This is a genomic window from Actinomycetospora sp. C-140 (assembly GCF_054796175.1).
Map to the genome: position 1 here is coordinate 164797 of NZ_JBTWNF010000003.1, position 113911 is coordinate 278707.

General features: G+C 75.0%; 107 protein-coding genes and 1 pseudogene (2 of these 108 running past the window's edge). 75 read left to right on the plus strand and 33 right to left on the minus strand.

What is annotated here, in order from left to right:
- Nucleotides 1-797 carry the 5' portion of an esterase/lipase family protein gene (locus tag ACR9E3_RS06460; RefSeq protein WP_460379265.1) on the minus strand. It extends 256 nt beyond the left edge of the window, so 797 of the gene's 1053 nt are visible here — the first part of the coding sequence; it begins with the start codon at nucleotides 795-797; the stop codon falls past the left edge of the window.
- 82 nt (nucleotides 798-879) lie between these two features.
- Nucleotides 880-1725 (minus strand): IclR family transcriptional regulator, encoded by an 846-nt coding sequence (locus ACR9E3_RS06465; RefSeq protein ID WP_460379267.1) that lies wholly within the window; start codon nucleotides 1723-1725, stop codon nucleotides 880-882.
- Between the two features lie 115 nt (nucleotides 1726-1840).
- Here ACR9E3_RS06465 and pcaH point away from each other — a divergent pair, with 115 nt between their 5' ends.
- From pcaH to ACR9E3_RS06485, 4 genes are all read left to right on the plus strand, one after another.
- Entirely contained in the window at nucleotides 1841-2551 is a 711-nt protein-coding gene (gene pcaH, locus ACR9E3_RS06470) for a protocatechuate 3,4-dioxygenase subunit beta (RefSeq protein ID WP_285659947.1), read from the plus strand.
- Nucleotides 2551-3156 carry a protocatechuate 3,4-dioxygenase subunit alpha gene (gene pcaG, locus ACR9E3_RS06475; RefSeq protein WP_460379268.1) on the plus strand — a complete coding sequence of 202 codons (606 nt, stop codon included), beginning with the start codon at nucleotides 2551-2553 and terminating at the stop codon, nucleotides 3154-3156. The genes pcaH and pcaG overlap by 1 nt, the downstream gene beginning before the upstream one ends.
- Nucleotides 3157-3221: 65 nt before the next feature.
- On the plus strand, nucleotides 3222-4358 hold the full coding sequence (locus ACR9E3_RS06480) for a 4-hydroxybenzoate 3-monooxygenase (protein WP_460379658.1): 1137 nt from the start codon (nucleotides 3222-3224) through the stop codon (nucleotides 4356-4358).
- Nucleotides 4359-4407: 49 nt separating this feature from the next.
- Nucleotides 4408-5787, plus strand: coding sequence for a glycosyltransferase (locus ACR9E3_RS06485; protein WP_460379270.1), 1380 nt, complete (start codon nucleotides 4408-4410; stop codon nucleotides 5785-5787).
- Here ACR9E3_RS06485 and ACR9E3_RS06490 read toward each other — a convergent pair.
- A complete protein-coding gene (locus ACR9E3_RS06490) occupies nucleotides 5784-6272 on the minus strand; it encodes an Lrp/AsnC family transcriptional regulator (protein ID WP_460379271.1) in 489 nt (162 codons plus the stop codon). The genes ACR9E3_RS06485 and ACR9E3_RS06490 overlap by 4 nt on opposite strands.
- 80 nt (nucleotides 6273-6352) lie before the next feature.
- Between ACR9E3_RS06490 and ACR9E3_RS06495 the strand changes: the two genes are divergently transcribed.
- Complete coding sequence (locus tag ACR9E3_RS06495; protein WP_460379272.1) at nucleotides 6353-7279, plus strand: EamA family transporter; 927 nt, start codon at nucleotides 6353-6355, stop codon at nucleotides 7277-7279.
- Nucleotides 7280-7323: 44 nt separating this feature from the next.
- On the opposite strand, the gene ACR9E3_RS06500 is transcribed toward ACR9E3_RS06495, so the two are convergent.
- The 3 genes from ACR9E3_RS06500 to ACR9E3_RS06510 all read right to left on the minus strand — a co-directional run bounded on the left by ACR9E3_RS06500 (nucleotide 7324) and on the right by ACR9E3_RS06510 (nucleotide 9845).
- Entirely contained in the window at nucleotides 7324-7587 is a 264-nt protein-coding gene (locus ACR9E3_RS06500; RefSeq protein WP_460379273.1) for a hypothetical protein, read from the minus strand.
- Between the two features lie 288 nt (nucleotides 7588-7875).
- On the minus strand, nucleotides 7876-9183 hold the full coding sequence (locus tag ACR9E3_RS06505; protein WP_460379275.1) for a sensor histidine kinase: 1308 nt from the start codon (nucleotides 9181-9183) through the stop codon (nucleotides 7876-7878).
- Complete coding sequence (locus ACR9E3_RS06510; RefSeq protein WP_460379659.1) at nucleotides 9180-9845, minus strand: response regulator transcription factor; 666 nt, start codon at nucleotides 9843-9845, stop codon at nucleotides 9180-9182. The genes ACR9E3_RS06505 and ACR9E3_RS06510 overlap by 4 nt, the downstream gene beginning before the upstream one ends.
- An 82-nt stretch (nucleotides 9846-9927) precedes the next feature.
- Here ACR9E3_RS06510 and ACR9E3_RS06515 point away from each other — a divergent pair, with 82 nt between their 5' ends.
- The 3 genes from ACR9E3_RS06515 to ACR9E3_RS06525 are packed head-to-tail and all read left to right on the plus strand — an operon-like array spanning nucleotide 9928 to nucleotide 12769.
- Nucleotides 9928-10968: a LolA family protein gene (locus ACR9E3_RS06515; RefSeq protein ID WP_460379276.1), complete on the plus strand. Its 1041-nt coding sequence runs from the start codon at nucleotides 9928-9930 to the stop codon at nucleotides 10966-10968.
- On the plus strand, nucleotides 10965-11921 hold the full coding sequence (locus ACR9E3_RS06520) for an ABC transporter ATP-binding protein (protein ID WP_460379277.1): 957 nt from the start codon (nucleotides 10965-10967) through the stop codon (nucleotides 11919-11921). The genes ACR9E3_RS06515 and ACR9E3_RS06520 overlap by 4 nt, the downstream gene beginning before the upstream one ends.
- Entirely contained in the window at nucleotides 11918-12769 is an 852-nt protein-coding gene (locus tag ACR9E3_RS06525) for an ABC transporter permease subunit (RefSeq protein ID WP_460379279.1), read from the plus strand. Before ACR9E3_RS06520 ends, ACR9E3_RS06525 begins: the two co-directional genes overlap by 4 nt.
- Nucleotides 12770-12776: 7 nt before the next feature.
- On the opposite strand, the gene ACR9E3_RS06530 is transcribed toward ACR9E3_RS06525, so the two are convergent.
- Nucleotides 12777-13607, minus strand: coding sequence for an NAD(P)H-binding protein (locus ACR9E3_RS06530; RefSeq protein ID WP_460379280.1), 831 nt, complete (start codon nucleotides 13605-13607; stop codon nucleotides 12777-12779).
- A gap of 78 nt (nucleotides 13608-13685) precedes the next feature.
- On the opposite strand from ACR9E3_RS06530, the gene ACR9E3_RS06535 reads away from it, so the two are divergent.
- Together ACR9E3_RS06535 and ACR9E3_RS06540 are read left to right on the plus strand one after the other, a co-directional pair.
- Nucleotides 13686-14378 carry a TetR/AcrR family transcriptional regulator C-terminal domain-containing protein gene (locus ACR9E3_RS06535; protein WP_460379281.1) on the plus strand — a complete coding sequence of 231 codons (693 nt, stop codon included), beginning with the start codon at nucleotides 13686-13688 and terminating at the stop codon, nucleotides 14376-14378.
- Nucleotides 14379-14416: 38 nt separating this feature from the next.
- A complete protein-coding gene (locus ACR9E3_RS06540; protein ID WP_460379283.1) occupies nucleotides 14417-15841 on the plus strand; it encodes an acyl-CoA synthetase in 1425 nt (474 codons plus the stop codon).
- A 40-nt stretch (nucleotides 15842-15881) separates the two neighbouring features.
- On the opposite strand, the gene ACR9E3_RS06545 is transcribed toward ACR9E3_RS06540, so the two are convergent.
- A complete protein-coding gene (locus tag ACR9E3_RS06545) occupies nucleotides 15882-16517 on the minus strand; it encodes an SAM-dependent methyltransferase (RefSeq protein ID WP_460379284.1) in 636 nt (211 codons plus the stop codon).
- The gene (locus ACR9E3_RS06550; protein WP_460379285.1) at nucleotides 16514-17467 is read right to left on the minus strand and encodes an NAD(P)/FAD-dependent oxidoreductase; all 954 of its coding nucleotides are present in this window, start codon (nucleotides 17465-17467) and stop codon (nucleotides 16514-16516) included. The genes ACR9E3_RS06545 and ACR9E3_RS06550 overlap by 4 nt, the downstream gene beginning before the upstream one ends.
- Nucleotides 17468-17525: 58 nt before the next feature.
- Here ACR9E3_RS06550 and ACR9E3_RS06555 point away from each other — a divergent pair, with 58 nt between their 5' ends.
- From ACR9E3_RS06555 to ACR9E3_RS06585, 7 genes are all read left to right on the plus strand, one after another.
- Nucleotides 17526-18128 (plus strand): XRE family transcriptional regulator, encoded by a 603-nt coding sequence (locus ACR9E3_RS06555; protein ID WP_460379286.1) that lies wholly within the window; start codon nucleotides 17526-17528, stop codon nucleotides 18126-18128.
- A gap of 121 nt (nucleotides 18129-18249) precedes the next feature.
- A complete protein-coding gene (locus ACR9E3_RS06560) occupies nucleotides 18250-20127 on the plus strand; it encodes a methylmalonyl-CoA mutase family protein (protein WP_460379287.1) in 1878 nt (625 codons plus the stop codon).
- Nucleotides 20124-22331, plus strand: a complete 2208-nt coding sequence (scpA, locus tag ACR9E3_RS06565) for a methylmalonyl-CoA mutase (protein WP_460379288.1) — start codon at nucleotides 20124-20126, stop codon at nucleotides 22329-22331. Before ACR9E3_RS06560 ends, scpA begins: the two co-directional genes overlap by 4 nt.
- 32 nt (nucleotides 22332-22363) lie before the next feature.
- A complete protein-coding gene (locus tag ACR9E3_RS06570) occupies nucleotides 22364-22630 on the plus strand; it encodes a type II toxin-antitoxin system Phd/YefM family antitoxin (RefSeq protein ID WP_460379289.1) in 267 nt (88 codons plus the stop codon).
- Nucleotides 22630-23013 carry a type II toxin-antitoxin system VapC family toxin gene (locus tag ACR9E3_RS06575; protein ID WP_460379290.1) on the plus strand — a complete coding sequence of 128 codons (384 nt, stop codon included), beginning with the start codon at nucleotides 22630-22632 and terminating at the stop codon, nucleotides 23011-23013. Before ACR9E3_RS06570 ends, ACR9E3_RS06575 begins: the two co-directional genes overlap by 1 nt.
- A gap of 13 nt (nucleotides 23014-23026) precedes the next feature.
- Nucleotides 23027-24013 carry a methylmalonyl Co-A mutase-associated GTPase MeaB gene (meaB, locus tag ACR9E3_RS06580; protein ID WP_460379291.1) on the plus strand — a complete coding sequence of 329 codons (987 nt, stop codon included), beginning with the start codon at nucleotides 23027-23029 and terminating at the stop codon, nucleotides 24011-24013.
- A 42-nt stretch (nucleotides 24014-24055) separates the two neighbouring features.
- On the plus strand, nucleotides 24056-24688 hold the full coding sequence (locus tag ACR9E3_RS06585; RefSeq protein WP_460379292.1) for an SRPBCC family protein: 633 nt from the start codon (nucleotides 24056-24058) through the stop codon (nucleotides 24686-24688).
- A 17-nt stretch (nucleotides 24689-24705) separates the two neighbouring features.
- Here ACR9E3_RS06585 and ACR9E3_RS06590 read toward each other — a convergent pair whose 3' ends face one another.
- Nucleotides 24706-25572 carry an alpha/beta fold hydrolase gene (locus ACR9E3_RS06590; RefSeq protein WP_460379293.1) on the minus strand — a complete coding sequence of 289 codons (867 nt, stop codon included), beginning with the start codon at nucleotides 25570-25572 and terminating at the stop codon, nucleotides 24706-24708.
- A 176-nt stretch (nucleotides 25573-25748) separates the two neighbouring features.
- On the opposite strand from ACR9E3_RS06590, the gene ACR9E3_RS06595 reads away from it, so the two are divergent.
- Nucleotides 25749-26936 (plus strand): cytochrome P450, encoded by a 1188-nt coding sequence (locus ACR9E3_RS06595; RefSeq protein ID WP_460379294.1) that lies wholly within the window; start codon nucleotides 25749-25751, stop codon nucleotides 26934-26936.
- Here ACR9E3_RS06595 and ACR9E3_RS06600 read toward each other — a convergent pair.
- From ACR9E3_RS06600 to ACR9E3_RS06620, 5 genes are all read right to left on the minus strand, one after another.
- Nucleotides 26933-27571, minus strand: a complete 639-nt coding sequence (locus ACR9E3_RS06600; RefSeq protein ID WP_460379295.1) for an NAD(P)-dependent oxidoreductase — start codon at nucleotides 27569-27571, stop codon at nucleotides 26933-26935. The genes ACR9E3_RS06595 and ACR9E3_RS06600 overlap by 4 nt on opposite strands.
- 100 nt (nucleotides 27572-27671) lie before the next feature.
- The gene (locus tag ACR9E3_RS06605; protein WP_460379297.1) at nucleotides 27672-28730 is read right to left on the minus strand and encodes an acyl-CoA dehydrogenase family protein; all 1059 of its coding nucleotides are present in this window, start codon (nucleotides 28728-28730) and stop codon (nucleotides 27672-27674) included.
- The gene (locus ACR9E3_RS06610) at nucleotides 28727-29875 is read right to left on the minus strand and encodes an acyl-CoA dehydrogenase family protein (RefSeq protein ID WP_460379298.1); all 1149 of its coding nucleotides are present in this window, start codon (nucleotides 29873-29875) and stop codon (nucleotides 28727-28729) included. The genes ACR9E3_RS06605 and ACR9E3_RS06610 overlap by 4 nt, the downstream gene beginning before the upstream one ends.
- Nucleotides 29872-30618 carry an enoyl-CoA hydratase-related protein gene (locus tag ACR9E3_RS06615; RefSeq protein ID WP_460379300.1) on the minus strand — a complete coding sequence of 249 codons (747 nt, stop codon included), beginning with the start codon at nucleotides 30616-30618 and terminating at the stop codon, nucleotides 29872-29874. The genes ACR9E3_RS06610 and ACR9E3_RS06615 overlap by 4 nt, the downstream gene beginning before the upstream one ends.
- Nucleotides 30618-32735 (minus strand): acetate--CoA ligase family protein, encoded by a 2118-nt coding sequence (locus ACR9E3_RS06620; RefSeq protein WP_460379301.1) that lies wholly within the window; start codon nucleotides 32733-32735, stop codon nucleotides 30618-30620. Before ACR9E3_RS06620 ends, ACR9E3_RS06615 begins: the two co-directional genes overlap by 1 nt.
- A gap of 134 nt (nucleotides 32736-32869) precedes the next feature.
- Between ACR9E3_RS06620 and ACR9E3_RS06625 the strand changes: the two genes are divergently transcribed.
- From ACR9E3_RS06625 to ACR9E3_RS06655, 7 genes are all read left to right on the plus strand, one after another.
- Nucleotides 32870-33544, plus strand: a complete 675-nt coding sequence (locus ACR9E3_RS06625) for a GntR family transcriptional regulator (RefSeq protein WP_460379302.1) — start codon at nucleotides 32870-32872, stop codon at nucleotides 33542-33544.
- 105 nt (nucleotides 33545-33649) lie between these two features.
- Complete coding sequence (locus tag ACR9E3_RS06630; protein WP_460379303.1) at nucleotides 33650-34960, plus strand: MFS transporter; 1311 nt, start codon at nucleotides 33650-33652, stop codon at nucleotides 34958-34960.
- Between the two features lie 14 nt (nucleotides 34961-34974).
- Complete coding sequence (locus ACR9E3_RS06635; RefSeq protein WP_460379304.1) at nucleotides 34975-36708, plus strand: UGSC family (seleno)protein; 1734 nt, start codon at nucleotides 34975-34977, stop codon at nucleotides 36706-36708.
- A complete protein-coding gene (locus ACR9E3_RS06640; RefSeq protein WP_460379306.1) occupies nucleotides 36705-37532 on the plus strand; it encodes an NAD(P)/FAD-dependent oxidoreductase in 828 nt (275 codons plus the stop codon). The genes ACR9E3_RS06635 and ACR9E3_RS06640 overlap by 4 nt, the downstream gene beginning before the upstream one ends.
- The gene (locus tag ACR9E3_RS06645) at nucleotides 37532-38059 is read left to right on the plus strand and encodes a UGSC family (seleno)protein (RefSeq protein ID WP_460379307.1); all 528 of its coding nucleotides are present in this window, start codon (nucleotides 37532-37534) and stop codon (nucleotides 38057-38059) included. The genes ACR9E3_RS06640 and ACR9E3_RS06645 overlap by 1 nt, the downstream gene beginning before the upstream one ends.
- Entirely contained in the window at nucleotides 38056-39075 is a 1020-nt protein-coding gene (locus ACR9E3_RS06650; RefSeq protein ID WP_460379308.1) for a hypothetical protein, read from the plus strand. Before ACR9E3_RS06645 ends, ACR9E3_RS06650 begins: the two co-directional genes overlap by 4 nt.
- Nucleotides 39072-39998, plus strand: coding sequence for a hypothetical protein (locus ACR9E3_RS06655; RefSeq protein ID WP_460379309.1), 927 nt, complete (start codon nucleotides 39072-39074; stop codon nucleotides 39996-39998). The genes ACR9E3_RS06650 and ACR9E3_RS06655 overlap by 4 nt, the downstream gene beginning before the upstream one ends.
- A 43-nt stretch (nucleotides 39999-40041) precedes the next feature.
- On the opposite strand, the gene ACR9E3_RS06660 is transcribed toward ACR9E3_RS06655, so the two are convergent.
- On the minus strand, nucleotides 40042-41595 hold the full coding sequence (locus ACR9E3_RS06660) for an alkaline phosphatase D family protein (protein ID WP_460379310.1): 1554 nt from the start codon (nucleotides 41593-41595) through the stop codon (nucleotides 40042-40044).
- Between the two features lie 278 nt (nucleotides 41596-41873).
- Between ACR9E3_RS06660 and ACR9E3_RS06665 the strand changes: the two genes are divergently transcribed.
- From ACR9E3_RS06665 to ACR9E3_RS06675, 3 genes are read left to right on the plus strand one after another with little or no spacing between them, the layout of a single operon-like run.
- Nucleotides 41874-42608, plus strand: coding sequence for a response regulator transcription factor (locus ACR9E3_RS06665; RefSeq protein WP_460379312.1), 735 nt, complete (start codon nucleotides 41874-41876; stop codon nucleotides 42606-42608).
- Between the two features lie 2 nt (nucleotides 42609-42610).
- Complete coding sequence (locus ACR9E3_RS06670; protein WP_460379314.1) at nucleotides 42611-44185, plus strand: sensor histidine kinase; 1575 nt, start codon at nucleotides 42611-42613, stop codon at nucleotides 44183-44185.
- Entirely contained in the window at nucleotides 44182-44955 is a 774-nt protein-coding gene (locus tag ACR9E3_RS06675) for a DUF1707 SHOCT-like domain-containing protein (protein WP_460379316.1), read from the plus strand. The genes ACR9E3_RS06670 and ACR9E3_RS06675 overlap by 4 nt, the downstream gene beginning before the upstream one ends.
- Before the next feature lie 3 nt (nucleotides 44956-44958).
- Here the strand turns inward: ACR9E3_RS06675 and ACR9E3_RS06680 are convergent, their stop codons facing one another.
- The 3 genes from ACR9E3_RS06680 to ACR9E3_RS06690 all read right to left on the minus strand — a co-directional run bounded on the left by ACR9E3_RS06680 (nucleotide 44959) and on the right by ACR9E3_RS06690 (nucleotide 48588).
- Nucleotides 44959-45408, minus strand: coding sequence for a hypothetical protein (locus tag ACR9E3_RS06680; RefSeq protein ID WP_460379318.1), 450 nt, complete (start codon nucleotides 45406-45408; stop codon nucleotides 44959-44961).
- Between the two features lie 164 nt (nucleotides 45409-45572).
- Entirely contained in the window at nucleotides 45573-45908 is a 336-nt protein-coding gene (locus tag ACR9E3_RS06685) for a DUF1918 domain-containing protein (protein ID WP_460379319.1), read from the minus strand.
- 118 nt (nucleotides 45909-46026) lie between these two features.
- Nucleotides 46027-48588 carry an ATP-dependent Clp protease ATP-binding subunit gene (locus ACR9E3_RS06690; RefSeq protein WP_460379321.1) on the minus strand — a complete coding sequence of 854 codons (2562 nt, stop codon included), beginning with the start codon at nucleotides 48586-48588 and terminating at the stop codon, nucleotides 46027-46029.
- A 197-nt stretch (nucleotides 48589-48785) separates the two neighbouring features.
- Between ACR9E3_RS06690 and ACR9E3_RS06695 the strand changes: the two genes are divergently transcribed.
- Genes ACR9E3_RS06695 through ACR9E3_RS06705 form a run of 3 tightly spaced genes read left to right on the plus strand, consistent with a single transcriptional unit; the run spans nucleotide 48786 to nucleotide 51840 of the window.
- A complete protein-coding gene (locus tag ACR9E3_RS06695; RefSeq protein ID WP_460379323.1) occupies nucleotides 48786-49808 on the plus strand; it encodes an NADP-dependent oxidoreductase in 1023 nt (340 codons plus the stop codon).
- Between the two features lie 53 nt (nucleotides 49809-49861).
- Nucleotides 49862-51043 (plus strand): zinc-dependent alcohol dehydrogenase, encoded by a 1182-nt coding sequence (locus tag ACR9E3_RS06700; RefSeq protein ID WP_460379324.1) that lies wholly within the window; start codon nucleotides 49862-49864, stop codon nucleotides 51041-51043.
- Entirely contained in the window at nucleotides 51040-51840 is an 801-nt protein-coding gene (locus ACR9E3_RS06705) for an MBL fold metallo-hydrolase (protein ID WP_460379326.1), read from the plus strand. Before ACR9E3_RS06700 ends, ACR9E3_RS06705 begins: the two co-directional genes overlap by 4 nt.
- Before the next feature lie 36 nt (nucleotides 51841-51876).
- Here the strand turns inward: ACR9E3_RS06705 and ACR9E3_RS06710 are convergent, their stop codons facing one another.
- Nucleotides 51877-53064 carry a hypothetical protein gene (locus tag ACR9E3_RS06710; protein WP_460379327.1) on the minus strand — a complete coding sequence of 396 codons (1188 nt, stop codon included), beginning with the start codon at nucleotides 53062-53064 and terminating at the stop codon, nucleotides 51877-51879.
- 495 nt (nucleotides 53065-53559) lie between these two features.
- Here ACR9E3_RS06710 and ACR9E3_RS06715 point away from each other — a divergent pair, with 495 nt between their 5' ends.
- Nucleotides 53560-54399, plus strand: coding sequence for a sortase (locus tag ACR9E3_RS06715; RefSeq protein WP_460379329.1), 840 nt, complete (start codon nucleotides 53560-53562; stop codon nucleotides 54397-54399).
- A gap of 1 nt (nucleotide 54400) precedes the next feature.
- Here ACR9E3_RS06715 and ACR9E3_RS06720 read toward each other — a convergent pair whose 3' ends face one another.
- Genes ACR9E3_RS06720 through ACR9E3_RS06730 form a run of 3 tightly spaced genes read right to left on the minus strand, consistent with a single transcriptional unit; the run spans nucleotide 54401 to nucleotide 57940 of the window.
- The gene (locus ACR9E3_RS06720) at nucleotides 54401-55258 is read right to left on the minus strand and encodes a MaoC family dehydratase (RefSeq protein WP_460379331.1); all 858 of its coding nucleotides are present in this window, start codon (nucleotides 55256-55258) and stop codon (nucleotides 54401-54403) included.
- Between the two features lie 2 nt (nucleotides 55259-55260).
- Nucleotides 55261-56634: a 3-oxoacyl-ACP reductase gene (locus ACR9E3_RS06725; RefSeq protein ID WP_460379332.1), complete on the minus strand. Its 1374-nt coding sequence runs from the start codon at nucleotides 56632-56634 to the stop codon at nucleotides 55261-55263.
- Nucleotides 56635-56638: 4 nt separating this feature from the next.
- The gene (locus ACR9E3_RS06730) at nucleotides 56639-57940 is read right to left on the minus strand and encodes an acetyl-CoA C-acetyltransferase (protein WP_460379333.1); all 1302 of its coding nucleotides are present in this window, start codon (nucleotides 57938-57940) and stop codon (nucleotides 56639-56641) included.
- A gap of 108 nt (nucleotides 57941-58048) precedes the next feature.
- Here ACR9E3_RS06730 and ACR9E3_RS06735 point away from each other — a divergent pair, with 108 nt between their 5' ends.
- The 3 genes from ACR9E3_RS06735 to ACR9E3_RS06745 all read left to right on the plus strand — a co-directional run bounded on the left by ACR9E3_RS06735 (nucleotide 58049) and on the right by ACR9E3_RS06745 (nucleotide 61676).
- Nucleotides 58049-58786 (plus strand): TetR family transcriptional regulator, encoded by a 738-nt coding sequence (locus ACR9E3_RS06735; protein WP_460379335.1) that lies wholly within the window; start codon nucleotides 58049-58051, stop codon nucleotides 58784-58786.
- A gap of 43 nt (nucleotides 58787-58829) precedes the next feature.
- Entirely contained in the window at nucleotides 58830-60836 is a 2007-nt protein-coding gene (locus ACR9E3_RS06740) for an acyl-CoA dehydrogenase family protein (RefSeq protein WP_460379337.1), read from the plus strand.
- A 267-nt stretch (nucleotides 60837-61103) separates the two neighbouring features.
- Nucleotides 61104-61676, plus strand: coding sequence for a DUF4190 domain-containing protein (locus ACR9E3_RS06745; RefSeq protein ID WP_460379339.1), 573 nt, complete (start codon nucleotides 61104-61106; stop codon nucleotides 61674-61676).
- Nucleotides 61677-61921: 245 nt separating this feature from the next.
- On the opposite strand, the gene ACR9E3_RS06750 is transcribed toward ACR9E3_RS06745, so the two are convergent.
- Nucleotides 61922-63136, minus strand: coding sequence for a phosphodiester glycosidase family protein (locus tag ACR9E3_RS06750; RefSeq protein ID WP_460379341.1), 1215 nt, complete (start codon nucleotides 63134-63136; stop codon nucleotides 61922-61924).
- Nucleotides 63137-63397: 261 nt separating this feature from the next.
- On the opposite strand from ACR9E3_RS06750, the gene ACR9E3_RS06755 reads away from it, so the two are divergent.
- The 6 genes from ACR9E3_RS06755 to ACR9E3_RS06780 all read left to right on the plus strand — a co-directional run bounded on the left by ACR9E3_RS06755 (nucleotide 63398) and on the right by ACR9E3_RS06780 (nucleotide 68165).
- Nucleotides 63398-64468 carry a TerC family protein gene (locus tag ACR9E3_RS06755; protein WP_460379343.1) on the plus strand — a complete coding sequence of 357 codons (1071 nt, stop codon included), beginning with the start codon at nucleotides 63398-63400 and terminating at the stop codon, nucleotides 64466-64468.
- A gap of 9 nt (nucleotides 64469-64477) precedes the next feature.
- On the plus strand, nucleotides 64478-64936 hold the full coding sequence (locus ACR9E3_RS06760; protein ID WP_460379345.1) for a DUF309 domain-containing protein: 459 nt from the start codon (nucleotides 64478-64480) through the stop codon (nucleotides 64934-64936).
- A gap of 77 nt (nucleotides 64937-65013) precedes the next feature.
- Entirely contained in the window at nucleotides 65014-65571 is a 558-nt protein-coding gene (locus ACR9E3_RS06765; protein ID WP_460379347.1) for a type 1 glutamine amidotransferase domain-containing protein, read from the plus strand.
- Nucleotides 65572-65581: 10 nt separating this feature from the next.
- A complete protein-coding gene (locus tag ACR9E3_RS06770; RefSeq protein WP_460379349.1) occupies nucleotides 65582-66976 on the plus strand; it encodes a lyase family protein in 1395 nt (464 codons plus the stop codon).
- A complete protein-coding gene (gene pcaC / locus ACR9E3_RS06775; RefSeq protein ID WP_460379351.1) occupies nucleotides 66973-67395 on the plus strand; it encodes a 4-carboxymuconolactone decarboxylase in 423 nt (140 codons plus the stop codon). The genes ACR9E3_RS06770 and pcaC overlap by 4 nt, the downstream gene beginning before the upstream one ends.
- Before the next feature lie 86 nt (nucleotides 67396-67481).
- A complete protein-coding gene (locus tag ACR9E3_RS06780; protein ID WP_460379353.1) occupies nucleotides 67482-68165 on the plus strand; it encodes a hypothetical protein in 684 nt (227 codons plus the stop codon).
- A gap of 21 nt (nucleotides 68166-68186) precedes the next feature.
- On the opposite strand, the gene ACR9E3_RS06785 is transcribed toward ACR9E3_RS06780, so the two are convergent.
- Nucleotides 68187-68996 (minus strand): alpha/beta fold hydrolase, encoded by an 810-nt coding sequence (locus ACR9E3_RS06785; protein WP_460379355.1) that lies wholly within the window; start codon nucleotides 68994-68996, stop codon nucleotides 68187-68189.
- A 158-nt stretch (nucleotides 68997-69154) separates the two neighbouring features.
- On the opposite strand from ACR9E3_RS06785, the gene ACR9E3_RS06790 reads away from it, so the two are divergent.
- Nucleotides 69155-71215, plus strand: a complete 2061-nt coding sequence (locus ACR9E3_RS06790) for an MFS transporter (RefSeq protein WP_460379660.1) — start codon at nucleotides 69155-69157, stop codon at nucleotides 71213-71215.
- Nucleotides 71216-71295: 80 nt separating this feature from the next.
- Nucleotides 71296-72384 carry a DUF1275 family protein gene (locus ACR9E3_RS06795; protein WP_460379357.1) on the plus strand — a complete coding sequence of 363 codons (1089 nt, stop codon included), beginning with the start codon at nucleotides 71296-71298 and terminating at the stop codon, nucleotides 72382-72384.
- A gap of 53 nt (nucleotides 72385-72437) precedes the next feature.
- Here the strand turns inward: ACR9E3_RS06795 and ACR9E3_RS06800 are convergent, their stop codons facing one another.
- Both ACR9E3_RS06800 and ACR9E3_RS06805 read right to left on the minus strand, forming a co-directional pair.
- Nucleotides 72438-73220, minus strand: coding sequence for a YceI family protein (locus ACR9E3_RS06800; protein ID WP_460379359.1), 783 nt, complete (start codon nucleotides 73218-73220; stop codon nucleotides 72438-72440).
- A 107-nt stretch (nucleotides 73221-73327) separates the two neighbouring features.
- The gene (locus ACR9E3_RS06805) at nucleotides 73328-74302 is read right to left on the minus strand and encodes an MSCRAMM family protein (RefSeq protein ID WP_460379361.1); all 975 of its coding nucleotides are present in this window, start codon (nucleotides 74300-74302) and stop codon (nucleotides 73328-73330) included.
- A 226-nt stretch (nucleotides 74303-74528) separates the two neighbouring features.
- Between ACR9E3_RS06805 and ACR9E3_RS06810 the strand changes: the two genes are divergently transcribed.
- Together ACR9E3_RS06810 and ACR9E3_RS06815 are read left to right on the plus strand one after the other, a co-directional pair.
- Nucleotides 74529-75773: an acyl-CoA dehydrogenase family protein gene (locus ACR9E3_RS06810; RefSeq protein ID WP_460379363.1), complete on the plus strand. Its 1245-nt coding sequence runs from the start codon at nucleotides 74529-74531 to the stop codon at nucleotides 75771-75773.
- A 28-nt stretch (nucleotides 75774-75801) separates the two neighbouring features.
- A complete protein-coding gene (locus ACR9E3_RS06815; protein WP_460379365.1) occupies nucleotides 75802-76713 on the plus strand; it encodes a DMT family transporter in 912 nt (303 codons plus the stop codon).
- On the opposite strand, the gene ACR9E3_RS06820 is transcribed toward ACR9E3_RS06815, so the two are convergent.
- Both ACR9E3_RS06820 and ACR9E3_RS06825 read right to left on the minus strand, forming a co-directional pair.
- On the minus strand, nucleotides 76685-77008 hold the full coding sequence (locus ACR9E3_RS06820) for a DUF202 domain-containing protein (protein WP_460379367.1): 324 nt from the start codon (nucleotides 77006-77008) through the stop codon (nucleotides 76685-76687). The genes ACR9E3_RS06815 and ACR9E3_RS06820 overlap by 29 nt on opposite strands.
- Nucleotides 77005-77376, minus strand: a complete 372-nt coding sequence (locus tag ACR9E3_RS06825) for a YidH family protein (RefSeq protein WP_460379369.1) — start codon at nucleotides 77374-77376, stop codon at nucleotides 77005-77007. Before ACR9E3_RS06825 ends, ACR9E3_RS06820 begins: the two co-directional genes overlap by 4 nt.
- A gap of 327 nt (nucleotides 77377-77703) precedes the next feature.
- On the opposite strand from ACR9E3_RS06825, the gene ACR9E3_RS06830 reads away from it, so the two are divergent.
- From ACR9E3_RS06830 to ACR9E3_RS06840, 3 genes are all read left to right on the plus strand, one after another.
- Nucleotides 77704-77871 carry a hypothetical protein gene (locus ACR9E3_RS06830; RefSeq protein ID WP_460379370.1) on the plus strand — a complete coding sequence of 56 codons (168 nt, stop codon included), beginning with the start codon at nucleotides 77704-77706 and terminating at the stop codon, nucleotides 77869-77871.
- 124 nt (nucleotides 77872-77995) lie between these two features.
- On the plus strand, nucleotides 77996-79678 hold the full coding sequence (locus tag ACR9E3_RS06835; protein WP_460379372.1) for a hypothetical protein: 1683 nt from the start codon (nucleotides 77996-77998) through the stop codon (nucleotides 79676-79678).
- A 6-nt stretch (nucleotides 79679-79684) separates the two neighbouring features.
- Nucleotides 79685-80314: a flavin reductase family protein gene (locus tag ACR9E3_RS06840; protein ID WP_460379374.1), complete on the plus strand. Its 630-nt coding sequence runs from the start codon at nucleotides 79685-79687 to the stop codon at nucleotides 80312-80314.
- Here ACR9E3_RS06840 and ACR9E3_RS06845 read toward each other — a convergent pair.
- Nucleotides 80284-80715 carry an acyl-CoA thioesterase gene (locus tag ACR9E3_RS06845; RefSeq protein ID WP_460379376.1) on the minus strand — a complete coding sequence of 144 codons (432 nt, stop codon included), beginning with the start codon at nucleotides 80713-80715 and terminating at the stop codon, nucleotides 80284-80286. The two genes, ACR9E3_RS06840 and ACR9E3_RS06845, sit on opposite strands and share 31 nt — an antisense overlap.
- 102 nt (nucleotides 80716-80817) lie before the next feature.
- On the opposite strand from ACR9E3_RS06845, the gene ACR9E3_RS06850 reads away from it, so the two are divergent.
- From ACR9E3_RS06850 to ACR9E3_RS06860, 3 genes are read left to right on the plus strand one after another with little or no spacing between them, the layout of a single operon-like run.
- Nucleotides 80818-81873, plus strand: a complete 1056-nt coding sequence (locus tag ACR9E3_RS06850; protein WP_460379378.1) for an LLM class F420-dependent oxidoreductase — start codon at nucleotides 80818-80820, stop codon at nucleotides 81871-81873.
- Between the two features lie 11 nt (nucleotides 81874-81884).
- Nucleotides 81885-82337, plus strand: a complete 453-nt coding sequence (locus ACR9E3_RS06855) for a MaoC family dehydratase (protein WP_460379380.1) — start codon at nucleotides 81885-81887, stop codon at nucleotides 82335-82337.
- An 18-nt stretch (nucleotides 82338-82355) separates the two neighbouring features.
- Nucleotides 82356-83567 carry an acetyl-CoA C-acetyltransferase gene (locus tag ACR9E3_RS06860; RefSeq protein WP_460379382.1) on the plus strand — a complete coding sequence of 404 codons (1212 nt, stop codon included), beginning with the start codon at nucleotides 82356-82358 and terminating at the stop codon, nucleotides 83565-83567.
- Nucleotides 83568-83723: 156 nt separating this feature from the next.
- Here ACR9E3_RS06860 and ACR9E3_RS06865 read toward each other — a convergent pair whose 3' ends face one another.
- The gene (locus ACR9E3_RS06865; RefSeq protein WP_460379384.1) at nucleotides 83724-84503 is read right to left on the minus strand and encodes an enoyl-CoA hydratase/isomerase family protein; all 780 of its coding nucleotides are present in this window, start codon (nucleotides 84501-84503) and stop codon (nucleotides 83724-83726) included.
- A gap of 213 nt (nucleotides 84504-84716) precedes the next feature.
- On the opposite strand from ACR9E3_RS06865, the gene ACR9E3_RS06870 reads away from it, so the two are divergent.
- Both ACR9E3_RS06870 and ACR9E3_RS06875 read left to right on the plus strand, forming a co-directional pair.
- Nucleotides 84717-85250 (plus strand): MarR family winged helix-turn-helix transcriptional regulator, encoded by a 534-nt coding sequence (locus ACR9E3_RS06870; protein WP_285657500.1) that lies wholly within the window; start codon nucleotides 84717-84719, stop codon nucleotides 85248-85250.
- Nucleotides 85247-87988, plus strand: coding sequence for an MFS transporter (locus ACR9E3_RS06875; RefSeq protein ID WP_460379387.1), 2742 nt, complete (start codon nucleotides 85247-85249; stop codon nucleotides 87986-87988). The genes ACR9E3_RS06870 and ACR9E3_RS06875 overlap by 4 nt, the downstream gene beginning before the upstream one ends.
- Nucleotides 87989-88051: 63 nt before the next feature.
- Here ACR9E3_RS06875 and ACR9E3_RS06880 read toward each other — a convergent pair whose 3' ends face one another.
- Entirely contained in the window at nucleotides 88052-88540 is a 489-nt protein-coding gene (locus ACR9E3_RS06880) for an inorganic diphosphatase (protein ID WP_460379661.1), read from the minus strand.
- Between the two features lie 213 nt (nucleotides 88541-88753).
- Between ACR9E3_RS06880 and dacB the strand changes: the two genes are divergently transcribed.
- From dacB to ACR9E3_RS06985, 21 genes and pseudogenes are all read left to right on the plus strand, one after another.
- Complete coding sequence (gene dacB / locus ACR9E3_RS06885; protein WP_460379388.1) at nucleotides 88754-90220, plus strand: D-alanyl-D-alanine carboxypeptidase/D-alanyl-D-alanine endopeptidase; 1467 nt, start codon at nucleotides 88754-88756, stop codon at nucleotides 90218-90220.
- A 72-nt stretch (nucleotides 90221-90292) separates the two neighbouring features.
- Nucleotides 90293-91330 carry a zinc-dependent metalloprotease gene (locus ACR9E3_RS06890; RefSeq protein WP_460379662.1) on the plus strand — a complete coding sequence of 346 codons (1038 nt, stop codon included), beginning with the start codon at nucleotides 90293-90295 and terminating at the stop codon, nucleotides 91328-91330.
- A 13-nt stretch (nucleotides 91331-91343) separates the two neighbouring features.
- Nucleotides 91344-92360 (plus strand): tRNA lysidine(34) synthetase TilS, encoded by a 1017-nt coding sequence (tilS, locus tag ACR9E3_RS06895; RefSeq protein WP_460379390.1) that lies wholly within the window; start codon nucleotides 91344-91346, stop codon nucleotides 92358-92360.
- Between the two features lie 14 nt (nucleotides 92361-92374).
- The gene (hpt, locus tag ACR9E3_RS06900) at nucleotides 92375-92920 is read left to right on the plus strand and encodes a hypoxanthine phosphoribosyltransferase (RefSeq protein WP_460379663.1); all 546 of its coding nucleotides are present in this window, start codon (nucleotides 92375-92377) and stop codon (nucleotides 92918-92920) included.
- A 72-nt stretch (nucleotides 92921-92992) separates the two neighbouring features.
- Nucleotides 92993-94663, plus strand: coding sequence for an efflux RND transporter periplasmic adaptor subunit (locus ACR9E3_RS06905; protein ID WP_460379392.1), 1671 nt, complete (start codon nucleotides 92993-92995; stop codon nucleotides 94661-94663).
- Complete coding sequence (locus ACR9E3_RS06910) at nucleotides 94660-95391, plus strand: ABC transporter ATP-binding protein (protein ID WP_460379394.1); 732 nt, start codon at nucleotides 94660-94662, stop codon at nucleotides 95389-95391. The genes ACR9E3_RS06905 and ACR9E3_RS06910 overlap by 4 nt, the downstream gene beginning before the upstream one ends.
- Nucleotides 95388-96596 carry an ABC transporter permease gene (locus tag ACR9E3_RS06915; protein WP_460379396.1) on the plus strand — a complete coding sequence of 403 codons (1209 nt, stop codon included), beginning with the start codon at nucleotides 95388-95390 and terminating at the stop codon, nucleotides 96594-96596. Before ACR9E3_RS06910 ends, ACR9E3_RS06915 begins: the two co-directional genes overlap by 4 nt.
- Nucleotides 96597-96619: 23 nt before the next feature.
- On the plus strand, nucleotides 96620-97339 hold the full coding sequence (locus ACR9E3_RS06920; protein WP_460379398.1) for a hypothetical protein: 720 nt from the start codon (nucleotides 96620-96622) through the stop codon (nucleotides 97337-97339).
- A gap of 270 nt (nucleotides 97340-97609) precedes the next feature.
- Nucleotides 97610-99175, plus strand: coding sequence for a helicase HerA-like domain-containing protein (locus ACR9E3_RS06925; RefSeq protein WP_460379400.1), 1566 nt, complete (start codon nucleotides 97610-97612; stop codon nucleotides 99173-99175).
- Nucleotides 99176-99363: 188 nt separating this feature from the next.
- Nucleotides 99364-101940: an ATP-dependent zinc metalloprotease FtsH gene (gene ftsH, locus ACR9E3_RS06930; RefSeq protein ID WP_460379402.1), complete on the plus strand. Its 2577-nt coding sequence runs from the start codon at nucleotides 99364-99366 to the stop codon at nucleotides 101938-101940.
- Between the two features lie 49 nt (nucleotides 101941-101989).
- Nucleotides 101990-102697: a GTP cyclohydrolase I FolE gene (gene folE, locus ACR9E3_RS06935; protein ID WP_460379404.1), complete on the plus strand. Its 708-nt coding sequence runs from the start codon at nucleotides 101990-101992 to the stop codon at nucleotides 102695-102697.
- Between the two features lie 70 nt (nucleotides 102698-102767).
- Nucleotides 102768-103586 (plus strand): dihydropteroate synthase, encoded by an 819-nt coding sequence (folP, locus tag ACR9E3_RS06940; RefSeq protein ID WP_460379664.1) that lies wholly within the window; start codon nucleotides 102768-102770, stop codon nucleotides 103584-103586.
- Complete coding sequence (gene folB, locus ACR9E3_RS06945; protein WP_460379406.1) at nucleotides 103583-103954, plus strand: dihydroneopterin aldolase; 372 nt, start codon at nucleotides 103583-103585, stop codon at nucleotides 103952-103954. The genes folP and folB overlap by 4 nt, the downstream gene beginning before the upstream one ends.
- The gene (gene folK, locus ACR9E3_RS06950) at nucleotides 103951-104454 is read left to right on the plus strand and encodes a 2-amino-4-hydroxy-6-hydroxymethyldihydropteridine diphosphokinase (protein WP_460379408.1); all 504 of its coding nucleotides are present in this window, start codon (nucleotides 103951-103953) and stop codon (nucleotides 104452-104454) included. Before folB ends, folK begins: the two co-directional genes overlap by 4 nt.
- A complete protein-coding gene (locus ACR9E3_RS06955; protein ID WP_460379410.1) occupies nucleotides 104451-104930 on the plus strand; it encodes a DUF3180 domain-containing protein in 480 nt (159 codons plus the stop codon). The genes folK and ACR9E3_RS06955 overlap by 4 nt, the downstream gene beginning before the upstream one ends.
- 43 nt (nucleotides 104931-104973) lie before the next feature.
- Nucleotides 104974-105960 (plus strand): hypothetical protein, encoded by a 987-nt coding sequence (locus tag ACR9E3_RS06960; protein WP_460379412.1) that lies wholly within the window; start codon nucleotides 104974-104976, stop codon nucleotides 105958-105960.
- A 135-nt stretch (nucleotides 105961-106095) separates the two neighbouring features.
- Nucleotides 106096-107313, plus strand: coding sequence for a PrsW family intramembrane metalloprotease (locus ACR9E3_RS06965; RefSeq protein WP_460379414.1), 1218 nt, complete (start codon nucleotides 106096-106098; stop codon nucleotides 107311-107313).
- A gap of 388 nt (nucleotides 107314-107701) precedes the next feature.
- Nucleotides 107702-108673 carry a Rossmann-like and DUF2520 domain-containing protein gene (locus tag ACR9E3_RS06970; RefSeq protein WP_460379416.1) on the plus strand — a complete coding sequence of 324 codons (972 nt, stop codon included), beginning with the start codon at nucleotides 107702-107704 and terminating at the stop codon, nucleotides 108671-108673.
- Nucleotides 108670-109584, plus strand: coding sequence for a pantoate--beta-alanine ligase (gene panC / locus ACR9E3_RS06975; protein WP_460379418.1), 915 nt, complete (start codon nucleotides 108670-108672; stop codon nucleotides 109582-109584). The genes ACR9E3_RS06970 and panC overlap by 4 nt, the downstream gene beginning before the upstream one ends.
- 1 nt (nucleotide 109585) lies before the next feature.
- Nucleotides 109586-109960, plus strand: a pseudogene (gene panD, locus ACR9E3_RS06980) (aspartate 1-decarboxylase); the annotation flags it as partial.
- A gap of 280 nt (nucleotides 109961-110240) precedes the next feature.
- Nucleotides 110241-111071 (plus strand): type III pantothenate kinase, encoded by an 831-nt coding sequence (locus ACR9E3_RS06985; RefSeq protein ID WP_460379420.1) that lies wholly within the window; start codon nucleotides 110241-110243, stop codon nucleotides 111069-111071.
- A 95-nt stretch (nucleotides 111072-111166) separates the two neighbouring features.
- Here the strand turns inward: ACR9E3_RS06985 and ACR9E3_RS06990 are convergent, their stop codons facing one another.
- Nucleotides 111167-112678: a GAF domain-containing protein gene (locus tag ACR9E3_RS06990; protein ID WP_460379422.1), complete on the minus strand. Its 1512-nt coding sequence runs from the start codon at nucleotides 112676-112678 to the stop codon at nucleotides 111167-111169.
- A 265-nt stretch (nucleotides 112679-112943) separates the two neighbouring features.
- On the opposite strand from ACR9E3_RS06990, the gene exaC reads away from it, so the two are divergent.
- A protein-coding gene (exaC, locus tag ACR9E3_RS06995) for an acetaldehyde dehydrogenase ExaC (RefSeq protein WP_460379424.1) crosses the window boundary here: on the plus strand, nucleotides 112944-113911 show its 5' portion. The gene runs 556 nt beyond the window's last position; only the first 968 of its 1524 coding nucleotides appear in the window; its start codon is at nucleotides 112944-112946; its stop codon lies off the right edge, out of view.

Below are 113911 nucleotides of genomic sequence, written 5' to 3' on the forward strand. Positions count from 1 at the left end.
ACATGGCCGGGGCAGACGTCGAAGGTCGAGATGTTCGCGCGCCGGCCCTCGCCGGTGGTGAGCGCGGAGCTCGGCCGCGGGCCGAGGTTGGGCACGACGACCTCGTCGGTCGGCGTCCACATCTGCGTGTAGTCGATGCCCGCGAACGTCTCGGTGCCCGAGTTCAGCGCCGTCGTGAACGCCGACAGCGTCTGCTGCTGCCAGAACGCGGGCGCGCAGCCCGCGGCCGCGCACACCGGGTAGGCGTCGAGGGTGCCGTGGTTGGACGGGTCGATGCCGATCATCTCGCCGACCTGCTGGCGGGTGTCCGGCCAGAACCGCAGCGCCCAGCGCCCGATCATGCCGCCCTGGCTGAACCCGACGACCGCCACGCGCTGCCCGCTGCGCTCGTTCATCGTCCGGATCGCCGCGACGACGTACTCCGCGGAGACCTGGATGTCGCTCATCGCGTGGTTCGGCAGCGTGACGGTGCAGTACGGGCGGCCCGCGGCGGCGAACGCGCGCTCGTAGTTCCAGGAGAAGTTCTCCTCGGCGGTCAGCGTCGTGCCGGGGACGAGCAGGACCGGGGCCCGGCCGGCGTCGTCGACGTCGGGCGAGCAGTCGAGCGACCCGTCCAGCTTCTCCTGCGCGACGTCGAGCGCCGGCCCGGGCCGATCCAGCGGGGCGTAGTCGCGCGCCGGCTGGGGGACCGGCAGCGGCAGCTGCGGGCCGGGGTCCGCCAGGGCGGGCGACGCGAGGGCGACCAGGACGAGCAGCGCCCCGAGGAGCACTCCCCACATGCGGCGCCCGAGTCCCATCCGCCGACCTCCCGTCGCGGGTGCGAGGACCAGGAGTCGGCCGTCGGCGCCCGAACGGACCAACGATCGGTGATCGAACCGGTCACGCGCCCCGCTCGGCGCCGGAGGCGGGGTCGTCGGTCGCCGTCGGCTGCGGAGTGATCACCCCAGCCGGGCGCCGCCGCGCCGACGGTGCGCCGAGGGCGCGGGAGATGCCGCGGGCGGCCGCCCGCACGGCCGGGACGATCGTGCGCGGCTCGGCGCCGGTGCTCGGCACGACCACCGACAGCGACGCCACGACCCGCTCGTCCTCCCCGCGCACCGGGGCGGCGACCGAGAGCGAGAGCAGGTCGACCATCCCGTCGCACACGGCGACGCCCTCCCGCCGGACCGCGGCGAGCACGCGCCGCAGCTCGTGCGGGTCGGTGATCGTGCGCGGGGTGAGCGCCGGCAGCGGGCTCGCGAGCACGTCCTCCTGCACAGCCGCGGGCGCGAACGCGAGCAGCACCTGGCCCACGCCGGTGGCGTTCAGGGGCATCCGCCCGCCGACCCGGCTGAAGACACGGACCGCCTCCGGGTGGGCCAACCGCTCGACGTAGACGACCTCGTGCCCGTCGCGCACCGCGAGCTGCACGTTCTGCCGCGTCGCCTCGTAGAGGTCCTCGAGGTAGGGCATCGCGCGTTCGCGCAGGCCCAGGCTCCGCGGGGCGAGGGCGCCGACCTCCCAGAGCCGCAGCCCGATGCGGTAGCGCCCGTCCTCGCCGCGCTCGAGCGCACCCCACGACGCGAGCTCGCCGACGAGACGGTGCGCGGTCGACAGCGGCAGCCCGGCGGCGCGGGCGATGCCCGACAGCGTGAGGGCCTCGGCCGACGGCCCGAAGGCGGAGAGGATCCCGAGCACGCGTCCGGTGACCGACGGCCCGCTCTGGCCGCCCCGCGCTGGGCTCACCCTGGGCTCCTTCCGGTGGCCGGAAGCTCGATTCTGGCACGCCCCGGCCACCAGGCACCCTGGGCCGGTGACCGCATCGCCGCAGCCCGCCACACAGCGAGAGGTCTCCGCCGAGATCGCCGAGGCGGCCGCCGCGCCGCCACAGCCCGACGGCCACCCCGACCGCGCCTACCGGCCCTACCGCAGCACCGCGCTGCGGTCGCCGCAGCGGCCCCTGGTCGTCGCGCCGCCGAGCCTCACCGAGCTGACCGCGCCGGTGTTCGGCCCCGCCGACGTGGCCCCGATCGACGCCGACCTCACCCGCCACCACACCGGCGACCCCCTCGGTGAGCGGATCATCGTCACCGGCCGGGTCCTCGACGGCGACGGGCGCCCCGTCCGCAACCAGCTCCTCGAGATCTGGCAGGCGAACGCCTCCGGCCGCTACCGCCACGACGGCGACCAGCACCCCGCCCCGCTCGACCCGAACTTCTCGGGCGGCGGGCGGGCACTCACCGACGACGAGGGCCGCTACCGCTTCGTCACGATCAAGCCGGGCGCCTACCCGTGGCGCAACCACACCAACGCCTGGCGCCCGGCGCACATCCACTTCTCGTTGTTCGGGACCGCGTTCACCCAGCGACTGGTGACGCAGATGTACTTCCCGGGCGACCCGCTGTTCGGCCTCGACCCGATCTTCCAGTCGGTCACCGACGAGAAGGCCCAGCAGCGGTTGATCGCGGCCTACGACCACGACGTCACCGAGCCCGAGTGGGCCCTGGGCTACCGCTGGGACATCGTGCTCGACGGCGCCCACGCCACGCCGCAGGATCCGGACGGAGTCTGATGCTCGACCTCACGCCCTCCCAGACCGTCGGGCCCTTCTTCGCGTTCGGGCTGCCGTTCGAGGGCGGCGGCGACGTCGTCCCCGCCGGCACGCCCGGCGCGATCACGCTGAACGGCACGGTGCGCGACGGCGCCGGGGCGCCGGTGCCCGACGCGCTCCTGGAGTTCTGGCAGGCCGGGCCCGACGGGCGCCTGCCGACCCGCGCCGGCTCGATGCAGCGCGACGGGCGCTCGTTCACCGGCTTCGCCCGCGTCCCGACGAACCGGGCCGGCGACTACACGCTGCGCACCCTGCGGCCGGCCGCCCCGACGGACTCGCCGCACGCCCCGCACCTGGCCGTGACGGTGTTCGCCCGCGGGCTGCTGCACCATCTGTTCACGCGCGTCTACTTCCCGAACCACGTCGACGCGAACGCCGCCGACCCGCTGCTCGCCGCGCTCGACGAGGAGCGGCGCGCCACGCTGATCGCCGTCCCCGACGGCGGCCCGACCGGCCCCGGCTACCGCTTCGACGTGCGCATGCAGGGGCCGGGCGAGACCGTCTTCCTCGACCTGTCCACCCAGGGCTCGGGCGCACCGCCCGCGACGACCGAGACGCCACGGTGAGCCCGGTGAGCCCCGTGCCGGAGCGCACCCAGGTCGCGATCGTCGGGGCCGGTCCGGCGGGCCTCATGCTGTCCCACCTGCTGCGTCTGCGGGGCGTCGACGCGGTGGTGCTCGAGGCGCGCCCGCGCGAGCGCGTCGAGACCCGGCAGCGGGCCGGCATCCTCGAGCACGGCACCGTCGAGGCGCTGCGCGAGGTCGGCGCCGACGCGCGGATGGACGCGCAGGGTCTCCCGCACGACGGCTTCGAGCTGCGCTTCTCCGGGCGCAGCGTCCGCGTCGACATGCAGGAGCTCACCGGCGAGCGCGTCATGATCTGGGCGCAGACCGAGGTGACCAAGGACCTCATCGCGCTGCGGCTGGACCAGGGCGAGCCGCTGCTGTTCGACGCCGAGGTGCTGGTGGTCGAGGACGTCGAGACGGACGCGCCTCGGGTCCGCTACCGGAGCGACGATCGCGAACACGTGCTGCACGCCGACATCGTCGTCGGCGCCGACGGCTCCTACGGCCCGGCGCGCCGCGCGATCCCCGAGCACCTCGTGCGACGGTTCGAGCGGATCTACCCGTACTCGTGGCTGGGGATCCTCGCCGACGTCGCCCCGTCGTCCCACGAACTGATCTACGCCCGGGGGCGCACCGGCTTCGCGCTCGCGTCGATGCGCTCGCCGAGCGTCACCCGCGCCTACATCCAGGTGCCCAACGGCACCGACGCCGCCGACTGGGCGGACGAGGCCATCTGGGACGAGCTGTCGGCGCGCTTCGCGCTGGACGACGGCTCCTTCACCCTCGCGCGCGGGCCGGTCACCGACAAGTCCGTGACGCCGATGCGCAGCATGGTCACCGAGCCGATGCGCCACGGGCGGCTCTTCCTCGCCGGCGACGCCGCGCACATCGTGCCGCCGACGGGCGCCAAGGGCCTCAACCTCGCCGTCGCCGACGTCCGCGTGCTGGCCGAGGCGCTGGGCGAGTGGTTCGCGACCAAGGACGAGACCCTGATCGACGCCTACTCCGACAGCGCGCTGCGCCGCGTGTGGAGGGCGTCGCACTTCTCCTGGACGATGACGACGATGCTGCACGTCGACCCGGACGGCGACCCGTTCGACGAGCGGCTGGCGCTGTCGCACCTGCACCTCATCGAGGCCTCCGAGCCGGCCCGGCGGGCGCTCGCGGAGAACTACCGGGGGTTCGCCCTCGGCGCGCTGTAGCGCGGCCTAGGCTCGCCGCGACGATCACACGCGCGGGGGAGACGACCACATGGGCGATCGGCTGATCTTCCAGTTGGGCACCAACAACTGGCAGCGCGACGGCGAGTTCGCCCCGGGCTCGGGGATCCTGCACGAGGCCCACCACCGCGCGTACAACGAGCTGGACGGGGTGCGCGACTACTCGATGTACCCGTCGCGGGTGCAGCGGAGCCGGGCGGGCGAGGACGACGTGCGGGTGTTCGCCCTCGAACACGACATCCCGATCTGCGAGTCGATCTCGCCGGTCTCGAGCTACCGCTGGCACGCGATGGACCCCGACGAGGTCGCGGCGTACCGCGCCCGGCTGACCGCGGAGGTCACCGCGTTCATCGACGACGTCGAGGCGTCGACGGACGACGAGTTCACGCTGTTCATCGCCCACCACGCGTTCATGAACGCGGTCGTGATGCGCGACGTCGTCCGGGCCCGGGTCGCCGCGGGCCGCCCGCGCCTCCCACTGCTCGACTTCGCGCACGGCACCGAGCTGAAGATGTACGTCCAGGAGCAGCGCGGCGACAACCCGGACGAGTTCCCGTGGCGGTTCCTGCCGTTCATCCAGCAGGAGAAGATCTTCGACTGGTCGGCGGGCCCGGAGCACGGCGTCGACGTCGTCGCCTCGATCTCCTCGGAGCAGATCGACGCCTTCGCCTCGATCTTCCCGGAGTTCCCCCGCGAACGGATCGTGCTCTCCCACAACGGCTACAACCAGCAGGTCTTCCACCCCGCGCCGGAGCTCTACGCCGACCGGGAGCGGGTGCTGGCGGGCTTCACGACCCAGCCGCCGGCGGGCTCGGACCGGGCGCCCGAGGCGGTCGCACCCGAGGGCGGGTTCGACGCCGTCGTCGCGTTCGTCGGCAAGTTCGCCGACTGGAAGCGCCTCGACGCGCTGCTCCGAGCCGCCGCGTCCTACGAGCGAGGGGAGCGGCGGGTGCTGACGCTGGTGGCGGGCTCGGGGCCGGTCGAGGAGCAGGTCCGGATGCACGACCTCGCCGCCGAGCTGGGTCTCGAGCGCACCTACTTCCTCGGGCCACGCCAGCAGGAGGAGCTCGCGACGATCTTCGCCTGCGCCGACGTGGGCGTCTTCCCGTCGTACCGGGAGCCGTTCGGGCTCGTGTTCCTCGAGTGCATGGCGTGCGGGACGCCGGTGATCGGCGCCGACTCCGGCGGGCCGCGGGACTTCGTCACCGACGCGGTCGGGACGCTCGTGCCCGAGACCGACGACCGGCAGGCGCTCGCGGACTCCCTGACAGCCGCGGTGGACCGGTCGCTGGACGAGGGTTGGAAGCAGGACAAGGGCCCGGAGGCGGCCCGGTACGCGCGCGACGGGTTCAGCGTCGTCAAGCAGGTGTCGGACCTGCTCACCGAGGTGGACCGGCTCACCGCGGGCTAGATCTGGGTGTAGCGGTCGACCAGCGCCGAGGTCGCGACCATGGTGGTGAGCCGCGCGACGCCGGGGACCCGGGCCAGGGTGCGGCGCAGCAGGACGTCGAGGGCCGCGACGTCGGCGAGGTCGACGCGGATCAGGTAGTCGACGTCGCCGGTGACGTGGTGGCAGCTGACCAGGCCGTCGAGGTCGACGATGTGCCGCTCGAACCGACCGACGGTGTTGGCGGTGTGGTCGACCAGGGTCACCGACAGGTGCACGACCAGCGCGCGGTCGACGGCCTCGGGGTCGAGCACCGCCCGGTAGCCGCGCACGACCTGCTCACTCTCGAGGCGTCGCAGCCGGCGCTGCGCCGACGACGCGGAGATCGACACGGCCTCCGCCAGGTCCGCCAGGCTCGACCGCCCGTGGTCGGCGAGGTGGTCGAGGATCCGGCGGTCGAGGCGGTCCAGCGACGGCTGGGCGGATCGTGCACGCTTCGGCGCGGTCATGACGACATCATGCGCCGCCTCGGCGATCGACTCCGTAGATCGCCCGACATTGCCCGCGGCTCCGGGCGCAACGTGGAGACATGACGAGGCGGATGGCTCTGGTGGCGATGGTGATCGCCGGCGCGGGCTGGGGAGCGGTGTTCATCGCGCCCGAGCTGGCGCCGCTCGCGCCCGCGCTGCTGCTGGCGATGGGTCGGTTCGTGGCCTTCGGGGCGGTGTCGCTGCCCCAGGTGCGACGGGTGCTGCGGGCGGACGTCCCGTGGGCCCGCGTCGTGGCGCACGCCCTCACCGGCTCGGTCGTCTACTACGGCCTCGTCGCCCTCGCCGTGCGCCTGGCCGGCCCGACGATCGCCGTCGCGACGATCGGCATCGTGCCCGTGGTCATGGCGCTGGTCTCCGCCTGGCACCGGGGGCGCGCGGGCCTGGTCGCCCTCGCCCCGGCGCTCGTGCTGGTGGGGGTCGGGCAGGTGCTCGTGCACGCCACCCCGACCCCGGGCCCGGGTGGGTGGTCCGCGCTGGTCGGCACGGCGCTCGCGCTCGTCGCCGTCGCCTCCTGGAGCTGGTACGGGCTCGATTCGCACCGTCTGTTGCACGACCGCCCCGACCTCGGCCCGGTGCTCGCGGGCGCCCAGGGACTGGCCGCCGGCGTGCTGGCCCTGCCGATCGGCGCCTGGCTCGTCGCGACCCAGGGCGTGCCCGCCGAGCCGGTGCGCGCGCTGCTCGTCGTGCTCTTCCTCGGCCTGGTGTCGTCGTGGCTCGCGGTGCGCCTGTGGCACGCGGCGGCCGCGCGGCTCTCGCCGGTGCTCGTCAGCCAGCTGATGGCGCTGGAGACCGCGTGGGGCTTCGTGTTCGCCGCGGTGCACGCCGGCGCGATCCCGGGCCCGCTGGCCCTGCTGGGCGAGGTGGCCCTCGTCGCGGGCGTCGCCCTCGCCGTCGTGACCGACGGGCACCGGGAGCGGCGGGCAGAGCTGGCGCAGCGGGCGGACGGGGCTCACGACGACGATTAGCCTGGCGTCCACGCTGACACTGAACGTCAGGAACTCCCCCACGATCACGAGCCGTGGCCCGGCTCGTCGGCGAGCACCGCCCGCGCCGCGCGCAGCGCCGCGTCGCGGATGCGCGAGGAGCGGGCGTCCTCCGAAGTCGCGTGCGCGACCGCCTCGAGCAGCGCGCACACCTCGAACCCGGCGTAGTCGCCGGCGAGACCGGCGTAGCGGCCGAGCGCGACCCGTCGGCGCAGCACCGCCGCGGCGCGGTCGATGGTCTCGGCGTCGAGCCGCGCGCGGGCGCGGCGATGGTCGGCATGGGTGGTCACGACGGCTCCCCTCGGGCAGGACGGACGCTGCGCCGCGGGGGAAGCGCGACACCGACCAGTGTGCCCGCGACCCCCGACAGCGGCGCCCGTTCGGGGCCGGCGGGCGGGCTGGGGGCGGAGCGAAGGCGTCCCTGGCTGCGTGGGAGGCAGCGAGGGTGACCCTCGCTCCTCCCGGGTCGGGGCGGCCGGCGCAGGTTCGAGGGGAGCGAGGGCGTCCCTGGCTGCGTGGGAGGCAGCGAGGGTGACCCTCGCTCCCACCACCCGGGCCACACGGCGAGTCGCGGGATCTCAGGCCGCCGGCCAGCGCACCACCAGCCGCGTCCCGCCGTCCGGGGACGTCGTGGCCCGGGTCGTGCCGTCGCGGCCGGCCACCAGCCGGGCGACCAGCGCCAGGCCCAGGCCGCTGCCGTCGCCGGCCTCCGGCCGCAGGCGGGTGAAGCGGTCGAACACCCGGTCGCGGTCCGCCGGCGCGATGCCGGGCCCGTCGTCGTCGACGAGCAGCCGGACCCACCGGCCCGCCGGCACCACCGACACGTGCACCACGGTGGCGGCGTGACGCCGGGCGTTGGCGAGCACGTTGTCCAGCACGATCGCGACCTCCGCGGGTGTCGCGGCGACCGCCACCGGCATCGGCGCCCACAGCGTGGTCGCGATCGCCGTGTCCTCGGGCAGGCGGGCGAGCGCCTCGCCGACCGCGTCGACGAGGTCCACCGGCCGGGCCGGCACCCGCTCGCCCGCGTCGGCGCGCGCCAGCGCGAGCAGGTCCGCGACCAGCGCCGACAGCCGCTCGGCCTCCCGCGCGACGGCTCGCCAGCTCTCCTCACCGCCCGCCCGGTCGGGGTGCGCGACGGCGACGTCGGCCTGGGCGCGCAGCGCGGCGATGGGGGAGCGCAGCTCGTGGGCCGACTCGCTGGTGAAGCGCTCGAGGCGGGCCACCGCGTCGTCGCGGCGAGCGAGCAGGGCGTTGATCTCCTCGGCGAGGGCGGCGAGCTCGTCGCGGGCGGGCGGCACCGGCAGGCGCTCGCCCGGCGGGAGCGAGGCGGCCGCGGTCCGCATCCGGTCGACCGGGCGCAGCGCCACCCGGGTCGCGACCCACGCGGCGGCGCCGACCCCCACGGCGCCGAGCAGGGCCGTGACCACGAGCCCGCGGGCCGCGTCGGCGAACAGGGTGGCGACGCCGTCGAGGTCCCGCGACGCGAGGACCAGACGCGGGGACCCGTCGGGCGCCGGGACCGGCACGGCGACCCAGCGCCGAGGTCCGGGCGGGCCGCCGACCACGACGGGCTCCCCGGCGGCGAGGCGCCGCACGGCGTCGGGCCCCACCGGTGGAGGACCCCGCCCGTCGACCGGGGCGCCGGCCACGTCGACGACCCGCACGTCCCCCGGCACCGCGGTCCCGGCGGCCACCGCCCGCGCGGCCGCGGCGGCGCGGTCGGTGAGGGCGGCGTCCCCGCTCGAGACCATCGCCGAGAACAGCAGCCCGCCCGCGACCCGCCCCAGCGCGAGCAGGGCGACGACCGCGACCACCCCGACCACGAGCGTGATCCGCGTCCGCAGCGTGCGCCGCGCCCACCAGCCGCGGACCGACGGGCTCACGCCCCGGCGCCCAGCCGGTAGCCGCGGCCCCGCTCGGTGCGCACGAGGTCGCCGGCCCCGACCGCCGCGAGCTTGCGACGCAGGTAGCCGATGTACACCTCGACGACGTTGCGGCTCGCCGACCCGCCCCCGCCCCACACCGCGGTGAGCAGCTCGTCCTTCGTCAGCGCGGCGTCCGGGCGCAGCGCGAGCGCGTGGAGCACGGCGAACTCGCGCGCCGACAGCTCGACCTCCCGGCCGTCCCAGCTCACCGAGCGCGTCGCGGGGTCCAGGCTCAGCGCGCCGCGGGTGACCCGGGCGGTCGCCGGACCCGAGCGGCGCAGCAGCGCCCGCAGCTGGGCCACGAGCACGACGAAGGAGAACGGCTTGACCAGGTAGCCGTCCGCGCCGAGGTCGAGACCGTCGGCCTGGTCGACCTCGCCGTCCTTCGCCGAGAGCAGCAGCACGGGGGTGGCGACCCCCTCGGCGCGCAGCGCCTCGAGCACCCGGTAGCCCGACAGGCCCGGCAGCATGATGTCGAGGACGACGGCGTCGTAGGCGCCGGTCGCCGCCTCGCGCAGGCCCTCGTCGCCGTGCGCGACGGCGTGCACGTCCATGCCCTCGGCGCCCAGCCCGCGGACCAGGGCGTCGCGCACCCCGGGCTCGTCGTCGACCACCAGCACCCGCGGCACGCCCTCGACGGTAGGGCGTTCCGCGGCGGCGGACACTGAGACCGTCTCAGCACGCCGCGTCCACGATGGGGCCATGGGACGCAGGAGCTGGGTCGGGGCAGGGCTCGGGGCGGCGCTCGTGGGGGCGGTCGGCGTGGGCCTGCTCGTCGCCCCGGCGGGCGCGGCGGCCGCACCCCCGCTGCCTCCGGTCAGCCCGGAGGACCTCGTCTCCTCGGTGATGACCGCCCGGCCGGGCGCGTTCGCCGGCGAGGTCGACGTCGACAACGCCCTCGGTCTGCCCGCCGTCCCCGGGGTCCCGCAGCTCGCGAACGGCACCTCCACGATCCGGGTGTGGTCCGGGGGCGAGGGACGCGGCCGGGTCGCGATCCCGTCGGGCGACAGCGAGCGCACGCTCGTCTCCGACGGGACGACGCGCTGGTCCTACGACTCCCGCGACCGCACGGCGACCCGCGCGCCCGCCGGAAACGGCCGCGGCGGGCCGCCGGGCGACGCCGGGGCCCAGGACCCGACGGCCGCGGCGACGCAGGCCGTGGCCACGCTGCGGCAGTCGAGCACGGTCGCGGTCGACGGCACGGCCGAGGTCGCGGGACGGGCGGCCTACCAGCTCGTGCTGACGCCGCTGCCCACCGAGCGCACGCTGCTGCGGGAGGTCCGCGTCGCGGTCGACGCCGAGACGCGCCAGCCGCTCCAGCTCACCGTCCTCGCCCAGGGCTCCCGGGAGCCCGCGCTGCAGGTCGGCTTCTCGCAGATCGCCTACGGCCCGCAGGACCCGGCGCTGTTCACCTTCACGCCGCCGCCGGGCACGACGGTCCGGGACGCGCCCGGCCCGGAGGGCCAGCACCCCGACGGCCAGCACCCCGACGGCCAGCGGCCCGCGCGCGTCGGCGACGGCTGGGACACGGTCCTGATCGGCCGGGCGCCCCAGCCCCAGCCGGGCCAGCAGCGTCCCGAGGGCGCCCCGGACCTCTCGGCGCTGGGCACGCCGGTCAGCGGGCCCTGGGGCAGCGGGCGCGTGATCACCACGGCGGTCGCCACGGTGATCGTCACCGACGACGGCCGGATCGCCGCGGGTGCCGTGCCGCAGCAGGTGCTCACCGAGGCCCTCGCCCGGTGACGGCGGCGACCTCGACCCCGCACACGGTGACGGCGGCGCCGCGCGACGCGGTCGCGGCCCGGGTCCGTGGGCTGCGCAAGACCTTCGGCGCCACCGTCGCGATCGACGACGTCGATCTCGACGTCCCCGCCGGGGCGGTCCTCGGGATGCTCGGGCCGAACGGGTCGGGCAAGACCACGCTCATCCGGATGCTGCTCGGGCTGACCCGCCCGACCGCCGGGACGGTCGAGCTCCTCGGGCACGCCGGCACGGACCTCGCGGCCGCCCTGCCCGACGTCGGGGCGCTCGTCGAGGGTCCCGGGTTCCACCCGTTCCTCACCGGGCGCGACAACCTGCTGCGCTGCGCGGCCGCCGAGCCCCGCCTGGTCGGCGACGCACGCGGGCCCGTCGACGCGGCGCTCGAGAGGGTCGGGCTCGCCGACGCCGCGCGGCGGCGCTACCGCGGGTACTCGCTGGGCATGAAGCAGCGGCTCGGGCTCGCCGCCGCGCTGCTGGTCCCCCGGCGCCTGGTCGTGCTCGACGAGCCGACCAACGGGCTCGACCCGGCCGGCACCCGCGACGTCCGCCGGGTCGTCGCCGAGCTGCGGGACGCCGGCGCCACCGTGCTGCTCTCCTCGCACCTGCTCGCCGAGGTCGAGGCGGTCTGCAGCCACGTCGCGGTGCTGCAGACCGGCACGCTGCTCGTCTCCGGGGAGCTCGCCGCCCTGCTCGACGCCGACGCGGGCGGGCTGGTCGTCAGCACCCCCGACGTCGACGACGCGATCGCCGCCCTGCGCGCCGCCGGCACGCCGGCGCACCGCGCGGAGGGCGGGGTCGCGGTCCCGCCCGGGCCGCTGGAGGCGCCGCAGATCGTGGCGGCCCTCGTCGGGGCCGGGGTCGCGGTCTGGGAGGTCCACCGCCGCCGTGCCCACCTCGAGGAGCTGTTCGCCCGGCTGACCGAGGAGGACGCGTGACGACGGTCGAGCCCGCCCGCACCACGGCGCCGTTCGGCAGGCTGGCCGCCGCCGAGGTCCGCTGGGTCCTGCGCCGGCCCCGCACGCTGGTGCTGTTCGCGCTCCTGGCGCTGGTCCCGGTCGCGATCGGGGTGGGGATCGCGCTGACCGGCGGCCCGGGCGGGGGCGACCGCGACGGCCCCGGCCTGGTGGCGGCCGTGGCGGGCAACGGCCTGGTCCTCCCGATCGCGGCGCTCTCGCTCGCCCTCGCGCTGCTGCTGCCCCTCACCGTGGCGACCGCGGCCGCGGACGCGCTGGCCGGCGAGGCCGCGCACAGCACGCTGCGTGGTTTGCTCCTGGCGCCGGTCGGGCGGACGCGGCTCGTCGCCATGAAGGGCGTCGGCGTGCTGACCGTCGCGGTCGTCGCCGTCCTCGCCGTCGCCGTCGTCGGCGTGGTGACGGGATGGATCGTGGTCGGCGGGCCGAGCGGCACGCTGATCACCCTGTCCGGCACCACACTCGGGCTCGGCGAGGCGCTCGGGCGCGTGGCGCTCGTGGCCGGGTGGACGATCGTCCAGCTCCTCGCGGTCGCCGCCGTCGCCCTCGCGGTCTCGGCGTTCACCGAGCACCCGCTCGTCGTGCTCGCCGCGGTCCTCGGCGGGCTGATCGTCTTCGGTGTCCTCGCGGCGATCCCGTCGCTCGAGTGGCTCCAGCCCCTCCTGCTGACCTCGGGCTGGGGCGCGGGCACCGACGCCCTGCGCGACCCGCTGCCCCTCGACGGGTTGGCCTCGAGCACGCTGCGCGCGCTGGTCTACCTCGTCCTCGGTGCCGCGGTCACCGTGTGGCGGATGCGACGCCGCGACGGGTAGGGCCCGGTCAGGCGAAGGCGTCGCGGTGGTCGTGCACCCAGTGCGCGAAGGTCCGCCCGGGCCGGCCCAGGAGCGGGGCCACGTCGTGGACCGGCTGCGGCACCCCGTCGGCGGGCGCCCACAGGTGCAGCAGCGAGTCGGCGACCCAGGACGGGGCGTACCGGCTCATCCGCTCGCGGTACTCGTCCGCCGAGAGGCCCACGACCTCCACGTCGCGGCCCACCTCGGCCGCGATGGTGGCCACCTGGTCCCGGAACGACAGCGACTCCGGTCCCGAGAGGGTCGGCGCGGTGCCGCGCACGGCTCCTCCGGTCAGGGCCGCCACGGCGACGTCGGCGATGTCCGCCTCGTGGATCGGGGTGACGTGGCTGTCGGGATACGGCAGCTCGACGACGCCGGCGCGCACGCCCGCGGCCCAGTCGAGGGTGTTCGCCGCGAAGGCGCCGGGGCGCAGCAGCGTCGCGGTCAGGTCGGCGTCGACGAGGGGTTTCTCGGCCTCCCGGTGCATCTCCCCGATCCGGTCGGCGGGGTCGTGGTGAGTGCTCGACATCGACGACAGCAGCACCACGTGCTCGACACCGGCCGCGACCGCGGCGTCGGCGAGGCCGGACGTGTCGCCCTGCGCGTAGAGGAGCACCTGCTCGACGCCGTCGAGCGCGGGCGCCAGCGTGGCGGGGTCGGTGAGGTCGACGGCAACGGGCGCCACCCCGGCCGGCAGGTCGAGCCGGCTCGCGTCGCGGCCCGAGCCGCGGAGGTCTCCGGCGGGGATGCCGGTCGCGAGCAGGGCGTCGATGACGGCGCGGCCGACGCGGCCGCGGGCTCCGGTCACCAGGATCACGGGTACCTCCTTGACGAACGACGTTCGTGACGAACACCGTACGCCGCGAACACCGATCGTCAAGCTAGGGTGACGGCCGTGCCCGCGAGCCCCCGCACCCGCCCCGCGAAGTCCGCGCTGAGCCGCGAGGCCGTGGTGGCGGCCGCGCTCGCGGTGGTCGACGAGGTCGGGTTCGACGCCGCGAGCATGCGGCGGGTCGCGGCCGCGCTGGACACGGGTCCGGCGTCGCTCTACGTCTACGTCGCCGACCGGGGCGAGCTCATGGAGGCCGCGCACGACCTCGCGCTGGCCGGGGTGGAGCTGCCGACGGGGGGCGACTGGCGCGACCGCCTCGAGCAGCTGGTCGCGCGGGTCGTCGGCGCGCTCGCGGCGCACGGCGACCTCGCCATGGCGGCCATCGCCACCGTGCCCCTGGGTCCGCACTTCCTGCGGATCACCGAGGAGATGCTGCGCCTGCTGCGGGAGGGCGGGATCGCCGACGCGGCGTGCGCCTGGGCGGTCGACCTGCTCGTGCAGTACGTCGCCTCCTCGGCGCTCGAGCAGGGCGCGTGGAACCGCGCGCAGCGCGCGATCGCCGACCCGGCGCAGGCCACCGCCGAGGCGATGGGTGCCGACTTCGCCGGCCGGATCGACGCCGTCTACGCGCGCCTCGACCCGGAGGCGTTCCCGGCGATCACCGCGCTCCGCCCGCTGTTGACGGCGGGCGGCGGGGACGAGCGCGACGCGTGGAAGCTGCGGGTGATCGTCGACGGCCTCCTCGCCCAGGGGTAGCCGCGCGGGCCGTCCGGGCCACGCTCATCATGGGCGCCATGACGCTGCTGGCTGCGCTGCTCGACGGGGCCCTCGACGAGCCCGAGGCGATCCGGGTCGGCGACACCACGATGTCCGGTCCCGAGCTGCTGGGCGCCGCGGCGGTCGTGGCCGACCAGATCGGCGAGCGGCCCGACGAGGGCCCGGTCGCGGTGCTCGCCGAGCCGACGGCGCAGACGGTCGTGGCGATGGTCGGCGGCCTGCTCGCCGGCGTGCCCGTCGTCCCCGTCCCGCCGGACACCGGACCCGGCGAGCGCGGTCACGTCCTCGCGGACTCGGGCGCCTCGTTGTGGATCGGCGAGCGGCCGCCGGAGATCACGCTGCCGGTCCGCAAGGTCGACCTGACCCGCCGCAGCGGCGACGTCGCCCGCGAGGCACCGCACGACGGCCCGGCGCTCGTGCTCTACACCTCCGGGACGACCGGCCCGCCCAAGGGCGTGCTCCTGTCCCGGGCGGCGATGGCCGCGGGCCTCGACGGCCTCGCCGAGGCGTGGGAGTGGACGCCCGGGGACACGCTCGCGCACGGCCTGCCGCTGTTCCACGTCCACGGGCTCGTGCTCGGCGTGTTCGGGGCGTTGCGGGTCGGGTCGCACCTCGTGCACGTCGGGCGCCCGAAGCCCGAGGCGTACGCCGCCGCCGTGCGCGACCACGGCGCCAGCCTGCTCTTCGGCGTCCCGACGGTGTGGTCGCGCGTCGCCGCCGACCCGGACTCCGCCGCTGCGCTGCGGTCGGCCCGGCTGCTCGTCTCCGGCAGCGCGCCCCTGCCGGTCCCGGTGTTCGAGACGATGCGCGAGCTCACCGGGCAGGCGCCGATCGAGCGCTACGGCATGAGCGAAACGATGATCACCGTGTCGGTCCGGGCCGACGGGGAGCGCCGCCCGGGCTGGGTCGGCGTCCCCGTCGCCGGGTTCGAGACCCGCCTGGCGTCGACGGACGAGGAGAACGAGGGCGAGCTCCTCCCGCACGACGGCGAGACCATCGGCGAGCTGCAGGTGCGGGGGCCGGGCCTGTTCTCGGGCTACCTCGGGCGGCCCGAGGCGACCGCCGCGACGTGGACCGACGACGGCTGGTTCCGCACCGGCGACGCCGCGGTGATCGACGCCGGCGGCTACCACCGCATCGTCGGCCGGCGCAGCGTCGACCTCATCAAGACCGGCGGCTACCGGGTCGGTGCGGGCGAGATCGAGACCGCGCTGCTCGAGCATGGCGCCATCAGCGAGGCGGCGGTGGTCGGCGAGCCCGACGACGACCTGGGCCAGCGGATCGTCGCCCACGTGGTCGTCAGCGGCGCGGCCGTCGATCCCGACGAGATCATCGCCTTCGTCGCCGAACGCCTCTCGGTGCACAAGCGCCCCCGCGAGGTCCGCGTCGTCGACGCCCTGCCCCGCAACGCCATGGGCAAGGTGCAGAAGGCGCGGCTCTAGCCATGTGAGCGAACTTCGGTGCTATAGCACCAAAGTTCGCTCACATGGGGCGGCGGGCGCGCAGGACCGCGTCGGACAGGAAGGCGGGGCGGCCGTCGGGCTGGGCGCCGGTGCGGGCGCGGCGCTCGGCGACCTCGATCGTCCAGCCGGCCAGGGCGTCGCCGAGCTCGGCGATCAGCTGCTCGGCCGTCGCGAAGAACTCCGGCGGGTGGTGGTGGGCGAACTCCTCGGGCATGCCCTCCGGGTCGTGCCCGACGAGCAGCAGCCGCCCGCCGGGCGCCACGGCCCCGGCGAGCCCGGCGAAGATCGTCGGCCGGACCGCGGTCCACAGCTGCATGAAGTGCGCGGTGACGAGGTCGTAGGTGCCGGGGACGTCGTCGTGGAGGAGGTCGACGACGGTCGTCGTCACCCGGTCCGCGACGCCGTCGGCCGCGGCGCGGGCCTCGACCCGGGAGAGCCCGACCTCCGACACGTCGATCGCCGTGACCTGCCACCCGCGGGTGGCGAGCCACACCGCGTCGCCGCCCTCGCCGCTGCCGACGTCGAGCGCGGTGCCGGGTGCCAGGTCGGCGGCCTCCTGCACGAGGACGGCGTTCGGCTCGCCGCTCCAGAGCTTCTCGCTCGAGCGGTAGCGCTCGTCCCAGAAGGCGGCGGTGAACTGGTCGTGCGTGCTCATGCGAGGGCTCCTTCCCGGTGGCGGGCGACGGCCCGCGCGATGTCCTCCTCGACGAGGTCGGCGTTGATGCGCGCGCCGGCCATCGTGCCCTCGGCGGCCGCGGCGACGACCTGCGCCGACAGGTTGCCGACGTTGCCCGCCGCCCACACCCCGGGCACGGCTGTCTGTCCGGTGGCGTCGACGGTCGCGACGTACCGCCCGAGGGGGTTGTCGAGGACCTCGACGCCGAGATCCTCGAGCACCGCGCTGCGGGCGACGAAGCGCGGTCCGACGACGAGGGCCTGGCGCGCCACGACACGGCCGTCGGCCAGGCGGGCGCCGACCAGGCGTCCGTCCGCGATCTCCAGCCCGGTCACCTCCTCCTCGATCACCGCGATGTCGAGCGCCGCGAGCTGCTCGGCCTCGGCGTCGGTCAGCGCCGGAGCGTGGTGGCGCAGGTAGACGAGGTCGTCGGTGAGCTGCGAGAAGAGCTTCACCTGGTGCAGGGCGTTCGGACCGGTGCCGAGCACCGCGACCGCCCGGTCGCGGACCTCCCACCCGTGGCAGTAGGGGCAGTGCAGCACGTCGTGACCCCACAGCTCGCGGACGCCGGGCAGGTCGGGCAGCTCGTCGACCAGGCCGGTGGCGACGAGCAGGCGGCGCGCGCGCAGCGTCGTGCCGTCGTCGGTGTCGACGGCGAACAGGTCGCCCTCGCGGCGGGCGGCGACGGCCGTGCCGGACCGGATGCGCCCGCCGTACGACTCGACCTCCGCGCGCCCCAGGCGCACGAGCTCGGCGGGCGGCAGGCCGTCCCGGGTGAGGAACGCGTGCACGCCGTCGGCCGGGGCGTTGCGGGGCTCGCCGGCGTCGAGCACGAGCACGTCGCGGCGGGACCGGGCGAGGGTCAGCGCACCGGACAGGCCGGCCGCGCCGCCCCCGAGGACGAGGACGTCGAGGGGTTCTGGTGACATGCCACGAGCCTGCTCCGGTCGCCACCACGCGGCGAGAATTCTTGCCAGAATGGCAAGCATGGACGACGTCCTCGAGGGCCTCGGGGCCCGGCTGGCCACCCGGCGGAAGCGGGCGGGCCTCGGGCTCGCGGAGCTGTCCGCATCGACCGGCATCTCGACCAGCACGCTCTCCCGCCTCGAGACCGGTGGGCGGCGCGCCACCCTCGAGCTGCTGCTGCCCCTCGCGACGGTCTACGGCACCGGGCTCGACGAGCTCGTCGGCCTGCGCGAGAGCGCCCCGGCCCGTGACGAGCCGGTGTCGCGCACCGAGGACACCGTCATGTACCGGCTCTCGCGCAGCCCCGGCCAGCCCGCCGCGTACAAGTTCGTCTTCTCGCCCGCCCGCCACCGGCCGCCGGACGACCTGCCGACCCACCTCGGCTGGGAGTGGGTCTACGTCCTCGCCGGCCGTCTCCGCGTGATCAACGGCGACGACGACCTCCTCCTGCGCCCCGGCGAGGCCACCGAGATCGACACCCGACGGCCGCACTGGCTGGGCAGCACCGGCGACGGCCCGGTCGAGGTGCTCGCGCTGTTCGGCCGCCAGGGCGAGCGCGTGCACATGCGGGGCACGCGAACGGGGGAGTTCGCGCGCATAGAAGCACGGCGAACATCCCATTGAGCACGCCGATAGGACGTTCGCTGCACAACACGCGCCTTCTCGAACGATTCCGGTCGCTCGCGGTGGTGGTCTGTCGCACGGAGCGAAACCGGTCGGGGCTGACCGCTCTACGATCCCGCGCATGGCATCGGGCACCACGGATCTGGACGAGGCCCCCGACGAGCTGACCCTGGCGGCCGAGTTCGAGACCCCGACGCGCGAGCAGTGGCGCGAGCTGGTCGCCGGGGTGCTGGCGAAGTCGGGCCGCGAGGTGTCGCCGGACGAGGCCGAGGCGGCGCTGGCCACGGTCACCGACGACGGGATCGCGATCGGCGCGCTCTACGCCGCCGAGGACGCGCCGCAGGTCGCGACCGGGGTGCCCGGGCTGTCGCCGTTCGTGCGCGGAGCCCGGCCGGAGGGCCAGGTCGCCGAGGGGTGGCTGGTCCGCCAGCGCCACGCGTTCGCCGCCGACACGGACGTGGAGGACGCCCACGACGTGCTCATGGCCGAGCTCGAGGGCGGGGTCTCGTCGCTGTGGCTGGTGCTCGGCGACGCCGGCGGGCCGCCCGTGGCGGCCCTCGACGGGCTGCTCGAGGGCGTGTTCGTCGACCTCGCCCCGATCGCGCTCGAGGCCGGCCGCGACACCCCCGAGGCCGCCGCGGCGCTCCTGCGGATCGCGGAGCAGGCCGGTTCCGGCGCGATCCCGGGGTCCCTCGGGTACGACCCGCTCCTCGACCGCACCCAGGGCGGCACGGCGCTCGAGCAGGGGTACACCGACGCCCTGGTCGAGCACAGCAGGACGGCGGCGGCGAGTCACCCGCAGCTGCGCACCGTCGTGGCCGACGGGCTGCCCTACCACCGCGCCGGCGGGAGCGACGCCCAGGAGCTGGGTGCCGCGCTGGCCGCCGGCCTCCACGCCGTGCGCCTGCTCACCGACGCGGGCCTGAGCATCGACGAGGCCTTCGCCCGCATCGAGTTCCGCCTCGCCGCCACCGCCGACCAGTTCGCCACCCTCGCCAAGCTCCGGGCCGCTCGCCGCTGCTGGGACCGCATCGGCGAGGTCAGCGGCGCCTCCGAGCAGGCCCGGGGGATGGTCCAGCACGCGGTCACCTCGCCGGCGATGATCACGAAGCGCGACCCCTGGGTGAACATGCTGCGCACGACGGTCGCCGCCGTCGGTGCCGGGCTGGGCGGGGCCGACGCGGTCACCGTCCTGCCGTTCGACAGCGAGCTCGGCCGCCCCGACGAGGCCGCCCGCCGGCTCGCGCGCAACACCCAGGCGCTGCTGCTCGAGGAGTCGCACCTCGCGCACGTGATCGACCCGGCCGGGGGCTCCTGGTACGTCGAGTCGCTGACCGACGCTCTGGCCCACGCCGGGTGGGAGCAGTTCACGCGGATCGAGCGGGACGGCGGCATCACCGCCGAGCTCGACGGCGGCAGCCTCGCCGCCCGGCTCGAGGAGACGTGGGAGCAGCGCTCCCGGCGCCTGGCGCACCGCCGTGACCCGATCACCGGCGTCAGCGAGTTCCCGAACCTGCACGAGGAGCTCCCCCGCCGCGACCCGCGCCCGGACACCGACCACGAGGGCGGCCTGCCGCGCCGGCGCTACGCGGAGGTCTTCGAGACGCTCCGGGACCGCGCGGACGCGGCCGCGAGCCGACCGACCGTCTTCGTCGCCGCGATCGGCACGCTCGCCGAGTACACGGCGCGCGTCTCGTTCGCCGCGAACCTCTTCGGCGCCGGCGGGATCGCCACGACCGACGGGCCCGGCGGCACGGACCCGCAGGAGATCGCGACCGCGTTCCGCGCGGCGGGGACGTCCGTCGCGGTGATCGCGTCGTCGGACAAGAACTACGACGAGCACGCCGCCGACGTCGCGGCCGCCCTGCGCGAGGCGGGGGCGAGCCGCATCCTGCTGGCGGGGAAGAAGGACGTCGACGGCGTCGACGGCACCCTCTACGCCGGGTGCGACGCCGCCGCCGTCCTGCAGGACACCCTCGACGCCCTGGAGGTCCGATGAGCATCCCGAACTTCGGCGACGTCGAGCTCGGCACGCCCGAGGGAGCGTCGGGCGACTGGGAGGCCGCGCTCGAGGCCGCGACCGGCAAGGGCGCCGAGGACCTCGTGTGGGAGACCCCGGAGGGCATCGGCGTCAAGCCGCTCTACACCGAGGCGGACCTCGAGGGCCTCGACTTCCTGCGGACCTACCCGGGCATCACGCCGTTCCTGCGCGGGCCGTACCCGACGATGTACGTGACGCAGCCCTGGACCGTGCGCCAGTACGCCGGGTTCTCGACCGCCGCCGAGTCGAACGCCTTCTACCGCCGCAACCTCGCCGCCGGGCAGAAGGGGCTCTCGGTCGCGTTCGACCTGCCCACCCACCGCGGCTACGACTCGGACAACCCCCGGGTCTCGGGCGACGTCGGCATGGCCGGGGTGTCGATCGACTCGATCCTCGACATGCGCCAGCTGTTCGACGGGATCCCGCTGGACCGCATGTCGGTGTCGATGACCATGAACGGGGCCGTGCTCCCGGTGATGGCGCTCTACGTGGCCGCGGCCGAGGAGCAGGGGGTGTCGCCGGAGCAGCTGGCCGGGACCATCCAGAACGACATCCTCAAGGAGTTCATGGTCCGCAACACCTACATCTATCCCCCCAAGCCCTCGATGCAGATCATCTCGGACATCTTCAGCTACACCTCGGAGAAGATGCCCAAGTTCAACTCGATCTCCATCTCCGGCTACCACATCCAGGAGGCCGGGGCGTCGGCCGACCTGGAGCTGGCCTACACGCTGGCCGACGGGGTGGAGTACCTGCGGGCCGGGAGCAACGCCGGGCTGGACGTGGACAAGTTCGCGCCGCGCCTGTCGTTCTTCTGGGGCATCGGCATGAACTACTTCATGGAGATCGCCAAGCTGCGCGCCGCACGGCTGCTGTGGGCGAAGCTCGTGTCGTCGTTCGGCGCGACCAACCCCAAGTCGCTGTCCCTGCGCACGCACAGCCAGACGTCCGGCTGGTCGCTGACCGCCCAGGACGTCTACAACAACGTCGTCCGCACCTGCGTCGAGGCGATGGCCGCGACCCAGGGCCACACGCAGTCGCTGCACACCAACGCCCTGGACGAGGCGCTCGCGCTGCCGACCGACTTCTCCGCCCGCATCGCCCGCAACACCCAGCTGCTGCTGCAGCAGGAGTCGGGCACGACGCGCACCGTGGACCCGTGGGGCGGCTCCGCGTACGTCGAGCGGCTGACCCAGGAGCTCGCGCAACGGGCCTGGGCCCACATCCAGGAGGTCGAGTCCACCGGCGGCATGGCCCAGGCGATCGACGAGGGCCTGCCCAAGATGCGCATCGAGGAGGCCGCCGCGCGCACCCAGGCGCGGATCGACTCCGGCCGCCAGCCGCTGATCGGCGTCAACAAGTACCCGCTGACCTCGGGCGAGGACGTCGACGTCCTCAAGGTCGACAACGCCGACGTGCTGCGCCAGCAGGTGGAGCGGCTGAAGGAGCTGCGCGCCGACCGGGACGACGACGCCGTCCGCTCGTCGCTGGAAGCCCTGACGAACGCCGCCCGCGCCACGTCGGAGGGCACGAGGGGCAGCGACCTCGACGGCAACCTGCTCAAGCTCGCCATCGACGCCGCGCGGGCCAAGGCGAGCGTCGGCGAGATCTCCGACGCGCTCGAGGAGGTCTACGGCCGGCACCGCTCGGACGTACGGACGATCTCCGGCGTCTACCGTGACGAGGTGGGCGAGAACTCGGCCGTGGAGAACGCGCGCGCGGCGGCGCAGCGCTTCGAGGAGGCCGAGGGCCGCCGCCCGCGCATCCTCGTCGCGAAGATGGGCCAGGACGGGCACGACCGCGGCCAGAAGGTGATCGCGACCGCGTTCGCCGACCTCGGCTTCGACGTCGACGTGGGCCCGCTGTTCCAGACGCCCGGCGAGGTCGCGCGGCAGGCGGTGGAGTCGGACGTGCACGTCGTCGGCGTCTCGTCGCTGGCGGCGGGGCACCTCTCGCTGGTGCCGGCCTTGCGCGACGAGCTGAAGGAAGCGGGTGCCGAGGAGATCCTCATCGTCGCCGGCGGCGTCATCCCGCCCGGGGACCACGAGGAGCTGCTGGCCAACGGCGCCGCCGCGATCTTCGGTCCCGGCACGGTGATCGCGGAGGCGGCGACGCAGCTGCTCGGGACCCTGACCGAGCGTCTGGGTCACGGCTCGTCCTGACTTGACCAGGTCTGACCAGATAGACTGCCGTCGTGGCCGACCAGGTGAACGTCTACGAGGCGAAGACGCAGCTCTCGAAGCTGCTCGAACGCGTCGAGGCGGGCGAGGAGATCGTCATCGCCCGCAACGGGCGGCCGGTCGCGCGGTTGGTGCCGTCGCAGCGGAGCGGTCAGCAGGAGCCGCGACGGCTCGGCGGGTACGAGCACCTCATCGAGATGTCCGACGACATCAACGACGGTGATGACGAGATCGAGGCACTGTTCTACGCCGAGCCGATCGAACCGTCCGGCAAACACTGATGCGGTTGCTGCTCGACACGCACACGGTGCTGTGGTCCCTCGGTCGACCCGGGCGCGTCGGGGACGAGGCGCGCGCGGCGCTCACCGACTCGACGAGCGAGATGGTGGTCTCGGTCGTCTCACTGTGGGAGATCGCGATCAAGACCTCGATCGGCAAGCTTCGGGTCGATCTCGATGTCGAGGAAACCGTCGCCGGTCTCGGAATCTCCGTGCTCGATGTCCGGGCGGAGCACGCCCGGGCTGTCGCCGACCTCCCCCTCCACCACCGCGACCCGTTCGACCGGATGCTGGTGGCGCAGGCGCGGCAGGAAGGGCTGACGCTGGTCACGGCCGACCGGCGACTCGAGGCCTACTCCGTGGCGGTCCTGCGTGCGGACGCGTGAGGAGGGAGATTCCGTGAGCGACATCGACCTGGAGAAATACGTCGAGGGCGTCCGGTCCGGGTCGCGGCTCTGGATCGGCCGGGCGATCACGCTCGTCGAGTCGACGCGCCCCGACCACCGCGACGCCGCGCAGGAGCTGCTCGTCGAGCTGCTGCCGCACGCGGGCGGGGCGCGGCGGATCGGCATCTCCGGGGTGCCCGGGGTGGGGAAGTCGACGTTCATCGGCGCGATGGGCTCCACGCTGACGGCGCAGGGCAGCAAGGTCGCGGTGCTCGCCGTCGACCCGAGCTCGACGCGGTCCGGCGGCTCGATCCTCGGCGACAAGACCCGCATGGACGAGCTGGCGACCGACGACGACGCCTTCATCCGGCCCTCCCCGACGGCCGGGACGCTAGGCGGGGTCGCCAAGGCGACCCGGGAGACGATGGTCGTGATGGAGGCGGCGGGCTACGACGTCGTCATCGTCGAGACGGTCGGCGTCGGGCAGTCGGAGACCACCGTCGCGCAGATGGTCGACTCGTTCCTCTTCCTGACGCTCGCGCGCACCGGCGACTCCCTGCAGGGCATCAAGCGCGGCATCCTCGAGATCGCCGACGTCATCGCCGTGAACAAGGCGGACGGGCCGCACGCCCGCGAGGCGCAGCGGGCGGCCCGCGAGCTCGGGCAGGCGCTGGCGATGCTCCGCGGGGAGCGGGAGACGTGGAAGGTCCCGGTGCTGACCTGCAGCGCCGCGGAGCGGACGGGTCTCGACGACGTGTGGTCGGCGCTCGTGCGGCACCAGGAGCACCTCGAGGCCGAGGGCGGCCTGGCCGAGAAGCGCGCCCGTCAGCAGGTCGACTGGACGTGGCAGATGGTGCGCGACCGCCTGCTCGGCCGGCTGCAGGACCACCCGGCGGTCAAGGGGATGCGCAGCGAGCTGGAGCACGAGGTCGAGGCGGGGGAGCTCACGCCGGCGCTGGCGGCCGACCGGATCCTCGGGGCCTTCCTCGACGGCTCTTAATGAATCTTGGCTTATATAAGCCGAACCCGTAGGTTCTCGGGCATGGACGTCCAGTACGAGGTCAGCGCCACCCGCCGTGTCGTCGGCACCCGCACGCTCGCGGCCGGGGAGGCCGCCGTCGTGACCCTGAGCCGCGCGTTCCCCACCGACGTCGACGACCTGTGGTCCGCGTGCACCGAGGCCGACCGCATCGCCCGCTGGTTCCTCCCGGTCAGCGGCGAGCTGCGCCTGGGCGGGCGCTACCAGCTCGAGGGCAACGCGGGGGGCGAGGTCACCGCCTGCGACCCGCCGCGCGGCTTCGACGCCACGTGGGAGTTCGGCGGCGGCTTGAGCTGGATCGAGGTGCGGCTGACGGCCGAGGGCGCCGACGGCGCGCGCTTCACCCTCGCCCACATCGCGCACGTCGACGACGACCACTGGCGCACCTACGGCCCGGGCGCCGCGGGGATCGGCTGGGACCTCGGGCTGCTCGGGCTCGGGCTGCACCTCGGGTCGGGCGCGGGCGTCACGCCGGAGGACGCCGAGGCGTGGTCGGTGTCCGACGAGGGACGGGAGTTCATCACGCGGTCGGGGCGGGCGTGGGCCGCGGCGAGCGCCGCGTCGGGCCTCGACGCCGCCGACGCCGAGGCCCGGGCGGACCGGACGATCGCGTTCTACACCGGCGCGGAGGTCTGAGACGGCCGCGGGGTGGATCAGCCGAGCTCGCGCAGGGCCGCGAGGACCACGTCCGGCGCCTCCTCGGGCAGGAAATGGCCGGCGTCGACCGGGCCGCCGCGCACGTCGTCGGCCCACTCCCGCCAGACCGCGAGCGGGTCGTACCAGGCCTCGACCGCGCCCGTCGCGCTCCAGAGCACGTGCACGGGGCAGCGCAGGTTCCCCGCGCCCCGGTCGGCCTCGTCGTGCTCGACGTCCGCGCTCGCCGCCGCGCGGTACTGCTCGCAGATCGCGTGGACGCGCGCGGGGTCGCGGAACGTCGCCGTGTACCGCTCGCGCAGCCAGGGCGGGAAGACGGCGGGGTCGTCGGACCAGGAGTCGAGCATGTGGTCGACGAGGACGTCCGGGGCGCCGAGCACGAGGCGCTCGGCGACGGGTTCGGGGGCCGCGAGCATCGACCAGACCCAGTAGCCCAGCGCGAACTCGCGGTCGGCGCGCGCGAAGGCCTCGGCGGTGGGGACGACGTCGAGCACGGCGAGCGCGCTGACGTGATCGGGGTGGTCGAGGGCGAGGCGGTACGCACAGCGGGCGCCGCGGTCGTGGCCCGCGACGGCGAAGCGCTCGTGGCCCAGCGCGCGCATCACCGCGAGCTGCTCGGCGGCGAGCGCGCGCATGCTGTGGTCGTTCACGCCCGTGCCGCTCCCGCTGCCGCCGTAGCCGCGCAGGTCGGTGACGACGACGGTGTGGTCGGCGGCGAGCGCGGGCGCGACGTCACGCCACATCAGGTGGGTCTCCGGGATGCCGTGCAGGAGCAGCACCGGGGGCCCGGAGCCGCCGACGCGGCCGTGGATCGTCGTGCCGCCGACGGTCACGTCGACGACGTCGAAGCCGGGAAAGAGGGACACCCGCGACCTCCTCCGGTGGACGAGGCCAGGAGGAGCTCTCCGGGACGCGGCGTCCGGCACGCCCACCCGGGACCTTACGGGAGCGGGGCGTTGACAGGGTTCTCGGCGCGTCCCGACCCTGGTCGCACGCCGCCGCGTCACCCCAGGGGCGGTCGGACCCCCGGGAGGTCGTGTCGATGTCCTCCGTCGCGCCCACCGCCGACTGGGTCGATCCGCCGGCCATGCTGCGGGACCCCTACGAGACCTACGCGCGGTTGCGTGCGCTCGGACCGGTGGTGCTGGTGCCGGCGATGGGGCGCCACCTCGTCACCGGGTCCGCGGCGTGTCGCGCCGTCGAGGCCGATCAGGCCACCTACTCGGCCGACGTCAGCGGCGGCGGCGCGACGATGGCCCGGGCTCTCGGCGCGAAGCCCATGCTGCGCAAGGACGACCCGGAGCACGCGGTGGAGCGGGCCCCGGTCAACGCCGGCCTGCGGGCGAAGAGTGTCCGCGCCGCCTGGGCGCCGCGTTTCGAGCACAACGCGCGCATCCAGCTCGACGTCCTGCGCGGACAGGGGCCGGAGCACGCCGAGCTGAACCGCGACTACGCGGCGCCCGTCGCCGCACGGAACCTCGTCGACCTGCTCGGCCTGCCCGAGGCCACGCCCGAGGAGATGGAGCGCTGGTCCCACGCCTTCATCGCGGGGATCGGCAACCTCCACGACGACCCGGACCTCTGGGCGCGCTGCGACGACGCGCAGCGGGAGGTCGACGACCACCTCGACGCGCTGCTCCCGCACCTGCGGCGCCATCCCGACGCGTCGATGACGTCGGCGCTGGTCAACGACGGGCTCGCCGAGCCCGCGGTGCGCGCCAACGTGAAGCTGACGATCTCCGGGGGCATGAACGAGCCCCAGCACATGATCACCAACATGGTGTGGGCGCTGAGCCGGCACCCCGAGCAGCGTGACCGTGTCCTCGCCGATCCGTCGCTCTGGCCGGTGGTGTTCGACGAGGCGCTGCGGTGGCTCTCCCCGATCGGGATGTACCCGCGGGAGACGACGCGGGCGACCGTCCTCGACGGCGTCGCGCTGCCGGGCGGGGCGATCCTCGGCGTCGTGATCGGCGCGGCCAACCGCGATCCCGCCGCGTTCGACCACCCCGAGCGCTTCGACATCACCCGGACGCGACGGGCGCACCTGGGGTTCGGGAGCGGGGTGCACCTCTGCGTCGGCCACTGGGCCGCGCGCATCGCGATCGGCGAGATCGCCGTCCCGCGGCTCTACGAGGCCCTGCCCGGCCTGCGGACCGACACCCGTCGCGACGAGGCGTGGTTCGGCTGGGTGTTCCGCGGCCTGACCGACCTCCCCGTCACCTGGGACTAGTTGCTGATCGCGGGCGCCGCGCCGACGAAGCGGTCGTCGGTGAGCTGGTCGACGAGGAACGCGGCGACGTCGGTGCGCGCCATCGGCGTCCCGACGCGGTCGCGTCCGAGGAACCCGGCGCGCAGCGTGCCGTTCGAGGGGATGTCGATCGGCGCGGTCATCCGCGCGAGCGTCCAGTCCAGGTCCGACGTCGTGACGACCTCGCTCATGCCCTGGACCTCGCGGAGCGCCCCCGGGATGAGCAGGCCGATGCCGACGGGGACGAGGCGGTCGAGCAGGCTCGGGCGGTCGCGCGGGTCGGGGACGCTGACGGTGGCCAGCGCGATCAGGCGGCGCACCCCGGACTCGTGCATGGCGTCCACGATCGTCCGCGTCGCCGCCGTGAGCGGGCCGCTGCGCAGGAACGGGTCGATCGGCGGGCCGAGCGCGCTGATCACCGCGTCAGCGCCGTCGACGGCCTTGCGGATGGCGGGCGCGTCGTCGAGCTCGGCGACGATCACCTCGAGGTCATCGTCGGTGATCTCGAGCTTCTCGGGCGAGCGGACGAGCGCCGTGACGTGGTGCCCGGTCGCGAGCAGCCGCCGCACGACGTGCCGGCCGATCTTGCCCGTGCCCCCGAACACCGTCACGTCCATCCGGCCGGATACCCCGCGTGCGGGCACCCGGTCCGTGGCGGCGCTCACGTTCCCGCGGCCTCATGTGAGCGAACTCTGGGGCTATAGGCCCAAAGTTCGCTCACGTACCGGTGCGGACCCCGCGCGAGAGGGTCGGCCAGAGCGCGTCGGGGCCGCCCGCGGCGAGCGTGCGACCGAGGTCGGTGGCCCAGGCCCGCTCGCCGCCCCACTCGTCGCGCCACGACCACAGACGCCGGGTGAGCACGCCGAGCGCGAACTCGCGGGTCACGCCCATCGCGCCGGTGGCCTGGTGCGCGGCGGCGGCCACGAGCCCCGCCGCCTCCGAGGCGACGGCGGCCGCGGCGGCGACGTCGAGCGCGTCGGGCTCGCCCTCCCCGGCGCCCACGGCGGCCGACCGGGCGGCCATCGCGGCCATCTCGGCCTGCTCGGCGATGCGCACGATGTGGTCGGCGACGGCCGGGAACCGCGACACCGGGCGGCCGAACTGCACCCGCTCGCCGGTGTAGGTCACGGTCACCTCGAGGACCCGCCGGGCCGCGCCGGCGATCATCGCGGCGCGGGCCAGCGCGCCACGCCGCGCCAGCAGCTCCCGGGTGTCCGCGGGGACGGGTGCGGTCGCCTCGGGGACGACGCCGTCGAGGTCGACGGACTCCCGGGGCTCCCCGGCGAGGTTGTGGCCGGGGCTGACGGCGGCGCTCCCCGGGTCCACGACGGCGACGACCGGACCGTCGGGACCCTCGGCCAGCACGGCGAGTCGTGTCGCCGCGGACGCCCACGCCACCCGCGCGAGCCGTCCGCTCAGGGCGCCGTCGGTCAGGCTCACCGCGCCCGTCCCCGTCGTCAGTGGCCCGTCGGGGAGGGGGAGTCCGGCGGCGGCGAGGAGGCGCCCGGCGAGCAGGCCCGTCTCGGCGAGCGGGACGGGTGCGGCCGCCGCTCCGGCCGCCTCGAGCACCGCGCACGCCTCGGCCACCGAGCCGCCCACGCCCCCAGCGGCCTCGGGCACCCCGACGGTCGTGAAGCCCCCGGCGTGCAGCGGCTCCCAGACGGACGCGGCCCAGCCGTCGCGCTCCGCGGCCTCGAGCACCTCGGGGGTGGCGCGGTCGGTGAGCAGGTCGACGACGGCGTCACGGACCTCGGCCAGGTCGTTCGTCGCCGTCATCGGGACCCCTTCGTCAGCGCCTTGGCCGCGATCCCGCGCAGGACCTCGGTCGTGCCGCCGCGCAGCGTCCACGTCGGCGCGTTCAGCACGCACTCGGCGAGCAGCCGGTCGAACATCGTCGGGCCGCCGGGGTCGATCTCCCCGCCCGCCGCGTCGCGGAGCGTCTCGACCACCTGCTGCTCGAACGTGGTGCCGATGTCCTTGACCAGCGAGGCCTCCACGGCCGGCGCCTCGCCCTGGTCGAGCGAGCGGGCGACGGCCACGGACAGCTGACGGATCGTCCAGAGCTGGGCGCCGACCCGCCCGATCGCCGCGGCGCGGACGTCGTCGACGTCACGGCCGAACGCTGCGAGGAACGCGCGGTAGAGCCCGAGGATCGACAGGTAGCGGTCCGGCCCCGAGCGTTCGTGCGCGAGCTCGGCGGTGACCTGCGCCCAGCCCTGCCCGACCTCGCCGAGCACCCGCTCGTCGGGCACGAACACGCCGTCGAGCACGACCTCGTTGACGTGCTCCTCGCCGTCGATCAGCGGGATCGGCGAGACGTGCACGTCGTCGTCGGACAGGTCGACGATGAGCTGCGAGAGCCCGGCGTGGCGGTCGCCGGCCTCGCCCTGGGGCGTGGTGCGGCACAGCATCGCGGCGAAGTGGTTGAGGTGCGCGTTGGTGGTCCACACCTTCGTGCCCGACACGCGCCAGCCGCCCTCGACTCGTGTGGCCGCCGTGCGCACGGACGCGAGGTCGGAGCCGGCGTCGGGCTCGCTCATGCCGAGCGAGAACCAGCACTCGCCGGCGGCGATCCGCGGCAGGAACCACTCCCGCTGCTCCTCGGTGCCGAAGCGCAGGAAGGCGGGCGCGGACTGGCGCTCGGCGATCCAGTGGGCGGCGATCGGGGCGCCGGCGGCCAGCAGCTCCTCGATGACGACGAACCGGCGCACGGTGCTCGCGCCGGCGCCGCCGTACCGCGTCGGGATCGACATGCCGACCCAGCCGCGCTGCGCGAGCGTGCGGGTGAACTCCGGGTCGTGGCGGCCGCCGAGGCCCAGGCCGGGGCGGAAGTCCGGCGGGAGGGTCTCGGCCAGGAAGCCGCGGACCTCGTCGCGGAGCTTCTCCTCGTCGGCCGACAACGGGGTCGGGTCGAAGATCATGGTGTCTCCCTGTCCGCGCGCCGGCGCTGGCTCCACATCTGGGTGGCGCGCTCGAACTCCACCGCCGCGTCCCACGGCAGGCCCGGCGGCCCGGTCTCGGTGCGGAACGAGCGGACGGCCTCGCGGGCGAGGTCGGGGTCCGTCGCCGGGACGGCGGCCAGGGCGAGGGCGGTGTCCTCGACCTCCGCGTCGTCGACCGCCCGCCACGCCAGGCCCAGCTCGGCGGCGCGCGTGCCGTCGATCTCCTCGCCGAACAGGCCCAGCGCCGACGCCGCCTCGCGCCCGGCGGTGCGGCTCGCGATCGTGAAGAAGCCGCCGCCGGGGTGCAGGCCGATGCGCAGGAAGCCGGCGATCAGACGCGCGTTGCGCGCGACCACCCGCAGGTCGGTGGCCAGCATGAGGTTGAGGCCCGCCCCGACCGCGGCGCCGCGGACGGCGGCGATCGTCGGGACCGCGAGCGTGCCAACGCGGCGGAAGGCGCCGTAGACCGCGCCGGTGTCGCGGAACGCGCCGTCCTCGGCCTGGTCGGCGCCCGGGTTCCAGGTGCGGCGGTCGGCGCCGCTGCAGAACGTCCCGGCGGCGCCGCGGACCACGGCCGCGCCGACGGTGCGGTCGGCGTCGACGGTGTCGCAGGCGTCGGCGAGCTCGCGGCCCATCGCCGGCGTGAGGCCGTTGCGGACCTCGGGCGAGTCGACGGTCAGCACCGCGACGCCCTCGGTGATCTCGAGACCGATGCTGCCCACTACGTCTCCGTCCTCAGCACGTCGACCGCGACGGCGTGTCGCGGATACGAGCGTGTGGCGATCCTGGTCCTATCGGCGTGCTGTCTTGGATCTGCCAGGAAAGCCGCATCGCTCGAACTCCCGGCCGGCAGACAGACCAACGGGTTGACCTCCAGTTCGCCGAGCCCGGGGACGGCCGCCGCGCGGGAGATGCGCACGACCGCGTCGACGGCCGCGTCGAGGTCCACCCCGGGTGCCCCGCGGTGGCCGGCGAGCAACGGCCAGCAGCGCAGCGAGCGCAGCAGCCCCAGTGCCGTGGCCGCGTCGACCGGGGCGAGGGCGTGCGCGACGTCGTGGTGGACCTCGGTCGCCGTGCCACCGTGCCCCACCGTGAGCACCGGGGGCCAGCCGTCGCGCCCGCCGTCGACGGCGACGAGCAGTTCGACGCCGGACGGGACCTGCTCCTGGACGATCACCCCGGTGACGCCGGGCAGGCCGGCGAGCTCGGCGTGCACGGCGGCCGCGTCGTCGGTGCGGACCCCGAGGCGCACCGCGCCGGCCTCGGTCTTGTGGTCGAGGCCCTCGGCCTTGAGGACGGCGGTGCCGCCGAGCTCGGCGACGGCCACCGCCGGCTCGGTCGTCACGATCGACCGTGGCCGCGCGACCCCCAGCGCGTCGAGCAGCGCCCAGCCGTCGCCGGACACGGGGTCGGCGGCGTCGGCGGGATCCGGGGCCGGCGCGGGCTCGCGGGCGACGGCGTCGAGGACGCGGACCGCGAGCGTGATCGAGGAGAACACCGGGATGCCCGCGTCGCGGAGCACGGTGCGCGCCGGGGTGGTGCCGTCCTCGCCGGCCATCCAGGCCACGGCGACGGGCGGGGCGTCGGGACCCTGCTCGGCGACGGTCGCGACCAGGTCGCGGGCGAGCGCGGTGGCGGTGTCGCCGACGAGCATGGTCAGCAGCACGAGCACCGCGTCCACGGCGGCGTCCGCGCGCACGAGCCCGCAGACCTCACCGAAGCCCCCGCCGACGTTGAACAGCTGGGCGGTGACGTCCACGGGGTTGGCGACCGCGCCGAACGCCGGCACGAGGCGGGTGAGCTTCTCCTGGGTCGCGGCGGTCAGTTCCGGGACCTCGAGCCCGGCCTCGCTGGCCCGGTCGGCGGCGAGGATGCCCGCGCCGCCGGAGCTGGTCACGAGCCCGAGGCGTCGCCCGGCCGGTGCGCGGCGCCCGCGGAGCAGGACGGCCGCGGCGAGCAGCTCCTCGACGTCGTCGACGAGCACGACGCCGTGGCGGCGCGACACGAGCGTGAACGCGGTGTCGTCGCCGAGCATCGCCCCGGTGTGAGAGACCGCCGCCCGCCGCCCCGGCGCCGAACGCCCCGAGCGCAGCACCACCAGCGCGGTGCCGTGCGCGGCGGCCTCGGCGGCGAGCGCGGCGTAGTCGTCCGGGTCGGGCAGCGACTCGGCGTAGACGGTGAGGACGTCGACCGCGGGGTCGGCGACGAGGTGGCGGCCGACCTCGGTGAGGCCCACGTCGGCCTCGTTGCCGGTGGAGACCCAGGCGGTGAGGTCCAGCCCGCGTTCGGCGGCGACGTCGAGCACCGAGCCGCCGATCGCCCCGCTCTGGCCGACGTAGGCGATGCCGCTCGAGCCGGTCAGCGGGCGCTCGCCGGCGCTGGTGAACGTGGCGAACAGGCGGCTGCGGGCGTCGTAGATCCCCTGGCAGTTCGGGCCGAGGACCCGCGTGCCGGCGGCCCTCGCGGCGGCGACGAGCTCGTCCTGGAGCGCCCGTCCCTCCGGGCCCACCTCGGCGAAGCCCGACGCGAACACGATCACCAGGGCCGCGCCGGCGGCGCCGGCCTCGGTGACCGCCGCGACCGCGCGCTCGGCGGGCACCAGGGCGAGGACGAGGTCGACCCCGCCCGGGATGTCGGCGAGCGACGCGGCGCACGGGACGCCGCCCAGCTCGGCGTACTTGGGGTTGACGGGGTGCACCGTGCCGGTGAAGCCGCGCTCGACGAGCCAGCGCAGCGGGCGGGCCATCGGGTTGTCCGCGCGGCCCGTGGCGCCGACGAGGGCCACCGAGCGCGGCGCCAGGACGCGTGCCCAGTCGGTGGGCGGCGGTGCATCCGTCACGACCCGAACCTAGGTCGCCGGGTCGGCGAGGCACAACCGATCGAACATCATTTGGTATCCAATCCCTGCAAGGGTGGGACGGAACGCCCACGGCACGCGTCCGCCACTACGCTCGGCGCCCGGGGTGATGCGCCGTGACCGGGACCGACGTCGAGCCCGCCCGCCGGGCGACCAGCGTGCAGCGGGCCGTCGAGGAGATCCGCCGCATGCTGCGCTCGCGCGAGCTCGTGCCCGGCCAGCAGGTGCGCCAGGAGACCCTGGCCGCGCGGCTCGGGGTCAGCCGCATCCCGGTGCGCGAGGCGCTCAAGACGCTCGAGGCCGAGGGTGTCATGCGCCACGAGCCGCACGTCGGCTACGCCGTGGCCCGGCTCAACGCCGACGAGCTCGCGCAGGTCTACCTCATGCGCCGCGCGCTCGAGACCGAGGTGCTCCGCGCCCTGCCCCGGCTCACCGGCGACCAGCTGCGTCACCTCACGACCCTGAACGAGGCGATCACCGAGCAGGTCGAGAACGTCGACGTCGCCGGCATCGTCGCGGCCAACGTGGCCTTCCACTTCGCGATGTTCCGGCTCTCCGGGCTCGACCTGGTGGTCGACGAGATCGACCGGCTCTGGCGGCGCAGCGAGCCCTACCGCACGGTGCACCTCTACGACTCCGCCGGCCGGGCCCGGGTCGTCCGCGAGCACCGCAAGATGATCACCGCGCTGCGGCGGGGGGACAACGCCGCGGTGGTCGCGCTGATGGACGCCCACCGCGAGGTGACGGTGGCCGACCTGCACGCCGCGCTCGGTCTCCCACCCCACGCGTAGCCGAGATCGTATCCAATCTTCTCTGGACTTCCGCCGTGTGACCCACCTAACCTCCGCCGCGAGAGACGGCGCGCAGCGACGCGCGGTCCGGAGCGGAGGAGCGCCATGACCGCCGAGCAGGACCGCCCGGGAACGTCGGCGGGTGCGACCGCCACGGCGGCGCCCGGCACGGCACCACCGGAGTACACGCCGGGGGAGCGACGGCGGATCCTCGGCGCCGCCTGCCTGGGCTGGGGCATGGAGTACTTCGACTTCATGCTCCCGACGCTGCTCGCCGGCGCGATCATGAAGTTCTACGGCGTCTCGGCCGGGGTGTTCGGGGTCGCGATCGCGGGCCAGCTCGTCGGGTCGGCGATCGGCGGCGTGCTCTTCGGCTGGCTCGGCGACCGCTACGGCCGCCGGCGCACGCTGATCTGGTCGATCCTCATCTACTCGGTCGCCACCGGGCTCGTGTTCCTCGCGCCGAACTTCGCCGTCTTCCTCGTGCTGCGGATCCTCGCCGGCGTCGGCACCGGCGGCGAGTGGGCGGTCGGGTTCGCGTGGCTCAACGAGGCGTGGGCGCCGAAGCGCCGCGGCCTCGGCGGCGGCCTGGTGCAGGCGTCGCTGTGGCCGGCCTACGCGCTCGCGGTGCTCGTCGCCCAGGTCGTCGTCGACTGGCGGTGGGCGTTCCTGATCGGCGTGGTGCCCGCCCTGGCGTGCGTGTGGATCCGCTACGCCTGCCGCGAGTCGCGCCAGTGGGAGGAGCTGCAGGCGCGTCGCGCCGCGGGCCTGCTCACCGAGGCCACCGCCGCGAAGGCCAACCGGTCGACGTGGCGCCAGCTCGTGTCCCGGGACTCGCTGCCCATCGTCCTCGTCGGCCTGGTGGTCGCCTTCGGCGCGCAGTGGGTGCCCTACACCGCGACGGCGTGGATGCCGTCGATGCTCAAGAGCGACCTCGGCTTCGACGCGGGCTCGGCGAGCCTCGTGCTCTACATCGCGTCCGCGGTGTCGTTCGTCGGCTTCATCCTCGCGGGCTGGCTCTCGGACCGCTGGGGTCGCCGGCCGGTGTTCGTCGCGTTCGCGGCCCTGCAGACCGTGACGTTCGCGGTGATGCTCTTCCTGGCGCTCGCCGGGACCGGGCTCGGCAACTTCGTCTGGCTCTACCTCGCCTCGAGCCTGTTCCTCGGCTACTTCGGCATCTTCGGGGTCTGGTTCGGCGAGCTGTTCCCGACGCGCATCCGCTCGCTCGGCTCGGCGTCGGCCTACAACGTCGGCCGGGGCCTCTCGGGCATCGGGACGATCATCGGCGGCGTCGTCGCGACGAGCGCGGGCTACGGGATCGCCGTCGGCATCGCCGTCGTGGGCGCCGCGATCGTCACCGTCGCCGCCCTGTTCCTGCGCGACCGCGCCGGCCGCGTCATCACCGCCGACGAGTGAGGGAGACCGACACCGTGCCCGAGCCGCACTACGAGGTCCTGGGTCCGCTGGGCCCGCGCACCGTCGGCGAGGTCGCCGAGCACGAGCGCCCGGCGTCGCTGGCCGGGCGGCGCGTCGCGTACCTGTGGGACGAGCTGTTCCGCGGCCCGGAGATGTTCGAGGTGATCTCCGAGGTCGCCAGGGACCGCCACGGCGACGTCGCGTTCGTCGGCTGGGAGGAGTTCGGCAACTTCCACGCCTCCGCGGCCGAGGAGCGCCGGGTGCTCGAGGCCCTGCCCGAGCTGCTGCGCGCCCACCGCGTCGACCTCGTCGTCGCCGCGGTGGGTGCTTGAGGCTCCTGCATGCCTGCCGTGATGCGGGCAGCGGCCACCGCCGAGCGCGCCGGGGTGCCGGCGATCGCGATCGGCGGCGCGGGGTTCGAGGGCATGGGACGCGCCGTCGGGAAATCCCTCGGCGTGGGTCACGTCCCGATCGTCAGCTACCCCGGGGTGATCCTCACCGACCCCACCGAGGTGTTCCGGACCAAGATGCGCGAGCAGGTCGCGCCGGCGGTGGTCGACGCGCTCGTGGCGGGGGACGGAGCGCGGGAGCAGGGCAGCACGCGGTCGTCCTCGGTCGACGCACCGGCGTCCGTCGAGCACGGGGCCACCGAGATCGTCGCGCGCGGCGACCTCGAGGAGATCACCGAGCACTTCGAGGCCCGCGGCTGGACCGACGGCCTGCCGGTCGTGCCGCCCACCCCGGAGCGCGTCGCGGCGTTCCTCGCGCACACCGACCAGGACCCCGACTCCTCCCTCGGTGAGCTCGCGCCCGACCTGCGCCGGGCCACGGTGCGCAGCGTCGCGGTCAACGGGGTCATGGCCGGCTGCCGGCCCGAGGACATGCCGGTCCTGGTGGCGATCGTGGAGTGCGTCGCCGACCCGGTGTTCCGGGTGCAGGACGCCGGGTCGACGCCCGGCTGGGAGTCGATCGTGGTGCTCTCGGGCCCGGTCGTCGAGCGGCTCGGGTTCCACAGCGGCACCGGCGCGATGCGGGTCGGGCGGCGGGCGAACACCGCGGTCGGGCGTTTCCTGCGGCTCTACCTGCGCAACGTCGCCGGCCTGCGGATCCCGCCCGGGGAGACCGACCAGGGCGCGATCGCGTCGACGTTCCACGTCGCCCTCGCCGAGGACGACGCGGCCGTGCGGGCCCTGGGCTGGCCGTCGTTCCGGGCCGACCGCGGCTTCGCCGACGGCGACAGCGTCGTCACCGTCCAGAGCGTCGTCGCCGTCAGCGCACCGATCTACTCGGGCGGCGAGTCCGCCGCGGACCACCTCGACGCGCTGACGACGATCTTCGGCAACGCCATCGGGCCGTGGGCCTACACGGGCCTCGAGTTCGGCGCGTTCCACCCGCTGCTGGTGCTCGGGCCGGCCGTGGCCCGGGCGCTGGCGGGCTTCGGCGTCGACAAGGACGCGCTGCGGGCGCACCTCGCCGAGCACATGCGCGTGCCGGTGCGCCAGCTCCAGGCGTGTGCCTGGAACGTCGGCTCGACGAGCTTCGACCTCGACGCCGCCGTCGCGGACGGCGAGCTCGACGAGCGCTACGCGGGCACCGACCCGGACCGTCTCGTCCCGATGGTGCCGCGTGCCGCCGACATCGGGATCGTGCTCGCGGGCAACCCGAGCCGGAACCAGTCGCGCGGCTTCGTGCAGAACCACGTCCAGGGTGTGCCGGTGAGCCGGCGGATCGAGGAGGACCCTTCGTGACGACCGACTGGGACGTGGCCGTCGTGGGCGCCGGCATCGCCGGGCTCACCGCAGCCCGCGCGTGCGCCGACCGGGGGCTGCGGGTGGTCGCCCACGACGCGCTCGCCCCCGGCGGGCAACTGATCAACCTCGGCCCGCTCGCCGACTGGCCCGGTCCGGCGACGACAGGGCCCGACCTCATGAGCGCGCTGCTCACCGACGTCATGGAGCGCGGCGTCGAGATCGCCTACGGCGAGGTCACCGGTCTGCGCACCGATCCGCTCACCGTCGACGGCGCCGAGGGGCCGGCGTCGGCGCGGGCGGTCGTCGTGGCCACCGGCCGCAGCCCCGGGCGCCTCGACGTCGCGGGCGCCGAGGAATGGGAGGGCCGCGGGCTCTCCCACTGCGCCACCTGCGACGGGCCGCTGCACGCCGGGCGCGAGGTGGTGGTCGTCGGCGACGACGAGTGGACCGCCCACGAGGCACTCGAGCTCGCCGGGATCGCGAAGCGGGTCACGGTGGTGAGCGCGCGGCCGAGCTGGCCGGCGGCGCTCGACCGCCGGCTCACCGACGCGGTGGACGTGCGGCGCGGGACGGTCGCGTCCCTCGCGGGCGAGGGCACCCTCGGCGCGGTGCACCTGGCCGACTCCGACGTCGTCGAGGCCTCGGGGATCTTCGTCTACACCCACGCGGAGCCCCGCACAGCGCTGCTCGACGGGTTGCCGGCCGACGCGCCGGTCTGGTCGGCCGGAGACGTCACCGGCGCCGACCGTCACCTGCTCACCGCCGCCGCGGACGGCCTGCGCGCCGGCCGGGCCGTCGTCGCCCACCTCGAGGAGAGCTGATGCGCATCGTCGACCCCACGTCCGGAGTCGCGTCCGAGGCCACCGCCGCCGTGGCGGCTTCCGAGGCCCCGGCCGGCGGGTTCTGCGGCCTGTCCAACTCCAAGCCCGGGGCCCACGACCTCCTCGAGGCCATCGGACGCAGGCTCGCCGACGACCACGGTCTCGGTCCGAACGGTCTGGAGGCCAAGCCGAGCGCCGCGGTCGGCGCCGACCCGAAGCTGCTCGACCACCTCGCCGCGCAGTACCGGCTCGCGGTCGTCGCCATCGGCGATTGAGGCTCGTGCTCGTCGTGGAGTCTCCACGACTCGCTCGAGCTCGAGCGCCGCGGCGTGCGCTCGATCCTCGTGGTCACCTCGTCGTTCCTGCCGCTGGTCACCGCCCAGGCGAAGGCGCGCCGCGCCGACCCCCGGCTCGTCGTCGTCGACCACCCGATCGGCGGGCTCTCGCCGGAGGAGTTCGCCGGACGCTCCGACGCCGCGTACGCCGGGGTCGTCGCCGAGCTGCGGTCGATGGGAGAGATCTCGTGAGTGATGTCGTCGATCTGCCCGACGTCGACGACGCCTGGGCGTGGGCGGCGGCCTGCGAGGAGCGCGGGTGGGGCGACGGGCTGCCGACGGTCCCGCCGACCGAGGAGCGGGTCGCGGCGATGCTGGCCGCGGCGCCCGCCGCGGCCGATCTCGGGCCCCTACCGCCGCGCGGCGTCACCCCGACCCCGCGCTCGGTCGCGGCGAACGCGGTGATGGCCGGGTGCCGGCCCGCGGACATGGCGGTGCTGCTCGCCGCGCTCGCCGCGGTGCAGGACGAGGCCTACAACCTGCACGGCACGCTCGCGACGACCCACCCGTGCGCGCCGATGGTCATGGTCTCCGGTCCGGCGCGCGCCGAGCTGGGGTTCAACGCCGGGGGCAACTGCCTCGGGCCGGGCACGCGCGCCAACGCCGTGGTCGGCCGGGCGCTGTCGCTGGTGCTGCAGCACGTCGGCGGGGCGACCCCGGGCGTCCTCGACCGCAGCACCCAGGGCTCGCCGGCGAAGTACACGTTCTGCTTCGCCGAGTCCGACGAGTCGCCCTGGCCGTCGTTCGCGGTGCGGCGCGGGTTCGGTGCCGAGCAGAGCCTCGTGTCCGTCATGGCCGCCGAGCCGCCGCACAACGTCAACGACCACGGCAGCACCACCGGCGCGGAGATCCTGCTGACCGTCGCCGGGACGATGGCCCAGCCGGGGTCGAACAACGTCTACGTCCGGGGCCCGCACCTGCTGCTGCTCGGACCGGAGCACGCCGCGACGCTGCACCGTGACGGCTGGTCGCCCGACAGCATCCGGGCGCACCTCTGGGAGAACGCCCGCATCCCGGTCGAGCACGTCTCGGAGGGCAACCGGCGGCAGTTCGTCGAGTGGGGCGTCGAGGCCGACGGCGACGCGTACACCGTCAGCGACGCGCCCGAGAACCTGCACATCGCCGTGGCGGGCGGCGCGGGGAAGCACTCGGCGTGGATCCCGTCGTTCGGGGGGACGGAGCTGGTGTCGCGGGTCGTGCCGGGGTGAGCGACGAGGAGGACGTCGGCGACGGGTTGCCCGTCGTGGCGGCGACGCCGCCGCGGGTCGCGGCGATGCTCGGGTCGACCCCGGACACGGACGCCGTGCTCGGGCTCGTGCCGCCGCTGTTCGGGGAGCTGACGGCGCGCGGCGCGGCCACCGCGTGCGTGCTCGCCGGCGCCCCGGTCGGCGCGCTGCCCGTCGTCCTCGCCGCTGCCCGGGCCGCCCTGGCGCCCGAGCTGAACCTGCTCGGCGTGGCCACCACGACGGGCACGCCGGCGGTCGCGCTCGTCGTCGCCGGGCCCGTCGCCGACCGGCTCGGCCTGACCCACGGCACCGGCCTGCTCGGGCCCGGCCCGCACACCAACGGCGCCGTCGGCCGCGCGCTCGCGCTCACCCTCGCCACGGCCGGCGGCGTCCGTCCCGGCGAGACGACCATGGCCACCACGGCCCAGCCGGCCCGCTACACGTGCTGCCTCGTCGAGGACCCCGCCGGGCCGTGGGGCACGCTCGCCGCCCGCCGGGGCGCGGGCGCGGGGGACGCCGTCACCGTGGTCCCGGTCGGCGGCACGGCCGAGGTGCTGCCCCGCGACGACCTCGCCGACCCGGACGCCCTGCTCGCGCCGCTGGGCGACGCCCTCGCCGGCGCGGTCCTCGCGGCCGGCGACCTCACCCGCGGGCGGTCGATGACCCAGGTGCTCGTGCTCCCGCCCGAGGTGGCGACCCGGCTGGCGCCGTCCCTGCCGACCGCCGACGACCTGGTCGCGGCGCTGCGGGACCGGGGCGACGCGGCGCTGCGCACCCGCGCCGGCCGCGAGGACCTGGGCGTGGCCGCCGAGATCGCCCCGATCGTCGCCGGCGGCCCCGGCATCAAGATGCTCCACCTGCCCGGCTGGATCGGCGGCAGCCAGGCCGTCACCGTCCCCATGTGAGCGAACTTTGGTGCTATAGCCCCAAAGTTCGCTCACATAGGGGTCAGGCGCGGGTCGTCGGGTCGCGGGCGGGGACGACGACGGTGGCGGCGGTGTGGGCGGGGGCGCCGCGGACGCTGACCCGGTCGACGACCTGGAAGTCCGCGCGCCAGTCGGTGGGCGTGACCGTGCTGCGCACGTAGCCCCGCCGGCGGTCGAGCACCGTGATGTGCGGGTTCTCGGCGAGCAGCGCGGCGTCGCCGGGCTCGCGGGCGCGGCCGTCGCCCCCGGAGCTGATCGAGGTGGTCACGAGCTCGGTCGCGACGACCGGGGACGCCGGGTCGCTCGGGTCGGCGTGCAGGGCACACGCGTGGTGGGCGTGCACGTCGCCGGTGACGATCACCGGGTTGGACGTGCCCGCGGCGACGAGGTGGTCGCGCAGGGCGTCGCGCTCGACGGCGCAGTCGTCCCAGGAGTCCTCGTCGAGACCGACCGCCGCACCCGCGGTCAGGTCGCGCGGGGAGAAGAACACCTGCTGGGCGAGCACGTTCCACCGCGCGGTCGGCCCGGCGAGCCCGCGCCACAGCCAGGCGCGCTGCTCGGCGCCGAGCATCGTGCGCGACGGGTCGCGCGGGTGCTCCGGGTCCTGGTCGCTGCGGTACTGGCGGGTGTCGAGCAGGTGCACGTCGAGCAGGTCGCCGAACGTGAGCCGGCGGTGCATGCGCATGGCCGGCCCGTCGGGTCGTTGCGCCCGCCGCAGCGGCATGTGCTCCCAGAACGCCCGGAACGCGCCGGCACGGCGGGCCCGGAACACCGCCGGGTCGTTGTCGGGCTCGTCGTCGACCTGGGAGACGTCGGCGGCCCAGTTGTTCTCGACGTCGTGGTCGTCGAGGGTGATCGCCCACGGGAACGCGGCGTGCGCGGCCTGCAGGTCGGGGTCGGTGCGGTACTGGCCGTGACGCACGCGGTAGTCGGTGAGGGTGCTGACCTCGCGGTTCGGCAGGTGCGCCCGCCCCGGCACGCCGGACGAGGCGCTCTCGTAGATGTAGTCGCCGAGGAAGGCGACGAGGTCGAGGTCGTCGCGGGCCATCGCGGCGTAGGCGGTGTAGAAGCCGTCGGGACGGCACTGGCAGCTCGCCGTCGCGATCGCGAACCGGTCGACCCGCGCTCCGGGCGCCGGCGCCGTCCGGGTCCGCCCGACGGGGCTGATCTGCGGGCCGGCGCGGAAGCGGTACCAGTGGTCGGCGGCCGGGCGCAGCCCCGACACCTCGACGTGCACCGTGTGCGCCTCCTCGGGCCGGGCCACGGCGCTGCCCCGGGCGACCACCCGGCGGAACGCGGGGTCCTCGGCGACCTGCCAGTCGACGAGCACCGGGCGCCTGCTCATCCCGCCGCGACCGTCGGGGGCCACCGGGTCGGGGGCGAGCCGCGTCCACAGCACGACCCCGTCGGAGACCGGGTCGCCGGACGCGACGCCGAGCGTGAACACCGGCGGCGCCGCGGGGTCGACGGAGTCCGCGGCCGCGACCCAGGGCGCCCCGAGCACCACCGCCGTGCTCGTGAGGGCCGCCGCGCCGCCCAGGAACGTCCGGCGCGTCACCCTCGCGGGGTCGCTCACGGGCAGTCCTCCGTCCGGGCTCCGACCGGGGCGCCGGCGGGCCGGCGTCGCATCCCCCGCCCCACCAACGCATGACCCGGTGCGGCCGGTTCGGACGTTCCGTGACCGGACTTACGCGCACGGTCACCGGTCGGCGGCACGCAGCGCAGCGGAGCTGCCGCGCCGGAGGCGCGTCACGGCGGCACGCAGCAGAGCGGACGCGCCTGCGACGCGCCGCACAGCCGACACACAGGAACCACCCAGCCGGGACCTGTGGGTGGCTGGGAGGGTGCTGTGTCATGAACGCCGCGACCCGTGCCGACCTGCGGCGTCCGGACGGGACACCGGTCCGGGCGCTGGTCGTCGACGACGAACCCACGCTCGCCGAGCTGCTGTCGATGGCCCTGCGCTACGAGGGCTGGGACGTGCGGAGCGCCTCCGACGGGCTGGGCGCCGTGCGCCAGGGTCGTGAGTTCCGCCCCGACGTGGTGGTGCTCGACGTGATGCTCCCCGACATCGACGGGTTCGAGGTGCTGCGCCGGCTGCGCGCCGAGAGCCCCGAGGTCCCGGTGCTGTTCCTGACCGCGCGCGACGCCGTCGAGGACCGGGTCGCCGGCATCACCGCCGGCGGCGACGACTACGTGACCAAGCCGTTCAGCCTCGAGGAGGTCGTCGCCCGGTTGCGCGGACTGCTGCGCCGGGCGGCGGTGGCCACCGCGGTGCGCGGCGACGCCACGCTGGCCGTCGGGGACCTCACGCTGGACGAGGACAGCCACGAGGTCGTCCGTGGCGGCGAGCAGGTGGAGCTGACGGCCACCGAGTTCGAGCTGCTGCGCTTCCTCATGCGCAACCCGCGCCGGGTGCTGTCGAAGGCGCAGATCCTCGACCGCGTCTGGAACTACGACTTCGGCGGCCAGTCGAACATCGTCGAGCTCTACATCTCCTATCTGCGCAAGAAGATCGACGCGGGCCGCGCGCCGATGATCCACACCGTGCGCGGCGCCGGCTACGTGCTCAAGCCGGCCGCCGAATGATCATGCGCGGCCCCGCCCGGCGCGCGCTGCGGCGCGTGCCGTCGCTGCAGAGCCGGTTGGTGCTGACGACGGTGCTGCTGCTGACCGTCGTGTTCCTCGTCGTCGGCGTGGGCGCGGCGCTGTCCCTGCGCGGCTACCTCTACCGCCAGCTCGACGACCAGGTCACCGAGGTGGCCCGCTTCCGCAGCAACCCGCCGCAAGGCGACCCGGACCGGCGCCCGCCACCGCCCGACGCGGGGGGCGGCTTCGTCGGCGGCGGCCCCGACCGGCCGGCCAACACCCTCGAGGTCACCGTCGACGACGGGCGGATCGTGCGGGCGGTGCTGCTCGGCCGTCCCGGCACGAGCACGCCGGTGCCGGCCGACGAGGTGGCGCCGGCGATCGCGACGACGCCCGGCCAGCGCCCCACCACGCTCGACCTCGACGGGCTCGGCAGCTTCCGGCTCGCGGCCGCGCAGGGCGAGGACGGGACGGTCACCGTGATCGGGCTGTCGACCGACGCGCTCGAGAACACCGTCGACGAGCTGGTGCTCCGCGAGGCGATCATCTTCGGGATCGGGGTGGTGCTCGCGGCGGTCGCGGCGGCGTTCACCACGCGGCTGACCCTGCGCCCGCTGCACCGCATGTCGGCCACCGCCCGCCGGGTCTCCGAGCTGCCGCTCTCGTCGGGGGAAGTGGAGCTCGCCGAGCGCGTGCCCGCCGCCGACGCCGATCCGCGCTCCGAGGTCGGCCAGGTCGGGGTGGCGCTCAACCGGATGCTCGGGCACGTCGGCGCCGCGCTGGCCGCCCGTCAGGACAGCGAGACCCGTCTGCGGCGCTTCGTGGCCGACGCGAGCCACGAGCTGCGCACCCCCCTGGCCGCGATCCGCGGCTACAACGAGCTCGCCGCCCGCCGCGCCGGGGAGCTCCCGGACGAGGTGGCGGGCCTGCTCGACCGCATGGGCTCGCAGACCGAGCGGATGACGGCGCTGGTCGAGGACCTCCTGCTGCTCGCCCGCCTCGACGCCGGGCGCCCGCTGGCCCGCGAGCCGGTGGACCTCGCCCGTCTCGTCGTCGACGCCGTCACCGACGCCCACGTCGCCGCGCCGGGGCACCGGTGGTCGATCGACCTGCCCGGCGACGACGACGCCGCGGACGAGGACGCCGACCGTGCGCCCCTCGAGGTCGTCGGCGACCCCGAGCGGCTGCACCAGGTGCTCGCGAACCTGCTCGCCAACGCCCGCACCCACACCCCGCCCGGCACGCTGGTCACCGTGACGCTGCGGCCCGCGACCGGCGAGGACGGGCGCGCGGCGGTGCGCCTCGACGTCGTCGACGACGGGCCCGGCATCCCGCCGGACCTGCTGCCGCACGTCGCCGAGCGCTTCGCGCGCGGCGACACCGGGCGCGCCCGGACCACCGGCAGCACCGGCCTCGGGCTCTCCATCGTCTCGGCCGTCGTCGCCGAGCACGGCGGGACGCTGCGGATCACCAGCCGGCCGGGCGAGACCCGGTTCACGGTGGACCTCCCGGCCGCGAGCAGGGCGACCGACGGTGCTGACCTCGGTCCGGGCCTCGGCCTATCCTCCCGGCCATGACCCAGCCGGCACCGCACGAGCAGGGAGACGACGACCAGGGAGCCTCGGCGGAACGCCTCCCGGCGGCACCCGAACCCCCGCCGATCCGCGCCTCGGACGCCGAGCGCGAGCAGGTCGCCGAGGTCGTGCGGCAGGCGGTGTCCGACGGCCGGCTCACGATCGTCGAGGGCGACGAGCGACTCCGCGACGTCTACGCCGCGCGGTTCCGGCGCGACCTCACCCCGGTGACCGCCGACCTCGGGCCCGTGCCCGCGCCGCCGGGGGAGGCGGCTGCCCCGGTACGGCGCCCGCTCGGGCGGCTCGACCGGCCGTCGTCGACGACGTCGGTGGCGGTGCTGTCCGGGGTCCAGAAGCGGGGGGAGTGGACGCCGGGGCACACCCACCGGGTGCTCGCGTTCTGGGGTGGCGCGGAGCTGACCTTCCGCGACGCCCGTCTCGACGACGCCGGGCTCACGATCGGCGCGATCGCGATCATGGGCGGCGTCAACCTCGACCTGCGCGGCATCCCCGCGGGCGTCGAGGTCACCGTCCAGGCCGTGGCGATCATGGGTGGCGTCGACGTGACGGTGGACCCGGAGACCACGGTCGTCGAGGACGGCTTCGGCTTCATGGGCGCGTTCGACGACGGCTCCGGGGCGCCGCGCGGCACCGGCGGGCCCCGCGTGCGCGTCACCGGCCTGGCGTTCATGGGCGGGGTGTCGGTGGCGCGCAAGCCGCTCGCGCTCGACGGCCGCGGTGGCCGCGACGACCCCGACCAGCTCGAGCGCTGAGGCCTACTTCTCCAGCAGCCGGTCGAGCTTCTCCTCGATCCGCGCCATCCGTTCGCCGAGCTCGGTGAGGGTGCGGAACGCCGTCGCGTCGGTGTTGAGCAGGGCGTCGAGCCCCGACATGCGCACCGGCGAGCCGGCCACGCGCGAGGGGTGCCGCTCGGGCTCGAGCACGGCCGCGTGCAGCTCCGTGACGCGGAAGTCCAGCCACGACAGCAGGTCGCCGACGTCCATGGTGCGCCCGTAGCGGGTGCGCACCCGCTGGTGCAGGACGTCAGGGGCGTGCGCGGTGCGGTGGGTTCGGTGCCGGTGGTGGTTGTCGCCGTCGACGAGCTCGGAGAAGAAGCCGTCCTGCTCCTCGTGGTGGTGGTGCCCGTGGTGCTCCACCGGCGGGGGCGGAGGAGGCGGCCCCGGCGGCGGTCCGGGTGGCGGCGGCGGTCCCCAGGGCTCGGTCACGATCGTCACTCTATGTGAGCGCGAGCCGGTGATCGAGAGGTCCGGACGGGTGAGAAGTGCGTGGAGTCGACGGCGACGTCGCAGGGCGGGCGGCTCCTCGGGTTACTGGCTGGTATGCCTCGCCAGGCGAGGGATACCAGCCAGTAACCGTCGGAGCGCGGGACTCAGCGCTCGAAACGCTTCGCGACGTCGTCGGCGATCCCGGCCACGGCCCGCGCCGCGGTGCCGGCGGCCTCGCCGGCCTTCTCGCGGGCGGCGTCGGCGACCTCGCTCGCCGTCTCGCCGGCCCGCTCCGCGGCGACGCCGAGCTTGTCCGACACCGACCCCGCCTCGATCGTCGCGTCCGGCCCGGGGGTCACGATGGTCTCCTCGCCGCTGTCGAACCGGACGCGGTAGGGCGGCCCGTCCTCGCCGAGCACGGCCACCACGGTGCCGACGCGGTCGGGGACGTCGGTGGTGTTGGCGTGCATGCGGATGCGGTCGCCGACGGACGCGCTCACTGGGGCTCCTCCTCCTCGGACGGTGTCGCCCGCCTGGTACCCCGGAACGAGCGAAGGGCACCTTCGCTCGATCTCCTCGATCGAAGGTGCCCTTCGCTCAATGGGTGCAGGCCCGAGGTCAGCCGGCGGCGACCGGTGCGGCCTCGGTCGGGGTCTCGGCGACCCCGAACGTCAGCTCGCCGTCCGCCACGTCGACCGTCACCGTCTGCCCGCCGTGCAGCTCGTCGCCGAGCAGCATCGACGACAGCCGGTTGCCGACCTGGCGCTGGATGGTCCGGCGCAGCGGCCGGGCCCCGAACTCGGGCTGGAAGCCCAGCTCGGCCAGGCGGTCGACGGCGGCCTCGGTGATCGCGAACCCGATGTCCTGCGCGTCGAGGCGCTCGCGCGTCTCGTCGAGGATCAGGTCGGTGATGCGTCGCAGCTGCTCCTCGTCGAGCCGCTGGAAGACGATGACCTCGTCGATCCGGTTGAGGAACTCGGGCCGGAACGACTCCCGCAGCCTCGGCATCAGCCGCTCCTGCAGGGACTGCGCCGGGTCGACGTTCGACGGGGCGAAGCCGAGCGCCTGCGTGTTCGTGGTGATCAGCTCCGACCCCACGTTGCTGGTCATGATCAGCACCGTGTTGCGGAAGTCGACCGTGCGGCCCTGCGAGTCGGTCAGTCGTCCGTCGTCCAGCACCTGCAGCAGCGTGTTGAAGACGTCGGGGTGGGCCTTCTCCATCTCGTCGAGCAGCACCACCGAGTACGGCCGGCGGCGGATCTCCTCGGTGAGCTGACCGGCCTCGCCGTACCCGACGTAGCCGGGGGGCGATCCGATCAGCCGCGACACGGTGTGCCGCTCGGAGTACTCGCTCATGTCGACGCGGACCATGCGGTCCTCGTCGCCGAACATCGTCGCGGCGAGAGCCTTGGCGAGCTCGGTCTTGCCGACGCCGGTCGGGCCGAGGAACAGGAAGCTGCCGATCGGCCGGTCCGGGTCGTCGAGCCCGGCCCGCGAGCGGCGGACGGCCTCGGCGATCGCACGGACCGCGTCGTCCTGGCCGACGACCCGCTCGTGCAGCTGCTCCTCGAGCTTGAGCAGGCGGTCCCGCTCGGTCTCGGTGAGCTGGCTGACCGGGATGCCGGTCGAGCGGGCGACGATCTCGGCGATGTCCTCGACGGACACCTCGAGCACGGCCGGGTGGTCCGACCGCCGGTCGGTGCGGGCCTGCTCGAGCTGGCTCTGCGTCTGCGTGATCTCGTCGCGCAGCGCGCCGGCCCGCTCGTAGTCCTCGTCGGCGACGGCCTGGTCCTTGTCGCGGGTCAGCGACTCGAGCTTGCGCTCGAGCTCGCGCGAGTCGGTGTGCGGGCCCTTGGCCTGCAGCCGCTTGCGCGCCCCGGACTGGTCGACGAGGTCGATCGCCTTGTCGGGCAGGAACCGGTCGGTGACGTACCGCTCGGAGAGCTCCGCCGCCGCCGTCAGCGCCTCGTCGGTGAACCGCACCTGGTGGTGCGCCTCGTACCGGTCGCGCAGCCCGTGCAGGATCGCGATCGTGTCCGCGACCGACGGCTCGGGCACCATCACCGGCTGGAAGCGGCGCTCGAGCGCGGCGTCCTTCTCGATCGACTGCCGGTACTCGTCGAGCGTCGTCGCGCCGACGATGTGCAGATCGCCGCGGGCCAGGGCCGGCTTGAGGATGTTGCCGGCGTCCATGCCGCCCTCGGACGACCCGCCCGCGCCGACCATGGTGTGCAGCTCGTCGATGAAGACGATCAACTCGTCGGAGTGCTCGCGGATCTCGGCGACCAGCTTGGTCATCCGCTCCTCGAAGTCACCCCGGTAGCGGGTGCCCGCGACCATGCCCGACAGGTCGAGCTGGACGATGCGCTTGCCCTCGAGCTGCTCGGGGACGTCGCCGGACACGATGCGCTGGGCGATGCCCTCGACGACCGCGGTCTTGCCGACGCCCGCCTCGCCGATGAGCACCGGGTTGTTCTTGGTGCGCCGCGAGAGGACCTCGATGGTCTGGTCGACCTCGTCCTCGCGCCCGACGACCGGGTCCAGCTCGCCGGCCCGCGCCTTGGCGGTCAGGTCGACGCCGAACTGGTCGACGGTGGGCGTGTCGCTCTCGCCGGACTGACCGCCGGAGCCACCCTGCCCGCCACCGCTGGGACGTTGCCCGCCGGACGCGGCGGACCGCTGCAGCGACTGCGGGGTGACGCCCTGGGCGCCGAGCGCGCGGCCGACCGGGCTGTCGTTGTTCGCGGCCAGCGCGAGCACGATGTGCTCGGGGCCGATGTAGCTCGAGCCGAGGGCTCGGGAGATCTGGTGCGCGTCGAGCAGGGTGCGCTTGGCCGTCGGGGTGAGCGACGGGGGCTCCGAGCGCTCCTCGCCGCGCGGCAGCTGCTCGTCGGCGGTGCGCGCCAGCGCGTCCACGTCGGCGCCGGCACCGGAGAGCAGCTGGCGCAGCGGCGGCACCTGCGTCACGACGAGCAGCAGGTGCCACGCGTCGAGGTCGGGGTTGCCCCGCTCGGCGGCCTGTTGCGCGGCGGCACCGACGAGCTGGCGCGCCGGCTCGGTCATGAGCTGGGTGATGTCGATGCGCTGGACACCTCGTGGGGAGGCTCCGCCCAGGAAGCTCGCGAGGAAGTCGTCGAACGGGCCGGACCCGGGACCACCGGGCCCGAAGGCGCTGGTCATGTAGCTCCTCATCAGGGTCTAGCAGAAGTTCGAGCCGGCGGTGATGCCGGCACTGACCTGGTCAGCAACATCAGCCGGACATTCATTCCTGAGTCAGGTGGACTCATGTCACACCGTTCGGGGTGAGTCACCGTGGCTCAAGTCGGGGCTACCCACGTCACGGCGTCGCCACCCCTGCGCGTGGGAAGCCTGGCGACATGAGCACCGCGACCGTCACCGCCCGCGAGGTCCACCTCGTCCGCCGCCCCCAGGGCATGCCCGAGCCCGACGACTTCGCGCTCGTCGACCGCGACCTCGGCGAGCCCGGCGACGGGGAGGTCCTGGTGGCCGTCCACGACTTCTCGGTCGACCCGTACATGCGGGGACGGATGAACGACGTCCCGTCCTACGTCCCGCCGTTCGGGCTGGACGAGCCCATGGACGGGCGGGCCGTCGGTGAGGTGATCGCGAGCAACAGCGACGACGTCGCGGCGGGCGACGTCGTGGTGTGCAACCTCGCCTGGCGCACCCACGGCATCGCGCCGGCGAAGCAGGTGCAGAAGGTCGCCCCGCCGGACGGGGTGAGCCACCGGGCCTACCTCGGCGTGCTCGGCGTGCCCGGCCTCACCGCCTGGGTCGGGCTGCTCGACAAGGCCTCGTTCCGCGAGGGCGACGCCGTGTTCGTCTCCGGGGCGGCCGGGGCGGTCGGCAGCCTCGTCGGCCAGCTCGCCAAGCTCAAGGGCGCCTCGCGCGTCGTCGGCAGTGCGGGGAGCGCCGAGAAGGTCTCGTGGCTCACGGGCGAGCTCGGCTACGACGCGGCGTTCAACTACAAGGACGGGCCCGTCGTCGACCAGCTGCGGCAGGCCATGCCCGACGGCCTCGACGTGTACTTCGACAACGTCGGCGCCGACCACCTCGAGGCCGCGATCGCCTGCGCCCACGACTTCGCCCGCGTGGCCGCCTGCGGCGCGATCGCGCACTACAACGACACCGCGGACGACCCGACCCCCGGGCCGAGCAACCTCTTCCAGATCGTCAAGAAGCGCCTGCGCATCGAGGGCTTCATCGTCACCGACTCGATCAACCGGATGCGCCCGTTCCTCGAGGAGGTCACGCCGTGGGTCGCCGACGGCCGGGTCAAGTTCTCCGAGACCGTCGTCGAGGGCATCGACCACGCCGTCGAGGCCTTCCGCGGCATGCTCCGCGGTGAGAACACCGGGAAGATGATCGTCTCGGTGTAGGTGCGCTCCGCGCGCCCCGTTTCGAGGCACGGCGGCGCCGGGGAGCCGAAGCCATGCGAGCACTCACGTGGCAGGGCCCCGGCGACGTCCGTGTCGAGACCGTCCCGGACCCGACCATCCAGGCCCCGACCGACGCGGTCATCCGGGTCACGAGCACCGCGATCTGCGGGTCCGACCTGCATCTCTACGAGGTGCTCGGGCCGTTCCTGGACCAGGGCGACATCCTCGGCCACGAGCCGATGGGCGTCGTCGAGGAGGTCGGCTCCGAGACCGGTGACCTGCAGGTGGGCGACCGCGTCGTCGTCCCCTTCAACATCTCCTGCGGGCACTGCTGGATGTGCGAGCGCCAGTGGTTCGCCGCCTGCGAGACGACCCAGAACCGTGACCAGGGGATGGGCGCGTCGCTCTTCGGCTTCACCAAGCTCTACGGACAGGTCCCCGGCGGTCAGGCCGAGTACCTGCGCGTGCCCCAGGCGCAGTTCGGGCCGATCAAGGTCCCCGACGGCCCGGCCGACGAGCGCTTCCTCTACCTCTCCGACGTGCTGCCGACCGCGTGGCAGGGCGTCGAGTACGCCCGGATCCCCGACGGCGGCAGCGTGGCGGTCTTCGGGCTCGGCCCGATCGGGCAGATGGCCGCGCGGATCGCCCGGCACCGCGGCTACCGCGCCATCGCCGTCGACAGCGTGCCGGAGCGCCTCGCCATGGCACGCCGCCACGGCGTCGAGGTGATCGACTCCGGCCGCGTCGACGACGTCACGGCCGCGATCCGCGACCTCACCGACGGGCGCGGCACCGACTCGGCGATCGACGCCGTCGGCATGGAGGCCCACGGCGGCTCGGCGATCCCGGAGATCGCGCAGAAGGTCGTCAACAAGCTCCCGGACGCGATCTCCGCGCCGCTCATGCAGGTCGCGGGCGTCGACCGCACCGCCGCGCTCGTCGGAGCCGTCGACGCGGTGCGCCGCGCCGGGGTCGTCTCGCTCTCGGGCGTCTACGGCGGCACCGCCGACCCGATCAACATGCTGAAGATCTTCGACAAGGGCATCTCGCTGCAGATGGGCCAGGCCCACGTGAAGCGCTGGATCCCGGAGATCCTCCCGCTGCTCACCGACGACGACCCGCTCGGCGTGCACGACCTGGAGACCCACCGCCTGCCGCTCGAGTCCGCGGCGCACGGGTACGAGATCTTCCAGAAGAAGCAGGACGAGTGCATCAAGGTGGTCCTGTCGCCGTGACGGACCAACCGTCCCTGTTCTTCGTCGGGACGGCGACGACGGTGCTGCGGTGCGCGGGGTTCACGGTCCTGACCGACCCGAACTTCCTGCACCGCGGCCAGCTGGCCTACCTGGGCAAGGGGCTCGTCTCGCGGCGGCTGACCGAGCCCGCGCTCCGGCCCGACCAGCTGCCCCACCTCGACGCCGTCGTGCTCTCGCACCTGCACGGCGACCACTGGGACCGGGAGGCGCGACGCGGACTCGACCGGTCGGTCCCCGTGGTCACCACCCCCGCGGCGGCCCGGACGCTGCAGTCGCGCCAGGGCTTCCGGCGCGCGCTCGGGCTCCGGACGTGGGAGTCGCACACCCTGGTCCGCCCCGACGGCGCGACCCTGCGCGTGACCGCGCTCCCCGGCCGGCACGCCCCGCGTCTCGTGACGCGCCTCCTGCCGCCGGTGATGGGCAGCCTGCTCGAGTTCGCCGACCCGTCCGGCGAGGTCCTGCGCCGCCTCTACCTCTCCGGCGACACGCTGCCGTTCGAGGGCATCCCGCTCATCCGCGAGCACATCGGCGAGGTCGACCGCGCCGTACTGCACCTGGGCGGCACCACCCTGCCCGGCGGCCTCGTCGTGACCATGGACGGGCGGATGGGCGCCGACGTCCTCGAGACGATCGCCCCCCGGCGGGCCACCCCGATCCACTACGACGACTACGGCGTCTTCCGCTCGCCGCTGTCCGACTTCCTGGGCGAGGTCGAGCGCCGGGGCTGGGACGACCGCGTCGACGTGGTGCGACGAGGGGACACGATCCCGCTGTAGCGGGGCCCGCGGTCCGCTCCGTGTGTGACGGCCCGATCAGCGCCGCCCGACCGGCGGGGTGCGCAGGTCGAACGAGACGAAGTCGCGGCTCGACGGCGTCTCGTAGTGCGTGGGGGCGACCTGCTCGTCCGGGAAGAGGCGGAACGCGGGCGGGTGGGGCCCGCCGGTCGGGCGGAACCAGGAGCCCGAGACCCAGTTCGGGTTGATGTCGAGCTCCATGCCGCGCACCACGCCGGCGGAGCGCAGCAGGTCGCCGAGCGTGCACACCGACAGCGCCGGCCCGCCGACGTAGACCTCCGCGCCGTCGGCGGTGACCCCGAACGCCGAGCGGTGGATGAACGCGGCCTGGCCGACCGTGGAGCCCCACTCGGCGGTGCCGCCGGTGGCGCAGGTCGGGTTCACCGCGCCGTCGTCGACCAGCATCACGAGGTTCTGCCGCACGGCGGCGACATCGGGACCGGGACGGACCTCGTCGCCCCAGGTGCCGACGTCGGCCGACCCGTCGGCGCGGATCACGAGGCTCGCCGCCCCAGGCACCAGCGGCCGGGCCGCGCGGCCCTCGGCGAACCAGCCGCCGTGGCTGTCCCCCTGCAGGCGGAAACCGGCGGAGAACGCGGCGACGACGCTGCGCTGCTCGGCCGGGGCGATCACATCAGGGGTGCGCCAGGCGCCGCCCGGGTCCTCCGAGCCCGGGTGCAGGATGCCGCGGACGAGGCCCGGGTCCATCCACAGCACACCCGCGACGAGCGAGGTGTGGGCCGCGTCGGGGCGGACCGAGGCCACGCGCACCGCGTCGCCGTGCGGGGTCGTGACGACGGTCTGCCACTGCCCCTCGCCCGGCAGCGGCGCGAGTCCCGTTGGCGGCGGCAGGCGCGGCGGCACCGGTCGGGTCCCGGCGCGCAGCGTCCCGCTGCCGTCCGCGCGCGGGATGCCGCCGGGCGGCTCGCCGCCCACCGGCGGCGGGTGCGCGTCGTACTCCCTCGCCTCCAACCACGTCACGACCCCGCCGAGCCCGTGGTCCCGTCCCCACTCCGCGAGGCGCGCCGCGACGCCGTCGCTGCCGGGCCGGGTCAGGGCGTGCGCCAGCGACGGGGCGGCCACCGCCGCGAGCACGAGCACCAGGACGAGCAGGACCGCCGCGACCCGGCCCAGGACGCGGAGCGCCGGGCGCGGGCGGGCGTGCCGGCCACGTGCCGGAGCGGTCGCGGGATCGGCGAGGGGCACGGGTACCGAGGCTCACCGCGTCCCGGTGAGCGCCCGGTGTGGGCGTCCGGTCCGTCCCGGACGTCCCGTCACGAGTGCCTCGGCGGGAAATGAACGGCGCTCTCGCTGCCTCGGAAGCAGCGAGAGCGCCGTTCGTTCGTTCGCCGCCGACGCAGACGGCGCACCGGCGAGGTCCGGGTGGCGGAGGCTCGTCCGAGCTGCCTCTGGGCGTCACGAACCGACCGCCCGGCGATCGGGGCGCGTCCGGCGCTCAAGGGCGACCCGGCCCCACACGGGACGGGCGACGTCGTCTGCGTCACCGCGACGCCCGGACTGGGCCTCGCCAACGATCATGCCGAGACGACGGCACTCACTCGTTCGGGCGGTCCGGGCACCGCCGAGTCTCACGCTGCGCCGATCTCGTGGCCGCTTTCTCGGCGGCTGTGTCGTCCCGACGGTGCACCGGGACCTGGCTAGCTTTCACTCCGGGATCACACGACGGCCGGGGGAGGGGATGTGGCGGCAGGTTCGATGCTCGAGCGGTCGGGCACGACCGCGGAGACCCGCGTCCGCTCGCTGGTCGTCGACGAGATCGTCCGGGTTCCCGACGCCGACGAGGTCGTCGACCGGGGCCGGCACCGATTCGGCGGCGAGGAGGCCAAGGAGCGGGCCCGTCGCCGCGAGCGCACCCTGAGCGTCGTCGCGGGCGTGCTCGTCGTCCTCGCGCTGCTGGCCGCCGCCGTCGTGCTCCTCGACCTGCGGGCGGCGCCGGCGCGGGCCGTGAACAAGGCCCAGCTGGCGCTCGGCGCCGAGCTCGCACGGACCTGGGCGACGCCCGGCCCCGACCCCGCCCTGGTGCGCGACGAGACCCCGCTGAGCGAGCTGCCGGGCGACGTGCCCGCGAGCGCCGCCGCGAGCCTCGCCGTCCCGGGCGCGGCGATCCAGCCGGTGCTCGAGCTCAGCGCGCCCCGGCTGGGCCGGATGTGGACCGTCGCCCGCGGGGTCTCGCCGGCCGCGCTCGCGGCGGGCCCTGGGCTCTACCCGGGGATGGCGCCGATCGGGACGCCCGGCAACACCGCGATCGCCGGCCGCCGCCTGCCGGCGCTGTTCGGGGACCTGCCCCGCCTCGTGCCCGGCGACGAGCTCGCGGTCCGGACCCGGACCACGGAGCTCACCTACCGGGTCCTGACCAGCGAGGTCGTCCTGCCGACCGACCTGGGCATCCTCGACTCGCGCCCCGTCGACCGCCGGCCGCAGGGCGTGTCGACGCTGACGCTGACGACCCCCACGACCGTGGCCGACGAGGACCGCCGGTTCGTCGTCTACGCCGAGCTCACGAGCAGCCGGCCCCGCTAGCTCACGCCTCGCGCAGGGTGAGCAGGAGGTGATCGCGGCCCTTCGGGCTCACGAGCTTCGCGTCCCAGCCGCCGTCGGCCGCGGCCGTGTGGAACCACGCCGTCGACGGCGCACGGACCGGGGCCTTGAACACCACGTCGACGGTGAACGCGGGCCCGTACCGACCGGCGAGGGCGGCCAGCGCGCGGGCCTTGGTCCACATGCCGTGCGCGATGGTGCCGGGCATCCCGAACGCCTTCGCGGCGAGGCCGTTGACGTGGATGGGGTTCACGTCGCCGGACACCGCCGCGTAGCGCCGGCCGATGTCGCCGGGGATCGTCCACACTGCGTGCGGGAGGCGACCGACCTGCGGGTCGGGTTCCGGCAGCGCGCTGGGCTGGTCGCCGTCCGGGGCCGTGGCGCCGCGCACGAAGTACGTGCTGCGCGAGCCCCAGATCTCCGCCTCGTCGCCGTCGGTGACCGCCGTGACGAGGTCGACCTGCGCGCCCTTGGGGTGCGCGGCGAGGCGCTCGGCGTGCACGGCGACCCGCAGGGGCTCGCCGACCAGCGGCGGCCGCACCTGGGTGATGACGTTGCGCAGGTGCACCATGCCCGGGGCGGGCAGGGGGAACTCGCGGTCGGTCATCAGCCGCATCTGCAGGGGGAACGCCAGCATGTGCGGGTAGGTCGGCGGGACGTCGCCGCCGACGGCGAACCCGCACACGTGGTCGTAGTCGGCGACGAGCGAGGCGTCGATGCGCACCCCGGCGAGCTCCAGCTGCCGGTCGGGCAGGGTCTGCCCGCCGGACCGGGCCGTGAGCAGCGCGCGCCCGTAGAGCACGCCGAGGGTCGGTGACGCGTCGAGGGTCTCGGTGCCCATCCCTACGCCCCCAGGAAGTTCTGGCCGTCGACGCGCAGCACCTGCCCGTTGACCGCGTAAGAGGCGCCCTGCGCGAACCAGGCGATCGTCTCGGCGACGTCGACCGGCAGCCCGCCCTGCGTCATCGACGAGAGCCGGCGACCGGCCTCGCGTGTGCCGACGGGCATCGCGGCCGTCATCGCCGTCTCGATGAAGCCCGGCGCGACGGCGTTGATCGTCGCGTCCTTCTCGACGAGCAGCGGGGCGGTCGCGTCGACCATGCCGATGACGCCCGCCTTCGAGGCGCCGTACGCGGTCTGGCCGCGGTTGCCGGCGATGCCGGCCATCGACGACACGGTGACGATGCGCCCCCCGCGGTGGAACACGTCCGACGCCAGCAGCGCGTCGTTGATCGCGAGCTGGGCGTTGAGGTTGACGTCGATGACCGAGTTCCAGCGGTCGCGGTCCTGGTTGGCGAGCAGCTTGTCGCGGGTGATGCCCGCGTTGTGCACGACGATGTCGAGGCCGCCGTGACGTCCGGCGTGCTCGAGCAGCGTCGCCGGCGCGTGGTCGGCGGTGATGTCGAGCTGGAGCGCGCTGCCGCCGACGTCGTTGGCCGTGCGGGCGAGCGCGTCGCCCGCGGCCGGGACGTCGACGCAGATCACCGTCGCGCCGTCGCGGCGCAGCGTCTTCGCGACCGTCGCGCCGATGCCGCGGGCCGCGCCGGTGACGACGGCCGTGCGCCCGGCGAGCGGCTTGTCCCAGTCGACGCCCTGGCTGGAGCCCGAGAACCCGGCCACCGTGCCGACGTCGAGGCGCTGGCCGTCGACGAACGCGGAGCGCGAGGACAGGAAGAACCGCAGCGTCGACTCGAGATCGTTCTCGGCACCGTCGGCGACGTGGAGCAGGTTGACCGTCGCCCCGTAGCGGGCCTCCTTGCCCGCCGAGCGCACGAGCCCTTCGAGGGACCGACGGGCCGCGCGCACGGCCGGGGACGTGGCCTCGCCCGGCACGTCGCCGATCACGAGGATGCGCCCGGACGGGCCGATGCGGCGCATCACCGGGGTGAGGAAGGCCTGCACCTCGGCGAGGTCGGACGGCGACGACAGGCCGGTCGCGTCGACGATGCCGGTGGCGACCCTGGACGTGGAGCTGCCGCCGCCGATGGCGGCGTGCGGGTCGTCGTGGACCTCGACGCCGACGTCGGTCAGCAGGGAGCGCACGACCTTGGCGACGCGGCCGTCGGCGGTCGCCGTGCCGAGCAGCGCGGCGCCGGAGAGCAGCGGCTGCCCGGGCTCGTAGCGGCGCAGCCGCGGCACGGGCGGCAGGCCGACGCTGCCGGCGATCGACTTCCCGATGCCGGAGTTGACGAAGTCGGAGTACCAGTCGTTGGACATCTGCTCAGGCCTCCAGGATGGCGACGACGCCCTGACCGCCGGCCGCGCAGATCGAGATCAGCCCACGACCGGAGCCCTTCTCGTGCAGCAGCTTCGCCAGGGTGGGGACGATGCGGGCGCCGGTGGCCGCGAACGGGTGCCCGGTGGCCAGCGACGATCCGGCGACGTTCAGCTTCGACTTGTCGAACGTGCCCAGCGGCCCGTCGAGGCCGAGGCGCTCCTTGCAGAACTTCGGGTCCTCCCACGCCGCGAACGTCGCGAGGATCGTCGAGGCGAACGCCTCGTGGAACTCGTAGAAGTCGAAGTCCTGCAGCGTGAGGCCGTTGCGCTCGAGCAGGCGCGGCACGGCGTAGGTCGGGGCCATGAGCAGGCCCTCGTCGCCGTGCACGTAGTCGACGGCGGCGGTCTCGGCGTCGACGAAGTGCGCGAGCACCGGCAGCCGGCGCTCGGCGGCCCACTCGTCGCTGGCCAGCAGCACCGTCGCGGCGCCGTCGGTGAGCGGGGTGGAGTTGGCCGCGGTCATCGTGGCCTCGGAGTCGGGATAGCCCTTGGGCCGGAACACCGGCTTGAGCTTGGCCAGCCCCTCGAGGGTCGAGTCGGCGCGCAGGTTGTTGTCCTTCGTCAGCCCCAGGTAGGGCGTCATGAGGTCGTCGAAGAACCCGCGGTCGTACGCCTCGGCCAGGTGGCGGTGGCTGGCCACCGTGATCTCGTCCTGGGCGGTGCGGCTGATGCCCCAGGCGGCGGCGGTCTGGGCGGCGTGCTCGCCCATCGCCATGCCGGTGCGCGGCTCCCGGTTGGCCGGGATCTCCGGGACGATCTGCCCGGGGCGCAGGCCGCCGAGGGCCTTGACGACGCCCGCGGTGGACTTCGCCCGGTTCGCCGCGAGCAGCACGCGGCGCAGGTCGTCGTTCACCTCGATCGGGGCGTCGCTGGTGGTGTCGACGCCCGACGCGACACCGCTCTCGATCTGGCCGAGCGCGATCTTGTTGGCGACCTGGAGCGTGGTCTGGAGGCTGGTGCCGCACGCCTGCTGGAGGTCGTAGGTCGGCGTGGCGGCCGACAGGCGGCTGCCGAGCACGGCCTCGCGGGTGAGGTTGAAGTCCCGGCTGTGCTTGAGCACGGCGCCGGAGACGACCTCGCCGAGGCGCTCGCCGGCCAGCCCGAACCGCGCGACGAGGCCGTCGAGCGCGGAGGTGAGCATGTCCTGGTTGGACGCCCGGGCGTAGGCGCCGTTGGAGCGGGCGAAGGGGATCCGGTTGGCACCGACGATCGCCGCGCGGCGGGGCAGTGGTGATGCGGAGGGCACGATTCCTCCCGATGTCGCAGGATGGCGGGGGTCCGCTGGGCGAAGGCCGCGGCGTGAGATGCGCTGCGGAGCCGTAGTTACCCGAAAGTATCAGGTACCGTCGGTAACGTGAGCCGCCGTTCCACACATCACTCCGACGCGGGCCGGGGGTCCGGGCCGGGTGTCGGCCGGGACGGCGAGCGCGATGGTGCGTCCGGGTCCCGACCCCGCCGCGATCGGCGGTCGAGCCGCTGGGACGAGCACCGCCGGGCCCGGCGCCACGAGCTCACGGCGGCGACGATCGTCGCGATCCGCGCCCACGGCGCCGAGGTCGGTATGAGCCAGGTGGCGGCGCAGGCGCGGACGAGCAAGACGGTCGTCTACCGCCACTTCGCGGACAAGAACGACCTCTATCTGGCGGTCTGCGACTGGGTGGCCGCCGTGCTCGTCGGCCAGCTCCAGAGCGCCATGCGCGACGCCGCCGAGAACCCCCGACAGACGCTGGTGTCCGGCATCGACGCCTACCTCGGTCTGATCGAGGCCGATCCCGAGGTCTACCGCTACGTCATGCGCCCCCCGAAGCTGGACAGGCCGGAGGGCGAGGATCCCGTCTCCGACCTGTGCACGGTCATCGGCGACCACATCGCAGAGATCATCTCCACCGAGCTGCGCCGTCAGAACCGCGACGCCGCCCCGGCCCAGACGTGGGGTCACGCCCTCGTCGGCATGGTGCGCGCGGCGGGCGACCAGTGGCTGGCCGCCCGTCCCGACCTCGAGCGCGAGGCCCTCGCCGAGCAGCTCGCCGACCTCGCCTGGTCGGGTCTCTCGCGCACTGTGACGCCCGCGGCGGCGTCCTCCGCCTCCTGACGGGGCACCCGGTGATCACTTTCCGCTCCTGACGGAGGATTCCGTGACCACCCGTTCGTCCGACGTCACCGACGTCACCCCCGCCACCGTCGCGGCCGTGCAGCGCACCCTCGACGGCCGCTGGCACGCCCTGCGCGACGAGATCCGCGCCCGCGACGACTTCGCGCAGCTGCGCGTCGACCCGGGCACCGACGTCGAGAGCTACCGCGCCGCGATCGGGGAGATGCTCGTCCGCCTCGCCGACGACGGGCACGCCGTGCACGGCTTCCCGACGTCGGTCGGCGGGCGCGGCGACATCGGCGGCTCGGTGGTGTCGTTCGAGATGCTCGCCTTCGCCGACCTGTCGCTGCAGGTCAAGAGCGGTGTGCAGTGGGGTCTGTTCGGCGGGGCGATCCAGGCGCTGGGCAACGCCGAGCAGCACCAGCGGTACCTGCCCGCCGTCATGGACCTCTCGCTCCCCGGCTGCTTCGCGATGACCGAGACCGGCCACGGCTCGGACGTCCAGTCGGTGCACACCACCGCGACGTACGACGCGGACACCGGCGAGTTCGTGATCGACACCCCGACCGAGTCGGCGCGCAAGGACTACATCGGCAACGCCGCCCGCGACGGGCGGATGGCGGCGGTGTTCGTGCAGCTCTACAGCCGGGACGAGCGGCACGGCGTGCACGCGGTGCTGGTGCCGCTGCGGGACGCCGACGGCACGGTGCTGCCCGGCGTCGAGATCACCGACGACGGGCACAAGGAGGGACTCAACGGCGTCGACAACGGGCGCCTCGCCTTCCACGGCGTGCGGGTCCCGCGCGAGAACCTGCTCGACCGCCACGGCTCGGTCGCCGAGGACGGCACGTACTCGAGCTCGATCGAGAGCGAGAACCGGCGGTTCTTCACGATGCTCGGCGCGCTCGTGCGCGGTCGCGTGAGCGTCTCGGGCAGCGCGGTCGGCGCGGCGTCGCTGGCCCAGACGATCGCCGTGCGCTACGGCGACGCCCGCCGCCAGTTCGCGGCGCCGGGCAGCGACGACGAGATCGCCGTCCTCGACTACCTCGCCCACCAGCGCAAGCTGCTGCCCGGCCTGGCGCGGACCTACGCGCTGCGGTTCGCGCAGAACGAGCTCGTCGAGATGCTCCACGACATCCAGACCACCCGCGAGGCCGGCGGCGACGTCGACGAGAAGCGCCAGCGCGAGCTCGAGTCCCGCGCGGCGGGCACCAAGGCGCTGACCACCTGGCACGCCACCGCCACCATCCAGGCCTGCCGCGAGGCGTGCGGCGGGCAGGGCTACCTGTCGGAGAACCGGCTGGGCCAGCTGCGCGCCGACACCGACGTCTTCACGACCTTCGAGGGCGACAACACCGTCCTGCTCCAGCTCGTCGCCAAGGGCCTGATCTCGGGCTACGCCGACGACTTCGGCCACCTCGACACCCTGGGCACCGTGCGCTTCGTCGCCGACCAGGTGCTCGACACCGTCGCCGAGCGCACGTCGTTGCGCCAGCTCACCGAGCGGCTGCGGGCCGTGGCGCCGGGCCGCGACGAGGACGACGTGCTCGACCGGTCGTGGCAGGTCAAGCTCCTCGACGACCGCGAGGAGCACACCCTCGACTCGCTCGTGCGCCGCCTGCGTCGCGCCCGCGAGAAGGGGATCAGCGCCGAGCGCCAGTTCGCGATCTTCAACAACGCCCAGGACCACCTCCTGCGCGCCGCCCGCAGCCACCTCGACGGCCTCGTGCTCGACGCCTTCGTGCGGGCGATCGACGCCTGCGTCGACCCGTCCGCGCAGCGGCTCCTGGGCCAGGTGTGCGACCTCTACGCCCTCTCCCTGATCGAGGAGGACAAGGGCTGGTTCCTGGAGCACGGGCGCATCTCCGCCGCCCGCGCCAAGGCCGTCACCGCCGAGGTCAACCGCCTCTGCCAGACCCTGCGCCCCCACGCCCGCGACCTCGTCGACGCCTTCGGCATCCCGGAGAGCTGGATCGGCGCCCCGATCGCCACGGGCGCCGAGCAGCGCCGCCAGGACGAGGCCCGCACCCACGCCGCCTCCCTGCGCTGACCGGGATCGAGCACGGGGTGTTCGAGCAATGCGGCTTTCCTGGCAGATCCGATACAGCACGCCGATAGGGCCAGGATCGCCACATGCTCGCTCGCGTGACACGCCGGCGGGGTTGTCAGCCTGGCGTCCACGCTCACGTCCAGCGTCAGGAAATCCGCCCGCTCGATGGACGTCCGGTTCGGTGGAGTCCGACCGGAACGGGTACCGGTGGCACGATGGCCGCCCCCGGCGGCGGGCCGGACGTTCGAAGGCGAGAGGACTGTCGACGTGAGCACTCCGGGCGAGGGCTACGGCCAGCAAGGACAGCAGGGCTACGGCCAGCAGCCGGGCTACGGGCAGTCGCAGTACGGGGAGCCCGCCTACGCGGGGCCCGACGGCGCGGCGCCCGGCTGGGGCCAGCCGGCCGGCGGGCCGCCGCCGAGCCCGAAGAACGGCATGGGCATCGCCGCGCTGGTCTTCGGCATCCTGGCGCTGCTCACCTGCTGGTGGCTGCCGGTGCTCGGCGGCATCCTCGGGATCGTCGCGATCATCTTCGGCGTCGTCGGCCGCGGCCGGGCGAAGCGCCTGGAGGCCACCAACAAGGGCATGGCCACGACCGGTCTCGTCCTCGGCATCCTGAGCCTGATCGTCAACATCGTCCTCAGCATCGCGATCTTCTTCCTGGGTGTCGCGTTCCTGAACTTCGGCGGCGGGAACTCGATCCAGCAGTTCCAGGACTGCATCGCGAACGCGTCGAACCAGCCGAACCCGGCCGCTGTGCAGCAGGCCGCGGAGCAGTGCGGTCAGCAGTTCGGCCAGCAGCTCCCGGGCGGCACGCAGCCGGAGGGCGACGGCGGCTGACCCACGGGACCGACGACGACGGCCCCCGCACCGAGCAGGTGCGGGGGCCGTCGTGTGTCGAAGGTGTCCGGACCGGGCGATGAGCCGCCTCGCGGCGCGTGGCACACCAGGGCTTCAGCCGAACGATCGTCCCTGGCGGCTCTTTGTTATTGAGACCCGGGGGCACATGGCGCCCGGCCCGGACACCCCATTGAACCGCATGGGGGCCCGCGGTGTTCCCGGGTGGGGGTCGTGAGAGATCGCACTCAGCGGGGCAGGACGGCGAGGGCGTCCGTGACGGGGCGCAGCTCGCCCGCGGGGCTGCTGACGACCGCGAGGTCCTCGCCCTGACCCCGGCGGACCATCGTCGTCGAGCCCCCGCCGTCGAGCGACGCGGCCAGCGGGACGCCGAGGTCGACGAGCAGGCGTCCGAGCTCGGCGACGGTGGTGCCGATGCTCGCGTCCTGGCGCCCGTCGACGGTGACGAGCCAGAGACGTCGGCCGTCGGCGGCGACGCCGACGGCCGTGCGGGGCGCGCGCTCGCCGTCCTGGAGGCCGGGCAGGACCCGCCCGCCGCGGGCCAGGGGCAGGGCGCCGACGGCGACGCGCAGCGGCGGGGCCCCGACGGTCTCGAGCCCGGCGTCGACCGACACCGCCGACCCCACGGGCAGGCCTCGCAGCGCCGCGGCGCCCCGGTCGCGTCCGACCAGCGCCACCGTCCCGGCGGGCAACCGTCCCGCCCCCGGCGGCCCGACCGCGACGACGCGGCCCCGCGCCACGCGGACCTCGACGGCGTCGGGGCTGCACGGGGCGTCGGCGTCCGTATCGCTGCCGCACACGACCCGGCGACGGGGCACGTCGCCCCACGCCGGGTCGAAGACCCCGACGCCGTCCACCGGCACCGCGTAGGCGTCGAGGCCGGCGAGCGGGATCGACCGGCCCCGACCGCTGACCCGCCCCCGGAAGACCGACCGCGCGAGGTGCGCGCGGCCCGCGGCGTCGACGCCCACCACGGTGTCCGGGGGCTCGCCGGGCGGGGCCGGCGGCGCGGGCCGCCGGCCCGCCGGCACCCCCGTGGCGCGCGGCCGGCCGTCCACGACCTCGACCCCGACCGGTGCGCCGGTGCCGCCCTCGTCGAAGAAGCCGCCGTTGACCGCCGCGATCGCCCCGGCCCGACCGGCCAGCTCGGGCACCGGGGCGACGGCGGCCACGGCCGGCGGGGTCAGGAGGGCGACACGCACGGCCGGCGAGGTGAGGTCGACCTCGACCACGTCGCCCCGGACCGGGCCGCCGCGCGGGTCCGGGATCGTCGTCGTGAACTCCCGATACGTGGTCCCCGGCAGGTCCGGCGCCCCCCGCGGGTCGAGCAGGGCGTCGAGCACCCGCCCGTCGCCCGGCGGGACCGGGGGCGGCGGGGATGCGGCTCCCACCGTCAACACCCCGACGAGGGCGAGCACGAGGGCGGCCCGGCCAGAGCCCACGCCTGCCTCCCCGCGCCCGTCGTCTCCGCCACGCCGACGGGTGACCGGCCGAGACTCGGGGGTGCCGGGTCACCGCCACGGGTCGACACTCCGGTGGTGCGGCCGCCGTGACCGGTCGTGTGAGAAGCCCGTCAAATCGGACAGGAGCGGCGGAATCGCCCGACGTCGGTATCGTCACAGCGGGGAACCCTCGCGGGGACGTGTCCGTTGGCCGACCGCGAGTGCTCGGTAAAGCGACGGCAAAGCGGTGGAGGAGCAGGCGTGACGGTCCCCTTCTGGGTCTGGGCGGCCACGGTCGGCGGCATCGCCGTCCTCGTGGCCATCGACATCTGGCACGCCCGGTCGCCGCACGAGGTGAGCTTCCGCGAGGCCACCCTCTGGTCGGTCATCTACATCGCCGTCGCCGTGGTGTTCGGCGTGATCCTGCTGTTCACGATGGGCACGCAGTCCGGCACCGAGTACTTCGCCGGCTACCTGGTCGAGAAGAGCCTCTCGGTCGACAACCTCTTCATCTTCGCGGTGATCCTCGGCCAGTTCGCGGTGCCGAAGCGCCACCAGCAGAAGGTGCTGCTCTGGGGTGTCATCGGCGCCCTGGTCATGCGCGCGATCTTCATCGCGATCGGCGCCGCGGTGATCTCGGCGTTCGCGTTCGTCTTCGTCATCTTCGGCGCGTTCCTGCTCTACACGGCCTGGACGCTGATCCGTCAGCACGGCGCGGAGCCGAAGGACATGCACGACAACCGCGCGGTCAAGCTCGTCCGCCGGTTCGTCACCGTGCACGAGGAGGCCGGTGACCACGAGGGCTACAAGGACGACGGGCGGCTCACCGCGCGCGTCCACGGCAAGTGGGGCGTCACACCGCTCTTCATCGTCGTCGCGGTGATCCTCTCGGTGGACCTGGTGTTCGCCCTCGACTCGATCCCCGCGATCTTCGGCATCACGCAGAACGCGTACATCGTCTTCACGGCCAACGCGTTCGCGCTGCTCGGCCTGCGGGCCCTGTACTTCCTGCTCGTCGGCCTGCTCGACCGCCTCGTGCACCTGTCCTACGGCCTGGCGTTCATCCTCGCGTTCATCGGCGTCAAGCTGATCCTGCTCTACCTGCACGAGGACGTTTCGACCTCGATCCCCGAGGTGCCGACCTGGCTCTCGCTGGTCGTCATCGTCGTGACCCTGGCCGTGGTGACGGTGACGAGCCTGCGGGCGACCCGGAAGGTCCAGGACGACGACGACCCCGAGACGACGCCCGAGCTCGAGCCCGGCGCGGCGGACGCGTCGCCGGAGCCGCCCGCCCCCGGCAGCACCGAGCAGGAGTCGCGCTCCTCGTCCTAGGGTCGGGTCATGGCCGACCGGGACCGGGACGAGGCAGGACGGGCGCGCAACGCGCGTCCCCGCGACGCGTCCGGCCGCCCGCTCCCGCGGGGGGCGACGGGCGTCACGCGGCCCGACGAGGAGGAGGACCTCACGCCGGACGAGGCGTTCGCCCGGGCGCAGGCCCTGCTCGACGACGACCGCCCCTTCGACGCGCACGACGTCCTCGAGGGCCGGTGGAAGGCCGCGCCCGAGGACGAGAAGCTCCTCTGGAAGGGCCTGGCCCAGCTCGCGGTCGGCCTCACCCACGAGCAGCGCGGCAACGCCCGCGGGGCGTCCTCGCTGCTCCGGCGCGGCGCGGCGACCGTGAGCGAGGCCCCCGACGCCGCGTCCCGGTACGGCGTCGACCCGGCGGCGCTCTCCGGCTGGGCGAGCGCCCGTGAGGAGTCCGGTCCGCTCGCCCCGGGGCTGGTGCTGCGGCGGACCTGACCGGCCGTTTCGGACCACCCGGCCGTCGGCAACCCCGCGGACGACGCACACCACCCCTCGCGAGGAGGCACGACGGCATGGCCGGCGCACTGGACGGCAAGCGGATCGCGATCATCGCCACCAACGGCGTCGAGCAGGCGGAGCTCGAGCAGCCCCGCGCGGCGGTCGAACGGGCCGGCGCCCGCGCCACGCTGGTCTCGCTGTCGACCGACCCGATCCAGGCGATGAACTCCGATATCGACAAGGGCGACACGTTCACGCCGGAGGCGGCGATCGCCGATGTGTCGGCCGACGATTTCGACGCGCTCGTGCTGCCCGGCGGCACCATCAACGCCGATCAGCTGCGGCAGAGCGGCGACGTCGTGACGTTCGTCCAGCGGGTCGTCGCGGACGGGAAGCCGGTCGGCGCCATCTGCCACGCGCCGTGGACGCTCGTCGAGGCCGACCTCGTGCGCGGCCGCACGCTGACGTCGTACCCGAGCCTGCGCACCGACATCCGCAACGCCGGCGGCACCGCCGTGGACCAGGAGGTCGTCGTCGACCGCGGGCTCGTGACCAGCCGCACCCCGAAAGACCTCGACGCGTTCTGCTCGACGATCGTCGAGGAGTTCGCCGGTGCGCTGACGCGCCCGTGAGCAGAACGGCGTGCCGGAGCACTCCGACGTGCTCACGAGCCCGAAGGGCACACTGCTCGACGTGACCACGCCGGGCCTGTTCGACGCCGTGCTCGCCCGCGGCGGTGCGCGGGACGCGACCGGCGACCGGGCGTGGGTGCGGGCGCTGCTCGACGTCGAGGCCGCCCTCGCCGCGGCCGCCGCGGACGTCGGCACGCTCGACCGTGACGACGCCGACGCCATCGCGGCGGCCTGCGCGCAGGCACCCGACCCGGGCGAGCTCGGCGAGGCCGCCGCGGCGTCGGGGAACCCCGTGGTGCCGCTGGTCGCCGGACTTCGTCAGCGCTTGAACGGGACCGCCGCCTCCGGGGTCCACCGTGGCGCCACCAGTCAGGACGTCCAGGACACCGCGGCGATGCTGGTGGCCCGCGACGCGGTCCGCGTCATCGTCACCGATCTCCGCGCGGCCGCCGACGCCGCGGCCGCCCTCGCCGCGGCCCACCGCGACCGCCCCGCCGCCGGCCGGACCCTGCTCCAGCAGGCCGCCCCGATCACCGCCGGGCTGCGGGCCGCGGGCTGGACGGCCGGTCTGGACGCGGCGGCCGCGGCGCTCGACGCCTGGCGCCCGGCCGTGCAGCTCGGTGGCGCGGTCGGGAGCCTCGCCGCGTTCGACGGCCACGGGCGGGCGGTCCGCGCCGCGCTCGCCCGGCGGCTCGGTCTCGTCGAGCCGGTCCTCGCCTGGCACACCGAACGCGGGCGCGTCGCCGAGATCGCCGGCCTGCTCGGCCGCGCCGGCGCCGCGACCGGGTCCGTCGCCACCGACCTCGTGCTGCTCGCGCAGACCGAGGTCGGGGAGGTGCGCGAGGACGTCCCGGGCCGCGGCGGATCGTCGACCCTGCCCCACAAGCGCAACCCGATCGCCGCGGTCTCCGCACGGGCGGCCGCGATCGCCGCGCCGGGCCTCGTCGCCTCGGTCCTCACGGCCGCGTCGCTGCACGAGCACGAGCGCGCGGCCGGCCCCTGGCACGCCGAGTGGCGCCCGCTCACCGAGCTGCTGCGCACCGTCGGGTCGGGCGCGTCGTGGCTGGCCGACGCGCTGACCCACCTCGCCGTCGACCCGGAGCGCATCGCGGCGTCCCTCGACGTCACCGGCGGTCTGCTGCTCGCCGAGCAGGCCACCACCGGGTTGCGCGGACGCCTGGGCCACGCGGCGGCGAAGGACCTGGTCACGCGGGCAGCGGCGACCGCGCAGGACGAGCGCCGCCCCTTCGCCGACGTCCTGACCGACGCCCTCGCCGGGCTCGACGACCCGCCCGACGACCCCGCCGCCGAGGTCCGCGCGCTGCTCGACCCGGCGGGCGCGATCGGCGAGGCGACCGCGCTCGTCGACGATCTGCTGCAGTCCCGAGAAGGGAAGCGCCCGTGAGCCCGCACCCCTCGACCCAGCACTGGGACCCGGACGGCGAGCAGGTCCGCCGGGCGGTCCTGGGCGACGAGCACGTCGACCGCGCCGTCGCCGCCACCGACGACGTCACCGCCGATTTCCAGGACTTCATCACCCGGTACGCCTGGGGCGGTATCTGGACCCGGCCGGGCCTGCCGCGGCGGGACCGCAGCATCGTGACGCTCTCGGTGCTCGCCGCCCTGCACCACGACGGCGAGCTCGGGCTGCACGTCCGCGCGGCCCGCCGCAACGGCCTGACCCGCGAGGAGATCCAGGAGGTCCTGCTCCAGGTCGGCGTCTACGCCGGGGTGCCGGCGGCCAACCGGGCCTTCGCGGTGGCGCAGCGGGTCCTCGCCGAGCTGGGGGAGGAGGACGACCCCGAGGACGGCCACCCGACCTGACCGCGCCACGCTGGTCGGTGGTGCGCGCCGTTACCGTGGGCAGTTCAGTACGGTCGCCGCGGCGACGACCACGACGGGCGGGGGCGATGGAGCGCGCGGGAACGGCGGCACGGCCGCGACGGCACGGGTTCCGGCGCGCGGCGCTGGCGGGCGCGGTCGCGGGGCTGGCGCTGCTGGCCGGCGCCTGCTCGTCCGGACCGACGCTCGAGACCCCGCCGATCCCGACCTTCCCGGGCCCGGGCGCCGCGCCGGCGACCAGCGCGCCGCCGCCGCGCAACAGCATCCTGCCCACCGAGTGCGACCAGGTGCTGGCGTCCGACCAGCTGCCGAACTACCTCGGGATGCCGCTGGGCACCGTGCGCGTCACCGCCCTGCGCGACGTCCCGGCACCCTCGGTCGGCCGCCTCGAGCGCGTCACCTGCAACTACACCTCGCTCGGCGGCCCGGGCGCCCCGCCGCCCAACACCCTGGTGCTCAAGGTGCTGACCAGCGGCTACACCTCCCCGGAGGCCGCCACGGCGCAGTCCCGCGTCAACCGCGACGCCCAGGCCAGCTCCGGCGTGCCCGCCCAGCCGGTGCCGTTCGGTGCCGCCGAGGCCGTGTACTACCCCGACCCCGAGGGCCCCGTCCTCGTCGTCGTGTACGGCCGGGTGACGGCCAGCTTCACGCTCACCCCCGACCGTCCGGTGCCGGTGGACCAGGCGCAGCCGGTGCTCACCGACCTCGCGCTGCGCGCGCTGCCCGTGCTCGTCCCGCAGGCCGGGCAGTAGACCCCGCGGCCGGGCGCCGACCTACCCGGCGCTCCGGCGCACGGCGTCGGCGAACGCCGCCGGGTGGGTGGACGCGGCGAGGTGCCCGCCGGGGAACGTGACGAGCGGGCAGCCGGTCCGGCCGGCGAGCGCGACCGCGCAGCGGTGGGGCAGCTCGCCGCGCGAGTCGGCGCCGGCCGCGGCGACGAGGCCGGGGACGGCCGCGAGGGCCGCCGGGTCGGCGTCGCCGGTGAGGGCGGGCACGAGCAGGTCGCCGAGGAACGACGCGACGTCCCGGTCGGTCTCGCCGGTGTCCGGACTCACCGGCGGCGGATCGGTGCCCCGCACCAGCGCGTCCAGCCGCGCCATCCCGGCCGCCGCGCCGCCGGCGCGGAAGGCGGTGCGCACGTCCTCGACGTCGTCGCGGAGGTCCTCGGGGAGCAGCCGGACCAGCGGCGGCTCGTGGGCGACCACGCCGGTGACCAGGTCCGGGCGTGCGCGGGCGAGCGTCAGCGCCACGATGGCCCCACCGCTGCACCCGACGAGACGGGCGGGCCCGGTGCCGAGCGCGTCGAGCAGGGCGGCGACGTCGCCGGCCAGCGCCCCGGGCGTGAGGTCGCCGTGGTCGAGGCGCTCGCTGTCGCCGAAGCCGCGCGGGTCGGAGGTGAGCACCGTGTGGTCGGTCGCGAGCGCGTCCGCCAGATCGGCGTACCCGGCGCGCGTCACCGGCGCGCCCACCAGGACCAGGAGCGGCCCGGAGCCCCGCAGCTCGCAGGGGACCGTCCCGCCGGGGACGGTGAGCCGCTGCACGGCGACGGCCGGGTCTCGCGCACCGATGTCCCCGCCTGGCACCGCTCCGCCCTCCTCGTCCGGGTCGGGCGGGACCCTAGGCCCCGGGGACGACGACGTCACAGCGATTTCCGCCGGGGCGGTGCTTATAGTTGCCCGAACCTAAGGATCGCGGAGGCGACGTGACGAGCACGGTGGGGGACGGGCGGCCGTCCCCGTCGGTGGCGCCGGCGGTGGCGCACCTCGGTCCGCGGTACAAGTGGATCGCGCTGACCAACACGACGCTCGGCGTGCTGATCGTGACGATCAACATGTCGATCCTGCTCATCGCGCTGCCGGACATCTTCCGCGGCATCGCGCTCGACCCGCTGCAGCCGGAGAACATCAGCTACCTGCTGTGGCTGATCATGGGCTACCTCGTGGTGACGGCCGTCCTCGTCGTCACCTTCGGCCGCGTCGGCGACATGTTCGGGCGCACCCGGATGTACACGCTCGGGTTCGCGGTGTTCACGGTGTTCTCGATCCTGCTCGCCGTCACCTGGCTGCAGGGCGACGCCGGCGCGATCTGGCTGATCACCATGCGCGTGCTGCAGGGCATCGGCGGCGCGCTGCTGCTCGCGAACTCGACGGCGATCCTCACCGACGCGTTCCCGTCCCACCAGCGCGGCCTCGCGCTGGGCATCAACTCGATCGCCGCGATCGCGGGCTCGTTCCTCGGCCTGATCATCGGCGGCGTGCTCGCCCCGGTCGCGTGGCACCTGGTGTTCATCGTGTCCGTGCCGATCGGCATCGGCGGCACCATCTGGGCCTGGTCCAAGCTCGAGGAGACCAGCGAGCGCCACGAGGGCCGCATCGACTGGTGGGGCAACGTCACCTTCGCCGTCGGCCTCGTCGCGGTGCTCATGGGCATCACCTACGGCATCCAGCCCTACGGCGGACACGTGATGGGCTGGACCAGCCCGACCGTGCTCGTCTGCCTCATCGGCGGCGTCGTGATCCTCGCGATCTTCGTGGCCGTCGAGCGACGCGTCGCGCACCCGATGTTCCACCTGTCGCTGTTCGGCATCCGGTCGTTCACCGCCGGGAACATCGCCAACCTGCTCTCCGCGCTCGGGCGCGGCGGCCTGCAGTTCATCCTCATCATCTGGCTGCAGGGCATCTGGCTGCCCCGCCACGGCTACGACTACGAGTCGACGCCGCTCTGGGCCGGCATCTACATGGTCCCGCTGACCATCGGCTTCCTCATCGCCGGACCGGTCTCCGGGATGCTCTCCGACCGGCACGGGGCGCGCTGGTACGCCGCGGGCGGCATGCTCGTGGCGGCCGTGAGCTTCCTGCTCATGGGCTTCCTGCCCGTCGACTTCCCCTACCCGCTCTTCGCGGTGCTCCTCGCCGTCAACGGCCTCGCGATGGGCCTGTTCTCCTCGCCCAACCGGGCCTCGATCATGAACAGCGTCCCGGCCCGCCAGCGCGGCGTGGCCGCGGGGATGACCGCGACGTTCATGAACGGCGCGACCGTGCTCTCGATCGGCATCTTCTTCTCGATGCTGATCCTCGGGCTCGCGTCGACGCTGCCCTCGGCGCTCTTCGGCGGGCTCACCGGGCAGGGCGTCCCGGCCGACGTCGCGGGCCGCATCGCCGAGCTCCCGCCGGTGAGCACGCTGTTCGCCGCGCTGCTGGGCTACAACCCGATCGAGACGCTGCTCGGCCCCGGCGTGCTGGCCCAGGTCGGGCCGCAGCAGGCCGAGTTCCTGACCGGCCGCAGCTTCTTCCCGCAGCTGATCTCCGGTCCGTTCGCCGACGGCCTGTTCCTCGCGCTCGGCTTCGCCGCGGTCTGCTGCCTCGTCGCCGCGATCGCCTCGCTGTTCGACAGCGCCAAGCCCTCGCTGGAGCAGGCCGAAGCGCTGGGAGAGGACCTGGGGCGCGAGGAGGACGACGGGGTCCCGCCGGCCGCCGCCCCAGGTCCCGGAACGGTTGCTGCCGCGCCCGCCGCCGGCGGGCGTCCGGTCGCCGTGGCCGGGCGGATCCTCGCTCCCGACGAGGCACCGGCAACGGCCGTGCTCACCCTCGTCGACGACCGCGGCCATGAGGCCGACCGCGCCGAGACCGACGCCGCGGGCCGCTTCACGCTCAGCGCCGACGGCCGCTCGGGCGACTACCTGGTGATCGCGACGCCGCGCGGGCGCGGCACCGCGGCCCCGGCGGCCACGCGCGTCACCGTCAACGGCTCGCCGGTGCACGTCGACGTCGTGCTGCAGGAGCGTGCGGCCCTGCCGCGCTGAGGCGAGCGGCCGTGTGGGGACCCCCACTCGGACGCCTTGGGTAATCCAATGGCAAAGAAGCGGTGCCACCGTCGGAGCGCGTGACCGGCTTCGACGAACCCGAGCGCCGCCCGCGCACGCTGAGCGCCGTGACGATCCTGCTCACCGCCGCGGCGGGGGCGATCGACGTGGTGACCTACTTCGCCTTCAACCAGGTCTTCGCCAGCACGATGACCGGCAACCTCGTGCTGCTCGGCCTCGGGCTGGGCCAGGGGGACTGGACGCAGATCGCCGACAACATCTGCGCGATCGGCGGGTACTGCGGCGGGCTGATCGCCGGCACGGTCGTCTGCGGGCTCGCGATGCGGCGCTGGCCCTGGCGCAACGCGGTGGGCGCGACGCTGACCTTCGAGCTCGCGCTGCTGCTCCTGCTCGGCGCCTTCTGGTACGGCGTCGACGACGACAGCCCGCTCGTCCAGTGGAAGGTCGTCGTCCTCGTGGTCGGCGCCGGGCTGGCGATGGGCGTGCAGGCCGCCGCCGTCCGCTACGTCGGGCCGGCGGGCACGCCGACGAGCTTCATGTCCGGGACGATCACGAACTGGGTGTCGAGCCTCGTCGAGCTGCACAAGCCCTTCCGCTGGAACTGGAACTCGCCGCTGCGCCTGCTCGCGGTGATCGTCGCCGCGGCCGGCAACGCGGTCGTCCAGCGCTACGCCCCGGACTGGTCGTTCGTGGCGCCCGTCGTGCTCGTGGCGGTCGCGATCGTGCTGATGGCGGCCGTGACCCGGGCCAACAGCGGCGGGCTGACCGCCGGCGCGCCCCAGTTCGACCCGGACCTGCGCGCGGAGGTGCCCGACGCCGGGGTCGACGAGGAGGACGCCGCCGGTGGCGCCGGATCCGTCCACGGGCGCGTGGTGGGACTCGACGGCGACGCCCGCCCGGCCGTCCTGACCCTGGTCTCCAGCGGCGGCGAGCAGGTCGACCGCGTGCACACCGAGGTCGACGGCAGCTACCGCCTCGACCCGGGCGAGTCGGGGGACTTCATGCTGATCTGCACCCCGCACCGCATGGGTGGCGGCGCCGCGCGCCCCCGTGCGGTGCTGATCTCGGTCGACGGCCACCCGGTCGTCCACGACCTCGTCCTCGGCGCCGCCTCGGGCGAGGCGGGCCACCACCCGGCGCCGACCTGACCCGTCCTCGTGAGCAGTTGGGGCCTCTGCAGGGGCCCCAACTGCTCACGTGGTCAGGTCGCGCGGACCGCCTCGATGTCGATCTCGATCCGCAGGGTCCGGCCGACCGCGAAGATGCCCGCGATCACCGACTGGTTCCAGCGGATGTCGAAGTCGTCGCGGGAGAGCTGGGTCGTCGCGCTGAAGCCGGCGCGCTCGCCGCCCCAGAGGTCGGGCCCGGCGCCGTGGTAGACGACGTCGAGGTCGACGGTGTTGCGCACGCCCTTGAGCTCGAGGTCGCCGGTCATCGTCCAGTGGTCGGGGGTGTGGCCCGTGATCGCCGTCGAGGTGAAGTCGATGCGCGGGAACGCGACGACGTCGAGGAAGTCGCCGGCGCGCAGGTGCGCGTCGCGGGTGTCGTCGTCGGTGTCGACGCTGGACGGGTCGATGGAGGCCGAGACGCGCGAGCTCGCGAGGTCGGCGCCCATCTCGATGGACCCGGTGAAGCTGCGCAGCCGCCCGTGCACCTTGGTGATCCCGAGGTGGAACGCCGAGGCGGCGATCCTCGAGTGCACGGGGTCGATGTCCCAGCGCCCGGGTGCGGGCAGGCTCAGGGCGCCGGTGCGGGTGAGCACGACGCGGCCGAGGTCGCCGGAGCCGGCGAGCGGACGGGCCGCGGGGGTGTGGCCGACCGCCGAGGTGATCACGGTCGACGGCCCCTCGGGGAGCCCGTCGACGAGGAACGCGCCGTCGCCGCCGACCGTCGCCCCGCCGATCTGGGTGCCGGCGGCGTCGATGACGGTGACGACCGCGAAGGGCACGGGCCACCCGTCGCTGGTGACCGCGGCGCCGCGCACCCAGCCACCACCACGCGCGTCGGACGTCGCCGGTGCGGTCCTCTCCTGACCGTGGTCGAGCTCCCCTATCGGCGTGCTCCCCTGGATGCTTCGTCTCCCGCCGTCACTCACCAGCGCTCGCCGCCGGTCTGGGGGGTCTCGGTGACGTCGTCGGTGTCGAGGTGGTGGACGTGCCGGCCGGCGTAGCCGTTCCCGTTGCCCGCGGCCGCGCCGTCGTCGCCGCGCGGAGCGTCGGGACGGGACGCGGCGGCCCCCGGGCCACCCCCGTCCACCGCCGGCGGCACGAGGCTCAGCACCACGTCGGACGGGTGCCCGGGACCGATCTCGATCTCCGAGGCCACCGGCGCGTAGCCGCTCGCGGTGATCGTGTAGATGCCGTGGGCGACGTCGTCGAAGCGGAACGACCCGTCCTCGCCGGTGACGCGGGAGCCGACGACGTGCCCGTCCTCGCTGACCAGCGTCGCCAGCGCCTCGGCCACGGGGCGCCCGGCGCCCGCCGAGCGCACCGTCCCGGAGAGCTGGGTGCGCGTCGCCAGCGCGACGTCGTGGGTGACGTGCCCCTCGCCCGGCACGCGCACCGTCTCGGCGACGGGCGCCAGGCGTGGGGCGGCGGCGGTGAGCGTGTAGGTGCCCTCGGTGAGGTCGGAGAACCGGTAGGCCCCGTCGCCGCCCGAGCGCGTCACCGCGACGACGGTGCCGCGCACGTCGGTGAGCGTGAGGACGACGTCGCCCCACCCGCTGACGCCACCGACACCGCTGCCGCCGTTCGTGCCGCCGCCGTGACGCACGCCGACCGTGCCGCCGAGGGTGGCGCCGCCGCCGGTGAGGCCGACGTCGTGGCGCAGCGGGCGGTCGGCGACCGCGACGAGCGAGGCGGTCGGCTGGTGGGTCGACGAGGCGCAGATGACCAGGTACGTCCCGCCCGTCGGCGGCACGAGCTGGTAGTGCCCGCCCTCGTCGGCGGACGCACGGTCGAGCTGGTCGCCGGAGAGGTCGCACAGCGTCAGCGCCGCGCCGGGCACGGGCGCGCCGTCACCCCGGGTGACCCGACCGAAGATCATGATCGGTTCCTGTCCGTCCACCGACGTCCACCTCTCTGGCAACGCACCATCGCACTCGAGCGGGCCGGCGACCCGTCGACTCCATCGTCCTCCGGCCACTCCCGCGACGCCCGGGCACGGGCCCCCACCGACGGGGGATTCCGCGCCGGATGCCCACGGGATTTGCTTGGATAGTACAAGCATCATCTCGCGGCGGCGCGTCGGTGATCGGATGGCGGGCGCCCGCCGCCCGCGCCACGCTGGGGGCATGCCCGAGCTCCCGTCCGACTTCCCGGCCCTGCCGCAGCCCGCCCTCGACCTCGACCCGGACCGGCGCGCGGTGGCGGACTTCTACGACTACGCCGACCTGCTCACCGCCGAGGAGACGGCGACGCTGCGGCGCCTGCGGTCCTATCTCGCGCAGGACGTCGCGCCGCTGGTCGAGAACGCCTGGGAGCGCGCCGAGTTCCCGATGCAGCTGGTCAAGGGCTTCGCGGAGCTCGACCTCGCCGGGCTGCCCTACGGTCTCGGCGCCGCGACCGACGAGCCCGCCCGCCGGCTCTTCCTCGGGTTCCTGCACGCCGAGATCGCGCGGGTCGACCCGTCGGTGAACAGCTTCTTCGGGATCCACACGGGTCTCGCGATGGGCTCGATCTGGGCCGGCGGCACCGCCGAGCAGCGGCAGCGCTGGCTGCCGTCGATGGCGCGGATGGAGACGATCGGCGCGTTCGGGCTCACCGAGCCGCACGGCGGGTCCGACGTCGCGGGCGGGATGGAGACCACCGCGCGCCGCGACGGCGACCACTGGGTGCTCGACGGCGACAAGCGCTGGATCGGCAACGCGACCTTCGCCGACGTGGTCATCATCTGGGCGCGCGACCTCGAGACGGGCGAGGTGCGCGGGTTCGTCGTCCCGCGCGAGACCGAGGGCATGACGATCGCCAAGATCGAGGGCAAGACGGCGCTGCGCATCGTCCAGAACGCCGACATCGCCCTGCGCGGCGTGCGCGTCCCCGACGACCACCGCCTCGCGGGCGGCACCGGGACGTTCGCCGACGCGGGCGGGGTCCTGCGGGTCACCCGCGGCAACGCCTCCTGGGGTGCGACCGGCACGCAGATGGGCGCCTACGAGCTCGCGCTGTCCTACGCCGGGCAGCGCGAGCAGTTCGGCCGCCCGATCGCCGGGTTCCAGCTCATGCAGGACCTGCTCGTCTCGATGCTCGGCAACGTCACCGCGTCGCTGGGGATGGCCGTGCGCAACGCGCAGCTCCTGGACGCCGGGCGGGGCACCGACGCCCACTCGGCGCTGGCCAAGGAGTACTGCGCGAGCCGGATGCGCGAGACCGTGGCCTGGGCCCGCCAGCTCGTCGGCGGCAACGGGGTGATCCTCGGCAACGGCGTCGCGCGCTACTTCGCCGACGCCGAGGCCCTCTACTCCTTCGAGGGCACGCGGGAGATGAACACGCTGATCGTGGGGAAGGCGGTCACCGGCCACAGCGCGTTCGTACGCTGAGGGTGATGTCGACGGATCGCGCCGCCCGGTGACCGGCCACCCGACGATCGCGGTCGCCCTCGCGCTCTGCTCGGTGGTCGCCTACGCGTTCTCGGCGGCCCTGCAGCGCCGGGAGACCGCGCGCGCCGCGGAGCCCGTCGAGTCGGCGGGCGGCTGGGGATTCTTCCGGGCGCTGCTGCGCCGGCGGTGGTGGTGGGGCGGGGTCGCCTGCATGGTCGCCGGCGCGGTGATCCACGTCGGCGCGCTCGGCTTCGGCTCGATCACGTTGGTCCAGCCGATCGGCGTGACCACGCTGATCCTCGCGCTGCCGCTCGACTCGTGGCTCGAGAAGCGGCGCATCCACGCCGGTGAGTGGGTCGGCGCGGTCGTGCTGGTGGCGGGCCTGGTCGGACTGCTGACGCTCGCGGCGCACGGCCCGCCGTCGCGCACCCCGCCGGCACCGGTCGTGCTCGGGGCGATCGCCGTCATCGCGGTCACCGCCGTGGTGCTCTCCGCCGCCGGCGCCCGTGGGCGTCCGATCGTGCGGGCGGTGGTGCGCGCGGCGGCGTCGGGGCTGTGCGCCGGCGCGACGTCCGGGCTGGTCCGGCTGATCATCCGTCTCATCGCCGACGGCCGGTCGCCCGCCCTGATCGCGACGGTCGTCGTCGCGGCGCTCGTGCTGCCGGTCGCCTCGATCCTGCTGGTGCAGACCGCCTTCCGGGACGGCGGTCTCGACGCCGGGCTGGCCACGCAGATCACCGCGGACCAGGCCGCCGCGGCCGCGATCGGGATCGTGGTGCTCGGCGAGCGCTACACCCTCGGCGCCGCCGGGGCGGCGCTCGCGTCGGTCAGCGCGGTGGTCGCGCTCGTCGGGCTGGTGACGCTGATCCGCGCCGGACCGACCCCCGAGCAGCGGGCCGCCCTCGCGTCGCCTACCGCAGCACCAGCACCAGGCCGCTGACCAGCGCCAGCACCGCCACCGCGCCGCCGAGCACCGGGACGGCACGGTCGGCGGCCAGCGGCGAGGGCAGCGGGCTGCGGCTGAGGCGCACGGTCCGGCGCCGTCCGTAGAGGGCGACGACCACGGCGAGCAGCGCGGCCGCGCCGGCGAGCACCAGGGCCGGCCAGGAGCCCTCGTGCGTCACCTCGCGGACCGCCAGCAGCAGCGCGTTGGCCCCGACGCCCAGCGACGTGCGGCTCCACGCGAGGCCGGTCCGCTCGGCCTGCAGGCCGGCGTCCGACGGTGACGCGCTCACACCCCCGCCCGCAGCACGACGAGGGCGAGCCCGAAGAGCGCCAGCACGACGAGGCCGGCCGCGAGCACCCACGGCAGGCGCTGGCGGGGCAGCGGGCGTCCGCGGCGGATCGCGAACTCGACCCCGCGCCAGCGCAGGACCCCGCCCGCGGCCGTCACGACCGCGAGCGCCACGAGGAAGGCGCCGAGGACGCCCCGCATGCCGGGCACCGCGAACTCGGGCAGCAGCTGCACCACGGCCACCCCGGCCGCGAGCAGCGACAGGGAGGTGCGCAACCACGCCAGGAACGTGCGCTCGTTGGCGAGCGTGAAGCGGTAGTCCGGCTCGTGCTCCTCGTCGGTCTCGTGCCCGTCGGAGGCCTCGGCCACGGACGACTCCCTCCCGCGTGCGGACGTGACGTGCGCATGCTGCCGGGTGGGGCCGGCTCCGGGCCGGGCACCTCGCCCGCCGGGCCCGGTCGACGCGGACCCTCCCGGGGTCGGCGACGCGCGGTGAGGGCCCGGCGGGGTCGGTTGATCCGACCGGGTGGACCTCGGTGTCGGGTCTGTGACAGGTCCCCGCGCGCGGCCCGAGCAAGATCGAAATCTGCGGCGTCGGGAGGCCGGTGTGCGCAGGTCAGCCTGGGTGGGAAACCCCGTCCCCCGGGTGCCGGACACCCCGAGGGGCGCCTCGGGCGGAGTCGTAGGGTGCCGCGCATGACGCAGACGCCGATCTACGAGGAAGTCCGCCGGGCGTTCGGCCGCGCCGACCGTGGCCTCGAGAGGCGGGCGTTCCGCGAGGCGTCGAGCGGGGCCGAGGAACGCCCCTCCCGTCCCGTGATGCTGCGCGGCAACGGCGGTCGGCACCGGCGCTCCGGCGACTGACCACGCGACCCGACGCCGTGCTCCCCGCGGGCCCGGACCACGGCACCTCCGGGGCGTGGGGCATGGTGGTGCCCGGTTCCGTCCGTGACGACGGGGCCGGTCGCCGAGGTCAGCGAGGGCAGTCATGAGCGAGCAACCCGGGCCCCCGGGGCCGCCCGGGCCCGGACGCGGGCGGCACTCCGCGCCCGGTCCGGACGCCGACGCCCCGGCTCCTGACGCCCCGCGCCACGGCGGCGAGCCCGACGCGGCCGGACGCCCGCCCGGGCCCCCGCCACCCACGTCGCCGGCCGCGGCGGGCGGCCCCCCGCGGCACGCCGGCCCCGGGCCCGGCGGGCCGCCGGGCCCCCAGGGGCCCCAAGGACCGCCGCCTCCGGGAGCCGGGCGTCCCGGCCCGCCCGGTCCCGCGGGTCCGGCCGGTCCCGCCGGCCCGGGCGGCCAGGGACCCGGCCGTCCCGGCCCCGCCCCCGTCGTCGCCCCCGGCTACGGCCCGGGACCCGGGGGACCGGGAGGTCCGGCGTCTCCAGGGGCTCCGGGAGCTCCGGGGGGTCCGCCGCCCGGCCGTCCCGGTCCGCAGGGATGGGGCCCGGCGCGGACCGACAGCGGCCCGAACGGCCCGCGTCCGGCCGGGAGCCCCGGCGAGACCCCGACCCGCGCGGTCCGGCCCGGCGAGGACGAGCTCACCAGCCACCGGGCCGACGCCGCGGGGAACGGCCAGGCCCCGGCGTCCGGACTGTCGGTGGTCAAGGTCACCGGGCAGGCCGCCGCGGCCACGACCACCGCGGCCGTCGGCTCGTTCATCGGTGGCGCCGGCGGCACCGTGATCGGTGCCGGGATCGCCGCCATCGTGACGACGATCGGCGACGCCTTCTACCAGCGCTCGATCGAGCGCACCCGGGACACCGTCCGGCGGCGGCTGCGCTCCGGGCGGCGCGACGGCGACGACGCCGGCGCGTCGCCGCGCGAGCCGGCGACCGTGCTCGCCGGCGCGGGCCGACCGGCCGAGGGCACGAGCGTCCTGGCGGGCCGCCCCGCAGGCGGGGCTCCAGCTCCCGACGAGCAGCCGACCGTCGTGCTCGGCGCCGCCGGCCCGACGCGGGTGACGCCCGCGATGGGCGGCGGCCCGGGCGGCGACGACCCGACGCGGGTGACACCCGCGTCGGCGAGGTCGGCGACGGGTGGCGACGACCCGACGCGGGTGACGCCCGCGCCCGCGACGTCGGCGATGGGGGCCGAGGACCCGACGCGGGTGACGCCCGCGCCCGCGACGCAGGCGATGGGGGCCGAGGACCCGACGCGGGTGACGCCCGCGCCGGCCACGCAGGCGATGGGCAGCGGCCCGGGTGCCGACGACCCAACCCGGGCCGTCGGCCCGGGCACGCGGGTCCTCTCCGGCCCCGAGGACGACGAGACGGTCGTCCACCGGGGTCCGGGTGGTCCCGACGACCCGGACGACCCGGACGGTGAGCAGGCGCGTCCGACGCCCTGGCGCCGCTACGGCATCCTCGCCGCGACCGCGCTGCTGATCTTCCTCATCGCGATGCTGGCGATCACGGGCATCGAGCGGGTGAAGGGGTCGCCGATCTCGGGCGGCGAGTCGGGCACCAGCGTCGGCGCCGTGTTCGGCACCGCCGCGCCCGAGACCACCACGAGCGGCGCGCCCGAGACCACGACCAGCGCGCCGGCCGAGGGCGGCGAGACGACCACGTCGGAGAGCGGGACGACGACCTCGCGCACCTCGGAGTCGAGGGAGACGACGACCACGGGCGTGCCGCGCCTGGTGCCCTCGGGGCTGCTGCCGGGTAACTGAGGGCTCGTGCGCACCGACTTCGAGCCCGACGCCCTCGGCGCCGTGGGCTTCTACAAGTTCCTGACCTCGGTGATCGTCCCGCGGGCGATCGCGTGGGTGGTGACGCGCTCGGCCGACGGGGTCGACAACCTCGCGCCGCACTCGTTCTTCACGGTCGCGAGCACCGACCCGCCGATCGTGCAGTTCACGTCGGTCGGCGAGAAGGACTCGCTGCGCAACGCCCAGGCCACCGGCGAGTTCACGGTGTGCCTGACGCCCGAGCCGCTGCTCGAGACGATCAACGCGACCGCGACGGACTTCCCGTCGCACGAGAGCGAGATCGACGCGACCGGCGTGACGCGGGAGCCGTCGCGGTGCATCGCGACGCCGCGGATCGCCGAGTCACCGGTCGCCCTCGAGTGCCGTCTCGAGCAGGCGATGCCGGTGGGCAACTGCCACCTCGTGCTGGGGCGGGTCGTGCACGCCGTCGTCGCCGACGACGCGTTGGTCGACGGCCGCCCCGACGTGCAGCGCCTCGCGCCGCTCGCCCGACTGGGCGGCAACCAGTGGTCGACGATCGGCGAGGTGCTCGACACCCCCCGCATCCGCTACGCCGACTGGCCCGGTCACTTCTCCGGGGCGTCGTCCAGCAGCTGAGCGGCCTTCCCGGCGTCGGCGAGGGCGAGCAGGCGCCCGCGCGGGTCGGCGACGAGGCGGCGCGTGGTGTGGTCGAGCAGGCCCATCACGCCCGTGATCGTCGCGGCCACGACGTCACCGCGTCGCAGCTCGGTGTCCATCCGGAACGTCTTGCCCTCCCCGAAGCGCAGGTCGAGCGTGATCTCGACCTCGTCGCCGGCCCGGAGCTCGGCGAGGAACCGCACGGTCGTCTCGAGGATGATCGGCCCGATGCCGGCGGCGGTCAGGTCGGCGATGTCCACGCCGAGGGCGCGGAGGATCTCGGTGCGCCCGTGCTCGCCGTACTGGTGGTACACCGCGTGGTTCACGTGGCCGTTGGCGTCGCACTCGTAGCCGCGCACCGTCACCGTCGTCGAGAACACCCGGCCTCCCGCGCCGCCGTCGCCGTGATCATCGAGATCGTGGCAGGCTGCCCCGCGAGGCGCCCACGTCGGGTGACCACCAGCGGAGCGAGGAGGCGGCGCGTGCGGATCGGGATGGGCCTGAACTACAGCGGCGGTTTCGAGGAGACCGTCGCCGAGCTGGCCGAGCACGAGGCGGCCGGGCTCGACATCGCGTTCGTGCCCGAGGCCTACAGCTTCGACGCCGTGAGCCAGCTCGGTTTCATCGCCGCGCGCACGAGCAGGCTCGAGATCGCGTCGGGGATCCTGCAGATCTACACCCGCACCCCCTCGCTGACGGCCATGACCGCCGCCGGGCTCGACTACGTCTCCGGCGGGCGCTTCACGCTCGGCATCGGGGCGTCGGGACCGCAGGTCATCGAGGGCTTCCACGGCGTGCGCTACGACGCGCCGCTCGGGCGCACGCGCGAGATCGTCGACATCTGCCGGCAGGTGTGGCGCCGCGAGAAGGTGCAGCACTCCGGTCGGTACTACAACGTCCCGCTGCCCGCGGACCAGGGCACCGGCCTGGGCAAGCCGCTGAAGATCATCAACCACCCGGTGCGCGACCGGATCCCGATCGTCCTGGCCGCGATCGGTCCCAAGAACGTCGCCCTGACCGCCGAGATCGCCGAGGGCTGGCTGCCGATCCTGTTCGTGCCCGAGCGGGCCCACGAGGTGTGGGGCGAGTCGCTGGCGGCCGGGAAGGCGAAGCGCGACCCGTCGCTCGGCGAGCTGCAGACCTACCTGCAGGCGTCGCTGTGCATCACCGAGGACCAGGACGTCGCGCAGCAGATGCTCGACGGCATGCGCCCGTTCGTCGCGCTCTACGTCGGCGGCATGGGCGCGAAGGGCAAGAACTTCTACAACGAGCTCGCCCAGCGCTACGGCTACGAGGCCGAGGCCGAGAAGGTCCAGGACCTCTACCTCGACGGCAAGAAGGACGAGGCCGCCGCGGCGGTGCCCGAGGACCTCGTCAAGGCGATGTCGCTCATCGGGCCCCGCTCCTACGTCGCCGAGCGCTTGCAGGCCTTCGCGGGCGCGGGCGTCACGACGATCAACGTCACGCCGCTGGCGGGCACGCCCGCGGAGCGGGTGTCGTTGGTCGGCCAGGTCAAGGAACTCGCCGCCGATCTCTAGGAGTGCCTGCCATGCGTGTCTTCGCCGACGTCGATGAGCTGCGCGCCGCGGTGGGGGAGGACCTGGGCACCAGCGAGTGGGTGACCGTCGACCAGCACCGCGTCGACATCTTCGCCGACGCCACCGACGACCATCAGTGGATCCACGTCGACCCCGAGGCCGCCACGAAGGGGCCGTTCGGGAAGACGGTCGCGCACGGCTTCCTCACCGTCGCGCTCATGCCCAAGTTCGGGTGGGACACCTTCGAGGTGAAGGGCGTCTCGATGACGATGAACTACGGGCTCAACAAGGTGCGCTTCCCCGCCCCGGTGCCCGTGCCCAGCCGTGTGCGAGGTCACTGCCGCCTGGTGGACGTCACCGACGTCGCGAACGGCGTGCAGGCGACGATCGGGGGGACGGTGGAGATCGAGGGGTGGCCCAAGCCGGCGTGCGTCGCCGAGGTCATCCTGCGGTACGTGCTCTAGCTCTCGAGGAGGTCGGCTGTGCCCGATGCGGTGATCTGCGAGCCCCTGCGCACCCCGGTGGGGGGTTTCGGCGGCGCGTTGCGCGACGTCGCGCCCCAGACGCTGGCGGCGACGGTGATCCGGGAGCTGGTGTCGCGGACCGGCATCACGGCCGAGCAGGTCGACGACGTGGTGTTCGGGCACTGCTACCCGACGATGGACGCGCCGGCGATCGGGCGGGTGGCGGCGCTGGACGCGGGCCTCGAGGTCACCGTGCCGGGCATCCAGGTCGACCGGCGCTGCGGCTCGGGGCTGCAGGCGGTGCTCTACGCGGCGATGGCGGTGCAGACCGGTGGGGCGTCGCTGGTGCTCGCCGGCGGCGCGGAGTCGATGTCGGGGGCGACGTATTACAGCCAGGCGCCGCGGTGGGGCACCAAGGCCGGCGGGTTCGAGTTCAAGGACGCGTTGGCCGAGGGCCGGGTGCACGCCGGCGGGGTGAACCACCCGGTGTGGGGCGGGATGATCGAGACCGCGGAGAACGTGCGGGAGCGGTACTCGATCCCGCGCGAGGAGCAGGACCGGCTGGCGGTGCGCAGCCACGAGAAGGCGACCGCGGCGGTGAAGGACGGGCGGTTCGCCGACGAGCTGGTGGCGGTGACGGTGCCGGGGCGCACGTCCGACACGATCGTCGACGCCGACGAGCACATCCGGCCGGACGCGTCGCTGGAGTCGCTGGAGAAGCTGCGCCCGATCCGGGGCAAGCAGGACCCGTCGGCGACGGTGACGGCGGGGAACGCGTCGGGGCAGAACGACGGCGCGGCGGTGTGCGTCGTGACCACCCCGGAGAAGGCCGCCGAGCTGGGGCTGCGGCCGCTGGCGCGGCTGGTGTCGTGGGGGCTCGCGGGGGTGGGTCCTGAGGTGATGGGGATCGGGCCGGTGCCGGCCACCTCCGCTGCACTTTCCCGGGCGGGCCTTTCTCTCTCGGACATCGACGTGATCGAGCTGAACGAGGCCTTCGCGGCCCAGGCGCTCGGTGTCGGGCGGGAGTGGGGGATCGACCTGGTCACCGACGAGCGAGTGAACCCGAACGGTTCGGGGATCTCGCTGGGCCACCCGGTCGGCGCCACCGGCGTGCGGATCCTGGCGACGATGCTGCGCGAGATGGACCGCCGCGAAGCCCGCTACGGCCTGGAGACCATGTGCATCGGCGGCGGCCAGGGCCTCGCCGCCGTGTTCGAGAGGCTCGCCTGAGTGTCAGCGAAGTGCCGTCACGGACGCTGAGTGTCCGTATCGGTACTTCGATCACCGCGGTGCGCGGGGCAGGCGCGGGGTCCGAGCGAGCAGCAGTGATCGAAGTCCCGTTGCGGACGCTGAGTGTCTGCAACGGCACTTCGCTGACAAACCCGGCTACCTGCCCTGCCAGCGGGGTTCGCGACGCTCCCGTGCCGCCGCCATGCCCTCGGCGGCGTCCTCGGTCGCGCCCGCCACGCGCCGCATCGTCTCGCCGAACCGGATCGCCTCGGTCTGGGGCAGGTCCTCCGCGCGGCGCGCCATCTCCTTGATCGCGCGCTGGGCCAGCGGCGCGCCGGCGAGGAGACGGTCGGCGAGGGCCCGGGCCTCGGTCATCAGGTCGTCGTGCGGCACCACCCGCGAGACCAGCCCCATCTCGCGGGCCCGCTCGGCGTCGACCCGCTCGCCGGTCAGCAGGAGCTCCATCGCCGGCTGCCACCCGATCCGCTGGGGCAGGCGGATCGCGCCGACGATCGTCGGGATGCCCAGGCGCACCTCGGGGAAGCCGAACGTCGCCCGGTCGCTGGCGATCACGAGGTCGCACCAGGTCACCAGCGTCAGCCCGTAGCCCAGACAGTGGCCGTTGACCGCGGCGACGACCGGCTTGAAGATCTCCCAGCCGCTCTCGAACGAGTTCACCGTGGGGCGCTCCCAGAACGAGCCGGGGAAGTCGCCGGCCGGGTTGCCCTCGCCGCCCGCGTCCGCCCCGACGCAGAACGCCCGTCCCGCGCCGGTGACGATGCCGACCCAGGCCTCGTCGTCGGCGCGGAAGCGGTCGAACGCCTCGTTGAGCCCGTCGCGCATCGCGCCGTCGATGGCGTTGAGCTTCTCGGGGCGGTCGTAGGTGATCGTCGCGACGTGCCCGTCGCGCTCGTAGGTGACGCGCTCGCTCTCCACGGTCCGACACCGTAGGGCGGGCGCCCGTGGCCGGCCGCTGCGGTCGCCGCGGCCCGGCGGCACCACACGGGCGAACCCCGATGTCCCGGGCGGCGCGCCGGCGCCCCCGCCGCGACGATCCCGGGTGTGACGCGCTCGAAGGGATGACCGAGTGGCGGCCGGACCACCCCAGGTGCATGCTTGTATCCAGCAACCGATTGTACGGAGCATGCAATGGATTCCTCGCGGCTCCCGGCCCCGCCGCCGGGTGCGGACGACCGCTGGTTCGTGTCCGACCGTCTCGGCCACCAGCTGATCCGCGTCATGCGGGCCATGGAGCGGGCGAAGGCGGCCAAGTCCGTCGGCGTCGACGGCGTCGAGAGGGCGGCGTACGTCCTGCTCGCCCGCCTCGTCCTCGAGGGTCCGCGGCGGTCGAACGCGCTGGCCGAGTCGGTGCACTCCGACCCGTCCACCGTCAGCCGTCAGGTCGCCGGGCTCGTCCGCGCCGGGCTCGTCGAGCGCCGCCCGGACCCCGAGGACGGCCGCGCCACCCTGCTCGCGCCCACCGCCGAGGGCCTGCGCGTCTTCCAGGCCAACCGCGACCGTCGCAACCGCCAGATCAGCGCTATGACCGAGCACTGGGACGAGGCCGACCGCACACGGCTCGTCGAGCTGCTCGAGCGCCTCGCCGGCGACATCGAGCACCAGCACGCCACCACCACCCCCGCCCCGCCGTCGGCCGCCGTGAGCGGCCAGGAGGCCTCATGAGCACGCCCGCCGTCGCCGCAGCTCCCCCGGCGGCCGCCCCCACCCCGAGCAGCACCGGGTTCACCCACCGGCAGATCCTCGTGATCCTCTCCGGCCTGATGCTGGGGATGTTCCTGGCCGCCCTCGACCAGAACATCGTCTCCACCTCGATCCGCACCATCGCCGACGACCTGCAGGGCCTCAACCTGCAGGCGTGGGCCACGACGGCGTACCTGATCACCGCGACGATCTCGACGCCGCTCTACGGCAAGCTCTCCGACCTCTACGGCCGCAAGCCGTTCTTCCTGTTCGCGATCGGCACGTTCGTCGTCGGCTCGGTGCTCTGCACGATCTCGACGTCGATGTACGAGCTCGCGGCCTTCCGCGCCGTCCAGGGACTCGGCGCCGGCGGCCTGATGTCGCTGGCCCTGACGATCATCGGCGACATCGTCCCGCCCCGTGAGCGCGCCCGGTACCAGGGCTTCTTCCTCGCGGTGTTCGGCACGTCCAGCGTCATCGGCCCGGTGGTCGGCGGCTTCCTCGCCGGCCAGAGCGAGATCCTCGGCATCGACGGGTGGCGCTGGGTCTTCCTCGTCAACGTCCCGATCGGCATCGTCGCCTTCGCGGTCGTCATGCGGGTGCTCAACCTCCCGCACACCCGCCGCGAGCACCGCATCGACTTCCCGGGCGCGGTCGCGCTCGCCGTCGCCCTCGTGCCGCTGCTGATCATCGCCGAGCAGGGCCGCGAGTGGGGCTGGGGCTCCGTCTCGGCGATCGTCTGCTACGTCATCGGCGCCGTCGGCCTGATCGCGTTCTACCTGGCCGAGCGGGCCTACGGCGAGGACGCGCTGCTGCCGCTGCGGCTCTTCCGCAACGGCGTGTTCAGCCTGACCTCGATCATCGCCGTGATCACCGGCATCGGCATGTTCGGCGGCATCGCGATCGTCCCGCAGTACCTGCAGATCGTCACCGGCGCGACCCCGACCGAGGCCGGCCTGCAGATGATCCCGCTGGTCGGCGGGATCATGACCGCCTCGATCATCTCCGGCCAGCTCACCAGCCGGACGGGCCGCTACAAGATCTTCCCGGTGATCGGCCTCGGGCTGATGACCGTCGGCATGCTGCTGTTCCACTTCCTGCTGCACGCCGACACCCCGTACTGGGAGATCGCCGTGCTGATGGTCGTGTTCGGCCTCGGGCTCGGCAACTGCATGCAGACCCTCGTGCTCGCGGTGCAGAACGCGGTGCCGGCCAAGGACATGGGCGTCGCGACGGCGTCGGCCACCTTCTTCCGGCAGATGGGCGGCACCCTCGGCGTCGCGGTGTTCCTCTCCGTGCTCTTCTCCACCGTCGGCGACAAGATCCGCGAGGCCTTCACCCAGATCGCCCCGACGGCGTCGTTCCAGGCGGCCGTGGCCGACCCGACCGTCGCCGCGAACCCGGCCAACCAGGTCGCGCTGGACCCGGCCGCCGGCGCGGTGCAGGTGGCGCAGGACTCCTCGGTGCTGCAGCGGATGGACCAGCGGCTCGCCGAGCCGTTCCTCGTCGGGTTCTCGAACGCGATGGATCTGGTCTTCCTCATCGCCGCGTGCGTCATCGTCGTCGGGTTCGTGCTCGTGCTGTTCCTGCGGGAGGTCCCGCTGCGCACCCAGTCGGGCATCCAGGCCCGCGACGCCGAGGACACGAGCACGCCGACCGGCGCGGCCGTCGGCGGCGCCACCGCCGGCGCGGCCGCGCACAACACGGTCAACGACGCGCCGCCCGTGCCGGCCGCCGACGGCGCGCGACCGACCCCGACGCCGACACCGGCCGCCCCCTCGGGTCCGGCCTGGCAGGCCCCCCGGCCCGCACCGGCCTGGGGTCCGCCGAGCACGGCCGACGCCGTCCGGCAGCCCCCGCGGCCCAGCCCGGCGCCGCGGCGCGCGACCGGCCCGACGGTCCACGGCCGGGTCTCCGGCGTCGGCGGCAGCCCGGTCACGGCCGACGACGAGGTGACGGTGTCGCTGCACGGTCTGGACGGCGCGCCGCTGCAGCGCACAGGCCTCGACCCCGACGGCGCGTTCTCCCTGTCGGCGCCGGCGTCGGGCACCTACGTGCTCATCGCCAGCTCGCCGCGTCGGCGCCCGTTCGCCGAGCTCGTCAGCGTCGACGGCGTCCCGGTGCGCCGCGACGTCGCCCTGGCGCGCGTCGCGACGCTCGGCGGGCGGGTCGCCGAGGCCGACGGCACCTCCGTCGCGGGCGCGACCGTCACGGTCACCGACCCCGGCGGCGGCGTCGTCGCCGTGCGGCGCAGCGACGCCGACGGCGCGTGGGAGAGCGGGGAGTGCGAGCCGGGCAGCTACACGGTCACGGTGCTCGCGCCCGGCCGGTCGCCGCAGGCCGCCCGGGTCGCGGTGGGTGAGGACGGCGCCCGGCAGGACGTGACGGTGCCGCCCGCGCGCTACTCGCTCTCCGGCGCGGTGCGCGGGACCGGCGGGTCGCCGGTGCCCGAGTCGCTGGTCGTGCTCGTGGGACGCGACGGCGCGGTGGTCGCCTCGGCGGTCACCGGTCCCGACGGGCGGTTCCGTCTCGACGGCATCACCCCCGGGCGCCACATGCTCACCGCGAGCGGCTTCGCGCCGGTCACCGAGCAGGTCGTCGTCGACGGCACCGGGCGCGACCTCGAGCTGACGGTCACCCCGCCCCGTCCGGCCGCGCGCGCGGACGCCGGCGGCGAGGGCGGACGCCACGAGGCCACCGAGGAGGCCCTGACGCGCTGACGCGCCGGTGGGTGCCGCGGGTCGTCCGGACGACCCGCGGCACTCACCGCGACCGCGGGTCGCTCAGTGCCCGGCCTTCTCGCCGCGCTTCTTCGAGGCCTCGATCTCGTGCTCGGCGTCGGCGCGCCCGACCCACTGCGCGCCCTCGACGCTCTTGCCGGGCTCGAGGTCCTTGTAGACCTCGAAGAAGTGCTGGATCTCGAGGCGGTCGTACTCCGAGAGGTGGTGGATGTCCCGGAGGTGCTCCTGGCGCGGGTCGCCCGCCGGGACGCACAGCACCTTGTCGTCGCCGCCGGCCTCGTCGGTCATGCGGAACATGCCGATGGCGCGGGCGGACACCACACAGCCCGGGAACGTCGGCTCCTGGATGAGGACCAGCGCGTCGAGCGGGTCGCCGTCCTGACCGAGGGTGTCCTCGATGTAGCCGTAGTCGGCCGGGTACTGCGTGGCCGTGAAGAGGGTCCGGTCCAGGCGCAGCCGGCCGGAGGTGTGGTCCATCTCGTACTTGTTGCGGACCCCCTTGGGGATCTCGATCAGCACGTCGAACTCCACGGTGCCGTTCACCGCTCCCTGTCTCGCTCGGTCTCGCTGGTCGGGTCCCGCCGGGCCGTGCGACCGTGCACGCCCGCAGCCCCGAGGGTCGGCCGAGAACCCTCGACCGGCCTCTAGTGTGGAGCACCGGCCGGGGTGACCCGGCACACCACGGAGGTGACCTCTCCCTCGTCCGGGTGAGGTGAACGGCAGGTGAGGAGGGGTTCTCGCACCGTGAGCGGCGACGGTCACCGCACGGACACCGGGTCGTCGTCCGCCGTTCGCCGGTGGACGCGGCGGGTGCTCGTGGTCGCCGTGGTCCTCGTCCTGATCGGCGGCCTCGGCGTGGGCCTCTCGCTCACCGCGCCGTCCGCGGCCCGCGCCGTCGGCCTGCCCACCTGGCTCGTCGGTGGTGCCGCCGCGGACCCGCCCGACCCCGCGACGCCCCGGCTGGCGCTGGCGGCCGCGGGTGCCGACGCGCCCGCGCCGACGCGGGACGGGCTCGCCGCCGCGCTCGACGCGCGCGCCGCCGCGTTGGGCGACCTCACCGGCGCCGTCGTCGACCCGGCCACGAACACCACCCTCTGGCAGCGCAAGCCCGACGAAGGGCAGGTCCCCGCGTCGGTCACCAAGGTGCTCACCACCTCCGCCGCGCTGCTGCGGCTCGACCCGACGATGCGGTGGACGACGAGCGTGGTCGCCGGGCCGACGCCGGACTCGGTCGTGCTGGTCGGCGGGGGCGACCCGACGCTCTCGTCGCTGCCCGCGCCCCAGCAGTCGGTCTACCCCGACGCCGCACGCCTCGACGACCTCGTGGCCGCCGTGACCGCGGCCCGTGCCGGGCAGCCGCCCGTGCGGCAGGTCTACGTCGACGTCTCGCGCTACGAGAACGGTGGCGGCAACGGGCAGGCAGCCGGCTGGGATCCGGTCGACATCGCCGGCGGCAACTTCGCGCCGATCGTCCCGGTGATGCTCGACGGCGGCCGGGTCGACCCGACCGCCGTGGACGGCTCCCGCGTCGCCACCCCCGCGTCCGTCGCCGCCCGCGAGCTCGGCGTCCGCCTCACCCGCGGCGGGGCGGCGCCGACCGTGACGATCGGGAACGCCCCGCCCGGGGCGCCGGTGCTCGCGCAGGTCCAGTCGCCGCCGGTCACCGAGCTCGTGCGCACCGCCCTGCAGAACTCGGACAACGTGCTCGCCGAGGCGCTCGGTCGCGAGGTGGCGCGCACGGTCGGGGAGCCGACGACGTTCGAGGGCGCCGCCCGGGCCGTGACGCGGGTGCTGAACGACGCGCGGATCCCCACCACCGGCGTGGCGCTCTCCGACACCAGCGGGCTCTCGGTGAACGACCGCATCCCGGCCGGCGTCCTGGCGAGCGTCCTGGCACCGGCCGCGGCGCCGACCGGCCCCGACCCGCGGACCGCCACCCTGCGGCCCCTGCTCGACGGGCTGCCCGTGGCCGGGGGCGGCGGCACGCTCGCCGAGCGCTACCTCCCGGGCACCGCGGCCGCCGACGGCCGGGGCTGGGTCCGGGCCAAGACCGGGACGCTCACCGCGGCGAACGCGCTGGCCGGCATCGTGAGCACCGAGGACGGGCGCACGCTCGTGTTCGCCTTCATGAGCAACGGCGCCGCCCCGGGCACCGCCCCGCCGGGGCTGGACGCGCTGGCCACGACGCTGCACGAGTGCGGGTGCCGCTGAGCGCCCGCTCACCACACGTACGGTGGAGCGGTGGCCGTCGAAGTGACTTCCGCCGCCCCTCGTGGCACGGGCATGCCCGTCGACTGGGACCTCGCCGCCGGCACCGGGGCCCGCCTGGTGCCCGCCGGGCCCGCGGTCACCCCCGCGCAGGCCGCCGCCGAGGTGGCGCGCCTGCGCGACGGCGCCCGGGTCTCCGAGCAGCACGTCCGCGCGCTCACCGGGCTGGGCGCCGGGCTGCCGGTGCCGGAGGCGGACGTCGTCGACCGGCCCGACTGGATCCGCTCCGCGGTCGACGGGATCGCCGCGCTGCTCGACGACGCGCCCGTGCCCCGCCCGCCGGACGGCCTCGTCGGCGACGCCCTCGGCCGCGTCACGCGCTCGGCCGCCGGCATCCAGATGGGCACGCTGCTGGCGTTCCTCGGCAGCCGGGTGCTCGGCCAGTACGACCCGTTCGGCGGCCCCGAACGCGCGGGCCGGCTGCTGCTCGTCGCGCCGAACGTCGTCGCCGCGCGGCAGGCGCTGGACGTCGACCCCGACGACTTCGCGCTGTGGGTCTGCCTGCACGAGGCCACCCACCGGCTCCAGTTCACCGCCGTGCCCTGGCTGCGCGACCACTTCCGCACCGAGGTCGCCGCCTTCGCCGGCGGGTTCGACCGCTCGGCCTCCGGCGCGGTCGACCGCCTGCCCGAGATCCTCAAGGCCGTGCGCCGCGACCCGCCGCGCGACGGGCTGGCGCTGGTGGAGATGCTCCAGGGCGCGGAGCAGCGGGCCGTGCTCGACCGCCTGCTCGCTCTCACCACGCTGCTCGAGGGCCACGCGGAGCACGTCATGGACGCGGTCGGGCCCGCCGTGGTCCCGACGGTGGCCACCATCCGCGCGCGCTTCACCACCCGGCGCCGCGGCGGCAGCGTCCTCGACCGCCTGCTGCGCACGCTGCTCGGGGTCGACGCGAAGATCCGGCAGTACGAGCAGGGGCGCGTCTTCGTCGACCACGTCGTCGACCGCGTCGGCCTGTCCGGACTCAACGCGGTCTGGACCTCGCCGGGGACGCTGCCCCTGCGTACCGAGATCACCGACCCGGACGCCTGGCTGCGCCGCGTCCACGCCTGACCCGAGCCGGCCCGTGCGCGCGCCCGACCCCGTCGCCGAGGTCCGCCGGGCGGTGCGCGAGGCCCTGGGTGATGCAGCGAACGGGTATCTCGCTGCTTCTAGGCGCGCGAAGTCCCCGTTGATCATCGCCTGTTCCGGCGGCGCGGACTCCCTCGCGCTGGCCGCGGCCGCGGTGCACGTCGCGGACGGGCCGGTGCACGGGGTCGTCGTCGACCACGGGCTGCAGGACGGCTCGGGGGAGCGGGCGGAACGGGCGGCGGGTCAGCTGCGGAGTCTCGGCGCGGTGTCCGCGGAGGTCGTCGCCGTCGCCGTGGGGACCGGCGGCGGGCCGGAGGCCGCGGCCAGGTCGGCGCGGTACGACGCCCTGCGCGCGGCGTCGCGGGCGCGCGCCGGCGCCCCGGTGCTGCTCGGGCACACGCTCGACGACCAGGCCGAGACCGTGCTCCTCGGGCTGGGCCGCGGGTCGGGCGCGCGCTCGCTGGCCGGGATGGCCGCCTGGGATCCGCCGTGGTGCCGCCCGCTGCTCGGCGTCCGTCGCGCGACGACGCGGGCCGCGTGCGCCGCCGCGGGCCTCACCCCGTGGGACGACCCCCACAACGAGGATCCGCGCTTCACACGCGTGCGCCTGCGCCGCGAGGTGCTGCCGCTGATGGAGGAGGTCCTCGCCGGCGGCGTCGCCTCCGCGCTGGCCCGCACCGCGGCGCAGCTGGCCGACGACGACGACGCGCTCTCGGCGCTCGCGAGCGTGCGCCTGGACACACTGGTCGACGCCGAGGGCGCGCTCGACGCCGTCGCGCTCGTCACGGATCCGCCCGCGATCCGGCGTCGCGTGCTGCGGGCGTGGCTGGTGGGACGTGGCGTGTCGGAATTGTCCGATGCGCACCTCCGTGCCGTGGACGGGCTCGTCGCCGCCTGGCGGGGGCAGGGCGCTCCGCCACTTCCCGGCGGGTTGGAGGTCGTCCGGGCGCATGGGAAGCTGCACACGCTCCGGGCCCGCGGCCCGGCGCGATCCCAGCCACCCCACCGGTGAGGAGCACCGCAACGGTGTACGACGGCGACATCGCGTCCGTACTGATCACCGAGGAGCAGCTCCAGGGCAAGATCGCCGAGCTCGCCGCGCAGATCGCCGGCGACTACGGCGAGAGCGACCAGGACCTCGTCCTCGTCGGCGTCCTCAAGGGCGCGGTGATGTTCATGACGGACCTCGCCCGCCGGCTCCCGATGCCCACGCAGCTCGAGTTCATGGCGGTGAGCTCCTACGGGTCGTCGACGTCGTCCTCGGGGGTCGTGCGCATCCTCAAGGACCTCGACCGCGACATCTCCGGACGCCGTGTGCTGATCGTCGAGGACATCATCGACTCCGGGCTCACCCTGTCCTGGCTGCGCAAGAACCTCGAGTCGCGCGGGCCGGCCTCCCTCGAGGTCGTCACGCTGCTGCGCAAGCCGGAGGCGGCCAAGCTCGACGTGGACGTGGCATACGTCGGCTTCGACATCCCGAACGAGTTCGTCGTCGGCTTCGGCCTCGACTACGCCGAGCGCTACCGCGACCTGCCCTACATCGGGACGCTCGACCCGCGCGTCTACGCGTGATCACTGAACGATCACTCATCTGACACGGCCCCGGGTGCGGAGGCCGGGTGAGGTGGGGATAACGTCCGCCACATGGCGGGTGCGCGTCGCTCTCTGTGGCTCGTCAACGGGCTGATCGTGCTGGTCGTGCTGCTCGCGGCCGGCGGCACGGTGTACGCGCTGACGAGCAGCGGCGGTACCGACGACCAAGGGCTGCGCACCACCCCGGTGGGACGCGGCACGGTCACGCAGACCGTCACCGCCTCCGGCGCGGTCACCAGCGCGCGCGGCTCCACGCTGAACTTCGCGTCGAGCGGCCGCGTCGAGGACGTCCGGGTCAAGCTCGGCGACACCGTCACGGCGGGCGAGATCGTGGCCACCCTCGATCCCGAGTACGCCGACGCCAACCTCGACGCCGCCCGGGCGCAGCGCGACTCCGCGCGCCAGCAGCTGGCTGATGCGCGTGAGGCGCGGGACAACCCGACGACGACCGCCGCGACCCAGGCGCCGGCGGCCGGGACGGCAGCCCAGCCGGGAGCGACTGCAGCGCAACCCGGGGCGACAACGGGCACCGGGACGGGAGCTGCCGGAACGGGCACCGCGACCGGCGAAGCGGCCGGCGCCGCCCAACCGCAGCCTGGAGCGCAGCCCGGAACCCAACCCGCTCCGCGGCAGGCGCCCGCTCAGCAGCCCCAGCAACAGGGCGCGCCGCTCGTCGAGATCAACCGGTTCTCGTCCGGCGCGGCCGCCCAACCCAAGGCCGCCGATCCCACGCCGACACCTACCCCGGGCGCCGGTTCCGGGTCGGGTGCGTCCGGTGGTGGCGGAGCCGCCACGACCCCCGAAGCCCAGGTCGCGGCCGCCGAGGCGTCGCTCGCGCAGGCGGAGGCGTCGGTCATCCAGGCCGAGCAGTCGGCGGAGAACCTCGAGCTCTCCTCGCCGCAGGACGGCACGGTGGTCAGTCTCGACATCGGTCCGGGGCAGCTGGTGCCCGCCGGCGGTACGACCAGCAGTTCGACGACGTCGGGCAACCCGACCGGCGGCACGCTCCCCGACGGCACCGCCGCGGGCGGGGGCGCGGCGGCGTCGTCTGGGTCGAGCGGTGGCGCGGCGTCGTCCGGGGCGGCTGCCGGCGGCGGATCGGGCGCGGCGGCGTCGGGAGGCGGGACGACCGTCACCGGCACGCCGACCACTCCCGCCGCGATGACCGTCCTCGACCTCTCGTCGCTGCAGATCCGCGCCGACGTCCCCGAGCTCGACGTCGGGCGACTCGCGGCGGGCCAGCAGGTGGCCGTGTCGGTCAACGCGCTGCCGGGACAGTCGCTCCCGGGCGTCGTGAGCAGCGTCGACCTGCTGCCCGGGACGGGCACCTCGGTGCAGTACGGCACGAACGTCGCGCTCACGGGGCTGCCGCCGAACCTGCGCCCCGGGATGTCGGCGAGCGTGGCGGTCGACGTGGCCCAGGCCCCCAACGTGCTGTTCCTGCCGTCGGCGGCCATCACGCCGACCGGTGGCGCGGGCGCGACGTCGGGCACCGTGCAGGTCCTCGGCCCCGACGGCGTCCCCCAGGCCCGGACGGTCGGGCTGGGCCTCAGCTCGGACACCACCACGGAGATCCGCTCCGGGCTCGCGCCCGGCGAGCTCGTCGTGCTGCCCGGCGCGACCGCCGAGATCGTCCCGGGGCAGGGCCCGCCGGGCCAGCAGCGCAACGGCGGCAACGGCGGCAACGGCGGCGGGAACCGCTCCGGGGGCGGCGGCGGATGACGTCGCCGGACGAGGCCGTCCCCGGGGGCCGGCCCCTCCCGGTGGAGCACGTCCTCGACGTCCGTGGTCTCTCCAAGGTCTACGGCGCGGGCGACACCGCGGTCCACGCGCTGCGGGACGTCGACCTCACCGTGCGGCGCGGCGAGTACGTCGCCGTGATCGGCCAGTCCGGGTCGGGGAAGTCGACGCTGCTCAACATGCTCGGCTGCCTCGACGCGCCGACCTCGGGGCGCTACCTGCTCGAGGGCCTCGACGTCGCATACCTCGACGAGCGCCAGCAGGCCGTGCTCCGGAACCGCCAGATCGGCTTCATCTTCCAGGCGTTCAACCTCATCCCGCGCACGAACGCGCTGGCCCAGGTCGAGCTGCCCCTGGTCTACGCGGGTGTCGGGCGACGGGTGCGGCGCGAGCGGGCCGAGGCGGCGCTCGCGCTCGTCGGGCTCTCCGAGCGCGCCGACCACCGCCCCAACCAGCTCTCCGGCGGCCAGCAGCAGCGGGTGGCGGTGGCACGCGCCCTCGTCACCGGCCCGGCGCTGCTGCTCGCCGACGAGCCGACCGGCAACCTCGACTCGACGAGCACCGCCGACGTCCTGACGCTCTTCGACCGCCTGCACGCCACCGGGCGCACGATCGTGCTGATCACCCACGACGACGAGGTCGCCGCGCGGGCCGAGCGCGTCGTGGTCGTCACCGACGGGCGGCTCCACGAGGTCGGGGTCCCCGGATGAGCGCGGTGGAGATCGTCCGCTTCGCGCTGCGCGGGCTCTGGGCCAACCGCCTGCGCTCGCTGCTGACCATGCTCGGGATCATCATCGGGATCGCGGCCGTGATCCTGCTGACCGCCCTGGGCAACGGGGCCTCGCAGTACATCCAGAGCCAGATCGCGGGCCTCGGCGCCAACAGCATCACCGTGCTGCCGCGCCAACCCCCGCAGAGCGCCGGCACCGACGGGCGGCCGCTCACGACCGCCGACGTGGACGCGCTGTCCGACCCCCAGGGCGCGCCGGACATCGCGTCGGTGTCCGGCGTCGTCACCTCGTCGGTGACGGTGGACGCGGGCCGGGCGAGCAGCGGCGCGACGATCGTCGGCAGCACCCCGTCGTACTTCCCGGGCGCCAACGTCCAGATCGCCACCGGCCGCGCCTACACCGAGGCCGACGTCGCGGCCGGGCGCAAGGTCGCGCTGCTGGGCGCCACCGTCGTCGAGGACCTCTTCGGTGTGGGTGCCGACCCCGTCGGCCGCACGGTGCTCGTGAACGGCGTGCCGTTCGACGTCGTCGGGACGCTGGTCCCGTCCGGCAACGGGGGCGGGCTCTCGAACCCGGACGAGAACGTGCTCACGCCCCTGACCGCGGTCCAGGGATCGCTCACGGGGTTCGGCGACCTCAGCCAGATCGTGGTGCAGGCCCGCTCGACGGAGGGGCAGGCGGCCGCCGAGACCGAGGTCAACTCGATCCTCGACCGCCGGCACGGCATCGACAACGCGGACGACCGGGACTACCAGGTGATCAGCGCCCGGCAGCTCGCCGACGTCCTCGACCAGACCCTCGGGGCCTTCACCCTGCTGCTGGCCGCGATCGCGGCGATCTCGCTGGTGGTCGGGGGCATCGGGATCACGAACATCATGCTCGTGTCGGTGACCGAGCGGACCCGCGAGATCGGCATCCGGAAGGCCCTCGGGGCCCCGCCGTCGGCGATCCTCGGCCAGTTCCTCGTCGAGTCGATCATCCTCAGCCTCGTCGGCGGCGCGATCGGCGTCGCGGTCGGCTACGCCGGGACGCTGGTGCCGCTCGGCGACTTCCGCCCCGTCGTGCTGCCCTCCGCCGTCGTCGCCGCGGTCGCCGTGTCGGCGGCCATCGGCATCTTCTTCGGCGCCTACCCCGCCCGCCGGGCCGCACGCCTGCGGCCCATCGACGCCCTGCGTCGCGAGTGAGTCCCGCGACCTCGGGAGGACCCGTGAACCAGCCCAGCGACGCCGACGGCAGCGACGCGACCTCCGCCGCGACCGACGCTCCGGACGCCCAGCCGACCCGCGAGCAGCCCACGACGGCGTCCTCGAACGCGTCGTCGGACGCCTCGTCGAACGCGCCGTCGACCCCGTCGACCCCGTCGTCGAACCCGTCGGCCTCGTCGCGGGACTCCGACGGGGCCGTGACCGACCGGTTCCCGGTGCCGCCGCCCCCGGCCCGTCGCTCGGCGCCCGCGCCGCGGCAGGGTCCGCCCGACCCCGACGACACCCGCACCCGTCAGGACCACGCCGCCGAGGTGCTGGACCGGCCCGTCGACGACATGGACCTCGCGACGCGCCTGCGCCGCCCGGGCATCGCGCGCTCGACCCGGATCCTGTTGCTCGTGCTCGGGGCCGTGGCGTGCCTCGCGATCGGGACGTTCATCGGCCGGGCCACGGCCCCGGACACCGGCCCGGGCTCCGTGCCCGACATCCTCGGCGTCGTCGAGTCCGTCCAGCCCACGGGCGGCGGCTACCCGATCGTCACGGTGCGCGCCGGCGACGGCACCCAGTCGGTGCTGCGGACGACGGCGGGCACCAGCGTCGCCGTGCCCCGCCCCGACGGGCCCGCGGGCCTGCGTGCGGGTCAGCAGGTCACCGTGCACGCCGAGCGCGGCGCCGACGGGGCGGTCACCGCCGTGCGCGTCGACGTCCCGGCGGGCTCCTGACGCCTCGCCGTCGGGGGAGCGAGGGACGCCCTGGCTGCGTGGGACGCAGCGAAGGCGCCCCTCGCCCCGAACGACCCACGGGGGAGCGAGGGACGCCCTGGCTGCGTGGGACGCAGCGAAGGCGCCCCTCGCCCCGAACGACCCACGGGGGAGCGAGGGACGCCCTGGCTGCGTGCGACGCAGTGAAGGCGCCCCTCGCTCCGAACGACCCACGGTGCCGGCGCCACGCTGATCCACCCCGGTGCGCCCCGTCCCCGCTAACCTGCCCCCGTGGCCGACCAGGGTGCTGCTGCAGAGATAGCCGCCGGGTACGCGACCGAGGCGGGTGCGCTCGAGCTGGGGACCGTCGTGATCGACGGCGCCGTCGATCCGACCGCCAGGGTGCGCATCCCGTTCGCGACGCTGAACCGCCACGGGTTGGTGGCCGGCGCGACGGGGACCGGCAAGACCAAGACGCTGCAGAACCTCGCCGAGCAGTGCTCGGCGCACGGCGTCCCGGTGCTGCTCGCCGACATCAAGGGCGACCTCTCGGGGCTCGCGCGCGAGGGTGAGAAGAACGACCGCGTCACCCAGCGCGCCACCGACACCGGCGACGACTGGGCGCCGACCGCGTACCCCGTGCAGTTCCTCTCGCTCGGCGCGGGGATCGGCATCCCCGTGCGGGCGACGATCACCGGGTTCGGGCCGATCCTGCTGTCGAAGGTGCTGGGGCTCAACGAGACCCAGGAGTCGACGCTCGGCCTGATCTTCCACTGGGCCGACCAGCAGGGGCTGGCGCTGCTCGACACCAAGGACCTCCGCTCGGTGATCCAGCACCTGCTCTCCGACGAGGGCAAGGAGGCGCTCAAGGGCATCGGCGGGGTCTCGACGTCGACGGCGGGCGTCATCCTGCGGGCGCTGGTCAACCTCGAGGCGCGCGGCGGCGACGAGTTCTTCGGCGAGCCCGAGTTCGACCCGGCCGACCTGCTCACCGTCGAGCCCGACGGCAAGGGCCGGGTGACGCTGCTCGAGCTCGCCGACCAGCAGGCCGACCCGATGCTCTACTCGACGTTCCTCATGTGGCTGCTCGCCGAGCTCTTCGAGGACCTCCCCGAGGCCGGCGACATCGAGAAGCCGAAGCTCGTCTTCTTCTTCGACGAGGCGCACCTGCTCTTCAGCGACGCCTCGAAGGCGTTCCTCGACCGCATCGAGCAGACGGTCAAGCTCATCCGGTCCAAGGGCGTCGGCGTCTTCTTCTGCACCCAGCAGCCCACCGACGTCCCCAATGACGTGCTCTCGCAGCTCGGCGCGCGGGTGCAGCACGCCCTGCGGGCGTTCACCCCGGACGACCAGAAGGCGCTGACGCGCACCGCGCGCACCTACCCCAAGAGCGCCGTCTACGACATCGAGACCTCGCTGACGTCGCTCGGCACCGGCGAGGCGATCGTCACCGTGCTGTCCGAGCGCGGCGCCCCGACGCCGGTGGCCTGGACCCGGGTGCGCGCGCCCCGCTCGCTGATGGCCGCGATCGGCGAGCCGGCGGTCACCGAGGCCGCGAAGGCGTCGCCGCTGTGGCCGAAGTACGGCGAGGCCGTCGACCGCGAGTCGGCCTACGAGAAGCTGTCGGCGTCGACGGGCGCGTCGAGCGCCCCGGCGCCTGCCGAGCCCCTGCCCCCGGGGCAGCCCCCGCAGGAGGCGCCCCCGCAGGCCCCGCCGCCCGCCGAGGACGAGGAACCGGGGTTCGTCGAGAAGACGATGAAGAGCTCGTGGTTCCAGTCGGTCGTGCGGACGGTCGCCCGCGAGGCGGCCCAGGAGATCACCCGGGGCATGTTCGGGACGGCCCGCCGCCGGCGCTGAACGGCCACCCGGGCCGGCGGGTTCCGTGGCGGCCCGTGGCGGGAACCGCTGTCGCGGCACCGGGGTACATTGAGCAGATCAGGGCCCCACGGACGTCCGTGCGTGCGCGGACCCCGAGCCGAGACGACTGACACCGACCGCAGGGTCCACCCGGGGAGGGTCGAGGGCCGCCTGGAGGCCGCAACCGCATGGACCGCAAGCGCCTTCTCCGCAATCCACTCATCTGGATCGTGGTGTTCTTCCTGGTCTACCTCGGCATCTCGTCGCTGCTCAGCGACACCCGCGGGTACACCGAGGCCCCGACGTCGCTCGCCCTGCAGCAGGTCGAGGCCCACAACGCGTCCGAGATCACGATCGAGGACAAGGAGCAGCGCCTCCGCCTGACGCTGACCAACCCCGTGCAGGTCCCCGGGGTCGAGGGCTCCCAGCCGACGACGACCAACCAGATCTACGCGCAGTACCCCGCGGCGGCGACCGACCAGGTGTTCACGCTGGTCCGGGAGAACCCGGCCACGTCCGGCTTCGACACCCGCGTCACGCAGGACTCGATCCTCACCCAGATGTTGATCTACCTGATCCCGCTGGGTCTGGTGCTCCTGCTGCTGTTCTGGATGATGAACTCCCAGGGCGGGGGCAACCGCGTCCTGTCCTTCGGCAAGTCCAAGGCCAAGCAGCTCAACAAGGACATGCCGAAGACGACCTTCGCCGACGTCGCGGGTGCGAACGAAGCGGTGGAGGAGCTCTACGAGATCAAGGACTTCCTCCAGAACCCGACGCGCTACCAGCAGCTCGGTGCGAAGATCCCCAAGGGCGTACTGCTCTACGGCCCGCCCGGCACCGGCAAGACGCTGCTGGCCCGCGCGGTCGCCGGCGAGGCGGGCGTGCCGTTCTACACGATCTCCGGGTCGGACTTCGTCGAGATGTTCGTCGGCGTCGGTGCCTCCCGTGTGCGCGACCTGTTCGAGCAGGCGAAGCAGAACTCCCCGTGCATCGTGTTCGTCGACGAGATCGACGCCGTCGGCCGCCACCGCGGCGCCGGCATGGGCGGCGGCCACGACGAGCGCGAGCAGACGCTCAACCAGCTGCTCGTCGAGATGGACGGCTTCGACTCCCGCGGCGGGATCATCCTCATCGCGGCCACCAACCGGCCGGACATCCTCGATCCCGCGCTGCTGCGCCCCGGTCGGTTCGACCGCCAGATCCCGGTCGCGGCGCCCGATCTGGCCGGCCGGCGCGCGATCCTCGCGGTGCACTCGGCGGGCAAGCCCCTGGCCCCGGACGCCGACCTCGACGGCCTGGCCAAGCGCACCGTCGGGTTCTCCGGCGCCGACCTCGCGAACGTCATCAACGAGGCCGCGCTGCTGACCGCGCGGCTGGGCCAGCAGCAGATCACCGGGTCGTCGCTCGAGGAGTCGGTCGACCGCGTGATCGGCGGCCCGGCCCGCAAGAGCCGGATCATCTCCGAGCAGGAGAAGAAGGTCGCGGCCTACCACGAGGCGGGCCACGCGCTGGCCGCGTGGGCGATGCCCGACATCGAGCCCGTCTACAAGGTCACGATCCTGCCGCGCGGGCGCACCGGCGGGCACGCCCTCGTCGTCCCCGAGGACGACAAGGAGCTCATGACGCGCTCCGAGATGATCGCCCGCCTGGTGTTCGCGATGGGCGGACGGTCGGCCGAGGAGCTCGTGTTCCACGAGCCCACCACCGGCGCGTCCTCGGACATCGAGCAGGCGACCAAGATCGCCCGCGCGATGGTCACCGAGTACGGCATGAGCGCGAAGCTCGGCGCCGTGAAGTACGGCCAGGAGCAGGGCGAGCCCTTCCTCGGCCGCACCGCGGGACGTCAGGCGGACTACTCGCTCGAGGTGGCCCACGAGATCGACGAGGAGGTGCGCAAGCTCATCGAGGCGGCGCACACCGAGGCGTGGGACATCCTCAACACCCACCGCGACGCGCTCGACGCACTGACCGGCGAGCTGATCGAGCACGAGACGCTGCAGCGCCGCGACCTCGAGCGCGTCTTCGCGTCGGTCACCAAGCGGCCGCGGATCACGGCGTTCAACGACTTCGGCGAGCGCCTGCCCTCCGACCGTCCGCCGATCAAGACGCGGCGCGAGCTGGCCACCGAGCGCGGCGAGCCCTGGCCGCCGCCCGGCGAGCAGGACGACCGCGCCCCCGCCGGGTCGGTCACGGGCAACGGGCACGCCAGCAACGGCGCCCACGCCTCCCACGGGGCGCACTCGGCGAGCAACGGGCACGGCGCCGAGGCGGGCTCCGGCTACGGCGGCGGTCCGGGCGCCCCGGGGCACGACGTCGGGGCGCCGACGCCGCCGCAGGGCACGCCGACCACCGGCATCCCCGACGTGTACCGCACGGGCGCCAACGGACGCCGCGGCGGCTCGGGCGCCGCGGGCGGCGTCCCCGACGGCGGCGACAAGCCCTCGTCGGTGGCGCCGAACTACGGCGCCCCGCCCGGGTGGACCCCGGCCACGGTGCCGCACGGGACGACCTGGAACCCGGGCGGCGCGGGCCGCTCCGGCGGGCCGTCCCCGTACGGCTCGGGGTCGGAGGCGTCCGGCTGGTCGTCCGGCTCGTCACGCTCGCCTGGCGAGAGCGGCGCCAACCCGTACGGTGACCCGGATGGCCGAACCCGGGAGGGCCGGTCGGACGGTTGGCCCGCCCCGAGCTGGGGTCACGACGGTTCCGACGGCACGTCCGGCTCCTCGGGCTCCGAGGGGCGCGACACCTCGCGCGGTCAGGGCTGAGGGAGCCGGCGCGCGCGTCGGCCGGGTCGAGGAAGACCGCGAGGGAGACGTGACGACCAGTCAGGACCAGGACACGCCGCACGGAGGGGGACCGTCGCGGCGCAACGGCGACGCGGACGGCCGCCGGGTGCGCCCGAACGACGACGGCGGTGACGGGCCGGTCGGGACCGCGCTCGCCCCGGGGTGGCAGGGCTTCGACGCGCCGCGCGCCGAGGCTGCGGTGCGCGAGCTGCTGCTCGCGATCGGGGAGGACCCGGACCGCGAGGGCCTGCGCGACACGCCGGCCCGGGTGGCGCGCTCGTACCAGGAGCTGTTCGCGGGGCTGGGGACCGACCCGGCCGAGGTGCTGGAGCGCACGTTCGACGAGGGCCACGAGGAGCTCGTGCTCGTCCGCGACATCCCGATGTTCTCGATGTGCGAGCACCACCTGCTCCCCTTCCACGGCGTCGCGCACGTCGCCTACATCCCGGGGTCGAAGGGCTTCGTCACGGGGCTGAGCAAGCTCGCCCGGCTCGTCGACCTCTACGCCCGCCGGCCCCAGGTCCAGGAGCGGCTGACGAGCCAGATCGCGGACGCCCTCGACGAGCGCCTCGACACCCGCGGCGCGCTCGTCGTGATCGACGCCGAGCACCAGTGCATGTCCGCGCGCGGGGTGCGCAAGCCCGGCGCGCGCACCACGACGTCCGCGGTCCGGGGCATCCTCAAGTCGTCGGCCAGCACGCGGGCGGAGGCCCTCAACCTCATCCGGAGCGGCTGACGTGGGTGCCCCCACCGGGCCCGACCAGCCGCGGGCCCACGGTCTGCCCGACCCCGGGCGCTGCGTCGTCATGGGCGTGCTCAACGTGACCCCGGACTCGTTCTCCGACGGCGGCCGCTGGCTCGACCGCGACCACGCGGTGGCGCACGGCATCGGCCTCGCCCGGCGCGGCGCGGACCTGGTCGACGTCGGCGGGGAGTCCACCCGCCCGGGCGCGCAGCGCGTCGACGCCGACACCGAGATCGCGCGTGTGGTCCCGGTGATCCGCGACCTCGCGCGGGACGGGGTGCGGGTCAGCGTCGACACCACGCGCGCGGCGGTCGCCGCCGCGGCGGTCGAGGCCGGCGCAACCATGATCAACGACGTCTCCGGGGGGCTCGCCGACCCGCACATGGCGCGCACGGTCGCCGAGGCCGGCGTGCCGTGGGTGATCATGCACTGGCGCGGCCCCAGCGACCGGATGACCGAGCTCGCGTCCTACGAGGACGTCGTCGGCGAGGTCCGCGCCGAGATGGTCGAGCAGGTCGACCGCGCGGTGCTCGCGGGCGTCGACCCGTCCCTGCTCGTCCTCGACCCGGGCCTCGGGTTCGCCAAGACCGCGGCGCACAACTGGCAGCTGCTGCGCAAGCTGTCGGTGTTCACGGGGCTGGGCTTCCCGGTGCTGGTCGGGGCGTCCCGCAAGCGCTTCCTGGGCGCCCTGCTCGCGGACGACGACGGCACGCCGCGCCCGCCCGACGGGCGCGAGGTCGCGACCGCCGCGGTCTCCGCGCTCGCCGCGGCGGCCGGCGCGTGGGGCGTGCGGGTGCACGAGGTCGGTCCGTCGCTCGACGCGGTCGCGGTCGCCACCGCGTGGTCGTGGGGGACGTCCAAGGCGGAGATCGAGCCGTGACGGCCACGCGCGACCGCATCGCCCTGCGCGGCCTGCGCGTGCGCGGGCACCACGGCGTGTTCGACCACGAACGGCGCGACGGCCAGGACTTCGTGCTCGACCTGGTGCTGGAGCTGGACCTCGCCCCGGCCGGCGCGTCCGACGACCTCGCCGACACCGTCGACTACGGCGCCCTCGCCGACACCGCCGCCGCCGTGGTCGCCGGCCCGCCGCGCCGGCTCATCGAGGCCGTCGCCGCCGAGGTCGCGGTGCGGGTGCTCGCCGACGCGCGGGTGGCCGCGGTCGAGGTGACGCTCCACAAGCCCCAGGCCCCCATCGCCGTGCCGTTCGACGACGTGGCGGTGGTGGTGCGCCGGGAGCGATCGTGAGCCGGGCCGTCCTCTCGCTGGGCTCCAACGTCGGCGACCGGGCCGCCAACCTGCGCGGTGCGCTGGCGACGTTGCGGGCGGCCGGGGCGCGGGTCGTCGCCGTCTCGCCGGTCTACGCCACCGCGCCGTGGGGCGGCGTCGAGCAGGACGACTTCCTCAACGCGGTCGTCGTCGTGGAGGACCCGGCGTCGCGGCCGCGCGACTGGCTCACCCGCGCCCGCGCCGCCGAGAGCCGGGCGGGCCGCACCCGTGACGTCCGCTGGGGTCCGCGCACCCTCGACGTCGACGTGCTCGACGTCGACGGCACCACCAGCGACGACCCCGAGCTCACCCTGCCCCACCCGCGGGCCCACGAGCGGGCGTTCGTGCTCGTGCCCTGGCTCGACGTCGAGCCCGACGCGGCCGTCGCCGGGCGCGGCCGCGTCCGTGACCTGCTCGAGGCCCTCTCCGCCGCCGAGCGCGACGGCGTCCGGCGCGACACGACGGAGCTGGCGGGATGAGGACGCACACCAGCCCCTCGCTCCTGGTCGTGGCCGCGGTCGCCGCCGGGCTGGCCGTGAACATCCTGCTCCAGGCCGCGTACGGCGACCTGCCGCCGCTGCCCCTGCTCGCCGGGCTCACGCCGCTCGTCCTCGGGATCGCCGAGCTGGTGCTGGCGGTCGTGCTGCGCGCCCGGATCCGGCGCCGGCCCGGGTCGCGGCCGGTCGACGCGCTCGCGACGGCCCGGGCGGTGGCGCTCGCGAAGGCGTCGTCGCTGGCCGGGTCGCTGGTCGGTGGCGCGTGGCTGGGCGTCCTGGCCTACGTGTTCCCGCTGCGCGACAGCGTGGACGCCGCGGCGGCGGACACCGGGAGCGCGATCGTCGGCGTCGTCGGGTCGGCGGTGCTCGTCGGTGCCGGGCTCTGGCTCGAGCACTGCCTGCGCACCCCGGACGAGCCCGGCGACGACCCCGACCGCCCGCCGCCGCGACGGTCGTGACCGGGGCACCGGCCGGGGCGGACCCGGCCGCTATCCTGCACCGATGAGCACCCCGGACGGGGGACGCGCGGACGCCGGCCCCGACCGCCGCCGCGTCGTGCTGCTGGGCACCGCGGTGGTGCTCGCGCTCCTCGCCGGGGTCGCCGTGGTGCTCGCCGACGACGCCCGCTGGCTGCGCCTGGGCATCGTCGCCGCGCTCTGGACGGTCGTGCTCGTGGTGGTCGCCCTCGCCCGGCGTGTCCGCTCCGAGGCCGCCGTCGCCGCCGAGGCGGAGGACGTGGCGGCGGAGCTGGCGGCGGCCGAGGAGGACGCCGAGGAGCGGGTCGAGACCCTGCGCCGCGAGCACGACGAGCGCCTCGCCCGCGAGGTCGCGGCGCGCGAGGAGGCCGAGCACATCGCGGCGAGGGCCCGCGAGGACGTCGCCGGCCTGCGCGAGGAGCTCGACCGGGTGCGCGTCCACGCCGACGCGGTGACGCTGCAGGCCGGCATGCCCGTCGTCGCGCCGCAGCCACGGGGTGCGCGCCTGCGGGTCGTGGGCGACTCCGGCCCGCAGCCCCGGGTCCCGGGCGTCCCGCCCGCTCCCGCCGCGCCTGCCGCACCTGCCGTGCCCGCGGCACCGGCCGCTGCTGCCGTGCCGCCGCCGGCCCCGGTCCGCCCCGTCGCCCCGCTGGCGGCATCGTTCCCCGCGCCTCGTTCCGGCGGCCCCGACTCGGGCCCCGCCGGCCGTCCGCTGCGCCCCGCCGGTCCGCCCCCGGAGGCGCCGCCCACCGCGGACCCGTCGGTGCTCGCCGCGGGGTCGTTCCTCGACCAGTACGTCCGCTCGGCCGGGTACGAGCCCGTCGCCGAGCCCCGCGCGCGGCGCGATGTCCCGCCCGAGCTGCCCGCCGAGCGTTCCGACGAGCGCCGGGCCCGCCGCGCCGCCCCGCTGCCCGGCGAGGCCGCCACCTCCGGCGGCCGCACCGTCGCCGAGCTCCTCGCGGCGCACGCCGCCGCGGGCGGCACCGGTGGGCGCCGCCGCCGCGAGCCCTGAGCCCGTCCCGCGGGACATCACGGGCGACGCCACGGACCTCGCGAGCCGTCCGACGGGGGTGACGACGCCCCGGATCCCGGGGTGCGGGCACGGTGGGCGGGCCGCGCCCCGGGAGGGCCGTTACCCTCCCGCAGGGTGATCGCCCCTCCCGTCCGCCTGGCGCCCCAGCAGCGCCGGACGCTCGTGTGGCCGGTCGTCGGCCTGATCGTGCTCGGCATCTGCGGCCTCGTGACCGTCGGCCTGGCGAGCTCGGAGATCGGCGTCGTCGGGGTCGTCATCGGCGTCGTCCTGGCCCTGCTGCCGGTCGCCCCGGTGGTCGCGGCCTTCCTGTGGATCGACCGCTTCGAGCCCGAGCCGCCCCGCCTGCTCCTCGCGGCGTTCCTGTGGGGCGCCGGGTTCTCGGCGCTGGTCGCCGTCGTCATCAACTCGAGCGCGATCATCGCCGCCGAGCTGCTGCTCGGGCGCGGGCAGGGCGACGTGGTCGGCGCGGTGATCTCGGCGCCGCTGGTCGAGGAGTTCGTCAAGGGCGCGTTCGTCGTCGGCCTGCTGCTGGTCCGGCGCCGGGAGTTCGACGGGATCGTCGACGGCGTCGTCTACGCCGGCATCACGGCGGCGGGCTTCGCCTTCACCGAGAACATCATCTACTTCGGGCGCGCCTTCACCGAGGCCGAGGGCGCGGTGGGGCCCGCGGTGCTGGCGACGTTCGTGCTGCGCGGGGTGCTCTCCCCGTTCGCGCACCCGCTCTTCACCGCGATGACCGGCATCGGGGTGGGCATCGCGTCGCAGACCCGCTCGCGGGTGGTCGGCACGGCCGCGGTGCTCGGCGGCTACGTGCTCGCGGTGATCCTGCACGCGCTGTGGAACTCCTCGACGCAGCTCGGCGCCGGGTTCTTCGGCATCTACGTGCTGATCATGCTGCCGCTGTTCGCCGGGATGATCGGGCTCGTCGTGTGGCAGCGACGGCGGGAGGCCGACGTGCTCGCCCGCCAGATGCCCGGCTTCGCCGCCGCCGGCTGGATCGCGCCCAGCGAGGTGCCGCTGCTCTCGAGCCTCGCCGGGCGCCGTCGCTGGCGCTCGGCCGTCAACCGCCGGGCCGGGCCCGTCGCCGCCCGGGCCGTCGAGGACTACCAGCACGCCGTCACCGAGCTCGCGTTCCTGCGCGCCCGCGCCGAACGCGGTGCGCTGCCGCCCCGCGCCGACTGGCACGCCGAGCTGCTCGACAACGTCGTGCGCACCCGCCTGGCCGCGGTCAACGCGCCGGGCGTCCAGGGCCCCACCGGCCCCCCGCCGCCCGGTCACGGCGCCCCGCCGCCGTCCTGGCCCGGCGGCCCGCCCCGCCCGCCGGCGGTCTGAGACGCAGCGGGTGGGAGCGAGGGGCGCCTTCGCTGCGTCCCACGCATCGAGGGACGCCCTCGCTCCGTACGCGGTGGCACTCGGGTGCCCGCGCGGCGTGGGAGCGAGGGGCGCCTTCGCTGCGTCCCACGCATCGAGGGACGCCCTCGCTCCGTACGCGGTGGCACTCGGGTGCCCGCGCGGCGTGGGAGCGAGGGGCGCCTTCGCTGCGTCCCAGGCACCGAGGGACGCCCTCGCCCCGCACGCGGCGCCGGGGTCACACCTGCGCCGCGCGTGAACCCGCTCACCGCGGGCTCCGCGGGACGCGGGGACGGTTACCGTGGGCGGCAGTGATCGTCCGGTACCCGCGGGAGCGGGACGGGAACGAGCCGAACGAGTGAGGTGGCGCGTGGGCACCGACGCCGGCGAGGACGCCGGGCGGTGGGAAGGGGCCGGAGCCGGCCCGTCACCCACCCCTCGGGAAGGCTCACGGCTCGCGGTCGGGGTGGTCTCCGCGGGCCGGGTCGGCGCCGTGCTGGGCGCCGCGCTCGCGAACGCCGGGCACACGGTCGTCGCCGCCTCCGCGGTCTCCCGCGCCTCGCGCGCCCGCGCCGAGGAGCTGCTGCCCGGCGCCGAGATCCTCCCGCCCGACGAGGTGGTGCGCCGCTCCGACCTCGCGCTGCTCGCGGTCCCCGACGACGTCCTGCCGGGCCTGATCCGGGGTCTCGCCGCCTCGGACTGCCTGCGCCCCGGCCAGATCGTGGTGCACACGTGCGGCGCCGAGGGCGTCGGCGTCCTCGCGCCCGCCGCCGAGCACGACGTCCTGCCGATCGCGCTGCACCCGGCGATGACGATCACCGGGCGCGCCGAGGACGTGACCCGCCTCGCCGGCGCCTGCATCGGCATCACCGCCCCGGAGGGCCTCAGCGAGGACGCCGACGCCGCGTGGCTCGTCGGCGAGGCGCTGGTGGTGGAGATGGGCGCCGAGCCCGTCCGCGTCCCCGAGGCCGCGCGCCCGCTGTACCACGCGGCACTCGCCCACGGGGCGAACCACCTGACGACGCTGGTCCGCGAGGCCGCCGACCTGCTGTCCGACGCGGGCATCGAGCCCGCCGAGCGCGTGCTCGCCCCGCTGCTGTCCGCGGCGCTGGACAACGCCCTGCGCCACGGCGACCGCGCGCTCACCGGCCCGGTGGTGCGCGGCGACGCCGGCACGGTGGCGACGCACCTGCGCCACCTCGACGAGCGCGCCCCCGAGGCCGCCCCGCTCTACCGGGCCCTGGCCCGCCGCACCGCCGAGCGCGCCCGCGCCGGCGGGCTGCTCGACCCCGCCGCCGCGCAGGACGTGGTGTCCGCCCTCGCCGAGAGGCCCCGCCCGTGACCCGACCGTCCAGCCTGCGCACGAACCTCGTGAGCCGGCCCCGCCCGCAGTACACCGCCGACAACCTCACCGTGCACCGCGACCCCACCGCCCTCCGGCGCGTCACGAAGGCGCTGCGGGGCGGCGGCCGGCGCGTCACGCTCGTCCCGACCATGGGCGCCCTGCACGAGGGCCACCGCGAGCTCATGCGCCGCGCCCGCACGATCCCGGGCTCGACGACGGTCGTCTCGATCTTCGTGAACCCGCGCCAGTTCGGGCCCGACGAGGACTTCGACCGCTACCCCCGCGCCTTCGAGGGCGACCTCGAGATGTGCCGCGAGGAGGGCGTCGAGCTGGTGTTCGCGCCCGAGGTCGACGCCATGTACCCGGAGGGCTTCAGCACCTCGATCGACCCCGGTCCGCTGGGGGGCGAGCTCGAGGGCGCGATCCGGCCCGGGCACTTCGCGGGCATGCTGACCGTGGTCAACAAGCTCTTCGCCATCGTCGTGCCCGACGTGGCCTTCTTCGGCGAGAAGGACTACCAGCAGCTCACGCTGATCCGCCGCATGGTGCGCGACCTCGACATCGACGTCCACGTCGTGGGCGTGCCGACGGTCCGCGAGGAGGGCGGGCTCGCCCTGTCGAGCCGCAACGCCTACCTCGCCGACGACGACCGCCGCGCGGCGGTCGCGCTCTCGGCGGCGCTCTCGGCCGGCCAGCACGCCGGCGAGCAGGGGCCGGCCGCCGTGCTCGAGGCCGCGCAGGCCGTGCTCGCCACCGAGCCGAGCCTGCAGCTCGACTACCTCGAGCTGCGCGACGTGGACCTCGGTCCGACCCCCGACATCGGCCCCGCGCGCCTGCTCGTCGCGGCCCGGGCCGGCACCACCCGCCTGATCGACAACGCCGCCGTGTCCCTCGTGAGGAGAGTCTGACGTGCAGCGCACGATGCTGAAGTCCAAGATCCACCGTGCGACGGTGACCGACGCGAACCTGCACTACGTCGGCTCGGTGACCGTCGACGAGGACCTCATGCGGGCCGCCGACCTCCTGCCCGGCGAGCAGGTGGCCATCGTCGACGTCACCAACGGCGCCCGCCTCGAGACCTACGTGATCACCGGCGCGGCCGGCTCCGGCGTCATCGGGATCAACGGCGCGGCGGCGCACCTCGTCTCGCCCGGCGACCTCGTCATCCTCATCTCCTACGGGGTCATGGACGACGCCGAGGCCCGCACGTACCAGCCGCGCGTGGTCTTCGTCGACGACCGCAACCGCGTCCTCGACCGCGGCGCCGACCCGACGCACGTCCCCGACGACGCGCCGGCCACGTCGCTGCTGCGCCCGGGCACGGACGCCCAGGGAACGCGTCCGGCCCGCCACCGCGAGCCCGCCGCCGGGCCGGCCATGACGACGGTCGGGGCCGGGCTGGGCAGCTCCGCCGGGAGCCACCGCGAGCCGCCGGCGCGCCGCGCCGCCGAGCCGCGGGCGGGGGAGCGCCGCCGCCGGGACTCCTCGGAGACCACCGACGCCCGCCGCCTCGACGCGTTGCTGTCCACGGACAACTGAGCGCCCGGGCAGAGCGAGACCACCCGTGCTGCTCTGCGTCGACGTCGGCAACACCCAGACCGCGCTCGCGCTCTACCCCGACGACGGCGACGGCCCCGCGGTCTGGGACGCGCGCCTGCGCACCGAGCCGCGGGCCACGGGCGACGAGATGGCGCTGCTCGTCCGCGGGCTGCTGGGGGCGCGCGTCGCCGACGTGACGGCCGTGGCGGCGCTCTCGACGGTGCCGGTGCTGCTGCGCGAGCTGCGCGGCATGGTCACGCGCCACTTCGCGGGCCTCGACCACCTCCTGGTCGAGCCCGGGGTGCGCACCGGCGTCCCGCTGCTGGTGGACAACCCCAAGGAGGTCGGCGCCGACCGTGTCGTGCAGGCCCTCGCCGCCTACGAGCGCGTCGGCGGGCCCTGCGTCGTGGTCACGTTCGGGACGTCGACGACAGTGGACGCGGTCTCGGCGCGCGGGGAGTTCCTCGGCGGCGCGATCGCCGCAGGCGTCGGTGTCTCGGCCGAGGCGCTCGCGGTGCGCGCGGCGGCGCTGCGCCCGGTGGAACTGGTCGTGCCGCGCTCCGTGCTCGGGCGCAACACCGTCGAGAGCATGCAGGCCGGGCTCGTGATCGGCGCGGCGGCCCAGGCCGACGGCCTGGTCACCCGGGTGAGCCGCGAGATCACGGCACGCGACCCGGAGGGCCGCCACCCGGTCGCGGTCGTCGCGTCGGGCGGCTTCGCCCCCGTCGTCGTCGAGGAGTGCACGACGATCACTGACCACGTGCCGGACCTGACGTTGCTCGGCCTGCGCTCGGTGCACCGGCGCCGCACCGAGCGCCGCGACGACCGCGCCGCCAAGCGGGCCGCGCGTCCCTGAGTCCCGCGGATCGCCGGTTACTGGCTGGTATCACTCGCCCAGCGAGCGATACCAGCCAGTAACGACCGGGGCCGACCGGGGCCGACCGGGGCGCCTCAGCGCACCGGCGCGTCGAGCTCGTCGCGGCGCGGGTCGCCGTCGGGCAGCAGCCGGCGCAGGCGCACGACGAGGTCGGGGTCGGACGCGGCGGTCCCGCTCGGGGCGAGGGCCCACAGCGCCTCGGCGTCGCCGCGGCGCAGGACGGCGCCGCGGACGGCGACCTCGAGGTGGTCGCGCTCCTCGCGGACGCCGGGGGCGTCGGAGGCGGGCAGCAGGGCCCCGCGGCGCAGGATGTGCGGCGCCGGGACCTTGCCTCCCCGCAGGGCGGCGCGGACGTCGAGGAAGTCGGCGTCGACGCGGGCGCGCAACCGGTAGGGCTGCGTGCTGATGATCGAGTGGCCGAGGGTGCTGCGCAGCCGGTGCACCTCGGAGCGGACCGTGACGGGGTTGCCGGCGTCGCCGTAGAGCGCGTAGGCGAGACGGTCGGCGGTGAGGCCGTCGGGGTGCAGGGCCAGCAGCGTCAGGATCTCGGCGTGGCGCAGGCTCAGGCGCACCGGCCGGCCGTCGAGCCGCGCCACGGGCCGCTCGGCGCCGAGGAACGGCAGGGCGAGCGTCGGGCGGGACGACGTCCGCGGCGCGAGGCGCAGGAGCCAGCCCTCGGCCAGCGGTTCGAGGACGCCCTCGCCGCGCTCGCCGAGGTCGACGCGGTCGCCGTCCTCGGGGATCGCGACCCGCTCGGGCAGCCAGTCGGCCGGCTCCGCGGTGAGCACCCGCCCGCCCGGGGCGAGGAGCGCGCCGGGCTCGCCGCGCAGGCCGTCGAGGTGGGGCCGGTTGCGGGCCCGCAGCCGCTCGTCGCGCTCGACGACACGGGCGTGCAGGTGGACCTCGGCGAGCTCCGCGGCCGCCTTGACCAGCGCGAGCGTGCTCGGGTGGAACGTCTGCAGCGGGCCGGTGAGGTCGATGGCGGCGACGACCTCGCCGGAGTCCGGGTCGTGGATCGGGGCGGCCGCGCAGGTCCACGAGTGGTACAGCCGCACGAGGTGCTCAGCGGAGTGGATCTGCACCGCCCGCCCCGACGCCAGCGCCGTCCCCATCGCGTTGGTGCCGATCGAGTCCTCGCTCCAGCGCGTGCCCTCCACGAGCTCGCACGCGTCACCGCGGCGCAGGACGTCGGTGTTGCCCTCGCGCCAGAGGATGTGTCCGCGCGCGTCGGTCACGATCATCATGTGCACGGCCTCGTCGGCCACGTCGAGCAGCGTGCGCCGCAGTAGCGGCAGCACCGGCGCCAGCAGGTGCCCGCCGCGCACGTCCGCCAGCTCGTCGCTCTGGAACACGTGGCGCGGACGCCCGTGGTCGGGGTCGACGTGGGCGTCGAGCGAGCGCCGCCACGACGCCGACACGACGTCGCGGGGCGAGGCCGGGCCCGCGGTGCCGGACAGGACCGCGTCACGGATGCGTTCGAGCAGGTGGGCACGCTCGACCGGGTCCGACGGTTCGAGCGGGGCCGACAGCGTCCCGGGAACGGTCAGGCGGGTGGTCCCGCGCGCGCCACGCTGGCTCTCCGGCATCGGCGCCCCCTGCGCTGGACGTGGCGGCCTGCGGGTGCCGTCACGGCACCGATCCTGCCCGCCCGGGGAACCGGGAGGACCCCTCCCGACGAATGGTGCTGCATCCCCTCCGGTTAGGCAACCCTTCATCAAAACCTCGGAAGCGGCTCCCTGGCAAGAGCGACGCCGCAGATGCGTTGCAACGCCGGTGCAACCCTGCCATACCTAGTGTCCGCGGTCACGTGGTCCCACTCACGTAAGCCCACGATGTGGAGGGAAAACACCGATGGCCATCTACGCGGCTCCGGGGTCGGCGGACAGCGTCGTCTCGTTCAAGCCCCGCTACGACCACTACATCGGCGGCGAGTACGTCGCGCCGGTGAAGGGTCAGTACTTCGAGAACCCGACCCCGCAGACGGGTCAGACGTTCACCGAGGTGGCCCGCGGCACGGCCGAGGACGTCGAGAAGGCCCTGGACGCTGCCCACGCGGCCGCGCCGGCCTGGGGCAAGACCGCCGTGACCGAGCGCGCCAACATCCTGAACAAGATGGCGGACCGCATCGAGGCGAACCTCGAGAAGATCGCCGTCGCCGAGAGCTGGGAGAACGGCAAGGCGGTCCGCGAGACCCTCGTCGCCGACATCCCGCTGGCCGTCGACCACCTGCGCTACTTCGCGGGTGCCGTGCGCGGGCAGGAGGGCCACCTCTCGCAGATCGACGAGGACACGGTCGCCTACCACTTCCACGAGCCGCTGGGCGTGGTCGGCCAGATCATCCCGTGGAACTTCCCGATCCTCATGGCGATCTGGAAGCTGGCCCCGGCCCTCGCCGCCGGCAACGCGGTCGTCCTCAAGCCCGCCGAGCAGACCCCCGCCTCCATCCACGTGCTGATGGAGGTCGTCGGCGACCTGCTCCCGCCCGGCGTGCTGAACATCGTCAACGGCTTCGGCGTCGAGGCGGGCAAGCCGCTCGCGTCGTCGCCGCGCATCCGCAAGATCGCTTTCACCGGCGAGACCACGACCGGGCGCCTGATCTCCCAGTACGCCTCGGAGAACCTGATCCCGGTGACGCTCGAGCTCGGCGGCAAGAGCCCGAACATCTTCTTCGACGACGTCGCGGCGCAGCAGGACGCGTTCTACGACAAGGCGCTCGAGGGCTTCGCGATGTTCGCGCTCAACCAGGGCGAGGTCTGCACCTGCCCGTCGCGCGCGCTCATCCAGGGCGGCATCTACCAGGACTTCCTGGAGCAGGCCGT

Coding starts and splice junctions, on each gene's coding strand:
- ACR9E3_RS06515 (WP_460379276.1), top strand. CDS start 9,928: ATGGGACGCAGGAGCTGGGTCGGGGCAGGGCTCGGGGCGGCGCTCGTG.
- ACR9E3_RS06630 (WP_460379303.1), top strand. CDS start 33,650: ATGACCGCCGAGCAGGACCGCCCGGGAACGTCGGCGGGTGCGACCGCC.
- ACR9E3_RS06675 (WP_460379316.1), top strand. CDS start 44,182: ATGACCCAGCCGGCACCGCACGAGCAGGGAGACGACGACCAGGGAGCC.
- ACR9E3_RS06780 (WP_460379353.1), top strand. CDS start 67,482: ATGGAGCGCGCGGGAACGGCGGCACGGCCGCGACGGCACGGGTTCCGG.
- ftsH (WP_460379402.1), top strand. CDS start 99,364: ATGGACCGCAAGCGCCTTCTCCGCAATCCACTCATCTGGATCGTGGTG.
- ACR9E3_RS06575 (WP_460379290.1), top strand. CDS start 22,630: ATGCGGTTGCTGCTCGACACGCACACGGTGCTGTGGTCCCTCGGTCGA.
- ACR9E3_RS06875 (WP_460379387.1), top strand. CDS start 85,247: ATGAGCACGCCCGCCGTCGCCGCAGCTCCCCCGGCGGCCGCCCCCACC.
- pcaG (WP_460379268.1), top strand. CDS start 2,551: ATGCTCGACCTCACGCCCTCCCAGACCGTCGGGCCCTTCTTCGCGTTC.
- ACR9E3_RS06990 (WP_460379422.1), bottom strand. CDS start 112,678: ATGCCGGAGAGCCAGCGTGGCGCGCGCGGGACCACCCGCCTGACCGTT.
- ACR9E3_RS06665 (WP_460379312.1), top strand. CDS start 41,874: ATGAACGCCGCGACCCGTGCCGACCTGCGGCGTCCGGACGGGACACCG.
- ACR9E3_RS06595 (WP_460379294.1), top strand. CDS start 25,749: ATGTCCTCCGTCGCGCCCACCGCCGACTGGGTCGATCCGCCGGCCATG.
- ACR9E3_RS06545 (WP_460379284.1), bottom strand. CDS start 16,517: ATGAGCACGCACGACCAGTTCACCGCCGCCTTCTGGGACGAGCGCTAC.
- ACR9E3_RS06700 (WP_460379324.1), top strand. CDS start 49,862: ATGCGAGCACTCACGTGGCAGGGCCCCGGCGACGTCCGTGTCGAGACC.
- ACR9E3_RS06540 (WP_460379283.1), top strand. CDS start 14,417: ATGACGCTGCTGGCTGCGCTGCTCGACGGGGCCCTCGACGAGCCCGAG.
- ACR9E3_RS06890 (WP_460379662.1), top strand. CDS start 90,293: ATGCCCGTCGACTGGGACCTCGCCGCCGGCACCGGGGCCCGCCTGGTG.
- ACR9E3_RS06550 (WP_460379285.1), bottom strand. CDS start 17,467: ATGTCACCAGAACCCCTCGACGTCCTCGTCCTCGGGGGCGGCGCGGCC.
- ACR9E3_RS06690 (WP_460379321.1), bottom strand. CDS start 48,588: ATGACCAGCGCCTTCGGGCCCGGTGGTCCCGGGTCCGGCCCGTTCGAC.
- ACR9E3_RS06610 (WP_460379298.1), bottom strand. CDS start 29,875: ATGATCTTCGACCCGACCCCGTTGTCGGCCGACGAGGAGAAGCTCCGC.
- ACR9E3_RS06955 (WP_460379410.1), top strand. CDS start 104,451: ATGAGGACGCACACCAGCCCCTCGCTCCTGGTCGTGGCCGCGGTCGCC.
- ACR9E3_RS06760 (WP_460379345.1), top strand. CDS start 64,478: ATGGCCGACCGGGACCGGGACGAGGCAGGACGGGCGCGCAACGCGCGT.
- ACR9E3_RS06725 (WP_460379332.1), bottom strand. CDS start 56,634: ATGTCCAACGACTGGTACTCCGACTTCGTCAACTCCGGCATCGGGAAG.
- ACR9E3_RS06905 (WP_460379392.1), top strand. CDS start 92,993: ATGGCGGGTGCGCGTCGCTCTCTGTGGCTCGTCAACGGGCTGATCGTG.
- ACR9E3_RS06720 (WP_460379331.1), bottom strand. CDS start 55,258: ATGGGCACCGAGACCCTCGACGCGTCACCGACCCTCGGCGTGCTCTAC.
- ACR9E3_RS06695 (WP_460379323.1), top strand. CDS start 48,786: ATGAGCACCGCGACCGTCACCGCCCGCGAGGTCCACCTCGTCCGCCGC.
- ACR9E3_RS06835 (WP_460379372.1), top strand. CDS start 77,996: ATGAGCGAGCAACCCGGGCCCCCGGGGCCGCCCGGGCCCGGACGCGGG.
- ACR9E3_RS06910 (WP_460379394.1), top strand. CDS start 94,660: ATGACGTCGCCGGACGAGGCCGTCCCCGGGGGCCGGCCCCTCCCGGTG.
- ACR9E3_RS06485 (WP_460379270.1), top strand. CDS start 4,408: ATGGGCGATCGGCTGATCTTCCAGTTGGGCACCAACAACTGGCAGCGC.
- ACR9E3_RS06560 (WP_460379287.1), top strand. CDS start 18,250: ATGGCATCGGGCACCACGGATCTGGACGAGGCCCCCGACGAGCTGACC.
- ACR9E3_RS06870 (WP_285657500.1), top strand. CDS start 84,717: ATGGATTCCTCGCGGCTCCCGGCCCCGCCGCCGGGTGCGGACGACCGC.
- ACR9E3_RS06915 (WP_460379396.1), top strand. CDS start 95,388: ATGAGCGCGGTGGAGATCGTCCGCTTCGCGCTGCGCGGGCTCTGGGCC.
- scpA (WP_460379288.1), top strand. CDS start 20,124: ATGAGCATCCCGAACTTCGGCGACGTCGAGCTCGGCACGCCCGAGGGA.
- ACR9E3_RS06670 (WP_460379314.1), top strand. CDS start 42,611: ATGCGCGGCCCCGCCCGGCGCGCGCTGCGGCGCGTGCCGTCGCTGCAG.
- ACR9E3_RS06810 (WP_460379363.1), top strand. CDS start 74,529: ATGCCCGAGCTCCCGTCCGACTTCCCGGCCCTGCCGCAGCCCGCCCTC.
- ACR9E3_RS06585 (WP_460379292.1), top strand. CDS start 24,056: ATGGACGTCCAGTACGAGGTCAGCGCCACCCGCCGTGTCGTCGGCACC.
- ACR9E3_RS06600 (WP_460379295.1), bottom strand. CDS start 27,571: ATGGACGTGACGGTGTTCGGGGGCACGGGCAAGATCGGCCGGCACGTC.
- ACR9E3_RS06605 (WP_460379297.1), bottom strand. CDS start 28,730: ATGACGGCGACGAACGACCTGGCCGAGGTCCGTGACGCCGTCGTCGAC.
- ACR9E3_RS06495 (WP_460379272.1), top strand. CDS start 6,353: ATGACGAGGCGGATGGCTCTGGTGGCGATGGTGATCGCCGGCGCGGGC.
- ACR9E3_RS06855 (WP_460379380.1), top strand. CDS start 81,885: ATGCGTGTCTTCGCCGACGTCGATGAGCTGCGCGCCGCGGTGGGGGAG.
- ACR9E3_RS06765 (WP_460379347.1), top strand. CDS start 65,014: ATGGCCGGCGCACTGGACGGCAAGCGGATCGCGATCATCGCCACCAAC.
- folP (WP_460379664.1), top strand. CDS start 102,768: ATGGGCGTGCTCAACGTGACCCCGGACTCGTTCTCCGACGGCGGCCGC.
- ACR9E3_RS06555 (WP_460379286.1), top strand. CDS start 17,526: ATGGACGACGTCCTCGAGGGCCTCGGGGCCCGGCTGGCCACCCGGCGG.
- ACR9E3_RS06830 (WP_460379370.1), top strand. CDS start 77,704: ATGACGCAGACGCCGATCTACGAGGAAGTCCGCCGGGCGTTCGGCCGC.
- ACR9E3_RS06960 (WP_460379412.1), top strand. CDS start 104,974: ATGAGCACCCCGGACGGGGGACGCGCGGACGCCGGCCCCGACCGCCGC.
- ACR9E3_RS06490 (WP_460379271.1), bottom strand. CDS start 6,272: ATGACCGCGCCGAAGCGTGCACGATCCGCCCAGCCGTCGCTGGACCGC.
- ACR9E3_RS06480 (WP_460379658.1), top strand. CDS start 3,222: ATGCTGTCCCACCTGCTGCGTCTGCGGGGCGTCGACGCGGTGGTGCTC.